At 68.0% G+C, this 113,572-nt stretch carries 93 protein-coding genes, 1 pseudogene and 1 riboswitch (1 of these 95 cut by a window edge); of the genes and pseudogenes, 42 read left to right on the top strand and 52 right to left on the bottom strand.

Annotated features, from left to right (window positions below; genetic code table 11):
* Positions 1 to 1,353, top strand: the end of a protein-coding gene (locus tag ACRAQ3_RS17905) for an Ig domain-containing protein (RefSeq protein WP_432256648.1). It extends 1,497 nt beyond the left edge of the window; the window shows 1,353 of its 2,850 coding nt (coding positions 1,498–2,850); the start codon falls outside the window, past its left edge; its stop codon occupies positions 1,351 to 1,353.
* Positions 1,354 to 1,355: 2 nt separating this feature from the next.
* On the opposite strand, the gene ACRAQ3_RS17900 is transcribed toward ACRAQ3_RS17905, so the two are convergent.
* Positions 1,356 to 2,450: a glycosyltransferase family 4 protein gene (locus tag ACRAQ3_RS17900; protein WP_432256647.1), complete on the bottom strand. Its 1,095-nt coding sequence runs from the start codon at positions 2,448 to 2,450 to the stop codon at positions 1,356 to 1,358.
* A gap of 450 nt (positions 2,451 to 2,900) precedes the next feature.
* On the opposite strand from ACRAQ3_RS17900, the gene ACRAQ3_RS17895 reads away from it, so the two are divergent.
* The 3 genes from ACRAQ3_RS17895 (at position 2,901) to ACRAQ3_RS17885 (ending at position 8,058) form a co-directional block, all read left to right on the top strand.
* Entirely contained in the window at positions 2,901 to 4,898 is a 1,998-nt protein-coding gene (locus ACRAQ3_RS17895; RefSeq protein WP_432256646.1) for an acyltransferase family protein, read from the top strand.
* 936 nt (positions 4,899 to 5,834) lie between these two features.
* A complete protein-coding gene (locus ACRAQ3_RS17890; RefSeq protein WP_432256645.1) occupies positions 5,835 to 7,994 on the top strand; it encodes a hypothetical protein in 2,160 nt (719 codons plus the stop codon).
* Entirely contained in the window at positions 7,936 to 8,058 is a 123-nt protein-coding gene (locus tag ACRAQ3_RS17885) for a hypothetical protein (RefSeq protein WP_432256644.1), read from the top strand. Before ACRAQ3_RS17890 ends, ACRAQ3_RS17885 begins: the two co-directional genes overlap by 59 nt.
* A gap of 215 nt (positions 8,059 to 8,273) precedes the next feature.
* Here ACRAQ3_RS17885 and ACRAQ3_RS17880 read toward each other — a convergent pair.
* From ACRAQ3_RS17880 to ACRAQ3_RS17860, 5 genes and pseudogenes are all read right to left on the bottom strand, one after another.
* Positions 8,274 to 8,459: pseudogene (locus ACRAQ3_RS17880) on the bottom strand (UDP binding domain-containing protein); the annotation flags it as partial.
* Positions 8,460 to 8,463: 4 nt separating this feature from the next.
* Positions 8,464 to 9,693 carry a pectate lyase family protein gene (locus ACRAQ3_RS17875; protein ID WP_432256643.1) on the bottom strand — a complete coding sequence of 410 codons (1,230 nt, stop codon included), beginning with the start codon at positions 9,691 to 9,693 and terminating at the stop codon, positions 8,464 to 8,466.
* 27 nt (positions 9,694 to 9,720) lie between these two features.
* A complete protein-coding gene (locus ACRAQ3_RS17870; RefSeq protein ID WP_269396891.1) occupies positions 9,721 to 10,701 on the bottom strand; it encodes a UDP-glucuronic acid decarboxylase family protein in 981 nt (326 codons plus the stop codon).
* Between the two features lie 48 nt (positions 10,702 to 10,749).
* A complete protein-coding gene (locus tag ACRAQ3_RS17865) occupies positions 10,750 to 11,733 on the bottom strand; it encodes a sulfotransferase family protein (RefSeq protein ID WP_432256642.1) in 984 nt (327 codons plus the stop codon).
* Positions 11,734 to 11,865: 132 nt separating this feature from the next.
* Positions 11,866 to 12,057 (bottom strand): hypothetical protein, encoded by a 192-nt coding sequence (locus ACRAQ3_RS17860; protein WP_269396893.1) that lies wholly within the window; start codon positions 12,055 to 12,057, stop codon positions 11,866 to 11,868.
* Between the two features lie 999 nt (positions 12,058 to 13,056).
* On the opposite strand from ACRAQ3_RS17860, the gene ACRAQ3_RS17855 reads away from it, so the two are divergent.
* The 4 genes from ACRAQ3_RS17855 to ACRAQ3_RS17840 all read left to right on the top strand — a co-directional run bounded on the left by ACRAQ3_RS17855 (position 13,057) and on the right by ACRAQ3_RS17840 (position 17,967).
* A complete protein-coding gene (locus tag ACRAQ3_RS17855) occupies positions 13,057 to 14,247 on the top strand; it encodes a sugar transferase (RefSeq protein ID WP_432256641.1) in 1,191 nt (396 codons plus the stop codon).
* 207 nt (positions 14,248 to 14,454) lie between these two features.
* Positions 14,455 to 15,621 carry a glycosyltransferase family 4 protein gene (locus ACRAQ3_RS17850; protein ID WP_432256640.1) on the top strand — a complete coding sequence of 389 codons (1,167 nt, stop codon included), beginning with the start codon at positions 14,455 to 14,457 and terminating at the stop codon, positions 15,619 to 15,621.
* Positions 15,618 to 16,757: a glycosyltransferase gene (locus ACRAQ3_RS17845; RefSeq protein WP_432256639.1), complete on the top strand. Its 1,140-nt coding sequence runs from the start codon at positions 15,618 to 15,620 to the stop codon at positions 16,755 to 16,757. The genes ACRAQ3_RS17850 and ACRAQ3_RS17845 overlap by 4 nt, the downstream gene beginning before the upstream one ends.
* Positions 16,758 to 16,773: 16 nt before the next feature.
* The gene (locus ACRAQ3_RS17840) at positions 16,774 to 17,967 is read left to right on the top strand and encodes a polysaccharide biosynthesis/export family protein (RefSeq protein WP_432256638.1); all 1,194 of its coding nucleotides are present in this window, start codon (positions 16,774 to 16,776) and stop codon (positions 17,965 to 17,967) included.
* An 808-nt stretch (positions 17,968 to 18,775) separates the two neighbouring features.
* Here the strand turns inward: ACRAQ3_RS17840 and ACRAQ3_RS17835 are convergent.
* Both ACRAQ3_RS17835 and ACRAQ3_RS17830 read right to left on the bottom strand, forming a co-directional pair.
* Complete coding sequence (locus ACRAQ3_RS17835) at positions 18,776 to 19,966, bottom strand: glycosyltransferase (protein ID WP_432256637.1); 1,191 nt, start codon at positions 19,964 to 19,966, stop codon at positions 18,776 to 18,778.
* A 5-nt stretch (positions 19,967 to 19,971) separates the two neighbouring features.
* A complete protein-coding gene (locus tag ACRAQ3_RS17830) occupies positions 19,972 to 21,066 on the bottom strand; it encodes a hypothetical protein (protein WP_269396899.1) in 1,095 nt (364 codons plus the stop codon).
* 415 nt (positions 21,067 to 21,481) lie between these two features.
* Between ACRAQ3_RS17830 and ACRAQ3_RS17825 the strand changes: the two genes are divergently transcribed.
* Genes ACRAQ3_RS17825 through ACRAQ3_RS17810 form a run of 4 tightly spaced genes read left to right on the top strand, consistent with a single transcriptional unit; the run spans position 21,482 to position 26,326 of the window.
* Positions 21,482 to 22,927, top strand: a complete 1,446-nt coding sequence (locus ACRAQ3_RS17825; protein ID WP_269396900.1) for a lipopolysaccharide biosynthesis protein — start codon at positions 21,482 to 21,484, stop codon at positions 22,925 to 22,927.
* Positions 22,924 to 23,826 (top strand): sulfotransferase family protein, encoded by a 903-nt coding sequence (locus ACRAQ3_RS17820; RefSeq protein WP_432256636.1) that lies wholly within the window; start codon positions 22,924 to 22,926, stop codon positions 23,824 to 23,826. Before ACRAQ3_RS17825 ends, ACRAQ3_RS17820 begins: the two co-directional genes overlap by 4 nt.
* A gap of 35 nt (positions 23,827 to 23,861) precedes the next feature.
* Positions 23,862 to 24,857 (top strand): sulfotransferase family protein, encoded by a 996-nt coding sequence (locus ACRAQ3_RS17815; RefSeq protein ID WP_269396902.1) that lies wholly within the window; start codon positions 23,862 to 23,864, stop codon positions 24,855 to 24,857.
* A complete protein-coding gene (locus ACRAQ3_RS17810) occupies positions 24,854 to 26,326 on the top strand; it encodes an O-antigen ligase family protein (protein ID WP_432256635.1) in 1,473 nt (490 codons plus the stop codon). The genes ACRAQ3_RS17815 and ACRAQ3_RS17810 overlap by 4 nt, the downstream gene beginning before the upstream one ends.
* On the opposite strand, the gene ACRAQ3_RS17805 is transcribed toward ACRAQ3_RS17810, so the two are convergent.
* Genes ACRAQ3_RS17805 through ACRAQ3_RS17795 form a run of 3 tightly spaced genes read right to left on the bottom strand, consistent with a single transcriptional unit; the run spans position 26,283 to position 29,616 of the window.
* Positions 26,283 to 27,185: a sulfotransferase family protein gene (locus ACRAQ3_RS17805; protein WP_269396904.1), complete on the bottom strand. Its 903-nt coding sequence runs from the start codon at positions 27,183 to 27,185 to the stop codon at positions 26,283 to 26,285. The two genes, ACRAQ3_RS17810 and ACRAQ3_RS17805, sit on opposite strands and share 44 nt — an antisense overlap.
* Positions 27,178 to 28,413, bottom strand: coding sequence for a glycosyltransferase family 4 protein (locus ACRAQ3_RS17800; protein WP_432256634.1), 1,236 nt, complete (start codon positions 28,411 to 28,413; stop codon positions 27,178 to 27,180). Before ACRAQ3_RS17800 ends, ACRAQ3_RS17805 begins: the two co-directional genes overlap by 8 nt.
* Positions 28,414 to 29,616: a glycosyltransferase gene (locus tag ACRAQ3_RS17795; protein WP_432256633.1), complete on the bottom strand. Its 1,203-nt coding sequence runs from the start codon at positions 29,614 to 29,616 to the stop codon at positions 28,414 to 28,416.
* A 631-nt stretch (positions 29,617 to 30,247) separates the two neighbouring features.
* Between ACRAQ3_RS17795 and ACRAQ3_RS17790 the strand changes: the two genes are divergently transcribed.
* Complete coding sequence (locus ACRAQ3_RS17790) at positions 30,248 to 32,470, top strand: hypothetical protein (protein ID WP_432256632.1); 2,223 nt, start codon at positions 30,248 to 30,250, stop codon at positions 32,468 to 32,470.
* Positions 32,471 to 32,685: 215 nt separating this feature from the next.
* On the opposite strand, the gene ACRAQ3_RS17785 is transcribed toward ACRAQ3_RS17790, so the two are convergent.
* From ACRAQ3_RS17785 to ACRAQ3_RS17775, 3 genes are all read right to left on the bottom strand, one after another.
* Positions 32,686 to 33,996, bottom strand: coding sequence for a UDP-glucose dehydrogenase family protein (locus ACRAQ3_RS17785; RefSeq protein WP_432256631.1), 1,311 nt, complete (start codon positions 33,994 to 33,996; stop codon positions 32,686 to 32,688).
* Positions 33,997 to 34,277: 281 nt separating this feature from the next.
* A complete protein-coding gene (locus tag ACRAQ3_RS17780) occupies positions 34,278 to 46,757 on the bottom strand; it encodes a malectin domain-containing carbohydrate-binding protein (protein WP_432256722.1) in 12,480 nt (4,159 codons plus the stop codon).
* Between the two features lie 153 nt (positions 46,758 to 46,910).
* Complete coding sequence (locus ACRAQ3_RS17775) at positions 46,911 to 47,246, bottom strand: hypothetical protein (RefSeq protein ID WP_432256721.1); 336 nt, start codon at positions 47,244 to 47,246, stop codon at positions 46,911 to 46,913.
* A gap of 731 nt (positions 47,247 to 47,977) precedes the next feature.
* On the opposite strand from ACRAQ3_RS17775, the gene ACRAQ3_RS17770 reads away from it, so the two are divergent.
* The 3 genes from ACRAQ3_RS17770 to ACRAQ3_RS17760 all read left to right on the top strand — a co-directional run bounded on the left by ACRAQ3_RS17770 (position 47,978) and on the right by ACRAQ3_RS17760 (position 51,018).
* Positions 47,978 to 49,003 carry an SDR family NAD(P)-dependent oxidoreductase gene (locus ACRAQ3_RS17770; protein WP_432256720.1) on the top strand — a complete coding sequence of 342 codons (1,026 nt, stop codon included), beginning with the start codon at positions 47,978 to 47,980 and terminating at the stop codon, positions 49,001 to 49,003.
* Positions 49,004 to 49,095: 92 nt separating this feature from the next.
* Positions 49,096 to 49,536: a GNAT family N-acetyltransferase gene (locus ACRAQ3_RS17765; RefSeq protein WP_432256719.1), complete on the top strand. Its 441-nt coding sequence runs from the start codon at positions 49,096 to 49,098 to the stop codon at positions 49,534 to 49,536.
* A gap of 78 nt (positions 49,537 to 49,614) precedes the next feature.
* Positions 49,615 to 51,018, top strand: coding sequence for a DUF2252 domain-containing protein (locus ACRAQ3_RS17760; protein WP_432256718.1), 1,404 nt, complete (start codon positions 49,615 to 49,617; stop codon positions 51,016 to 51,018).
* A 4-nt stretch (positions 51,019 to 51,022) separates the two neighbouring features.
* On the opposite strand, the gene urtE is transcribed toward ACRAQ3_RS17760, so the two are convergent.
* The 5 genes from urtE to urtA are packed head-to-tail and all read right to left on the bottom strand — an operon-like array spanning position 51,023 to position 57,008.
* The gene (gene urtE / locus ACRAQ3_RS17755; RefSeq protein ID WP_432256717.1) at positions 51,023 to 51,718 is read right to left on the bottom strand and encodes an urea ABC transporter ATP-binding subunit UrtE; all 696 of its coding nucleotides are present in this window, start codon (positions 51,716 to 51,718) and stop codon (positions 51,023 to 51,025) included.
* Between the two features lie 2 nt (positions 51,719 to 51,720).
* Positions 51,721 to 52,461, bottom strand: a complete 741-nt coding sequence (gene urtD / locus ACRAQ3_RS17750; RefSeq protein WP_432256716.1) for an urea ABC transporter ATP-binding protein UrtD — start codon at positions 52,459 to 52,461, stop codon at positions 51,721 to 51,723.
* The gene (locus ACRAQ3_RS17745) at positions 52,458 to 53,681 is read right to left on the bottom strand and encodes an ABC transporter permease subunit (RefSeq protein WP_269396797.1); all 1,224 of its coding nucleotides are present in this window, start codon (positions 53,679 to 53,681) and stop codon (positions 52,458 to 52,460) included. Before ACRAQ3_RS17745 ends, urtD begins: the two co-directional genes overlap by 4 nt.
* A 37-nt stretch (positions 53,682 to 53,718) precedes the next feature.
* The gene (gene urtB / locus ACRAQ3_RS17740; RefSeq protein WP_432256715.1) at positions 53,719 to 55,671 is read right to left on the bottom strand and encodes an urea ABC transporter permease subunit UrtB; all 1,953 of its coding nucleotides are present in this window, start codon (positions 55,669 to 55,671) and stop codon (positions 53,719 to 53,721) included.
* 50 nt (positions 55,672 to 55,721) lie between these two features.
* Positions 55,722 to 57,008 (bottom strand): urea ABC transporter substrate-binding protein, encoded by a 1,287-nt coding sequence (gene urtA, locus ACRAQ3_RS17735; RefSeq protein ID WP_432256714.1) that lies wholly within the window; start codon positions 57,006 to 57,008, stop codon positions 55,722 to 55,724.
* 529 nt (positions 57,009 to 57,537) lie between these two features.
* Between urtA and ACRAQ3_RS17730 the strand changes: the two genes are divergently transcribed.
* The 9 genes from ACRAQ3_RS17730 (at position 57,538) to ureG (ending at position 62,906) form a co-directional block, all read left to right on the top strand.
* A complete protein-coding gene (locus tag ACRAQ3_RS17730; protein WP_432256713.1) occupies positions 57,538 to 58,200 on the top strand; it encodes an urease accessory protein UreD in 663 nt (220 codons plus the stop codon).
* Between the two features lies 1 nt (position 58,201).
* A complete protein-coding gene (locus tag ACRAQ3_RS17725; RefSeq protein WP_269396801.1) occupies positions 58,202 to 58,504 on the top strand; it encodes an urease subunit gamma in 303 nt (100 codons plus the stop codon).
* A gap of 25 nt (positions 58,505 to 58,529) precedes the next feature.
* Positions 58,530 to 58,679, top strand: coding sequence for a hypothetical protein (locus tag ACRAQ3_RS17720; protein ID WP_269396802.1), 150 nt, complete (start codon positions 58,530 to 58,532; stop codon positions 58,677 to 58,679).
* Positions 58,676 to 58,981 (top strand): urease subunit beta, encoded by a 306-nt coding sequence (locus ACRAQ3_RS17715; RefSeq protein WP_269396803.1) that lies wholly within the window; start codon positions 58,676 to 58,678, stop codon positions 58,979 to 58,981. The genes ACRAQ3_RS17720 and ACRAQ3_RS17715 overlap by 4 nt, the downstream gene beginning before the upstream one ends.
* Positions 58,982 to 59,047: 66 nt before the next feature.
* Positions 59,048 to 59,404, top strand: a complete 357-nt coding sequence (locus ACRAQ3_RS17710) for a lysozyme inhibitor LprI family protein (protein WP_432256712.1) — start codon at positions 59,048 to 59,050, stop codon at positions 59,402 to 59,404.
* A 46-nt stretch (positions 59,405 to 59,450) separates the two neighbouring features.
* Entirely contained in the window at positions 59,451 to 61,160 is a 1,710-nt protein-coding gene (ureC, locus tag ACRAQ3_RS17705) for an urease subunit alpha (protein ID WP_432256711.1), read from the top strand.
* A 9-nt stretch (positions 61,161 to 61,169) separates the two neighbouring features.
* Positions 61,170 to 61,640 (top strand): urease accessory protein UreE, encoded by a 471-nt coding sequence (locus ACRAQ3_RS17700; protein ID WP_269396806.1) that lies wholly within the window; start codon positions 61,170 to 61,172, stop codon positions 61,638 to 61,640.
* Positions 61,615 to 62,274, top strand: coding sequence for an urease accessory protein UreF (locus tag ACRAQ3_RS17695; RefSeq protein WP_432256710.1), 660 nt, complete (start codon positions 61,615 to 61,617; stop codon positions 62,272 to 62,274). Before ACRAQ3_RS17700 ends, ACRAQ3_RS17695 begins: the two co-directional genes overlap by 26 nt.
* Positions 62,271 to 62,906 carry an urease accessory protein UreG gene (gene ureG, locus ACRAQ3_RS17690; RefSeq protein ID WP_432256709.1) on the top strand — a complete coding sequence of 212 codons (636 nt, stop codon included), beginning with the start codon at positions 62,271 to 62,273 and terminating at the stop codon, positions 62,904 to 62,906. Before ACRAQ3_RS17695 ends, ureG begins: the two co-directional genes overlap by 4 nt.
* A 19-nt stretch (positions 62,907 to 62,925) precedes the next feature.
* Here ureG and ACRAQ3_RS17685 read toward each other — a convergent pair whose 3' ends face one another.
* The 4 genes from ACRAQ3_RS17685 to ACRAQ3_RS17670 all read right to left on the bottom strand — a co-directional run bounded on the left by ACRAQ3_RS17685 (position 62,926) and on the right by ACRAQ3_RS17670 (position 68,511).
* Positions 62,926 to 63,126 (bottom strand): DUF1127 domain-containing protein, encoded by a 201-nt coding sequence (locus ACRAQ3_RS17685; RefSeq protein WP_085897590.1) that lies wholly within the window; start codon positions 63,124 to 63,126, stop codon positions 62,926 to 62,928.
* 332 nt (positions 63,127 to 63,458) lie between these two features.
* Positions 63,459 to 64,382: a transposase gene (locus ACRAQ3_RS17680; RefSeq protein ID WP_162620613.1), complete on the bottom strand. Its 924-nt coding sequence runs from the start codon at positions 64,380 to 64,382 to the stop codon at positions 63,459 to 63,461.
* A 279-nt stretch (positions 64,383 to 64,661) separates the two neighbouring features.
* Positions 64,662 to 66,986: a mechanosensitive ion channel domain-containing protein gene (locus ACRAQ3_RS17675; protein WP_432256708.1), complete on the bottom strand. Its 2,325-nt coding sequence runs from the start codon at positions 66,984 to 66,986 to the stop codon at positions 64,662 to 64,664.
* Between the two features lie 367 nt (positions 66,987 to 67,353).
* Positions 67,354 to 68,511 carry an MFS transporter gene (locus ACRAQ3_RS17670; RefSeq protein WP_432256707.1) on the bottom strand — a complete coding sequence of 386 codons (1,158 nt, stop codon included), beginning with the start codon at positions 68,509 to 68,511 and terminating at the stop codon, positions 67,354 to 67,356.
* Positions 68,512 to 68,691: 180 nt separating this feature from the next.
* Between ACRAQ3_RS17670 and ACRAQ3_RS17665 the strand changes: the two genes are divergently transcribed.
* Positions 68,692 to 69,174, top strand: coding sequence for a GNAT family N-acetyltransferase (locus ACRAQ3_RS17665; protein ID WP_432256706.1), 483 nt, complete (start codon positions 68,692 to 68,694; stop codon positions 69,172 to 69,174).
* Between the two features lie 124 nt (positions 69,175 to 69,298).
* Here ACRAQ3_RS17665 and ACRAQ3_RS17660 read toward each other — a convergent pair whose 3' ends face one another.
* From ACRAQ3_RS17660 to araD1, 4 genes are read right to left on the bottom strand one after another with little or no spacing between them, the layout of a single operon-like run.
* Positions 69,299 to 70,795, bottom strand: coding sequence for an aldehyde dehydrogenase (NADP(+)) (locus ACRAQ3_RS17660; protein ID WP_432256705.1), 1,497 nt, complete (start codon positions 70,793 to 70,795; stop codon positions 69,299 to 69,301).
* Complete coding sequence (locus ACRAQ3_RS17655; RefSeq protein ID WP_432256704.1) at positions 70,792 to 71,736, bottom strand: Gfo/Idh/MocA family protein; 945 nt, start codon at positions 71,734 to 71,736, stop codon at positions 70,792 to 70,794. Before ACRAQ3_RS17655 ends, ACRAQ3_RS17660 begins: the two co-directional genes overlap by 4 nt.
* Positions 71,736 to 73,478: an L-arabinonate dehydratase gene (araD, locus tag ACRAQ3_RS17650; RefSeq protein ID WP_432256703.1), complete on the bottom strand. Its 1,743-nt coding sequence runs from the start codon at positions 73,476 to 73,478 to the stop codon at positions 71,736 to 71,738. Before araD ends, ACRAQ3_RS17655 begins: the two co-directional genes overlap by 1 nt.
* A gap of 10 nt (positions 73,479 to 73,488) precedes the next feature.
* Positions 73,489 to 74,472 (bottom strand): AraD1 family protein, encoded by a 984-nt coding sequence (gene araD1 / locus ACRAQ3_RS17645; protein ID WP_432256702.1) that lies wholly within the window; start codon positions 74,470 to 74,472, stop codon positions 73,489 to 73,491.
* Between the two features lie 67 nt (positions 74,473 to 74,539).
* Here araD1 and ACRAQ3_RS17640 point away from each other — a divergent pair, with 67 nt between their 5' ends.
* The 6 genes from ACRAQ3_RS17640 (at position 74,540) to ACRAQ3_RS17615 (ending at position 81,258) form a co-directional block, all read left to right on the top strand.
* The gene (locus tag ACRAQ3_RS17640; RefSeq protein WP_432256701.1) at positions 74,540 to 75,502 is read left to right on the top strand and encodes a LysR substrate-binding domain-containing protein; all 963 of its coding nucleotides are present in this window, start codon (positions 74,540 to 74,542) and stop codon (positions 75,500 to 75,502) included.
* A gap of 246 nt (positions 75,503 to 75,748) precedes the next feature.
* Entirely contained in the window at positions 75,749 to 76,837 is a 1,089-nt protein-coding gene (locus ACRAQ3_RS17635) for a HAMP domain-containing protein (protein ID WP_432256700.1), read from the top strand.
* Positions 76,838 to 76,999: 162 nt separating this feature from the next.
* Entirely contained in the window at positions 77,000 to 78,226 is a 1,227-nt protein-coding gene (locus ACRAQ3_RS17630; RefSeq protein ID WP_432256699.1) for an HlyD family efflux transporter periplasmic adaptor subunit, read from the top strand.
* Positions 78,226 to 80,205 (top strand): glycosyltransferase family 2 protein, encoded by a 1,980-nt coding sequence (locus ACRAQ3_RS17625; protein ID WP_432256698.1) that lies wholly within the window; start codon positions 78,226 to 78,228, stop codon positions 80,203 to 80,205. Before ACRAQ3_RS17630 ends, ACRAQ3_RS17625 begins: the two co-directional genes overlap by 1 nt.
* Positions 80,206 to 80,248: 43 nt before the next feature.
* Positions 80,249 to 80,827 (top strand): hypothetical protein, encoded by a 579-nt coding sequence (locus ACRAQ3_RS17620; RefSeq protein WP_432256697.1) that lies wholly within the window; start codon positions 80,249 to 80,251, stop codon positions 80,825 to 80,827.
* A gap of 41 nt (positions 80,828 to 80,868) precedes the next feature.
* The gene (locus tag ACRAQ3_RS17615) at positions 80,869 to 81,258 is read left to right on the top strand and encodes a DUF1127 domain-containing protein (RefSeq protein WP_432256696.1); all 390 of its coding nucleotides are present in this window, start codon (positions 80,869 to 80,871) and stop codon (positions 81,256 to 81,258) included.
* Positions 81,259 to 81,336: 78 nt separating this feature from the next.
* Here the strand turns inward: ACRAQ3_RS17615 and ACRAQ3_RS17610 are convergent, their stop codons facing one another.
* Complete coding sequence (locus ACRAQ3_RS17610) at positions 81,337 to 81,948, bottom strand: autoinducer binding domain-containing protein (RefSeq protein WP_269396822.1); 612 nt, start codon at positions 81,946 to 81,948, stop codon at positions 81,337 to 81,339.
* Between the two features lie 374 nt (positions 81,949 to 82,322).
* On the opposite strand from ACRAQ3_RS17610, the gene ACRAQ3_RS17605 reads away from it, so the two are divergent.
* Positions 82,323 to 82,691, top strand: a complete 369-nt coding sequence (locus tag ACRAQ3_RS17605) for a hypothetical protein (protein WP_269396823.1) — start codon at positions 82,323 to 82,325, stop codon at positions 82,689 to 82,691.
* A gap of 234 nt (positions 82,692 to 82,925) precedes the next feature.
* Entirely contained in the window at positions 82,926 to 83,600 is a 675-nt protein-coding gene (locus tag ACRAQ3_RS17600) for an SDR family oxidoreductase (RefSeq protein ID WP_432256695.1), read from the top strand.
* Between the two features lie 19 nt (positions 83,601 to 83,619).
* On the opposite strand, the gene ACRAQ3_RS17595 is transcribed toward ACRAQ3_RS17600, so the two are convergent.
* The 12 genes from ACRAQ3_RS17595 to ACRAQ3_RS17540 form a co-directional block, all read right to left on the bottom strand.
* The gene (locus ACRAQ3_RS17595; RefSeq protein WP_269396825.1) at positions 83,620 to 83,931 is read right to left on the bottom strand and encodes a hypothetical protein; all 312 of its coding nucleotides are present in this window, start codon (positions 83,929 to 83,931) and stop codon (positions 83,620 to 83,622) included.
* A gap of 139 nt (positions 83,932 to 84,070) precedes the next feature.
* Complete coding sequence (locus ACRAQ3_RS17590) at positions 84,071 to 84,544, bottom strand: hypothetical protein (RefSeq protein ID WP_269396826.1); 474 nt, start codon at positions 84,542 to 84,544, stop codon at positions 84,071 to 84,073.
* Between the two features lie 161 nt (positions 84,545 to 84,705).
* Positions 84,706 to 84,924 carry a DUF1127 domain-containing protein gene (locus ACRAQ3_RS17585; RefSeq protein ID WP_269396827.1) on the bottom strand — a complete coding sequence of 73 codons (219 nt, stop codon included), beginning with the start codon at positions 84,922 to 84,924 and terminating at the stop codon, positions 84,706 to 84,708.
* Positions 84,925 to 85,081: 157 nt separating this feature from the next.
* Positions 85,082 to 86,134 carry an L-threonine 3-dehydrogenase gene (gene tdh, locus ACRAQ3_RS17580; protein WP_432256694.1) on the bottom strand — a complete coding sequence of 351 codons (1,053 nt, stop codon included), beginning with the start codon at positions 86,132 to 86,134 and terminating at the stop codon, positions 85,082 to 85,084.
* The gene (locus tag ACRAQ3_RS17575; protein ID WP_432256693.1) at positions 86,131 to 87,315 is read right to left on the bottom strand and encodes a glycine C-acetyltransferase; all 1,185 of its coding nucleotides are present in this window, start codon (positions 87,313 to 87,315) and stop codon (positions 86,131 to 86,133) included. The genes tdh and ACRAQ3_RS17575 overlap by 4 nt, the downstream gene beginning before the upstream one ends.
* A gap of 82 nt (positions 87,316 to 87,397) precedes the next feature.
* On the bottom strand, positions 87,398 to 88,360 hold the full coding sequence (locus ACRAQ3_RS17570) for a HesA/MoeB/ThiF family protein (protein ID WP_432256692.1): 963 nt from the start codon (positions 88,358 to 88,360) through the stop codon (positions 87,398 to 87,400).
* The gene (locus ACRAQ3_RS17565; RefSeq protein ID WP_432256691.1) at positions 88,357 to 88,953 is read right to left on the bottom strand and encodes a thiamine phosphate synthase; all 597 of its coding nucleotides are present in this window, start codon (positions 88,951 to 88,953) and stop codon (positions 88,357 to 88,359) included. The genes ACRAQ3_RS17570 and ACRAQ3_RS17565 overlap by 4 nt, the downstream gene beginning before the upstream one ends.
* Positions 88,950 to 89,720 (bottom strand): thiazole synthase, encoded by a 771-nt coding sequence (locus ACRAQ3_RS17560; RefSeq protein ID WP_432256690.1) that lies wholly within the window; start codon positions 89,718 to 89,720, stop codon positions 88,950 to 88,952. Before ACRAQ3_RS17560 ends, ACRAQ3_RS17565 begins: the two co-directional genes overlap by 4 nt.
* Before the next feature lies 1 nt (position 89,721).
* On the bottom strand, positions 89,722 to 89,919 hold the full coding sequence (gene thiS / locus ACRAQ3_RS17555; RefSeq protein WP_432256689.1) for a sulfur carrier protein ThiS: 198 nt from the start codon (positions 89,917 to 89,919) through the stop codon (positions 89,722 to 89,724).
* A complete protein-coding gene (locus ACRAQ3_RS17550) occupies positions 89,903 to 90,877 on the bottom strand; it encodes an FAD-dependent oxidoreductase (protein WP_432256688.1) in 975 nt (324 codons plus the stop codon). Before ACRAQ3_RS17550 ends, thiS begins: the two co-directional genes overlap by 17 nt.
* Complete coding sequence (gene thiD, locus ACRAQ3_RS17545; protein ID WP_432256687.1) at positions 90,874 to 91,674, bottom strand: bifunctional hydroxymethylpyrimidine kinase/phosphomethylpyrimidine kinase; 801 nt, start codon at positions 91,672 to 91,674, stop codon at positions 90,874 to 90,876. Before thiD ends, ACRAQ3_RS17550 begins: the two co-directional genes overlap by 4 nt.
* 56 nt (positions 91,675 to 91,730) lie before the next feature.
* Positions 91,731 to 91,831, bottom strand: a riboswitch (TPP riboswitch).
* 96 nt (positions 91,832 to 91,927) lie between these two features.
* Positions 91,928 to 93,364: a helix-turn-helix domain-containing protein gene (locus ACRAQ3_RS17540; protein ID WP_432256686.1), complete on the bottom strand. Its 1,437-nt coding sequence runs from the start codon at positions 93,362 to 93,364 to the stop codon at positions 91,928 to 91,930.
* Positions 93,365 to 93,522: 158 nt separating this feature from the next.
* On the opposite strand from ACRAQ3_RS17540, the gene ACRAQ3_RS17535 reads away from it, so the two are divergent.
* Both ACRAQ3_RS17535 and ACRAQ3_RS17530 read left to right on the top strand, forming a co-directional pair.
* Complete coding sequence (locus tag ACRAQ3_RS17535; protein ID WP_432256685.1) at positions 93,523 to 95,046, top strand: malate synthase A; 1,524 nt, start codon at positions 93,523 to 93,525, stop codon at positions 95,044 to 95,046.
* 78 nt (positions 95,047 to 95,124) lie between these two features.
* On the top strand, positions 95,125 to 96,744 hold the full coding sequence (locus ACRAQ3_RS17530; RefSeq protein ID WP_432256726.1) for an isocitrate lyase: 1,620 nt from the start codon (positions 95,125 to 95,127) through the stop codon (positions 96,742 to 96,744).
* Between the two features lie 76 nt (positions 96,745 to 96,820).
* Here the strand turns inward: ACRAQ3_RS17530 and ACRAQ3_RS17525 are convergent, their stop codons facing one another.
* Positions 96,821 to 97,516 carry a hypothetical protein gene (locus tag ACRAQ3_RS17525; RefSeq protein WP_432256684.1) on the bottom strand — a complete coding sequence of 232 codons (696 nt, stop codon included), beginning with the start codon at positions 97,514 to 97,516 and terminating at the stop codon, positions 96,821 to 96,823.
* Between the two features lie 230 nt (positions 97,517 to 97,746).
* Complete coding sequence (locus ACRAQ3_RS17520) at positions 97,747 to 98,358, bottom strand: hypothetical protein (protein ID WP_432256725.1); 612 nt, start codon at positions 98,356 to 98,358, stop codon at positions 97,747 to 97,749.
* A 366-nt stretch (positions 98,359 to 98,724) separates the two neighbouring features.
* On the opposite strand from ACRAQ3_RS17520, the gene ACRAQ3_RS17515 reads away from it, so the two are divergent.
* The gene (locus ACRAQ3_RS17515; protein WP_432256683.1) at positions 98,725 to 99,168 is read left to right on the top strand and encodes a hypothetical protein; all 444 of its coding nucleotides are present in this window, start codon (positions 98,725 to 98,727) and stop codon (positions 99,166 to 99,168) included.
* A gap of 48 nt (positions 99,169 to 99,216) precedes the next feature.
* On the opposite strand, the gene ACRAQ3_RS17510 is transcribed toward ACRAQ3_RS17515, so the two are convergent.
* On the bottom strand, positions 99,217 to 100,386 hold the full coding sequence (locus ACRAQ3_RS17510; RefSeq protein ID WP_432256682.1) for an acetyl-CoA acetyltransferase: 1,170 nt from the start codon (positions 100,384 to 100,386) through the stop codon (positions 99,217 to 99,219).
* 133 nt (positions 100,387 to 100,519) lie between these two features.
* The gene (locus tag ACRAQ3_RS17505; protein WP_432256681.1) at positions 100,520 to 100,951 is read right to left on the bottom strand and encodes an Lrp/AsnC family transcriptional regulator; all 432 of its coding nucleotides are present in this window, start codon (positions 100,949 to 100,951) and stop codon (positions 100,520 to 100,522) included.
* A gap of 123 nt (positions 100,952 to 101,074) precedes the next feature.
* Here ACRAQ3_RS17505 and ACRAQ3_RS17500 point away from each other — a divergent pair, with 123 nt between their 5' ends.
* On the top strand, positions 101,075 to 102,130 hold the full coding sequence (locus ACRAQ3_RS17500) for an ornithine cyclodeaminase (protein WP_085897557.1): 1,056 nt from the start codon (positions 101,075 to 101,077) through the stop codon (positions 102,128 to 102,130).
* A gap of 4 nt (positions 102,131 to 102,134) precedes the next feature.
* Here ACRAQ3_RS17500 and ACRAQ3_RS17495 read toward each other — a convergent pair whose 3' ends face one another.
* From ACRAQ3_RS17495 to ACRAQ3_RS17485, 3 genes are read right to left on the bottom strand one after another with little or no spacing between them, the layout of a single operon-like run.
* On the bottom strand, positions 102,135 to 102,536 hold the full coding sequence (locus tag ACRAQ3_RS17495) for a type II toxin-antitoxin system VapC family toxin (protein WP_432256724.1): 402 nt from the start codon (positions 102,534 to 102,536) through the stop codon (positions 102,135 to 102,137).
* Positions 102,536 to 102,784 (bottom strand): type II toxin-antitoxin system Phd/YefM family antitoxin, encoded by a 249-nt coding sequence (locus tag ACRAQ3_RS17490; protein ID WP_269396846.1) that lies wholly within the window; start codon positions 102,782 to 102,784, stop codon positions 102,536 to 102,538. Before ACRAQ3_RS17490 ends, ACRAQ3_RS17495 begins: the two co-directional genes overlap by 1 nt.
* 53 nt (positions 102,785 to 102,837) lie before the next feature.
* On the bottom strand, positions 102,838 to 104,070 hold the full coding sequence (locus tag ACRAQ3_RS17485; protein WP_432256680.1) for a urate hydroxylase PuuD: 1,233 nt from the start codon (positions 104,068 to 104,070) through the stop codon (positions 102,838 to 102,840).
* Positions 104,071 to 104,309: 239 nt separating this feature from the next.
* Between ACRAQ3_RS17485 and ACRAQ3_RS17480 the strand changes: the two genes are divergently transcribed.
* Positions 104,310 to 105,656 (top strand): DUF2793 domain-containing protein, encoded by a 1,347-nt coding sequence (locus ACRAQ3_RS17480; protein WP_432256679.1) that lies wholly within the window; start codon positions 104,310 to 104,312, stop codon positions 105,654 to 105,656.
* Here the strand turns inward: ACRAQ3_RS17480 and ACRAQ3_RS17475 are convergent.
* From ACRAQ3_RS17475 to ACRAQ3_RS17465, 3 genes are all read right to left on the bottom strand, one after another.
* Entirely contained in the window at positions 105,653 to 106,774 is a 1,122-nt protein-coding gene (locus ACRAQ3_RS17475) for a polysaccharide biosynthesis/export family protein (protein WP_432256678.1), read from the bottom strand. The genes ACRAQ3_RS17480 and ACRAQ3_RS17475 overlap by 4 nt on opposite strands.
* A 77-nt stretch (positions 106,775 to 106,851) precedes the next feature.
* On the bottom strand, positions 106,852 to 107,343 hold the full coding sequence (locus tag ACRAQ3_RS17470; protein ID WP_432256677.1) for a metal-dependent hydrolase: 492 nt from the start codon (positions 107,341 to 107,343) through the stop codon (positions 106,852 to 106,854).
* An 80-nt stretch (positions 107,344 to 107,423) separates the two neighbouring features.
* Positions 107,424 to 108,146 (bottom strand): hypothetical protein, encoded by a 723-nt coding sequence (locus ACRAQ3_RS17465; protein ID WP_432256676.1) that lies wholly within the window; start codon positions 108,144 to 108,146, stop codon positions 107,424 to 107,426.
* Positions 108,147 to 108,295: 149 nt separating this feature from the next.
* On the opposite strand from ACRAQ3_RS17465, the gene ACRAQ3_RS17460 reads away from it, so the two are divergent.
* The 3 genes from ACRAQ3_RS17460 (at position 108,296) to ACRAQ3_RS17450 (ending at position 110,862) form a co-directional block, all read left to right on the top strand.
* Entirely contained in the window at positions 108,296 to 109,702 is a 1,407-nt protein-coding gene (locus ACRAQ3_RS17460) for a phosphomannomutase (RefSeq protein WP_432256723.1), read from the top strand.
* Between the two features lie 100 nt (positions 109,703 to 109,802).
* A complete protein-coding gene (gene queF, locus ACRAQ3_RS17455; protein WP_085897549.1) occupies positions 109,803 to 110,270 on the top strand; it encodes a preQ(1) synthase in 468 nt (155 codons plus the stop codon).
* A gap of 235 nt (positions 110,271 to 110,505) precedes the next feature.
* Entirely contained in the window at positions 110,506 to 110,862 is a 357-nt protein-coding gene (locus ACRAQ3_RS17450) for a DUF2934 domain-containing protein (RefSeq protein WP_269396853.1), read from the top strand.
* 63 nt (positions 110,863 to 110,925) lie between these two features.
* Here the strand turns inward: ACRAQ3_RS17450 and ACRAQ3_RS17445 are convergent, their stop codons facing one another.
* Both ACRAQ3_RS17445 and ACRAQ3_RS17440 read right to left on the bottom strand, forming a co-directional pair.
* Positions 110,926 to 112,020 (bottom strand): ParB/RepB/Spo0J family partition protein, encoded by a 1,095-nt coding sequence (locus ACRAQ3_RS17445; RefSeq protein WP_432256675.1) that lies wholly within the window; start codon positions 112,018 to 112,020, stop codon positions 110,926 to 110,928.
* Position 112,021: 1 nt separating this feature from the next.
* Entirely contained in the window at positions 112,022 to 113,317 is a 1,296-nt protein-coding gene (locus ACRAQ3_RS17440) for an AAA family ATPase (RefSeq protein WP_269396855.1), read from the bottom strand.
* Positions 113,318 to 113,572: the final 255 nt, after the last annotated feature.

Here is a 113,572-nt window from a genome sequence, read left to right as displayed (position 1 = left end):
GGGCTGATGTCGGGCGTGGCCGGATCGACCCTGCTCGGCATGAACGCGATCACGCCGTTCCTGACGGTGCCGCCCTGGCCGCTCTTTGCCCGGTCGCGCGGTTACGCGCAGGAGGGCGCGCATGGCGTCAGGCAGGTCTCGCTCGGCCTGTCCTGCGTCGCGGGGGGCAGTGTGACCTATACCCTGAAGCGGGCGGCGATGCTGCTCGTGCGCAACGCCGCCAACGCCCTCGAGATCGCGGGCGATCCAATGAGGGCGGTCGAGGTCGGGCAGCCCTATGGCTTCGCGCCGGTGGTGTCGGGGGGCAGCGCGCCCTACGGCTTCGATCTCGCTTCGGGGAGCCTGCCGTCGGGGCTGTCGCTCGATCCCGGCACCGGGGCGATCACCGGCAGCGCCGATGCCACCGGCCGCCATGGCGGCATCGCGATCCGGGTGACCGATGCTCTGGGCGCGACCGCGACGCTCGCGCCTTTCGCGATCGAGGTGACGGCGGCGGGCGTTCCGGCGAACACCACGCCCCCGACGCTGAGCAATACCAGCCCGGCCGAGGGCGAGACGATCGGCGTCGATGTGGGGGCCTGGAGCAACGCGCCCGACAGCTTCCGCTACCAGTGGCGGCATTCCGGCAACGTCCAGGCGGGCGAGACCGGGCCAAGCCATACCATCGCCGTCGGGGTGGCCCCGCAGGTGATCACCTGCCAGGTCTGGGCCGCCAATGCGGCGGGCGAAAGCGCCGTGGCCGAGACCGTCCCGAGCGATCCGGTGGTGGCGGGCGGGGCCGCCAGCGTCACGGGCTGGAACGACAGCGACCCGGATTGGACGCATTTCGGCGGTATCGAGCAATTGCTCTATGCCGATCAGGGGCGCGGCGTCGCGGCGGTGCCGGGGATGGACGGGATGCGCAACGCGGTCGGGGCCGACGCGCTTTCGGGCCAAGTGTATTTCGAGGTCGAGCTGGTTTCGGGCGTCAATCTCGTCGGCATCGCCGATGCGCAGACCACCATCGCGACCGGCAGCCTGACCGCGGATCGCCACGGCAAGGCCGGGGGGCTGGTGTTCCACAGCGACGGCAATACCGCCATCGGCAACGCGCTGGCCGATGGCCAGCGGGCCTGCCTTGCCGTCGATACCGGGGCCGGACTGTTCTGGGTCCGGCAGGAGGCCGGGGCGTGGAACGAGGATGCGGCGGCGGACCCGGCGGCGGGGACGGGCGGCTTCAGCCTCGCGGCGCTCACCCCGCCGATCCGCGCCCATGTCCAGCTCAAGAGACAGAGCGGCGCCGAGGCCCGGCTGCATGGCAGCCGCGACCGCTGGCGCCATGCGGCGCCGGCGGGGTTCGGGCCGATCGCCTGAGATCAGCCCGTGGGCAGATCCTCGAGGTGACCGGCCAGCGTCGCGGCCGCCGCCTTCCAGGTGAACCGCTGCACCCGGGCCCGGCCCGCCTGCGCGAGGCGGGACCGCAACTCCGGCGTGGCGCAGACGCGCTCCATCGCCGCGCGCCAGCCATCGGCATCGCCCGGGTCGAGCGAGAGCGCCGCGTCGCCGCAGACCTCGGGCACCGCGCCGCCGGTCGAGGCGATCACCGGGCAGCCGCAGAACATCGCCTCGGCCGGGGGCAGGCCGAAGCCCTCGGTGATCGAGGGAAAGGCCAGCGCCGTGGCGTTGTCGTAAAGCGCGCGCAGCTCGGCATCGCTGACCCGGCCCAGCATCCGCACATCCTCGGAAGGGGTGATGCCGCCATCGGCGAAGACCCCCGCATCGCCGCCGCCCGCGATCACCAGCGGAATCGAGCGGTCGCGGCGGGCCCGCGCCGCGCGGACCAGCATTGCGAGGTTCTTGTGCGGCGCGAGGCTGCCCAATGCCAGCAGGAAGCGCCCCGGCTCCAGCCCGTGCCGCTTCAGCGTCTCGGGGTCCGGGGCGAGGCGCAGCACGTGATCGGCGCCGTTCGGAACCACCCGCGCCTTGCCCTTCGGCGCCACGCCGAAGCGTTCGAGATCGGCGCGCGCATGCTCGGAGACGGTGAGCACCATCGCCGCACGCCGCCCCAGCATCGGCTGCATCGTGCCGTACCAGCGTACGAAGGCCCGGGAGTAGGATTCGGGCTGCCGGAACGCCTGCGCGTCGTGCATCATCACCACCTGCCGCGACCGCAGCACCGGGCCAGTGTTGCACAGGCTCAGGAGCCAGTCCCGGGGCCGCGCGCGGGCGAGGGCGAGTTGCTCCCAACCATGCCCGCCGAGCTTCGAGGCGCTGGTCGTCGCCGCGTCGAGGATCGCCTTCGGCCGTTCCTCGGGCCGGACCGTGTCGCCGCGCGGCCGGATCGCGGAAAACCCGCCAAAGCGCGAGGGCAGCCCGTGTTCGAGCAGCGCCGCCACCAACTCGCTCGCAACGCGATCGACACCCGTGGGCGGCCGCATCAGAAAGCGGCCGTTCAGAACCAGATCAACCATTCAAAATCACCTTGTCGCAGGACGCGCCACGCATCCTGCCTGCGTCCCGTGCTTATGTCTTTTGGCACCGATGTCACAAGACCGACCCGCTGTCCGGTGCCTGCTCGGGTGTCGGAAATGTCCAGATGCTGCGCGAAAAGCCCAAGATCTTCGCCGGTTACGGGCGGTCAGTGGTCGCAACGGACCAATCCCCTCGGGCCAAGCCAAATCGCGGTGGCGGGTTCGGTCATTCCCATCGACGACCCGTCTCCCGGCGGGTCGAGGCTACGGTGGCATGGTTTCCGCAAGAAACTGGCCGTGCTACTCAAGGTTGAAGAGCTATATTGTCAATTTCCTTTTCGTAGTGAATATCCTGACCATTCCACAGCGAGATGCGCCGGCGATTCCCGCGAGGTCGCATAGGTGTGGGGTCGGGATAGGGGACACCGCCGCGTCCTCGGAGCCATCATCTTGACCAGTCAGGTATCGTATCGTCCCGAGATCGACGGTATGCGCGCCATCGCGGTTTCGGCCGTTCTCGTCTATCACCTCGGTATCGCCCACGGCGACGGCATCGTCTTTCCCGGCGGGTTTCTCGGGGTCGACCTGTTCTTCGTCCTGTCGGGGTTCCTGATCACCGGCATCCTTTTGCAGGAGCTTGCGGAGGGGGGGCGGATCCGGCTCGTCCGGTTCTATGCGCGCCGGGCGCGGCGGATTCTGCCGCCGATGCTGCTGGTCATGCTGGCGAGCCTGCCCGCGGCCTGGGCGATCCTGCTGCCGAGCGAGATGCAGCGCTTCGCGTGGTCCCTGCTGGCGACGCTCGGATTCGTCAGCAACTTCTTCTGGTTCGAGACGCTGGGCGCCTATGGCGCCGCCGCCGCCGATCAGCAGCCCTTCCTGCATGGCTGGAGCCTCGCCATCGAGGAGCAGTTCTACCTGCTGTTCCCTCTGGTGCTGATGCTGCTGGTCCGGCTGGGCGGAGGCCGGGCGGTGGGGGCCGGCATCGCGGTGCTGCTCGTCTCGGGTCTCGCGGTGGCGCAGTTCTCGACATGGGCGATGCCGTCCTTTTCGTTCTTTTCCCCCGCGAGCCGTGCCTGGGAGCTTCTGGCGGGATCCGGTCTCGCCTGGCTGTCGCGGCACCGTGCCGGCGTGTTGCGACGCGGCCCGCTGGCCCGGCTGGCGCCTTTGGCCGCGCTTCTGGTGCTGCTGACCTGCTTCGCGGGGTTCGAGCTCGAAGGTTCGGGCCATCCCGGCCTGCCGACCCTGCCGGTGATCCTCGCCTCCTGCGCGCTGATCTGGTTCGCGCAACCCGGCGAGCCGGTGACGGCGCTGCTCTCGACGCCGCCTCTGGTCTATCTCGGCAAGCTCTCCTACGCGATCTACCTGTGGCATTTCCCGATCTTCGCCTTTGGACGGCTCGCGAATATCGACGGGATCACCGCGGTCGACATGACCGCATGGCTGGGGTTGACGCTGGCGCTGTCGGTGCTGAGCCATCACCTCGTCGAGCGGCCCTTTCGCTTCGCTCTCCCGACCCGGGCTTTCGCGGCCGCGATCGCCGGTGCGACGGTGATGGTGCTGCTGTTCGGTGCCCTGTCGCTCGGCTCGGATGGCGGTTTCGGCCGACAGAGCGCGCGGCTCGCGCCGCTTTATGGCGACGCCTCCTTCGACAACGAGGTGCTGCAGGCGCAAAGCTGGTCGATCCTCGACGCGCTCGACCCCGATGAGAAGATCGATCGCTGGAACGCCGCCACGCCGTCGCGCCACGAGCGCGAGGCGCTGTGGTTCCGCCGGCCCGAGAGCCGCAAGGTGCTGATCATCGGCAATTCGCACAGCAAGGACATGTTCAACGCGCTGTGGCTCAACGCGGAGCGGTTCGACGGGATCGAGTTCGCGCGCTTTGCGATCGGCGCCAAGGTGCCGGAGGCGCATATCGAGATGCTGCTGCGCGCGCCGAATTTCGCGGCGGCACATGTGATCGCCCTCGCGCCGCGCTACACGCCCGAGTTCCGCGCGGCGCTGCCGCGACTGGCCGCGCTGTTCCAGCGTCACGGCAAGGAGGTCGTGGTCATCGGCGACACCGCCGAGTTCGATTCGCCCAGCGTGCTGCCGCTGTTCGACTGGCATCTCAGGAGCGCGGGCACGCGGGCGCAGCTCGCCGGGCTGAACGACCTCGCCCATGACCGCGAATCCGCCGAAGGGCGTGCGGCCGAGCGGGCGCTCGACCGAATGGCCGAGGAGCATGGCCTGGGCTTCCTGTCGCGCCGGCAACTGATCTGCGACGACGCGGCCGAAAGCTGTGCGCTGGTTTCGCCCGAGGGTCGCAAGACGATGTATGACCGCGATCACTGGACCCTCGAGGGCGCCGCGCTCTTCGGACGCCGCGCGGCCGAGGCGGGCTGGTTTCAGGAGGTCCCGACGGATCACGGCCGATCTCAGGACAGGTTTTCGAGCCTTCCAAGTAGATGAAGCGGGCCAGTCGGTCTCCTATGATGGCCTATGCCTCGGCCGGTAAGTCGTTGGGCGGATGAAGCGCGGCGGTTCTGACCAGCGGAAACCTCGATTGCGCCAGGCGCCCCTGAAACTCTCACATATTACATAAGACATATTGTGCGCATATTTTTCTTGCCCGGTCGCACTATTTTTGTCCCCGGCCATTGCCTGAAAACAGCGCCTACCGACCCTGCATTTCCGAAACGGGTGTTTCAGGCGCAACCAGGCTCGCGAAAATGCTGCGAACTGGAGATAAGTGCCAAGTCCGAAACGAGGGCGATACGGCGCATTCGATCTCCGTCCGAATTAGCCCCGCGAATCCCGATTCGGATTGAAAGGTCTTCTAAAAGCGCGGCGGTTCTCGTGATGGCTGGGGTTAGCCCGGAAGCCAAAGGCATTCGCCGGCCACTTGAGCATGCCGCAGGTGTTGCGGTGATGACAGGAAAAACGTGATTGCGGCGCGGATTGGGGGGCGGGCGGCGGGACCGGCGTGAAATTGCCGGGTTTTCGCCGGGGAATCGGTCGGTCCTTGCGCTGTGATCGGCCCCGAAGGAGCCGGTTCGGCTGGGAAACGAAGGTTTCGCGGGCTGCGGGGCGGGAACGGGTCGGGTGCGACGATTTGTCGTGTGGCGGCCCGCAGCCCGTTAACGGGTCGGGAAAGTTTCGCGGTCTAGCCTGCCCCTCGTTCCCGCCTTTCGCGGCGGATTTCGCGAGTTTCGGTAAGGCTCCGCCGATCAATGGCGGATTTCCACTTAGCGACGTGGCGTCACGACCTGAGGGACTGCACAGGCAGATCGGGCTGGATATGCATCACGTCGGAATGGGGCCGGGGATCGGTCCGCAAATGCCAAATCGGATCCGGCGATCGGGGAATGGTCGGGCGATCCAGGGAATAGGGAAGAACGTAGCAACATGTTGGCTTTCGAAGGAGCTCAGGGCTTTGGAGCCCAGGCAAAGGGCGGCCGTGGCGGCGAAGTGGTGAAGGTGACCAATCTCGACGATTCCGGCGTCGGGTCGCTCCGCTGGGCGCTCGAGGATCTCGACCAGAAGCGGATCGTCGTGTTCGAGGTCGGCGGCCAGATCGACCTGAAGGACCAGATCCAGATCAACGGCGACGTCACCGTGGCCGGCCAGACCGCGCCGGGTGGCATCACCGTGACCGGCGGCCGGCTGCGCGTCGTCGAGAGCGAGGTGATCATCCGGGGCCTGAACGTGCGGCCGGGCGATGCCGCCGACGGCAGCAAGCCCGACGACCGCGACGGCATCGCGGTGGGCAAGCGCGGCGCGACCGTCGAGAACGTGATGATCGACAGCAACTCGATCTCCTGGTCGGTCGACGAGCTGGCCTCGACCTGGGGCGCGCCGAAGAACGTGACCTTCTCCAACAACATCATGGCCGAGGCGCTGCAGAGCTCGATCCACCCCAAGGGCGATCACAGCATGGGGCTGCTGATCGGCGACGGCAGCTCGAATGTCAGCGTCGTCGGCAACCTGCTGGCCAGCAACGAGCACCGCAACGCGACGATCAAGGACGACGCCAAGCAGATCGAGTTCGTCAACAACGTCGTGCACAATTACGGGCCGAACGGGCTGCGGCTGAACGAGGGCTCGACCGCCAACGTGGTCTCGAACATCTACCAGGCCGGCCCCGACAGCGCCGGCCGCGAGGCGATCCGCCTGGAATCGCCGCAGGCCTCCACCGCCTACTACCTGTCGGGCAACGAGGCCGAGATCGCCGGCTCGGCGACCTCGAAGGTCAAGAACGACTACGTGTTCACGCCGCGCACCACCGAGGTGATGGGCACCGACGAGCTGCTCGAGCACGTGCTCTCGACCGCCGGCGCGCGGGCCCAGGGGCTGAACGCGATCGACGCGCGGATCATCGACTACGTCCGCAACGGCAAGGGCAAGATCATCGACAGCCCCGACGAGGTCGGCGGCTATCTCGACGGCGGCCTGCGCCGCGGCCCGCGCGACAGCGACGATGACGGCATCCCCGACGACTATGAGAGCCTGATCGGCTCGGACCCGAACCGCGCCGACGCGCAGGCCGACGCCGACAAGGACGGCTACGCCAACATCGAGGACTACATCAACGGCCTGATCGACGGCTTCGACACGAAGCCGGGCACAGGCGGTGACAAGGCCGGCGACACGGCCGGCGCCCCGGCGGCGCGGGCCCCGGCCCAGAGCGCGCCGGCCGCCGAGGCGGCGCCGGCGACGGGCTCGGCCGCCAAGGTGGCGCCGGGCCGCGTGGTCGAGGCCGAGACGCTGCAGCTCAGCGGCGGTCTCAGCGTCGACACGCTGAACGCGGCCTCCGGCAACGGCGTGGTCCGGGCCCGCTCGGACGCGATGCAGCGCGCCGAGATGGACTTCGACGGCGCCAGCGGCCGCTACGACCTGACCGTCAACTATTTCGACGAGAATGACGGCGTCAGCCGGCTGGCGGTGCAGGTCAACGGCCGCACCGTCGCCGAATGGGACTGGGACCAGGATCTCGGCTCGTTCAAGGCCAACAACGACACCCGGACCTCCAAGGTAATCGAGGGGCTCGAGCTCGCCAAGGGCGACACGGTGACGCTGCTGGGCACCCGCGACGGCAAGGAGCCGCTGCGCATCGACACGCTCGAATTCGCGCAGAGCACCGGCGGCGGCGACGTCGCCAAGGCGCCCAAGGCCCCCGCCGCGCCCGAGGAGGCCGCGAAGGCCGCGCCCGCCGCGACGGCGCTGCATCTCGAGGCCGAGGATTTCGACCTCTCGGGCTTCGTCGCCGAGAGCCTGAAGAACGCCTCCGGCGGCACCGCGATCCGCCGCGACGGCCGGGGCGAGCACTCCGCCGAGACCGACTTCGAGGGCGAGGCCGGGCTCTACGACATCGTCGTGAACTATTTCGACGAGAATGACGGCGCGAGCCGGCTGGCGGTGGAACTCAACGGCGAGGCGCTCGACGCCTGGATCTGGGACGCCGATCTGGGCGACCGGCTGGCCAACAACAACACCGCTGACCCGGCACGTGATCGAGGATGTCCGGCTGCAGAAGGGCGACCGGCTCAGCCTGTCGGGCGAGGATGATGGCGGCGAGCCGCTGCGCGTCGACTCCTTCGACTTCCTGCCCAACGACCTGCTGGCCGCCTGACCGGCCGGGCCCGCGACGCCGGGCCCCGGCCCGCGCGACCCCCGCGATCCCCCCAGGCGGCCCGGCCGCCCGGGGGCCATCCCCGCCGCGCCGGCCGTCCCCCGGCGCGCGCAACCCCGGCCGCCCCCGCGGCCGGGGTCTTGTCGTATCCGCGCCCAAAGCCACTCCGGAGCCACCCCTGAGCCGCACAAGCGCCCGGGACCGGGGCCGCGGTCTCAGCCGCGGCGGCCCACCCCCTCATAGGCCACGAAGCCTGCCGCGCGGACGTCGCCCGGGCTGTAGACGTTGCGCAGATCCGCCATCCGCGGACAGGCCATCCGCCCCGCCAGCTCCCGCAGGTCCAACGCCCGGAACTCGTTCCACTCCGTCAACACCACAACCAGATCAGCCCCGTCAGCGGCGATGTCAGAACCGCGTGGCTGTCTCGGCGGATCGGGGGGCCTTACCAGCTTTGTTTGCGGTCCCGGTCGGGGTGCCGTCCTTCGGCTCCTGTGACGCTGTGCCTTCCCGCAGCAAGTTGAAGCCGCCTACTTCGCCCTGCGAATCGATGATCCGCCCCGTTCTTGTGGCGACACTCTCGACGATGCGCTGGTCTATGGCGTCGAGCGCCGGGTGGCGGGCGCCCGCATGCGCGAGAACGTGGCTTTCGACCTCCGTCGCAGGGGCGATCTCGATCCCGCTGCCTCGAAAGACGGGTGTCCCTTCGAGCAGGCTCTGCGGCGTCGCCTCCCCCAGATTCTTCGCCACGTAATACGCGCCTTCGGGGCTCTTCGAGTTGCCCAGCCGGATCGGCGCGCGCGGCACCGTGTCGGGTCCCGCGATATAGGCATTGCCGACGACATGCAGCGAGCCGCCATCGACCTGCAGGCCGTTCTCGCCCCAGTTGTATACCAGATTGTTCACGAATTCGATCTGTTCGCTTTGGTTCTTGATCGTCGGGTTCCGGTTGCGGTTATGCGCCAACAGGTTTCCCGCGATGGTCACGCGCGACACCTCACCGCCACCGATCAACAGGCCCATGCTGTGCCCACCCTTTTCGTGGCCAGCCTCGTCCAGGGCCTCGGCGATGATGTTGTTCGAGATCGTCACATCCTCCACGTCCCCCCAGATCGAGAGGGTCTCGTCGATCGCCCAGGTCAGCGAATTGCCGTCGATCACGACGCCGCTGACTTTTCGCTTCGGCGTGCCGATCGAGATCGCGTCACGCGATTGCGCCGGCATGCCGGGCCCGTCGCCGGGGCGTATTCTCAGGCCGCGCAGGATGACGTTGTCGCCGACCACGCGCAGCCGCGCGCCCGTGATCGTGATGCCGCCCGGCGCGCTCTGGCCTTCGACCGTGACGTCGCCGTTGATCTCGATCTGATCGTTCAGTGCGATGATGCCGCCGATGTCGAAGGCCACGACGCGCGGCCCCTCCATGTCCTCCAGAGCCCATCGCAACGACCCGCTGCCGGTATCGGCCAACGTAGTGACCCGCAGCAACGGCCCGCCCTGCCCCCCCGTGGTTTCGGAACCGAACCCCGCATAATCGGCAGGTTTGGGCGCCATCCCCTGGGAACGGACCATGGGGGGCATCAGCAGGAGCACCGCCATCAGCATGGTGGCAAGAGCGTGTCGTCTTTGGATCAGCCGCATGGTGCAGACTTCGCCCTGTGCAAGCGCCTAGCTCACCTCGTGGGGGGCCGCGCTACCGATGAGATCCCGGAAATACTCGATCGTCCGCATGACGCCGTCCGACAATTCGACCTTCGGCGTCCAATTCAGGTGCTCCTTGGCGAGCTTGATGTCGGGGCAGCGCTGGACCGGATCGTCGCTGGGCAATTCGCGCCGGACCAGTTTAGAGCGCGAGCCGGTCAGCCGCACGATCAGTTCCGCCAGTTCCAGTACCGTCGACTCATGCGGATTGCCGAGATTGATCGGACCGATGATTTCGGGGTCGGAATTCATCATCCGGATCAGCCCCTCGACCAATTCGTCGACATAGCAGAAGGACCGGGTCTGGCTGCCATCGCCGAAGATCGTGATGTCCTCGTTGAGGAGCGCCTGCCGGATGAAGTTCGAGACCACGCGGCCATCCTGTGGGTGCATGCGTGGCCCGTAGGTGTTGAAGATCCGGACCACCTTGATCGGCAGGGCATGCTGCCGGTGATAATCGAAGAACAGGGTCTCGGCGCAGCGCTTGCCCTCGTCATAGCAGGAGCGGATTCCGATCGGGTTGACGTTGCCCCAGTACCCCTCGCTCTGGGGTGAGGTCAGCGCATCTCCATAGACCTCGCTGGTCGAGGCCTGGAGGATCGGACATTTCAGCCGCGTGGCAAGCCCGAGCATGTTGATCGCGCCATGGACGGATGTCTTGGTCGTCTGGACCGGGTCGTGCTGGTAGTGGATCGGCGAGGCGGGACAGGCGAGATTGTAGATCTCGTCGACCTCGACATAGAGCGGGATCGTCACGTCGTGGCGCATGAACTCGAAACGGGGATGCGTCAGGAGGTGCTCGATGTTCCGCTTGGTGCCGGTGAACAGGTTGTCGACGCAGAGCACTTCGGCACCGCTCTCCAGCAAGCGGTCGCAGAGATGCGAGCCAAGAAAGCCGGCGCCTCCGGTGACGAGAATGCGCTTCCTGCTATTGTAGACCCTTTTCATACCAAACCCTCTAAAACTCGTAAAAAAGTCCTGAAATTTACTCGACCATCATATGGCCCGCTCCGCCCCGATCGGCGGCGCGGGATCGTCGGCATAGCGAATATCGGTTCGCAACAACTCCCTCATCTTGCGGTTATCCTCCGCGTAATGCTCGGTGATGGTCCGGGCCAGATCGGGTGAGATCTCGATGAAACCGAGCTTCGCCGTGTTCCATGCATCCACCTTTTTCATGACACCGAGGGAATTGCGTCCCAGCATGCGTTTGACCGGGCGGGAAAAGGCCTCGCGGAGCGGTCGGCCTCGGGCGATCAGGTAGTGCAGCGACCGCGATCGCGATCTGCGGGCCTCGTTGATGCGCGGGAACTCCGAGCGGCCATCATCCTCAAGGCCTAGAAAATCCAGAGCCCTTCGATAGGTCTTTGCCGTGTCCGCCTGCATCTCCTCCTGGAACAGGACGAGGCAACGATCCCGGGGCACCAGCGAAAAGAGCCGCTCGAGCTGTTCGCCGAAGGCCGCCGTCCTCGTATAGACGAGGGTCGACGGGGCCCGGCAACCGGGCGGGACCCGCTCTCCCCGAGCTCGTTCGGACGAGAGGTGCCACGCCCGTTCGAAATCCGGCTCGTCCTCGTCCAGTGCCCGGAGGAGCTGTCGGTGCAGCGAGGCCAGCATCCGGACCGGATCGCGGAGCATGACGATGAAACGGGCGTCGGGACGAGCCTCGAGGATGGAGGCGATGGCGGTCTGCGAATAGAGGTACCAGACCGATGCCTCCATGAGCATGCGGGTCCGCGGAGTGGGGGTGAAGCAGGCCCGGTATTCCTCATCGTCGGAACACCGCCTGAGACCGCCCAGATCCTTGGAGTAGTAGTGGGGCTCTTTCGGTCGACTGATCGAGATGGCCGGATGTTCGGACAGGTATTGCGCCAATGCGGTGGTGCCGCATTTCGGTGCGCCAATGATATAGGCGGCAGGTGGAAACAGGGACCGGTCGGTGACGAGCGCATCACCGCGGCCGAACTCGGCAATCGACACAGCGGTTTCTCCTCACGGGAAACTATACACGCAACCGGCAAAACCTTCCGGTCGCGTCAATGGTCTATTGCTGATCAGCTAAGCGCAAATGGTGCCGTTCACGCAAGCCCCAACTTCCTGCCGGAGATGGAGCTACACGGTTACGGAAATCACCACGCCGCCAAACGCGCCCACGAGGGCAGCAAGCAGGTATCCGGTCGCTTCCATGTCGAAGCCGAAGGCGAACGATCCCAGCGCGACATAAAAAAGGGCCGTCAGGGCGCAGGAGACCGTCAGGATGGCCAGGCGGGCGAGAGGGCGGTCGGATTTCGGCGGCTTGCTCATGATCGAGTAGGAACGAAATCTACTGCCAGGCATGATATGGTGTTTTATGGCTAGTCTCCTTCGGCATGGCCAAATGACCTGAATGGCAAGGTGTTTGCCAAAAATCCCTTAACATGCACATAACGGACTCCCTCGTTGTCGAAATCATGCCCAAACTGTGGCCAAGATGTTCACAGCCCTTCAAATTGCCAGCTTGGTCGCTCGCCCCTTTTGCGCAAAACGGCGAAATATTCAGTATAATAAACGCCGTAGCCAAGGCGGAGGTCCGGAACGACGGGGCATCGTCCAGCAGACGCAATTCACCGGATATCGGCATCGGATCATGATCTGCTTCCTGCGCCCCTGCATAAGTCTTGCGTAATCTTGTCAAGGGACGGAACTCATTCATATAGATCAGAGGTTTAGGGTCAGGACGGTCGAGATGGGGTCATGTCTGGTGTGCCCTGCCCCGCCCGATCCCCAAAAGCGCGATGGTCCTTGACTTCCTACTCACATCTTCTTGATGGCGCAAACACAGGATGCAGCCTTGTTTCGAATACAACCTGAGATTTATTCTCTCTGTCCTTCGATCGGAAACACAGTCTTTCCATGATTGGGCCACCTCAAGTGGAATGAGAATGCACCGATGGCATGATTCCTCGTTTTGGCAATCCGATCCGCAAGGTGGAGCGGCGCAACACCAAGGATAGTCGTCGGCCCGGATGTACACCGAAGAGAGCTAAAAATCGTTGCTCCGGTGTGCCGATTGTAGCAAGGTGAGGTCATGAGCTGTCTTTCTTCAAGAAAATCAGGCGGCTCATGCGGTAAGTAAGACTTCGGGCCCCGTGGCGGGACGTTGTTCTCGCCATGAACGCAAGGCGTATCTTGCGGTTCTCTTGGGCTAGTATGGTTCGGTTGTAGATCCGGCGCGGCGTTTCCAGACGTCCGGATCGCAGTTTAAAAGTAGTCGCGGCCAATCTCCCTCGCTTTTGGGTTGGTCGGTTTTTTCGAGGGTTTTCAATGTTTAATTTCGAAGCGAGTCGCGTTCTCAAGTCACCTCTTGCTCGTGGGGACATCATCGCCCCGGAGCCGCAGGCGACCGGAGATTTCACGCGCGGCCGTGACAATACGGAGCCGGAACAGGCGGCACCATTCGGGCCGGCCCTGCGTCGCTGGAAGCGACGCCTTTTCCGGGTGACGATCGGTTTCCAGCCGCGTTCGAGAGCGATCTACAGGGTCTATAATTCGGCGATCGCCCTGGCGCTGATCCTGCTCGTATTGCCGTTGTGCCTCATGATCATAGGCCTTCTCTATGCCACGCAGGGCCGACCGATCTTCTATCGGGGACCGCGTATCGGCGAGGACGGACATACCTTCAACATCATCAAGTTCCGGACGCTCGACGGTGCCAAGGCGGCGGCCTTGACCGCCAATCGCGTCCTGCCCTCCGGATCGGGGATCGAGACGCCGCTGGGCCTGTTCCTGCGCGAGACGCGGCTCGACGAGTTGCCTCAGCTTTTCAATGTGCTGCGCGGCGACATGAACATGTGCGGCCCGCGCCCGGTGCGGCCGGAGATCGCCACGCTGAACATCGCGGAAATCCCCGGCTACGAGACCCGCTTCTGCGTGAAGCCGGGCATGATCGGACCGGCGCAGGCCTATATGAGCCACGGTACCTCGAAGGCCATCCGGTCCAGGCTCAACAACAAGATGTGCCGGGCTCCCGTCTCCTATCGGGGCGAGGCGTATCTCATCTGCATCGTCGCCGCCTGTGTCCTGATGCGCACCGTTTCTCGGATGCTCAAACAGATCGGATCGATTTTGCGGCCGGCGAGCTCAGCCCGTGAGGCGAAGGCCGATCGCGGGCTGCGGTTCATCGCGGATGATGGCACCGAAAGCCGTGTCGCATGGATCGACGAAACCGCCTTGGCCCTCGAAGGCGGCAAGGCCCTTCCATCCCCGGCCACCGGGCGGCTGTTTCTGTCGCTGCCGAACGGCCAGTCCCGCTGCGTCTGCATAGATCTCGATCAAGGTCTCGACGGGACGGCGGTGAGCGATTGCGGCTTTTTCCGCTACCGGCCACGCAGCGAGTTCGGTGAGCATATTCTCAGCCGGTACTTCTTTCAGAAGGTCGTCGTTCCCCACCGTTCCGAGTTTCTCGCAGCCCGGATCGGGCGCGCCATGTCGCGGCGCGCACCGGTCTCGCCATAGTCGGGATCGCCGACAGAGCATCATGCCCAGTCCCGTGCCATTCCCCTCAGCCACCGCCGCAGCTGCAACTCTGGCCGGGCTTGCTGATACGGCGGTGGGGCACGGCGCCGCGCTATCGACGAATGGCAGTCCGTAGCGTGCGAGCGATCGGGGGTGGCGGTCCCGCGCGATACGCCACCCATCCCCCACCCTGTCGGGAGTAGAGAATTGAACAAGATCGTCCCGCCACCGGTCCCGCCGCGCGCCCTGTTCGTCACGCGCGGGAGCTTCTCTCATATCAACGCCCAGCTCGACGTGGCGCTGCGCAGGGTGCGCCCGGATCTGGTGATCCAACGCTTCGATGTGACGGAGGCCCTGAAGACCGACAGAATGGCGCAGCTACGCTGCCTACTCGGTGTGCAGCGGGAATACGGGCTGTCCAGCTGGAGGTCGCGCGACACCGCCCGTTACCGGGTGATGCGGTCGCAATCCTACTACCGCGAGGCTCGGGCGCTGCTCCGCCGCCGCTTCGCCGGCGAAAATTTCGCCTTCACGCTGCAGACCCAGTCGTTGATCAACGCCGCGCTGCCGGGCACGCCGAATTTCGTCTACACGGATCATGTGGCGCGAGCCTCCTGTGGCGAGATGCAGACCGCTTCGAGCGAGCCGAGCGCGGGCTGGTGGGCGCGCGAGCGCGAGATCTACGACGAGGCCGCGCATGTCTTCACCTTCGGGCCCAAGATCCGGAACATGTTGACGACCGGCTACGGCATACCGGCCTCGAAGACCTCGGCGATCGGCGCCGGGGCCTCCGTGGTTCCGAAGCGGCCGGTGGATGAAACGCTCACGCGATACGCGGCCCGGAATATCGTCTTCGTCGGCATCGATTGGGAGCGCAAGGGCGGGCCCGAACTCGTCGCCGCGTTCCGGGCGCTGCGCCGCCGCCTGCCGGATGCGACGCTCACCATCATCGGCTGCCGGCCCGAGGTGACGGAGCCCGGGGTGACGGTGCTCGGGCGGCTGCCGCTCGCCGAGGTGGAGGAGCACTACCACGCCGCCTCCTGTTTCTGCATGCCGTCACGGTTGGAGCCCTTTGGCATCGTATTCATCGAGGCGATGCAGTTCGGCCTGCCGGTCGTCGCTACGGATGTCAGCGACATTGGCGCCATCGTCGCGGCGGGCGAAACCGGACGCCTCGCCGCGCCGGGAGATACCGCGGCCCTGGCGCAGGCCCTTTACGACACGCTTCGCGATCCGACGCAGTGCCAGGCCATGGGGCGGGCTTCCCGGCGGCGCGCCACCCAGTTCACCTGGGATGCCGTCGCGCGGCGCATCCTCGCCCGCGCCATGGAGGAAACCGGGGCCCGCGCATTCGATCTGGAGCCGAGCTGGTGACCCGCATCCTCTATATCATCGACAGCCTGAAGATCGGCGGTGCGGAAATGCTTCTTCTCGGCCTGCTGGATGCGGTCAAGAAACGCGGCGACATCGCGCATGTCGCCTATTTCTCGCCCGGTCCGCTGGAAAGCGCCGTCGCGGCGCGGGGGATCGAGGCAACCCGGCTGAGCGAGAAAGGTCTTCGCGATCCCCTCGCGATGATCCGGGCCCTGCAGCTGATCCGCCGCTGGCGTCCGGATATCGTGCATACCCATCTGATAAAGAGCGATCTGGTCGGCCAGCTGGCGGCGCGGCTCGCGCGGCGCCGTCGCATCATCACGCTGCACAACACCGACCCTTGGCGCCGGAACCGCAAGATGAGCTTTGCATATCGTGCGGCAACGTCCGGCGCGGATGCCTGCATCGCCGTCTCTGACCGGGTGGCCGAGCATGTCGCGCAGTATGGCGGCTATCGCCGTGACCGGATCGATACCATCGTCAACGGCATCGATCTCGGCCGGTTCGATCCCGAGGCGGTCGATCCGCTGGACCTGTCCCCTTATGGCGTCGAGCCCGGCGTTCCGGTGATCGCCGTGATCGGCAGCCTGACGGAGCAGAAGGATCACGAGAATTTCCTACGCGCCGCCGCCTTGCTGGCCCCGCATCGGTCGCGGCCCCATTTCCTCGTCGTGGGTGAGGGCCCGCTTCGGGACCGGATCCAGAGAGGCATAGGCGAGATGGGCCTTCCGCCCGAGCGCGTGACGCTGACCGGCGCGATCCTCGACATGCCCGAGCTGCTCGCCGCGATCGACATGCTGGTGATCTCCTCGGGCTGGGAAGGGTTGCCCATGACGCTGCTCGAAGGCATGGCGATGCGGCGCCCGGTGGTCTCGACAGCGGTGGGGGGCATCCCCGATGTCGTGGTCGACGGGGTGAATGGCAGCCTCGTGCCGCCATCGGATCCGCAGGCGCTCGCCACGGCGATGGAGCGCATGCTGGCCGATCCGATCCGGGCCGAGGAGATCGGGATCGCGGCCCGTCGCACCGTCTCGACGCGCTTCAGCGCCGAGGTGATGCGCCAGCGCCTGTGCGACCTCTACGACGCGACCTTGGCCGATGCCCCACCGCCGGACATGCCGGAAACCTTGGCCTGAACGAAGGACGATGCAGATGATTTCGAAGACCTTGCAAGTTCTCTTCCTTTCGCTCCTCGCGATCTGTTCCGCCGTCGCGGTCCACGCCCAGACGGATGCCGATTACACCGTGGGGGTGGGCGACCGGCTGGCCGTCTCGATCTATGGCAAACCCGAATTGTCCGGCACCTTCGAGGTTCGGGCCGACGGGCAGGTGGTCCTGCATCTCCTGGGGGGCATCCCGGTGGCCGGCGCGACGGTCCGCGAGATCGAGCAACGCATCGAGGCGGAGGCGCAGGAGCGGTTCTCCAGCCGCGAATCCGTCTTGGTCGACATGGCCGAGTACCGCAGCGTGTATGTCGCGGGCGTCGTCGACATTCCCGGCGCCTATGAATACCGCCCCGGCCTGACCGTGATGAAAGCGGTGGCGCTTGCCGGCGGCCTGCAGAAGGCGCCCGCGGAAACCAATCTCGACCGCGAGGTCGAGGCGACCCGCCGCCGCGCCGTGGAGGCGCGCGAAAAGCTGACCTTCGCCGAGGCGGAACAGGCGGCGCTGGCGAAGGAATTGGCGCGGATCGAGGGAGGCGGCGTCGCCGAAGCGCAGGAGACGCTTCCCGAAGGCCCCCTTGGCGACCAGCACCAACTCGTCGATCTGCGACGCTCCCTGACGGAGGGGCTGACCGCGGGTTCGGAGCGCAAGATGATCCTTGCGGATGAAGAGGCGATGCTCTTCTCGCAGCGCCGCGAATTGATCAACAGCCAGCTCGCCGCGACGCAAGAGCAGTTGAGCGGCATGGAAGATCTTGCCGCGAGGGGGCTGGCGCGGCGCGAACAGACGCTTCAGCTCGAGATCAACGCCGACGAGTTCCGCTCCGACGCTCTCGAGGCTGCGGCGTTCGAGGCGCGCGCCCGCCAGACGATCGCGAATGCCGAGAGCGACATCCGCATCGCGGAGATGGAGTACAACCACAAGCTTTTGGCCGACAAGATCGCGGCCGACCAGCGCGTCGCCTTGGCGCGCGCGGAACTGCAGCTGGCCTTGGACTATCTTCGCGAAACCGATCCTTCGGCGATGCAGGGCATGGGCGACATGGGCGCGATGATGCAGACCGTGTACGAGATTCACCGTTCGGGCGAGGACGGTCCGATCAGGGCCGAACCCAACACGCCCCTCGCTCCCGACGATCTCCTGATGGTCGAGATGGTCGGTCTGCAGGCGGTGGGGCAATAGGGTTCGGGAGACATGAACTGGATCGAGCTCCGAAGCGTGGCACGCGAAGGGGGCGGGCAGCGCTTCGGGGCGTTCGTCCCGGATAGCCGTACTTCTTTTCGAGGCATCCCGTAATGCGGCGCCGGGGGGGAGTTCGTACATCGTACTTCGGGGTATTCATTTGATTCCGCGTCGGAGCATATCCTGTTTTCCTGAAGGAAATTTTCTCCATATTATTGGTAATGGTTTTCGAGTTTGAGTTTTTGCTATGGGGCCTGTTGCCGGGGCTTCATCTTCGAAAAAGGGATCCTATTGTCAATTCACCGTTGTCCGCCTAGGGAACTTTCCTCGTTCTGAGGTGCAATCTGTAGATCAAGTCACAGCCTCAACGGATGAGTAAAGCGTCCGATAATCGGCGATCATTTGCATTCTCGATAAATTTTCAGCCGGACAACTCGGAAGATTGAATCAGTGGTTCTGTGGGCACCCTCGCACATTGAAAAGACGCGGCGTTTCTGGAGACAGTTTCGGTTCTCGCCGGCTCGGAAGGCGACGGGAGATGACGGTGCAGGGTTGGGCGATGGGGCGTGGTTACATGGCGGGTTGGTGAGCCTCTCTCCCTTCACAAGAATCAACCAAAGGCTGAGTTGGCCCTCAGCTTGGCATCGCGTCTCACCTCGCATGGTACTCTGACGACGCAACAAGGCGGGGTGGGATTCAGGCGCCTGAAGCCGGCGCTGAGGCGGATGGGACCATTCTTCGCCCCGTCGGGCGAGACCAAGTGCCTCCCCGAAACCATCAAGGAAAATGTTCCCCTATGGGTGTTCCCTTATGGGTAGGTGCGACGCCAATCGCGTTGGGGGCCGGTTTCGGCGTAGACGTCGAGCAGCCGCTCCATCCACGACTTGACCCCGTAGTTGCCCAGAGCACGACGTCGCACGGCCTCGGCCGTCTGCAGGCGCAGCGCCGGGTCGCCGATCATGTCGAGGAGCCCGCGCGACAACGCCTCGGGGGCCTGCGGGGGAACGAGGATCGCGCCCGTGTCGCGCAGAACGAGGCGATTTTCGCCGACATCCGTCACGACCGGGGGGACACCGTTGGCCATGGCCTCGAGTAGCGAAACCGGCGCCCCCTCCCAATGCGACGAACTGACGAAGATGTCGCTCGCGGCGAGGAGATCCGGAATATCGCCTCGCTGCCCGAGGAAGCGGATCTGTTCGGTGATCCCGAGCCTTTCGGCCAGTCGTTCAAGGTTTTGCTGGCGATCGGGCTCCCGGGCGTCCCCGATCAGCAAGAGTACGGTGTCGGGCACCTCGGCGGCGACGCGAGCGAAAGCCTCGAGCAGGACGTCATGGGCTTTTTGCCCGATGATCGCCCCCACGCAGGCCAAGGCCAATGTATCGTCCGAAAGCCCGAGTTCCGACCTGATCCGGGAGCGCGCAGCTGCATCGGCGACAACGCTTTCGGGCACCGCATTCGGAACCACGCGCACGCTTGCTCGGCCGATCTCGGCACGGGAGGCCTCCGCAACCGCCTGGCCTACGGCGATCCTCTGAACGCCGGGAAGGCGCATGGCGGCGCGGTGGAGCAGCTTGCGGCTCAGCCGCACCCGCTTCACGCTGGGGCGCACGTTGTGGATGGTGGTGGCGAAAGGGATGCCGAGCAGACGGCAGGCAAAGGCGCCGAGGGTGGTCGAGGACGCCAGATGCGCGTGCAGATACTCGATCCGGTGTCGCCGAAGCTCGTGGAGCAGGTTCCTGAACCGTCTGTAATCGATCAGGTTCTTTCCGGGCAGGGCCACGACCCTGGTTCCCATGGCCTCCAGCTCGCGGCGGAACGGCGTGTCGGCGTCGCTCAGCACGAAGACGGTCAGGGACACGTCCACGCGGTCCCGCACCGCCTCGGCGAAGGTCACCACCAAGCGCTCGGCGCCGCCGGTGACCAGCGTGTCGACCAGGTAGCCGAGCCGAAGCGGCTCGGCCAAGTGAATATGCGCATCGATGCCGGTGGCGATGTTCATCGCGCTCAGGTCCCGGAACGGTTGGTCGCGCGGCGCGCATTGCGGATCACCATGACGCCCGGATCGTTCGGGACCCGCTGTGGCCGCGGCTCGACCTTCTTGGGTGCGAGCAGCATGGAGATCACGACCGCGGCGAAGGCGGCAAGCGCGGCCACCACGACCGCGACGGCGAGCTTGGTATTGCGCGGCATGCTGGCCGGGCGCAGCGGCGGGACGCCGGTTTCGATGACCCGTACGTTGTCGAAATTCGACACGGCCTTGCTGTCGCGCAGCCGCAGTTCGAGCTCGGCCAGACGTTCGGCCTGTGCTTCCTGGCGGACCCGCAGGATCCGCACCCGCGGCATGATCTCGGAGATGTCCTCGATCTCGGTTTCCAGTGACGCCTTTTCCTGGCTTAGGAAGTCGACCCGGGCCTGCGCGTCATTGACGGCGAGTTCGGCCTGCCGCCGCTCGGTCTCGGACACCAGCCGGTCCTGAAGCGCGGCATGTTGCTGCTGGAACGAGATCAGCGCCAGCTGGGCATCGCGCAGATCGGCGGTCAGCTTTGCATGATCATTGGTGGCGTTCTTCAGCTGCTCCTCGACCACGCTCGGGTCCGGCCCGCCGAGAAGCTGCGTCAGCCGCGCGTCGATCTGGTCCGCTTCGCGTCGGGCGTTCTCCAGACGCTCGGTCACGGTCGCGAGCTCTCGTCCGAGATACATGCTTCGCCGCTGTTCGAGGAAGCCGTCGGTAAGCGCGTTGGCCAGTTCGGCGGCAATCGTGGGATCGGTATGCCGCACCGCGATCTTGACCACGTAGGAGCCGGTGATGAGCTCCACCTTGGTGGCCGCGTCGAGCGCGAGTACCGCCGCCCGCCGCCCGGCCTCGGTGAAGGGCAGGTCCGGATAGGTACGGGTGAAGCCCACCTTCTCGATCGCCGCCTCTATCAACCCTGGGTTGTCTAGGAGGAGCATCTCCGCGTTGACGAAGCCCTGGAAGTCGCCGGCGTTCGGCGCCTTGATGTCGCTCAGGCTGGGCTCCGGGACATAGACATATTCCCGCCCCAGCGCGAAGGAAATGAGCGATCGCGCCTCGTAGATGGGCACCTGCTGCCTGATCACGAAGACCAGGGGCGCGAGAACTGCGAAAAAAACGATTACTGCCAGAATGCTACGCTTCACGATCGTTACCAATCCCACACCGGGCGTCACAAGCTGCTAACTGCAACGACTTATTAAAAAAGCGAAAATGGTTCTTGCCTTCGGAGACTAGCACCGCCCTCGTCATTCGGCAACATTCCGTTTTTGGGTCGGGCCGGCGCGGCGGGAAACAATGAATTGCGAGGCGGGGATTGTTCCCTATCCATCCCTATGCCGCGCGATGCGCGGGCTCTCTTTATGCGATCCGCGCATTTTCTTACTTTGCGGATCGGGAACGCCGTCTTAGGCTGTTCTCGAATCTTTGCGTAGGCAGCGGTCGGCTGAATTCACGCGCCACCAATTCCTCGCCCCCGAAATTCTTCGAGGCACGGGACGCATGACATTCTCACCGGGCAAGGCGACGACACGAAACGTGTTCTGGGCCTATCTGTCCTTCGCGAGCACCAAGGCCCTGAACCTCGTGGCGATCATCCTGGTCGCGCGCTATGTCGATCCCGCCGAGTTCGGGCTCATGGCGATCTGCCTCGCGATCATGGGCTATTTCGAGATCATCTCGCAGTTCGGTCTCGGCGCGGCCCTGATCTCCACCCCCGACCGGGAAGAAGAGACCGCGAATGCGGTCTTCATCTGCGCCATGGTGATGTCCTCCACGATGGCGATCCTGCTCTGGGCCATCGCCGGTCCGATCGCCGAGCTCTACGGGGCCCCTGCCCTGCAGGACCTGCTGACGGCGATCGCCGCCGCCCTGGTGATCCGGGCGCTGACCACCGTGCAGTCGAGCCTGCTGTTCCGCGAATTGCGGCTGCGCGACAAGATCGTGCCGGACGTGGTCCGCGGCCTGACCAAGGGCCTGGTCTCCATCGCCCTGGCGATCATGGGTTACGGCGTCTGGGCCCTGGCACTGGGCTATCTGGCCAGCGCCGTCGCGGGATCGATCGCCCTCGCGATCGTCCGGCCGTGGCGGCCGACCGGTCTTCCCAGCCTCGCGATGATCCGTCACGTGATGCGGTTCGGGGCCCATCTGATCGGCGCCGAAACCATCAACTCGACGCCTCGGCTGCTCGACAATTTGCTCGTCGGCAAGTTTCTCGGCCCCGCCGCGCTCGGCATCTACGCGCTCGCCTTCCGGATCCCCGAGCTCGGAATCAAGAGCTTCACGACCGTAGCAGGCTCGGTGCTGCACCCGGTGATGTCCAAGATTCAGGCCGATCCGGCTGGACTGCGGATCTACTTCTATCAGTCGCTTCGCTACTGCGCCCTGATCATGTTCGGCATCGGCGCCGCGATCGCCGTGCTTTCGGGTCCGCTCGTGCATGTCCTCTACTCGCCCAAATGGTACGACATGGTCGTCCCGATGCAGATCATCGCCGTAGCCTTCGCGATCAGCACGCTGAACATGGTCCCGGGCAAGCTGCTCAAGGCGGTCAGCCGAACCGATCTGCTGTTCCGGGTTTCGCTGTTCAACCTGCCGCTCTTCGTCGGCGTGATCGCGCTGGCCGTGCCGCATGGCATCGCGGCCGTCGCGGCGGCCCAGCTGGTGCTGGCCTTCGTGCGGTTCGTCCCGACCTTTTATGCGCTGAAGCGCGTCATGGACATCAACGTGATGGACACGCTGCAGGCCCTGGGCCCGGCGCTGCTCTGTACCGGCACCGCGACCGTCGCGGCGCTGGTGTCGCTGCAACTGGTCGAGGGCGCCGAGCTGACGCGGTTGCTGGCCGGCGCCGCGACATTCTCATTCTTCTACCTGACGATGCTGCGATTCACGGTTCCCGAGGTCTTCGAGGCCGGGTCACGCGTCGTCCTCCGCAGGAGGCGCACATGACGATCCAACAGGTGGCCCGGCCGGGCATTGCCAAGACCCTGCCCGATTTTCTGGTGATCGGCGCCGCGAAGGCCGGCACCAGCGCTCTATATCAGTACATGCGCGAGCATCCCCAGATCTTCATGCCGGCGAAGGAGATCCGTTACTTCGCCTATGATGGCGGCGAGGAGGCGCGCGACCGCGAAGTACGCTTCGGCAAGCACCATTTCGAGGTCAAGAGCCTCGAAGCCTATCAGGCGCTCTTCGCGCCCGCCGATCCGAGCCTGTCCTGGGGCGAGATCGCCCCGATCTATCTGGAGAGCCCAAGCGCGCCACGCCGGATCCGGGAGCTGATCCCCGACGTGCGCCTGATCGCGAGCCTGCGCAATCCGGTGCATCGTGCCTTCTCGGGGTATGTCATGCAGGTGCGCTCGGGCCGCGAGCATCGACCGGTGCACGAGGCCTTCGATCCCGCCGCGCACCATGTCCAGGCGGGGTTCTACCATGCCCAGATCAAGCGATATCTCGACCTGTTCCCCCGCGAGCAGCTGATGCTGATCCTCTACGAGGAGTTCGCCCGCGACAACAAGCGGACGCTTCGCGATACGTTCGAGTTCCTGGGCGTGGATCCGGACTTCGAGCCGCCGCTGCACCAGAAGCACAATGTGAGCACCTATCCGAAGTCGCGTCTGTTCAATTCGCTGATCGAGAACCGGCTGACCCGGGACATGCTGCGGCCCGCCATGCCCGGATGGCTCCGCCACCTCGCGCGGCGCGCCAAGAAGAGCAATCTTGGAAAACCGCCGCGGATTCCGCCGGTGGTCCATGCCCATCTGCTCGACATCTACCGCGAGGACATCCTGCGGCTGCAGGATCTGACGCGTCTCGACCTCTCCTCCTGGCTCAAGCCGCCTGCCTGATCCCCAAGGGGTCGTAATTCTTCGAAAGGGTTCGCATGTTCACGACCGATGCCTTTACCGGACCGCTCTTCATCGTCGGCAGCCCGCGCAGCGGCACCAAGCTCTTGCGGGAATTGCTGAACCGGAATCCGGGCATCAACCTGTGCAACCCCGAAAGCCATTTCATCCCCTATCTCTACCGGAGCTTCGGCACCGATCCGGCCTTCTTCTCCGTCGATCTCGATCGCTTCTTCGCAGCCTTCGACCGCATGCCTTTTCAGACCTTCAGCCGGCGCATGGGCAAACGCGTCATGCGGCGTGCGGATTTCGAGCAGTTGCGCGATGCCCTGACCTGGGCCGAGGCCTTCGAGCCGATCCTGCGGTTCTACGGCGACCCCGATGCCCCGCAGACGGCGATCTGGGGTGACAAGACCCCCTCCTACGTGCTCGACCTGCCGCTGCTGTCGGAGATCTTCCCGACCGCCCGCTTCATCCACATCATCCGCGATCCGCGCGACGTCGCCGTTTCGGCGCAGAACGCATGGCGCCACAACCTGCTGCGCAGCGCCACGAAATGGGCCCGCAACGTGTCGGTCGGTCGCCGCGACGCCGCCGCGCTCGAGGGGCGCTACATGGAGATCTTCTACGAGGATCTGTTGCGCGCGCCCGAGGCCGAGCTGCGGCGGGCCTGCGATTTTCTCGACGTCGGCTATGCGCCCGAGATGACATCCCTGATCCGGCCCTCCGAGAACATCGGCAAGGCCGCCGGAAAACGCTTCATCGACGCCGCCAATCTGGGACGCTATCGCGAGCGGCTCAGCCCGCGCGCGCAGCGGCGGATCGAGGAGATCGTGTTCGATGCCGCGCGCGACACGCCCTACGAGCTCGAATACGCGACCCGGCACGTGCCGCTCTCGCCCTTGCGGCTCGGCGTCGTCGCGGCGATGGATGGCAGCAGATCGGCCGTGCGATACATCCGCAAGAAGGGGCTGCTCGACGGGATCAGCATCAATCTCGGCAACCGCCTGCAAAAACGGCGCAAGCTGCCATGAGCCACGACACCGTCCATCCGGCGGCGCCGTTCAGGCCCCGCCTGAACCTCGTCTGGATGCTGGCGGCGGGCCTGTTCGCGGGTTTCGTCGCGCTCACGATCGGCGATAAATCCGCCAAGATCCTGATCGTCGCGCCGCTGGCGTTCCTCGGCCTCGCGGCGGCGATACGGTTTCCGCTCATCGCGCTGGCCGGGCTCACGGTGATGATCGTGACGAACATGTCGCAGAACCTCATCGTGGCCTTCGACCTGCCATCGACGGCCAAGCTCGTCGCGCCCGGCCTCTTCGCGCTGCTGGCGGCCCGTTTCCTCCTGTACCAGGAACGGCCCTATATCGCCTGGGTGGCGATCCTGAGCCTGACGGTGTTCTTCGCGCTGAAACTGTTCAGCGCGACCTATGCGGCGCGCTGGGAGCTGAGCCTGAACCTTTCCATCGATTTCGCCAAGGACGCGCTCGTGGCGTTGCTGGCGCTGGCCTTCATGTCGCAGCGCCGGGGCATCGAGACCATCACCACCTCGGCGGTGCTGGCGGTCGCCGCGATCTGCGCCCTGGGCATCTACCAGATCGTCTTTGGCAACATGATGGCCGGTTTCCACGGCTTTGCCGTCGTCATCGCCAATAGCGGGCGTTTCTCTGGGCCGCTCGGCGACGCGAATTTCTTTGCCTGCATCATCGTCTTCACGATCCCGCTGGCCCTGTTCCAGCTTCTCAACGCGCGCAACGCCCTGTCCGGTCTGGGCTGGGCCGTCGTGTCCGGCCTGCTGATCGCGGGGCTGCTCGCGACGCAGTCGCGCGGCGGGTTGATCGGCCTCGCGGTGGCCCTGCTGGTTCTGGGCACCGGCCTGACCCTGCGCCAGGTCCTGAGCTTCGTGGTGATCGGCGTCGTGACGGTATTTCTGGTGGCCGCCGTCGCCAGCGACGAGCTGATCCAGCGTTTCGCGACGATCCTCGGCACCGTTTCCGAAGGCGAGCTGGATACCAGCACGGAAGGCCGGCTGGCCAGCTGGCAGGTGGCGCTGGAGCTGTTCAAGGAGCATCCCGTGCTCGGGGTCGGCATCGGCAATTTCAACTCCTACTATCAGAACATGGCGCTCGAACTCGGCCTGATCTTTCGGGGCGAAGGCCGCTCGACCCACAGCCTGTATCTCGAGATCCTGACCGAACAGGGCCTCGTCGGCCTGCTCCTGATGGGCGCGATCCTGTTCGTCGCGGCCCGCAGCATCATCGGCGCGGTGCGCTTCGCCAATGGAATCGGCGAGGTCCGTCTTGCCCGACATGTCACGGCATTCGGGGCCGGGCTCGCGGGTTACCTCGCCGCGATGACCTTCCTGCAGGATTCCTTTCCGCGCTTTCTGTGGCTGGTCATCGCGGTAGCGCTCGAGGCCGAGTGGATCCTGCGCTACCACTATGCCGGGTCGCCCTTCCTCAGCGGGCGTCCCCGGGTGTTGCGTAGCCGAAACGTTCCATGAGCGCGCTGCAGCTGTGCAGTACCCCGTTGACGGCCTGCGGCGGCAGCCCGGCCCGGGCGGCGCGGTTCACGTCCTTGCGCATATGCGCATTGACGCTGTCGAAGGCGTGGAAGGTGTCGATCTTGTTCATGCCCACGAGGCGACCGTCCGGCGCAAGGACGCGTTCCTTGCGCTGCAGGCACAGCCCCGATGTCGCGCTCGCGTCGAGGCCGCAGGCGGCGTAGACGGTCTCCACCACCTGCCGGAAATCGGCGACCATGTCCTCGAGCCGGATGATCGTGACCGGTAGGCCCTGCGCTTCGAGGTCGAGCAGCCTTTCACCGACATAGCGGTAGAGCGGCAGGATGGTTTCGGGCCGGGCGCCGCGCGCCATCATGCTTTCGCAGATGCCGAAGGGATCGCGCATCAGCCCGATGAACGTCGCATCCGGGTAGATCCGCGCGAGATCCGGCGCCAGTCCGACATTGTAGTTCACCAGCTTGACCACGAGCCTCGATCCGAAGGGCCCGGCCTCGGGGCCGAAGCCCTGCTCGGCGAGGGCACGCCGGTAGCGCCGTACCTCGCCCGTATTGTCGGCGCAGGCCCGCATCAGCGCCGCGTGCAGCCATTTCAGGTCGCGCGCGCCGAGCGGCCCCGGCGGGCGGCGGGGATTGAGGACGTCGCCACGGCGCATCAGCGTCGGCAGGTAGCCGGCCCAGCAGCGCAGCGCCGCGAGGCTGGCCGGGCGTCGCGGCCGCAGCACCTCGTGCAGCTCGCCATTCGGCCAGTAGGTATCGGGATGCGAACGCAGCGCGTTGAGGATCTGGTTCGTGCCCCCCCGCTGCAGGCCAAGCAGGAAAATCGGTCCGGTCTCAGGCATGGCTTCCTCCTGCCGTGGCTTGCGTCACGAGTTCCGCGTATTCGGCGAGCAGGCCCGAAGCCGTCCGCCTTATGTCGTAGTCTTCGGCCACCGTGCGCTGCGCGGCGGCGCCGAGCCGGTTGCGCAGATCCTCGTCGGCGGCAAGCGCGCCGAGCGCCGCGACCAGCTCGTCCCGGTCATCCACCGAGAACAGCAGGCCGTTCTGCCCATCCACGACGAAATCCATCGCACCGCCGGTGCGCGCGGTGACCGTCGCCAACCCGGTGGCGCAGGCTTCGAGCAGCGCGTTCGACAGCCCTTCGCGCGCCGAAGGGAGCACGAAGACGTCGCAGGCGCGCAGCAGGTCTGGCATGTCCTCGACATGGCCCAGCATGCGGATGCCGGGCTGTTCGAGCAGCGCGGCCGGGATCGCTTCGCCTTCGCCGAAGGTGGCCTCGTAACCCTCGCCCGACGCGCGGTTCGCCCCCGCGATGAGCAGCGTCGCCTGCGGGTGATCGGCGCGAACCGATTTCCAGGCCTCCAGCAGCAGCGGCAGGCGCTTCTGCGCCGCCATGCGACCGGCAAAGAGGAACAGCACCCCGCTCGGAAGCCCGAGCCGCAACCGCAATTCCTCTCGCTTGACCGGATGCTCGAGCGGGTAGAACCGGCGACCATCCACGCCGTTGGGGATGAAGCGGAACTTCTCCCCGGGCAGCCCGAGATCGAGAAGCTCCTGTTCGATCTCGCGGCTGATCACCACGAAGCGATCGACGGCCCGCCCGAGATAGGACAGCCGGCGTCGACCGAGCGGCTTGCGCATGATCGCGCTGGCCTCGCCGCCGCACATGGGCTTTGCCAGAAGCGGGCGGCGCGTCAGCCCGCGGCCCAACGCGCCTGCAAGGGCGGGCGAGAAGAGCGAATGGCAGTGGATCACGTCCGGCTGCAGCCGCCTGATCTCGCGGGCCGCGCCCAGAATGAAGCCAAGACTGCCCAGCGGGCCGGAATTGGGAATCCGCGACACCTGCACCCCGTCGATCTCCTCGCGCGCAGCGAGGCCGGGATAGCGGCGGGTGACGATCTGCACGCGGTGGCCGTCATCGATCATGAGACGCGCGAGCTGCGCGACCTGCTTCTCCGCCCCGCCGACGATGGGGTGGTAGGAGGAGATGACCATGCAGATGTTCAAGGGTCGCGCCGGTGCCACCGCGTTCGACACGGCGCCGGCCTCGGAAAGGTCCCGCGGCGACATTCAGCGGCCCTCCGAGGGGGATCGCGCGGGGATGATCGGCCGCGGCGTTCCCCGCGCGCGGGATTTCCCGGCGGTCACGTTGGAGAGAAGCTCGATCCATTTGGCGACCATTTCGGTCTTGTCGAACAGGGCGACGGTGCGTTGGCGCGCCGCCCCGGCATAGCGGCGCCGCAGGCCGGGATCGCGCAGCACGTCATCGAGCGCCGACGCCAGATCCTCGGTCGCCCCCGCCGCGACCAGCCGTCCGCTGACCCCGTCCTCGATCGCCTCGGCGCAGCCATCGACATCCGTGGACAGGCAGCAGCAACCGCATGCCATGGCCTCGAGCAAGGTCAGGGGCAGCCCCTCCCAATGCGAGGTCAGCACGTAGACGTCGAGGGCCTGAAGTACCTGTTCCGGCGCGCTTTGCCAGCCCAGCATGGCGACCCGGTCCGACAGGCCGGCCGCCGCGAGCGCGGCCTCGACCTCGCCACGCAGCCGGCCTTCGCCGGCAAGGACGAACTGCGCCTCCGGATGGCGCCCGGCGACCCGCCGCAACGTGTCGACATAGTCGAGCGGCGCCTTTTGCGGTTCGATCCGCCCGATCCAGCCGACCACCGGGCGGTCGGGGTCGAGACCCAATGCGCGAATCCGCGCGGCGCGATCCTCGGCGGGCCGGAAGCGATCGATATCGACCCCGGTGCGGATCACGCTGATCCGGTCGGGACGGACGAGCTTGTGGGCCAGGGTCTGGCGCCGGGCATAGTCGGTCAGGGTCACGACATGGCCACCGAACCATTTTGCCGCGAAGTCGAGCGCCCAGTAGAGCGACGCCTTGCGGCCCTGCACCCGTTTCAGGAAGGGCAGCGACGCCTGCCGATAGATGATCGGCCGACCGGTGATGAGCCCGACCGCGCGCCCGATGAAGCCGGCCTTGCTGCCGTGGCAGATCACCACGTCGACGTCGAGATCGCGCACGAGGCGGAGCGTTCGCATCAGGACCCTCGCATCTCCCAACGGGTCGATGCTGTAGCGCGCCATGGGCATCGCCTCCGCACCGAGACCGAGCCCGGTGAGGTTCTGCGCATAGGATTCCGCTTCCTCCGACAAACACAACGTGTGCGAAACCACGCCCATCTTGTCGAGCTCGGACAAAAGGAGCCGATTGTAGAGGGCAATACCTCCCGTTGCCTTGGTCAAAGCGAGTATTTTGAAATCGTGCATTGGGATACCGCTCCCTGGAACCTGATACCGATGCCGTTCATGTGCACTTGAACGGCGCACCTGCCGGTTCGGTGGAGCGATGTCGGTAAAATGCGACCGAAAATGACATCGGCTCCAGCGCCGGCCATTTGAGCATGCCGCAGGTGTTGCGTTGATGACAGGAAAAACGTGATTGCGGCGCGGATTGGGGGGTGGGCGGCGGGACCGGCGTGAAATTGCCGGGTTTTCGCCGGGGAATCGGTCGGTCCTTGCGCTGTGATCGACCCCGAAGGAGCCGGTTCGGCTGGGAAACGAAGGTTTCGCGGGCTGCGGGGCGGGAACGGGTCGGGTGCGACGATTTGTCGTGTGGCGGCCCGCAGCCCGTTAACGGGTCGGGAAAGTTTCGCGGTCTAGCCTGCCCCTCGTTCCCGCCTTTCGCGGCGGATTTCGCGAGTTTCGGTAAGGCTCCGCCGATCAATGGCGGATTTCCACTTAGCGACGTGGCGTCACGACCTGAGGGACTGCACAGGCAGATCGGGCTGGATATGCATCACGTCGGAATGGGGCCGGGGATCGGTCCGCAAATGCCAAATCGGATCCGGCGATCGGGGAATGGTCGGGCGATCCAGGGAATAGGGAAGAACGTAGCAACATGTTGGCTTTCGAAGGAGCTCAGGGCTTTGGAGCCCAGGCAAAGGGCGGCCGTGGCGGCGAAGTGGTGAAGGTGACCAATCTCGACGATTCCGGCGTCGGGTCGCTCCGCTGGGCGCTCGAGGATCTCGACCAGAAGCGGATCGTCGTGTTCGAGGTCGGCGGCCAGATCGACCTGAAGGACCAGATCCAGATCAACGGCGACGTCACCGTGGCCGGCCAGACCGCGCCGGGTGGCATCACCGTGACCGGCGGCCGGCTGCGCGTCGTCGAGAGCGAGGTGATCATCCGGGGCCTGAACGTGCGGCCGGGCGATGCCGCCGACGGCAGCAAGCCCGACGACCGCGACGGCATCGCGGTGGGCAAGCGCGGCGCGACCGTCGAGAACGTGATGATCGACAGCAACTCGATCTCCTGGTCGGTCGACGAGCTGGCCTCGACCTGGGGCGCGCCGAAGAACGTGACCTTCTCCAACAACATCATGGCCGAGGCGCTGCAGAGCTCGATCCACCCCAAGGGCGATCACAGCATGGGGCTGCTGATCGGCGACGGCAGCTCGAATGTCAGCGTCGTCGGCAACCTGCTGGCCAGCAACGAGCACCGCAACGCGACGATCAAGGACGACGCCAAGCAGATCGAGTTCGTCAACAACGTCGTGCACAATTACGGGCCGAACGGGCTGCGGCTGAACGAGGGCTCGACCGCCAACGTGGTCTCGAACATCTACCAGGCCGGCCCCGACAGCGCCGGCCGCGAGGCGATCCGCCTGGAATCGCCGCAGGCCTCCACCGCCTACTACCTGTCGGGCAACGAGGCCGAGATCGCCGGCTCGGCGACCTCGAAGGTCAAGAACGACTACGTGTTCACGCCGCGCACCACCGAGGTGATGGGCACCGACGAGCTGCTCGAGCACGTGCTCTCGACCGCCGGCGCGCGGGCCCAGGGGCTGAACGCGATCGACGCGCGGATCATCGACTACGTCCGCAACGGCAAGGGCAAGATCATCGACAGCCCCGACGAGGTCGGCGGCTATCTCGACGGCGGCCTGCGCCGCGGCCCGCGCGACAGCGACGATGACGGCATCCCCGACGACTATGAGAGCCTGATCGGCTCGGACCCGAACCGCGCCGACGCGCAGGCCGACGCCGACAAGGACGGCTACGCCAACATCGAGGACTACATCAACGGCCTGATCGACGGCTTCGACACGAAGCCGGGCACAGGCGGTGACAAGGCCGGCGACACGGCCGGCGCCCCGGCGGCGCGGGCCCCGGCCCAGAGCGCGCCGGCCGCCGAGGCGGCGCCGGCGACGGGCTCGGCCGCCAAGGTGGCGCCGGGCCGCGTGGTCGAGGCCGAGACGCTGCAGCTCAGCGGCGGTCTCAGCGTCGACACGCTGAACGCGGCCTCCGGCAACGGCGTGGTCCGGGCCCGCTCGGACGCGATGCAGCGCGCCGAGATGGACTTCGACGGCGCCAGCGGCCGCTACGACCTGACCGTCAACTATTTCGACGAGAATGACGGCGTCAGCCGGCTGGCGGTGCAGGTCAACGGCCGCACCGTCGCCGAATGGGACTGGGACCAGGATCTCGGCTCGTTCAAGGCCAACAACGACACCCGGACCTCCAAGGTAATCGAGGGGCTCGAGCTCGCCAAGGGCGACACGGTGACGCTGCTGGGCACCCGCGACGGCAAGGAGCCGCTGCGCATCGACACGCTCGAATTCGCGCAGAGCACCGGCGGCGGCGACGTCGCCAAGGCGCCCAAGGCCCCCGCCGCGCCCGAGGAGGCCGCGAAGGCCGCGCCCGCCGCGACGGCGCTGCATCTCGAGGCCGAGGATTTCGACCTCTCGGGCTTCGTCGCCGAGAGCCTGAAGAACGCCTCCGGCGGCACCGCGATCCGCCGCGACGGCCGGGGCGAGCACTCCGCCGAGACCGACTTCGAGGGCGAGGCCGGGCTCTACGACATCGTCGTGAACTATTTCGACGAGAATGACGGCGCGAGCCGGCTGGCGGTGGAACTCAACGGCGAGGCGCTCGACGCCTGGATCTGGGACGCCGATCTGGGCGACCGGCTGGCCAACAACAACACGCTGACCCGGCACGTGATCGAGGATGTCCGGCTGCAGAAGGGCGACCGGCTCAGCCTGTCGGGCGAGGATGATGGCGGCGAGCCGCTGCGCGTCGACTCCTTCGACTTCCTGCCCAACGACCTGCTGGCCGCCTGACCGGCCGGGCCCGCGACGCCGGGCCCCGGCCCGCGCGACCCCCGCGATCCCCCCAGGCGGCCCGGCCGCCCGGGGGCCATCCCCGCCGCGCCGGCCGTCCCCCGGCGCGCGCAACCCCGGCCGCCCCCGCGGCCGGGGTCTTGTCGTATCCGCGCCCAAAGCCACTCCGGAGCCACCCCTGAGCCGCACAAGCGCCCGGGACCGGGGCCGCGGTCTCAGCCGCGGCGGCCCACCCCCTCATAGGCCACGAAGCCTGCCGCGCGGACGTCGCCCGGGCTGTAGACGTTGCGCAGATCCGCCATCCGCGGACAGGCCATCCGCCCCGCCAGCTCCCGCAGGTCCAACGCCCGGAACTCGTTCCACTCCGTCAACACCACAACCAGATCAGCCCCGTCAGCGGCGGCGTAGGGATCGGTCATCCACTCCACGCCGGGCAGCATGCTTTCCCCTTCCCGGCGCCCCTGCGGATCGACGATCCGCACCATCGCGCCACCGCCGATCATCGCCGGCACGATGGTGAGCGAGGGCGCGTCGCGCATGTCGTCGGTGTTGGGCTTGAAGGTGACGCCGAGCACCGCGACGGTCTTGCGATTGAACGAGCCGTCGCAAAGGTCGAGCAGCTTGTCGACCATGCGCCGCTTGACCTCCTCGTTGACCTTGATGACCGTTTCCACCAGCTGGATCGGGCTCGCATGGTCCTGTCCGATCCTGGCGAGGGCCTGCGTATCCTTGGGAAAACAGGAGCCGCCATATCCGGGCCCGGCATGCAGGAAGGTCTTGCCGATTCGGCCATCGAGACCCATGCCCTTGGAAACCTGCTTCACATCCGCCCCGACCTTTTCACACAGGGCGGCGATTTCGTTGATGAAGGTGATTTTCGCCGCGAGAAACGCGTTCGCCGCGTATTTGATCATCTCCGCGGATTCCAGATCCGTCATCACGATCGGAAAATCCCGCAGGTAGAGAGGTCGATAGATTTCCTGCATCACCCGTGCGGCGCGTTCGGTTTCGACACCGACGACGACGCGATCGGGCTTCATGAAATCGTCGATCGCGGCCCCTTCGCGCAGGAATTCCGGATTCGACGCCACGTCGAAATCGAGATCGGGATTGGCCGCGGCGACGACCTCCCGCACCCGCCGGTTGGTCCCCACCGGGACGGTGGATTTTGTCACGATGACGATCGGGCCCCTGGCCGCGCGGGCGATTTCCTCCGCCGCTGCCATGACGAAGCTGAGATCGGCATGACCGTCGCCGCGCCGCGTCGGTGTCCCGACCGCGATGAAGACGGCGTCCGCCCCCTCGAGGGCTTGGGCGAGATCTTCGGTGAAACTCAACCGCCCGGCTCGGACGTTGCGCTCCAGCAGCCGGTCGAGCCCGGGCTCGAAGATCGGCACCTCGCCGCGCCTGAGCATCTCGATCTTCGAAGGGATCTTGTCGACGCAAACCATCTCGTGGCCGAAATCGGAGAAACAGACACCGGTGACGAGGCCGACGTAACCGGTACCAATAATCGCAATCTTCATGCTCAGTGCCCTTTTTCAAGCTCCGCTCTGTCATTAGAGGCCGGGGAAATCAGCATATCAAGCGCCATGAAGGCTCGGGCAGCCTGTCTTTTGCCGGAAATCAGGACTCTGGCATTGGAAACATATTCTTCGGTCCAAACGAGCGGAAAACAGGACGGCGGCCACCAATTCGGCGACGGCAATTCCGTCTCAATTCCATGGACAGTCGCTGATCTGCGGCCAAGGCGTTTCCGGGGGCTTCGCCCCCGGCCGATTTTCCGGCCGGGGATGCATGCATGGGCTCACATCGTGAGCGTGCTTCCGTCGTCGAGCACGAGGACCAGCTCGGGCGCGTCGCCGTTGTTGAAGCTGCTCGCCACCCGGCTGCCGCTGCCCGCGACGATGAAGGCCAGGGCCGCGTTCGAGGCCCCGTCGGCGCCGATCACCGTTTCGATCAGTTCGCTGATGTCGGGCGTCCGGTATGTCCCCCCGGCGGTCCACTGCTCGACATTCGACCAGGCGAACTCGTCGACGATGACGCGCGATTGCGGTGGGGCGCTGGAGGAGAATGTGGCGGCGCTTTCGCTGCCCTGGATGCCGATGGTGAGGTTCGCGGCGCCCGAGGACGTCTCGAATGCGGTGAATTGCAGGTAGGCATCGGTGATGATCGCCGTCTGCGGGATGTCGATCCCGTCGAAGCGCATCCCCACGGCCTGCGGCTGGCTGCCGTTCAGGCCGAATTCGAGATCCTTGCTGCCGCCGCCGCCGAACTGCTCCCAATCGTCGGAGGAGGCGCCGATCGGCGTGACGATCGTCCCGAAGATGTCCCCGCCCGTGTTGCCGCCGCCGTCGCCACCACCGTCACCCCCGCCATTGCCGGGGATCCCTGCGACGAAGGCCGAGTTCGCGGCACTGCTCGCGGGATCGCTGCCCTTGTAGAGCTCGAAGTAGTCGACGTGGTAGCCTTGGCTGCGCCCCTCGACCTGCACCGTGTAGAGCCCGGCCTCGGTGATCGTCACCGAGGCGTTGTAGTTCGGCTGGCCGTCGACCCTGAAGGATTGGGACCAGTTGCCGTTGTTGGAGCCGCCATAGACCTTGACGAAACCGTCCAGATGCGGCTCCGGGCGGGCGTTCGCGGGCATGTAGGAGAGAATGTCGCCATTCCCCGCCTGACCGGCCGGCTTGAAGTTGAGCCACAGATCGTTCTGCTGGTCCCCCGCCGCGAGGCCGTCGCGCGATACGGCGAAATTGATCTTGTAGGTGCCGAGGTCGGTTTCGGGCACGTAGATCGTGTATTCGAGACGGTCGGTGCCATCGACTTTGTTGTCGATCGCGGTCGAGGTGTTCGAGCCGAACAGATAGTAGCCGCTGCCCTGGAAATTGGCCTGCCGCCCGGCCGCGTCCGGCGCGGTGTGGTATGTCCATTTCCCACCCGGGGAGATGCCGCCGGTGCCGTTCTCGTCCTCGATCTGGATCTTGAAGTATCCGTCTGCTCCGGAGTTCACGATCTGGAAGTAGCCTTCCGGTCCGGCGCTGGGATCACCGCTCACCGGCCCGCCCTGGTTGGTGAGGTAGATCGGCCTGGTGACCGGGCTGATCGGCGCGTTGCCGTTGGCCGGATCGACCACCGCTGCGACGAAGCCGATCGGGGAGACGTCGTCGCCCGGGAAGGTGCCGTCGGCCTTGTTGTTGGCCGGGCTGTCGTCGTAGTCGAAGCGGTGCGACAGGTCCGCGATGCCGCTGCTGTTCAGCTTCACCACGACGTGCTGGTTGTCGAAGGTGTTGTTGGCCTTGAATGCGTAGGCGTCGAGCCGGTTTTCGACCAGCGCCGGGATGTCGCCCGCGCCCTGCACCGGGTTGAAGCCCTTGGTCAGAGTCACCATCACCGTGTCGCCCGGGGTGCCGGACACGATCACCGAGGGCTGGCTGCCGCCATAGGTGCCGGTGCCGCCCGCGCCGACGCCGTTGACGCTCAGCGTCGGCGCCGCCGCGCCGGCGCCGCTCTGGGTGGCGATGGCGTGGCTGCCCGAGGCGCTGCCGTCGGAGCCCAGCTGGCCCGAGGCGGTGCTGCCGTCGTCGAACAGCACCGTGAAGGTCGAGCCGATCAGCTCGTGGCCCGAGATGCCGCCGACGTCCCAGCCGTCGACGGCCAGGGCGTCCAGCGAGTTCTTGGTCAGCCCGGCGATCGAGTTCGGGTCCATGTCGCCCGAGAAGCCGACGGTCTCGTTCTTGCCGAAGCCACCGCTGACACTCGGGTCGAACTTCACCATCGCGCCCTTGTAGCCGCCATTGGAGGGCTTGCCGGTGCCGGTGGTGTTGGGCAGCGGGTCGGGCCCGGGCAGGAAGTAGCCGCCGATGCCGCCGCCGATATAGGCGCCGGTGTTGCCCGCCGCGTTGACCGCCCAGGGCTTGGTGGCGCTGTCGCCGCCGGCGCCGTCGGGGTCGAAGACGCTGTCGGGGTAGAGCGCGCCCGAGACGTCGATGAAGATCGCCGAGATCTTCTTGTCGCCGGTGTTGGTCACCTTGAAGCTGTTCAGGCCGAAATTCGACGCCTCGATGTTGGTATTGCCGAGCATGATGCCGAGCTTGGCCGCACCGACGGTCCCGGCCGCGTAGCTCTGCGAGGTGTCGAGATCACCCTGCGCCGCGAAGGCCTCGAGCGCGTTGGTCGGCGCGACCGGAATCGGGGGGTTCTCCACCTCCTCCGACAGCGCGACGATCTCGATACCGTTGATGATCGGGTTCTGCTTGAGATCCTTCACCAGGCCGATGTTCAGCACGCCGTCATCGACGTTGACCCGCGCGGTCAGGACACCGCCGCCCGCGCCGTAGAGCGCGCCCGGATCGAGATTGTCGAACGCGGTCGGGACGAAGCCCTCCAGAGAGGCGTCGAAGTTGCGGAAGTTCCCGGCTTGGCCCGTGGGGGAGATTTCGGCGAGATAGAGGCGCACCTCGTAATTCTGGCCACCGCCGAGCGCCGAGACCGGGATGTCGTAGAAGAACGACCCGTCGCTCGAGCGTGCCGTCGAGAAGATCGCGTTTGGCACCCCGTCGATACCCGGCGCCGCCTTGCCGCCGGTGTCGGCGTCGTCGCGCAGGGTGGTCAGGCGCAGATACGGGCTGCCATTGCCCGGCTGGTCGCCGGTCCAGACCGGCCCGCCATCCGTCGCCGCAACCTGCGCGCCGCCGGTGTTGATCCGGTAGACGACCGTGCCGCCGCCGCCGATTTCAAGGTCGAGCGCCGCGCTGGTCGCCTCGTTGACATTGGGCGTGTGCGCGCGATCGGACACCGCGCCCGCCACGAGCGCCACGCCGATCTGCGTGCCGTTGGTCCAGCCGCCTTGCGGCGCGGCAATCTCGTAGCGCGCCACGCCACCAGCAAAGCCGATGAATGTGATCGCGGGATTGCCCGCCTCGACCCCGTCGACCGAGAGCGTCAGATCGTCGTCGCCAAGGGTGGTCGCATCGATGCCGCTGGCATCGCTCAGCGCCACCTCCACGAGGATCGGATCGGTCGCGGTCGACGGATTGTTGAGCGTCAGCGCCGCCACGGGCGCTTCCGTATCGAAGGCCGGCACCGGGTTCGAGAGGATCTCGATGGCATTGATGATCGGGTTGTTCCTGCCATCGACCAGATCATGGAGGAAGCCGATGTTCAGCTCGCCATCCGTCACCCTGACCTCGTAGCTCAGGATCCGCAGATCGCCGCCACCGCTGGGAAGCGAGGGGTCGAAGTTGTCCAGCATGCCTTCGGTCTGGCCCTCGACGCTGATGTCGAAGATCCGTCTGCCAGGAAGCTGGTTCGCGGCGGACAACTCGGCCAGATAAAGGTTCACGATGTAGTCGCCATTGCCGATCAGATCCGTCACCGGGATGGCATAGGAGAACGGGCTGTTGGCGGAGCGGGCGGTACCGAGAACCGCCTGAGGAACATGTGACGGCAGGTTCGTCGTGTCGCCCCCGAAGCCCTGTGTGTCGCCGCGGTTGTTGCCGGTCCCGGTGGCCGTGATCACGTAGGGGCTGTTGGGGTTGGTGTTGCCGTCGGCCAGCCAGTTCGGCCCGCCATCGGTGGCTGCGACCTCGCCGCCCCAGGCGTTGATCCGCAGGAGCGCCTCCGGCGTGCCGCCATTCTCGTCGACATCCGTCACGATGACCGACATGAGTTGGGCCACCTCGTCGCTGCCGTTCGAGGCGATCACCTCGACATCGTAGACGTTGTCTGCGCCCGCATCGCCCGGAGCTTCGAAGTCGGGCGCCGCGATGAAGCTGAGCGAACCGGTGTCCGGATCGATGGTGAAGAGGCTGCCATCGGCGCCGGCGGTGCCGATCGCGTAGGTGATCGGCGCGGTGCCGCCGTCCTCGGTGGCGACCACCGTCGTCACCACGGTCTGGTTCTCGGCCACCGTCGCGCTGGCCGGGCTGTTGATGGCCAGCCCCTCCGCCGCATCGAGCACGGTGATGGTGACGTTCTGCAGCGCCTTGGAGACACCGTCGCTGGCTTCGACCGTGACCTCGTAGACATTGTCGAGATCGGCGTCGCCCGGCGCCTCGAAATCGGCCGCGTTCACGAAGGAGAGCACGCCGGTATCGGGATCGATCGTCAGCTTGTCCATGTCGGCGCCGCCGACGATGGCGTAGCTCACCACCGCGCCTTCGGGATCGACGGCGTCGACATCGCCCGCGATCACCGTGTTTTCGAGCACCTCCTGGGCGGCGGCGCTTTCGAATTGCGGCTGCGCGTCGGAGACGGGGCTGAAGACCACCTTGTCGAAGCGCAGATGCTCCCTCGCGTCGCTGGTGCCGCTGAGCACCAGCCGGGCCCCGTCGGGAACCTGGACACCGCTCAGCGTGACCGAGGTCAGGTTGGCCGCCTGCAACGCATTGCCCTGACCGGCAAGCACCTGGTTCATGGTGAAGCTGCCGATCAGCGTCTGGGTGCCATCCGCGAGTTGCAGCAGCACGTCGACCTGAGAGTTGCCGTCATTCTCGTCGAAGTAGCCGATCTCCAGATCATAGGTCCCGGCCACGACCCCGAAACCCGCGAGGCTGGTCGAGATCACGCCCTGCTGCCCCGCGCCGACCTTGACCACCGTGCTCCCGGAGGCCGGGGCGGCGAATTCGGTCCTGAAATTGACGAGGTCGGAATTGGCCTCGGTCAGCCCGGTGAAATTCTCGACCTCGATCAGGATCGGCTCGGGCAAGGTGAATTCATTGACCTGCAGCACGAAGCTGGCGGAGGTGTCGGCCTGCGCCGTGTCGGTGGCAAAGACCGTGACCGTGTGGTTGCTGTTCTGCTGCGGGGTGCCGCTGATCGTTCCGGTGACCGGATCGATGGAAAGACCGACGGGCAGCCCCTCAGCGCGATAGGTGAGCGTGTCGTTCGGGTCGATATCGGTGAACAGCCCTGCCGGCAGGGCCATGTCGAACGCCTGGTTCAGCTGGGCCGTGGCGTCGGGGATGCTGCCGGTGACGATCGGCGCGTCGTTGACGTTCTCGACCGTCAGATCGAACTGGCCGATCACGGCGTTGCCCTCGGGATCGGTCGCGGTGACCTCGATCGTGTGGACGCCCACATGCTCGTTCCCGGGCGTGCCGACCAGCAGCCCGCCCGACAGGCTGAGGAAGTCTGGCAGCCCCTGGAAGGAGAAGGACAGCTGGTCAAAGGCCGTGTCCGGATCCTCGAAGGGCAGGCTGACCTCGAGCGGCACGTCCTCCGTGGCGGTGACGTCGGGCAGCGCGTCGCCGACGATATGGGGCGGCTGGGTGTTGCCGCTCGCCCCGCTGCCCTGCACCAGCTCGACGTTCGAGAAGCGCACGATCGAGCTTTGCGCGGCGTCGTCGTCGTTGATCAGCGCCAGGTAGTCGAAGCTCCGTCCGGCATGCGCCGCCAGCGGGATCTCGTAGCTCACGGTCTGGCCCACGGTGGTGTAGTCGTTGCGCACCGACTGGTCGAACCTCGCGATGTTGATCGAGCCGAACACCTGGAACAGCAGGTCGTCGGTGGTCTTGTAGTTGTCGTCGTTCTCGAGGCCGATGCTGACGAATTCGGCGGTGCCGTTCTCCATCGTCACGTCGAAGCGCAGTACCGTGTCGGCGCCGACGGTGAAGGTGCCGCCGGGCAGCAGGGTCTTCTTCCAGGTGTTGCCGCTCAGCGTGATGCCGGCGCCATCCTGGTCGATCTGGAAGCCCTGCGGCGTCTGGTCCTGGTTGCTGTAGCTCAGGAGCGGGTTGGCGTTGAAGTCGATCGGCAGCACGCTGCCACCCGGCGGTGGCGCCGCGACGTCGTCCTCGGTGACCGTGCCGCTGGCGCTCGCGGTGCCGAGCGTCACCGGCGTGGCGGCGCCGCTGGCGCCGGTCAGGGTGACCGCCACCATTTCGTCGCCGTCGTCGACGTCGTCATTGGCGACCGACATGGTCAGCGTGCCGACCCCGTTGACGAAGCTGACATCCTGGCTCTGGTTCGTCGCCGTGCCGGTGTCGTAGGTCACCGTCAGGGTGCCGGTGAAGCTTGTGTCGCTCAGGCTCAGCCCGAAGGCGAGATCGGTGGTCCCGGTGTCGCCGGTCTCGACCTGCATCGGCGCGTCGGTGATCGAGAGCACCGGCCCGGTCGGCGCCCCGGCACGGGTGATCCGCAGCCCGTCGGCGGTGTTCTCGAAATCGAATGTGGCGGGACCGTCGCCCGGCACGAAATTCTCGAAATCCGGCCCCGAGAAGGTGACCTTCTGACCGTTGATGTCGATCACGGCCGAGCCGGCCTCGTAGCTGATCGGCGTATCGGTATCGGCGCCCGAGATCACCAGCGCATCCTCGTCCGAGAAATCCGTGATCTCGCTGCCGCCAACCGCCTCGAGCGTGCCGCGCACCACGTCGGCGCCGCCGCCGGTGGTGATCTTGTTGATGCCGGTGCCCAGCGTGATGATGTTGGCGCCGGCATTGCCGCTCAGCGTGACATCGGCGCTCGACCCCGATCCATCGAAATTCTCGACGTCATCGGCAAGCGTCGCCTCGACCGGGGCGGTGCCGGTATAGACGACGGTGTCGGTGCCGGGGGTGCCCGGCCCGCCCACCGCGGCCGGATCGTTTGTGACGATCTCGTTGCCGCCCGCGACCGCGATTTGCGGCGATGTGACGTTGAGATAATCCCAGCTCGCCTCGAAGCTCTCGAGGGTCTTGAAGTCGTTCGACGTCACGCCGATATGCGTGGCGCCGCTGGCGAGGTTGGCGACCACCGCTGCCGGAGCCTGCGTCGGCGCCATGGTCATGAAGCCCGGGGTGTCGATCGGGCGCACGCCGCCCAGCACGTTCCCCGAGGCATCGAACAGCGTCACATAGGTCGAGACCATCCCCGTGGCGAGATCGACGCCCATGCCGAGTTCCACCTCGGCCACGTCGAAGAGCGAGGCGCCCGGGGCCATGGTCGAGAGCTTGACCTGCGCATCGATGCCGACGCCGTCGGCCGGATTGCTCCATAACTGGATGCCGTTGCCTTTGGCGACGCCGCCCCAGACCAGCTTCATGAGTTCGTTCTCGGCCTGATTGCCGGTGCCGAAGACGATGCCCTGCTGGGCAAAGTTCGGGACCACCCCGGTGGTGATGGGGACCGTCTGGCTTGCGAGCAACACTTCGGTGAAGGGGTTCGCGAAGCGCGTCGCGATGTGCACGGTTTCGAGCGCCGGATCGGTCAGGTCGACGATCTTGGTGAAGTCGTTCTTGCTCGCCGTGCCACTGCTGTTGCTGATGTCGCCATCGGCGGTCTGCACCACCAGCTTGCCCCCAGCCATCGTGGCGTCTCCCGCGACGATGGCGCCCGCGCCGCCCAGGGCGCTGTCGAAGCCGCCATCGGCCAGAGGATCGGTGCCCGTCTCGAAATCGAGCGCGAACAGCGTCCCACCCGCGGGGATGTCGCCGGTGACGTCGCTGGCCGCGATATCCACGCTGGCGCTGCCGCCGCCCGAGGCGACGACCGCGTCACCGCTGGCGTTCGAGACGCCGGTGATCGAGACGATGAAGCTCTCCGCCGGCTCCTCCAGATCGTCATCGATGATCGGCACGGTCGTGCTGGCGGAGGTCTGGCCTGCCGGGATGACCAACGTGGTGCTGCCGAGCGGTCCGTGATCGGCCGCCTTGGCGCTGCCGTCGGTGAGCGACAGCGTGACGGTGACCGCCTCGGTGACATCCCCCATCCGGGTCACGGTGATCACGGCGTCCTCGCCCTCGACGGCACTGCCGGCCGAGACCGAGATGGTCGGCGGCAGGTCCGAGGGCACGGCGTTATAGACCACGATCGCCGAATAGCCCGCCTGTCCGCTCGAGCTGTCGACCTGCACGGTGATGGTGCCGTCGGTGACCAGAACGTTGTGGCGGATGAAGGAAGGCCTGTCGGCCCCCCCGCCTGCGACGAAGGCGTCGTAATCATCGCCGACAAGCGTGCCGTTGATCGTGAAGTCGCCGACCCGTCCGCCCGCCGCAGAATGGAACAGCTCGGCGAAATGCAGCTCGACCACGTAAGAGCCATTGGCGAAGCCGCCATAGGTGGCGGTCCAGATATCGGCCTGCGAGTCGCGATAGGTATGCAGCGCCGAACCGTCGAGATCGATACCGCCGGAGTTCGAACCGGTGGTCCCGGACTGGCCGTCGACATTCGCGTTCAACGGGCCCTGACCCTTGGGACTGGTATAATAGGCGTTGTCGTCCGCCTCGAAGGCGATCGGCTGACCGGTCGCGTCGAGGAGCAGACTGTCCGCTGCGATCGCGCCGCCATAGCGGTTGTTGTCGACCGCGCCGCCATCGAGCGGATCCGGCCCGAGATTGGTGGCGGGCGCGGTGTCGGTGGTGCCGACATTGATCGCACGCACCACCGCGCCGCGCACCAGATTGTCGAGGTTCGGCTCGAGGATGAAGCTCGAGGTCGCGCCCGCCGCGCCGTTGCCGGCCGCATCGGCGAACACGCCGGCGGCGATGGAGATCTGGCCCTCGCCGCTCGGCCATGAACCGCTGGCGGGCGGCTGCGCGACATAGGTCAGCGTCGCGGTCATGCCGCCATTGGTCAGCACCACGCTCGGCGCCGAGACCGCCGTGGGCACGATGCCGCTGAAGACCAGCTCGGAGCCGTCCGTGGCCAGGCTCGCGGCGTCGAAGCCGGTATTGTCGCTCAGCACGACGGTGATCTCGCGCGGGCTGTCTGTATCGCCCTGCAGATTCTCGATCGACACGCTTTCGATCACCGGCGCCGTGCCATCAGCGAGCTGCGGCCCGCCCAGCTGGGAAATCTGGATCGCGTTGATCTTGGGGTTCTGGTTGTTGTGGATGAAGGCGAGGTTCAGCTGGTCGTCGACGGCGGTGTAGATCAGCTCGCGCGTCAGCACCGTGCCGAGGAAGGGCTGTTTCTGCGCGTTCGTGGCCGTGCTCGGCGGCAGGGCCTGCCCCATCGCCGCCGCGGCCTCGACCAGCGGGTTGAGATCGGCGAACTCGGCGAAGGCCGTGCCATCCACCGTCACGTCGAAGATCCGGTCGCTGCTCGGGAGATTGAACGCGCCGGGCCAGTTCTCGGTGTAGAGCAGCGTGATCTTGTAGGTCGCGCCCACGGCCACGTCGAAATTGTAGGTCAGCGGGATGTTGTTGTTGCTGTTGTCGCTGCGCTCGTGGACGAAGAGCTGCCAGGGCGCATAGCCTTGCACGCCCGGATCGATGTAGTCGATCTCGCCCTCGGAATCCGTCAGCGCGTTCGAATACTCGTTGTCGATCTCGCCGGTGACCGAGATCGAGCCGTTGCCGTTCTCGAGCGCCAGATCGCCGATCCAGTCCGGGCCGCCATCGATCGCGGCGACGTCGGTGCTGCCCGCGTTGACCCGGTAGAGGATGGTTTCGCCGGAGGCACGGGTGATCCGCAGCCCGTCGGCGGTGTTCTCGAAATCGAAGGTGGCGGGACCGTCGCCCGGCACGAAGTTCTCGAAATCCGGCCCCGAGAAGGTGATCTTCTGACCGTTGATGTCGATCACGGCCGAGCCGGCCTCGTAGCTGATCGGCGTATCGGTATCGACGCCCGAGATCACCAGAGCATCCTCGTTCGAGAAATCCGTGATCTCGCTGCCGCCCACCGCTTCGAGCGTGCCGCGCACCACGTCGGCGCCGCCGCCGGTGGTGATCTTGTTGATGCCGGTGCCGAGCGTGATGATGTTGGCGCCGGCATTGCCGGTCAGCGTGACATCGGCGCTCGACCCCGATCCATCGAAATTCTCGACGTCATCGGCGAGCGTCGCCTCGACCGGGGCGGTGCCGGTATAGACGACGGTGTCGATGCCGGGGGTGCCCGGCCCGCCGACCGCCGCCGGATCGTTTGTGACGATCTCGTTGCCGAAGGCCTCGATTTTCAGTTCGTTGAAATCGACGGTTGTGAGTGTGTCCGCGGCGACGTCCTCGGCGATGAGGCCGATGGCGGCGCCGGAGGTCTGGCCGGCGATCTGGTGGGCGCCGGTGAGCACGTCGCGCAGCACGCCTTGCGGCAGGACGAAGCCGTTCAGCGGCAGGGCGACGAAATCGGCGGCGCCGTCGAGCCGGTAGGCGGCGCCCACGGCGAAGCCGGCATCGATGGCGATCTCGAGCCGCAGCTCGACCCCGGTGACGGCCGGGTCGGCGAGGCCGGGCACGTCGACGCGGGTGATCCGCTGGTAGACGTCGCCGGTCTCGACCCCGACCTCGAGATAGGGCGTGCCGCCCACCGCCCCCATGACGATCCGCAGGAAGTTGGACTGGGTGCCGTCGCCGAACATCAGCCCCGAGACCTGGCCCTCGACGATGCCGCCCTGCTGGCTGGGGATCCAGTTGGCCATGTCGAGCGTGGCGAGGATGCGCCCGACATCGGGGTCGGGGCGGATCCCGGTATGCACCGCGTCGCGGGCGCTGTTGGCGCTGCCCACCGCCGTGCCGGGCTGCGCGTTCTTGATCTGGAAGGTCGGGGCGTTGCCGCCCGGGATGATGTTGCCGCCATTGTCGTACAGCCCGTCCTGCTGCTGGTCGGCGGGGAAGTTCTCGGCCGCGGTGCGCGCGTCCTGGTTCGGCGTCACCCCGTCGAGCGCCGCGCCGAGAAAGCCGGTATCGGACAGGGTGCCGGGGAAGTTCGTGTTCTGCTGGGTGAAGTCGAGCACGATCTTCTGGCCCACCTCGAGCGCGTAGCCGTTCTCGGCCGAGAACTCGAACGGGTCGATCAGCTCGTTCAGCCCGTCGAGATCGGCATCGGTGTCGTCGGTGACGTCCTGGCCGGCGAGCGGCACGGCGCCGTTGGCGGGCTGGAAGATCTCGATGAACGGGCCGTTCTGCTTGTAGGTGGCGACCCAGATCGAGCCGCGGAAGGCGTTGCCGAGCCCCATCGCGCCGAACTCGTCGCCGATCGAGGCCAGCCCCAGCGGCCCGCCGCCGGCCTGCAGCACGGTGCGGTCGGCCGCCAGCGTCTCGCCCGAACCGCCGGTGGTGGTCTGCACCACCCCGTTCGCGTCGCGCCCGATGACGATCAGCGAGCCCTGGTTCAGCGAGGCCGCGATCAGCGCCCCGGACATGTCGACGCCGCCGCCATCGAGCACGGTCGAGGTGTATTCGGTCAGCCCGTTGATCGAGCCCTTGCCGGAATCGAGGGCGCCGTCGGTGAAGCCGCCCTCGAGATAGTTGCCCTCGGCCGGGTTGGCGGCGGCGATGACCTCGCCGATATCGGCGGGCAGGCCGGCCTGGCCCAGCAGCGTGCCGCCCTGCGGCGCCGCGCCGCCGGCCACCACGACCTGGCCCGAGCCGTCGGCGAAGCCGTAGATGTCGTAGAGCACGCCCGGGGTGACGGCGAGCACCTTCCGGGTCAGCTCCTGGTTGTCGGCCCCGTAGACGCCCGTGGTCGGGTAGGCCGCGTTGTCGGCCTCGACCGCCTGCAGCCAGGCGATGACCTCGTCGTAGTCGCTGCCGCCGCCATTGCCGGCGCTGTCGACGTTCGACACCAGCAGGAAGGCGTTGCCGACCCCGGCCTCGGGGGTGAACAGCAGCCCCGCGCGCGAGCCCTCGGCCCGGGTCGGGTTGGGGTGACCGCCATAGACATAGGTCAGCCCGTCGAGCGTGTAGGTCTGCGCCCCGCCCTGCCCCGCCGCCAGCACCCGCCCGGCCAGGTCGTCGGAGCGGGTCACCTCGTGCATCTGGTCGTAGTTCTTCGGGTCCCAGGCGACGAGGCTCATCGGGTCCTTGGTGCTGCCGTCGCCATTGTTGAGGTTGAGCGCGATGTAGCCCAGGGCCTGCGCGAAATCGCTGCTGGCGCCGTTGTCGCCGGCCTCGCCGATCGGCCGGCCGCCCCACAGGTTGTTGGCGCCGTTGTCGTAGGTGTAGACGCGCCCGTCCTCGGTGACCTCGACGTCATAGGCGTTGCGGTAGCCCGGCGAGTAGATGCCGATCGGCCCGGCGGGGTCGATCTTGCCGCCGTTGAAGCCGTCATTGCCGCCGAAGGGGTCGTTGCCGTCATCGGCGCCCAGCAGCGCCGGGTCGTCGAGCGTCGGCACGTCGTAGACGTATTTGCGGCCGCCATCGGTGAGCACCGGCATCGAGGCCAGCATCGTCAGGTCGACCTCGAGGATCGCCGCCGAATAGGCGGTCTCCTGCTGGCCCGCGAAGTGGTTCGAGGGCGCGCCGTTGTTGGCGTTGCCGCCATTGGCGACGATCAGCCGCTCGGAGACCAGCTTGCCGTCGGCGTCGAGCACCTGGATCACCTCGAGCCCGTTGAGCGCGTGGTTCTCCTCCGAGCGCGCCAGGCCGCGCACGAGGTCGACCGCGTCCCAGCTGTTCGGCCCGGTCTGGGTCAGCTTGGTGATGACGCCGGAATTGGTGTCGAGATTGGCGTCGGCGCCACCGCCGCCGGCGCCGATCCGGCTGTCGGAGGAGGTGACGTAGACGGTGACCGCGGGCTTGCCGGATCACACCGGATCGCCGTTCGCGTCGAATTGCGGCGTCACGTCGATCCCCGTCACCTGCCGCTTCGTCGCCGCGTTCGCGCTGCCGTCGTCGTTGTGGTTGGGGATCGACTTGACGTGGTTCAGCGTCACCTGATCGGTCACGTGGAACCGCGCGGTGGTGTCGCCGTCGGTCGGATCGGGGTCCCCGAAGGCGATCGTCAGGACGTGCACATCCCCGTCCACCTCGGTGACGTAAAGCCGCCCATCCGCCCCCCACACCAGCGCGGTGGGCTGGGAAAGACCCCCGAAACCATTGAAATCAAGCGAGCTGGCAGAAAAATTGTTGGAAACAGCCACGACCATTACCCTTCGAAACACTCGTTAAAAAATGTGGCGAAACGCAAGAACACGCGCCCCGGCAATCAATCTCGTCCTGAGGAGCGGTCTGGGGCATAAGACGGGCGTCGCTGAAAACGGGCGGTGCCCCGGTCCTTCCCCCCGATCCCCCCCGGCAAACGCGCCCGGAGATCGGCTGCTCCTCATACCTCTGTCCCAACGTTAACAATCCGCGGCCACGGCACAAACATATTTTCGCCACAGAACCGCACTCGGCCCGAAACTTAAGGTTTATTACAAAAGTACTACCAGCATGGTAACTTTATAACTAACCCTTGAGGGGCGGTGGGTCTTCGAAAATTATGCCTCAGGTTGTCGTCGCACGCTCTTCCTGTGGTGAAAAATGCTGATTGGCGAACCACCTGAATGGATGGCCCCGATACATCTCGAACCTCCAATCTTCGGCTCGTGTCGCTTCAGGAGATTTAAATGATCGGGGAGACGAAATGTGATTTGCACGGTGAGATTGTTCCCGGATCGCCCGAATCCGGTCCGCGAACTCTCTCGCGTCTGCGCGTTAACCGACGGATGAACGAATCATCCGACACCTATCCGACTGCCCCCGGGCCGGTCACCGAACCCTACCGGAACCCGGGAACCCGCTCTCCGGCAACCTGCGGCTTGCCAATCGGGGCGCTCGGGTCCACTTTGCCTCGGCTTCTGCACCTTTACGCAACAGATCCGGGCCTGACATGACCGAGACCGAGCTTCCCGTCGCACTCGTCACCGGCTCGGCCGGGTTCATCGGCATGCATATCTGCGAGCGGCTGATCGCGGATGGGTACAGGGTGGTCGGGCTCGACTCCCTGAACGACTATTACAGCGTCGCGCTCAAGCAGGCGCGCCACGACCGGCTGGCGCGGCACAACGCGTTCAGCGCCGAGATCGGCAAGATCGAGGATCCCGGCCGGCTGATGCGGCTGTTCGAGGAAAACCGCCCCAGCCTCGTGGTCCATCTCGCGGCGCAGGCGGGGGTGCGCTACTCGATCGAGCAGCCGCGCGCCTATCTGGAGGCGAACCTGCAGGGCAGCTTCGAGCTTCTGGAGGCGGCGCGGGCGCATCCGCCCGCGCATATGCTGTTCGCCTCGACCAGCTCGGTCTACGGGGCCAATACCGAGATGCCCTATCGCGAGACGGCCAAGGCCGACACGCAGATGTCCTTCTACGCCGCCACCAAGAAGGCGGGCGAGGCGATGGCGCATTCCTACGCGCATCTCTACGACCTGCCGATCACCATGTTCCGCTTTTTCACCGTCTACGGGCCATGGGGCCGGCCGGACATGGCGCTGTTCAAGTTCACCCGGGCGATCCTCGAGGACACGCCCATCGACATCTACAACCACGGCGACATGAAGCGCGACTTCACCTATATCGACGATCTGGTCGAAGGGATCCGCCGTCTCGCCGATGCGATCCCGGCCCGGCCCGGACCCGAGGGCCCGCGCGAGGGCGACAGCCTCTCCGCGGTCGCCCCCTTCAGGGTGGTGAATATCGGCAATGGCGCGCCGGTGCCGCTGATGGAGTTCGTCGAGGCGATCGAGGCGGCGCTGGGGCGGACGGCGATCAAGCGCTTTCTCGACATGCAGCCGGGGGACGTGCCCGCCACATGGGCCGATACGCGGCTTATCGGCGAGCTGACCGGCTATGCCCCCTCGACCCCCGTCGCGCTCGGCGTGGCGCGCTTCGTGGAGTGGTACCGCGACTATCACGGTGTCTGAATCGTGGGCATGGCGACCGGCGCGGCCGTCTTGCACGCAGGACGGTGCCCAGGGGGCTTGCCTCTCGGCGCGGTGCCTGCGAGCCTCACCACATGGATGATTGGACCATACGCCGGGCCGTGCCCGAGGACGCGGCCGCGCTGACCGCCTGCTTCGCGCGGGCCTATGCGCCGCATGCGCATCTGCCCGACCTGCCGCCGGTCACGCGCGGCATCGGCGACGACATCGCCAACCACTATGTCTGGCTGGCCGAGCGCGGTGACGATGTGTTCGGCGGCGCGGTGCTGGTCATCGGCCCGGGCAGCGCCAAGCTGTCGAATATCTGCGTCGATCCGGGTGCCGCCCGCAACGGCATCGGACGGGCGCTCCTGCGGCTCATCGAGGCCGAGGCCCGCGCCTGGGGGGCGCAGGCGGTGACGCTGACCACCCATGCGGCGATGGCGGAGACGCGGCGCTTCTACGATCACCTCGGGTGGCGCGAGACCGGGCGCTCCGGCAACCGGGTCTACATGGAAAAGCCCCTGTCCGGCTGAGGCCGCGCCGCAACCAAGTCCCCGATGCCGCGTTGTCGAGAGGCATCCCGGGCGGATGCGCCGGGCACGAGGAGCGTCATGGCCAAGGGCAGGACATCGAACAAGAAGGCCACGCCGGTCGAGGCGCCGCTGGAGCCGCGCGTCGAGGCGTTCCGGGCCTTGGCGCAACGCTATGCCGCCGATGGCTGCGCGATGCGGCCCGGCCAGCTCACTGGCCATGACCGGCGCATGCATGTGCGCGACACGATCATCGAGGACCACGCGACGCGGATCGACCAGAAGGCGGTCGGCGCGCAGCGCAAGTTCGACAAGCTCTCAAGCTCGCTCTTCGCCTTCTTCCGGGGTACCTCGCTGCTGTTTCACCGCGACATGGCGGGCGAGGATTCGCGGATGCCGACGGTGCTGCTGCTGGGGGACGTGCATCCGGGCAATTTCGGGGTGATGCCCAATGCCGACAACGTGCCGATCTTCGGCGTCAACGATTTCGACGATGTCTGCTACGGTCCCTTCACCTGGGACCTGAAGCGCGGCGCGACGGGCTTCATGCTCGGCGCCGGGGAAAAGTGCGGCTACGGCGCCAAGGCGCAGCGCAAGATCGCCCGGGCCTTCATCGACGGCTATCTCGACGGCATGGAGTTCTATGCCAGGAGCGGCACCGAGTCCGGCGAGGAACTGCGCCCCGACAACAGCCCCAAGGTGATCCGGCGGCTGTTCGAGGAGGCGCGGACCTCGCGGACCGACTGGCTGCGCGACCGCTATCTCGACGAGACCGGACGCGGCTTTCGCGCCAATGAGGAGTTCACCCCGGTATCGCGCAGGGTCGAGGAGTTCCAGAAGCAGATCGACAGGCTCGCCGCGGGCGACAAGGTCGGGTGTTCGCGCCGGATCGAGGGTCTGAAGGTCAAGGACGTGGCGATCCGACATGGGCAGGGTACCGCCTCGCTCGGCCTGCCGCGCTACTACGTGCTGCTCGAAGGCCCGTCGGGCGACGCCACCGACGACCTGATCATCGAGTTCAAGCGCGCCCGCCGCTCGGCGCTGAGCGGGCTTGTGCCCGAGACCGGCTTCGACTCGGGCGAGCTGGGGGCCCGGATCGCGCATGGGCAGTCGGTGCATCTCGCCCATGGCGACGTGTTCTACGGTGAGGTCGAGATCGAGGGCGAGAGCTTCATGTCGCGCGAACGCGCGCCGTTCCGAGAGGACATCGATCTCGACGAGCTGTCGAAGAAGACCTGGAAGGCCTATGCGCGGGTCTGCGGTCGGGCGCTGGCGCAGGCGCATGCCCGCTCCGACGAGGTCGGGCAGATCGATTACGACGTGGAGCCGCGCATCCTCGAGGCGATCGGGCCGCGCAAGCTCTTCGTGGCCGACATCCTCGACTTCGCCGAGGAGGCGCTGGCCCGGCTGCGCCGCGACCACGAGAGCTTTCGCCGCGACCACGCGCATGGCGCCTTCGAGGATCTGCGGCGCAGCTACCGCTGAGCGGTCAGACCGAGACCTCCGAGAGCAGCCGCTCGCGCGGCACGTCGTCGCGCGCGCCCGAAAGCGTCACCGCGCCGCGCCGCATCACCACGAAGCGATCAGCGAGATCATAGGCAAAGTCGAAATACTGCTCGACCAGCACGATCGCCATGTCGCCCCGGTCGCGCAGCTTGGCGATCACTCGGCCGATCTGGGCGATGATGTTAGGCTGAATCCCTTCCGTCGGCTCGTCGAGCAGCAGCACGCGCGGCCTGAGCACCAGCGCGCGGGCGATGGAGAGCTGCTGCTGCTGGCCGCCCGAGAGGTCGCCGCCGCGCCGTTGCCGCATCTCGTGCAGCACCGGGAACAGCTCGTAGATCTCGTCCGGCACCTTGCGCTCGGCGCGCGGCAGCCCGGCAAAGGCGGTCTCGAGGTTCTCGCGCACGGTCAGGAGCGGGAACACCTCGCGCCCCTGCGGCACGTAGCCGATGCCGCGCCGCGCCTTGGCATGGGCCGAGAGCCCGGTGACCGCGTCGCCATCCAGCCGGATCTCGCCCCGGCTGGTCGGGTGCCGCCCGGCCAGCGCCTTGAGCAGGCTGGTCTTGCCGACGCCGTTGGTGCCCATCACGCAGGTCACCTCGCCGGGGCAGGCCTCGAGCGAGACGCCGTCGAGGATCTGGCTGTGGCCGTAATGCAGGTCGAGCCTGTCCACTTGGAGCATGGTTATCGTCCCAGATAGACGTCGATGACGTCGGGGTTGGAGGTCACGTGGTCGAGGCTGCCTTCGGCCAGCACCGATCCCTCGTGCAGCACCGTCACCCGGCAGTTCAGCCGCCGCACGAACTCCATGTCGTGCTCGACCACCACCACGGCGCGGGTCTTCGCCGCCTCGACGAGGATCTCGGTGGTCTTCTCGCGCTCGGCCACGGTCATCCCGGCGGCGGGTTCGTCCACGAGCAGCAGCCGCGGCTCCTGCGCCAGCAGCATGCCGATCTCCAGCCACTGCTTCTGGCCGTGGCTGAGTTCGCCCGACTTGCGGTCGAGATGCGCGGCAAGGCCGATGGTTTCGGACAGCGCGTCGACCCGCTCCAGTTCGGCGGGGCCGGGCCGCCAGAACAGCGCCGCGAAGGGGCCGCGCTTGTTTTTCAGCGCCACCAGCAGGTTGGCGCGCACGGTCTGGTCTTCGAACACGGTTGGCTTCTGGAACTTGCGCCCCACCCCTTCGCGGGCGATCCGCGCCTCGGACAGGCCCAGCAGCGAGATCCCCTTTTCGCCCCAGCGGATCGTGCCCTTGTCGGGCCGGGTCTTGCCGGTGACGATGTCCATGAAGGTGGTCTTGCCCGCGCCGTTGGGTCCGATCACCGCGCGCAGTTCGGACGCGCCCATGTGGAAGGACAGGTTGTTGATGGCGCGGAAGCCGTCGAAGCTGACCGAGACGCCCGAGACTTCGAGAAGCGTGCTCATGCCTTGGCCTCCTCTTCGCGGAAGCTGCCCTGATCGGGGCCGAGATCGGCGCCATGCCGCGCCGGGCGGCGGCGCTGGGTCCACAGATCCACCAGCCCGCCCAGCCCCTTGGGAGCCAGCAGCGTGACCAGCACGAAGCTGAAGCCCAGCATCACCAGCCACCAGTCGACCCAGACGAGCCGCAGCGGCCCGAGATCGAGATCGGGCAGCTTGCCCGAGGTGAAGAAGGAGGAGATCAGGCTGACCGCAATGGCGCCGATCACCGCGCCATAGAGCCGTCCGCGCCCGCCGATCGCCACCCAGACCGCGAGGTAGATCGAGGCGATCGGCATCATCTCGGCCGGGTTCACGATCCCCGCCTGCGGGTAGTAGAGCGCACCCGCGATGCCGGTGATCGCCGCCGACAGGGTGAAGACGGCGAGCTTGTAGCCCTCGACCGGGTAGCCGAGAAACCGCACCCGCGCCTCGTTGTCGCGGATGCCGCGCAGGATCGCCCCGAACTTGCCCGACACCACGAAGGCGCAGAGCAGGTAGCCCAGTCCCAGCGCCAGCGCCGATCCCCACAGGAACCACAGCGAGACGGTGGATTGCGGCACGCCCGAGAGCCCCGGCAGGTTCTGCAGCCCCGACAGCCCGTTATTGCCGCGCAGGCCCGCATCGTTCTGGAACAGGTAGAGCGCCAGCGCCAGCGTCATCGCCTGGGTCAGGATCGACAGGTAGACGCCGGTGACGCGGCTGCGAAAGGCGAGCCAGCCGAAGACCAGCGCCAGCGCCGAGGGCACGAGCACGACGAGCGCGAGCTGCGCCGGCAGCGAGCCCGAGAAGGCCCAGATCGCCGGGAAGTCCGAGGATCCGACCACGCCGAAGATCTGCCCGCCCACCGCGTCGCGGATCTCCTGCGGCGTCGGCGGGATCGCCTGACCGGCGAGGCTTTCGGCGACGATCCCTTCGGTCCGCGCGGTCATCAGCCACATGCCGATCATGTAGCCGCCGAGCGCGAAGAAGGCGATGTTGCCCAGAGACAGGATGCCGGCATAGCCCCAGACCAGGTCCATGGCGAGCGCGGCCAGCGCGAGGCAGAGCGTCATCCCCAGCGTCTTGACGAAGCTGGTCGAGAGCCCGCCCGAGGCCGCCATCGCGGTGATGGCGAGCGTGCCGATCAGCAGCAGTCCCAGCACCACCGGCACCGACGGGTTGCGCTTGAGAAACGAGCCGGTCATGCGGCCTCCGATCTTTGAATGGCGATGCGGATCACGGTCAGTCCCCCGCGGCGCGGCCCCGGAGCGCGATGATGCCGCGCGGCCGGAACTGGATGAAGATGATGACGGCGACGATCATCCATGTCTGCGCCGCCAGCGTGTTCGAGGGGTTCAGAACCTCGATGCCCTTCTGCAGACCGCCGATCATCGCGGCGCCCGCCAGCGTGCCCCAGATGTTGCCGACGCCGCCGACCACGACGGTCATGAAGCTCTGCACGATGTAGTCGGCACCCATCTCGGAGGTGACCTTGGCGTAGAGCCCGATGGCGACACCGGCGATGCCCGCGATGCCCGAGCCAAGCCCGAAGGTCAGCATGTTGACCCGGCCTGGATCGATACCGACCGAGGCCGCCATGCCGGGGTTCTGGGTCACCGAGCGGGTCTCGAGCCCGAGCCGGGTGCGCTTCATCAGGAACAGGAAGAAGCCGAGGAACATCAGCGCCAGCACGAAGATCGCGATGCGGATATGGCTGATGCCGACCACGTCGTTGACGATCCAGGCGCCGCCGAGCCAGCCCGGCGCGGTGAGCGGCCGGGCCTGCGTGCCGAAGATGATCTTGGCGAGCTGCTGCAGCGCGATCGAGATGCCGAAGGTGGCGAGCAGCGTCTCCAGCGGGCGCTTGTAGAGATGCCGGATCACCAGCCGCTCCATCGCGACGCCGGCGGCGAAGGTGACCACGAAGGCCGCCGGCAGCGCCGCGATCAGCGACAGCGTCCGGTCGGGCACGATCTGCTGCACCAGATAGGCGGTATAGGCGCCCATCATGATGAATTCGCCATGCGCCATGTTGATCACCCCCATCACCCCGAAGGTGACGGCGAGGCCGATCGCGGCGAGGAAGTAGATCGAGGCGAGCGAGAGCGCGTCGAGGCCGATATCGACCCCCTTCATCGCGCCGACCCTGATGCCGATCGAGGTGAGCGCCGCGCGGGCGGCATCGGTCACGGCCTCCGAGGGTTCGGTATAGATGTCGAAGAAGGCGTGGGCGGCCAGCGCCGCGTCGACATCGGCCTCATCGACGCGGGGGGCCACGAGGCCATCGGCGGCGAGCGCGTCATAGGCGCGGGCGCGGGCCTCCGGATCGCCCAGCGTCTCGACCGGCACGCCGCCGACCATGCCGTCGGCGCGGTTGGCCTCGAGCGCGGCGCGGATCTCGTCGGCGCTGGGACGCGGCGGCGCCAGCCCGGCATCGACCAGCGCGCCATAGGCGGCGGCGCGCGACAGGCTTTCGCCGCCGGGCGACAGCTCTCGCGCGACGTTGCCCTGGGGCGTCTCGCCCTCGGGCAGCGCCACCATGCGGCTGGCCAGCAGCGGGTTGATGGCGGCGCGGGTCTCGACGGCGGTGTCGGTGGACAGCGCCTCGATGGCGGCGACGCGCTCGGCCTCGTCGGTGCCGAAGCGCGCGGTCAGCAGCCGCTCCAGCCGGATCTTGCGGGCCAGGAGATCCGCGTCCTCCTCGGTCTCGATCGAGGCGCGCAGCGGCGCCAGCAATTCGGGCTCGGGGTCGCGGGTGATGGATTCCAGCGCGGCCCGCCTGCGGCGCGGCTCGGGATCGGTGAGCTGGAACTGCACCAGCGCGGTGCCGATCAGCGCGCGGATGCCGCTGTTGGGCTTGATCTGCTCCATCGCATCCGTCTCGGCCGGACCCGCCTCGTCGCCGGTATCGACATCGACGAGGATCTCTTCCCCGTCCTTTTCGATGACCCGCCAGAAACGGCCCTCCGCGTCGATCCAGAGCGCCTTGTCCTGCCAGGCCTGCAGCACCGGCTGCACCCGTGGCAGGCCGCTTGCGACGATCGCCTCGATCGCCGGGCCGATGGTGCGCCGCGAGCTTTCCTCGATCAGCGCGCCCTGCGCCTGCAGCAGGTCCTGCACCGGCCCGGCCTGCGCCATGCCCGCGCCGAGGCCCAGCCAGAGCGCCGCCAGCGCCGTCTTGATTGTCCGTCTCATCATCCCGCCCCCGAGGGGGACCGGGGGCCCGGCCCCCGGTCCGACCATGCTCAGTAGTTCGATTTGGTCTGCACGCAGGTCTCGGTCTGCGTGTTGTACATGCCGCAATCGAGTTCCTGCCAATCCGAGGTCAGCACCGCGCTCTCGGGCAGGTAGTCGGTCCAGGCGTCGCCCGGCACGGGATCGGTCTCGCTCAGGATGTCGAACTGCCCGTCCTCGGTGATCTCGCCGATCAGCACCGGCTTGGTCAGGTGATGGTTGGGCAGCATCTCGGCGGTGGAGCCGGTCAGGTTGTCGAAGGTCTGACCATACATCGCCGCGCGCACCGCATCGACATCGGCGGTGCCGGCATCCTCGACCGCCTGCGCCCACATGTTGAAGCCGATGTAATGCGCCTCCATCGGGTCGTTGGTGACCCGCTCCTCGCCCATCTTCTCCTTCCACTTGGCGACGAAGGCCTCGTTGGCCTCGCCCTCGGCCGACTGGAAGTAGTTCCACGCCGCGAGGTGGCCGACGAGGTTCGAGGTGTCGAGACCCGACAGCTCCTCCTCGCCCACCGAGAAGGCGATGACGGGGATGTCCTCGGCCGAGACGCCCTGCGCGGCGAGCTCCTTGTAGAAGCCGATATTGGCGTCGCCGTTGATGGTCGAGATCACGCCGACCTTCTTGCCGTCGGCGCCGAGCGCCACGACGTCCGAGACGATCTTGGACCAGTCGGAATGGCCGAAGGGGGTGTAGTTGACGAAGATGTCGGCGTCGGCCACGCCCTGATCCTTGAGATAGGCCTCGAGGATGTTGTTGGTGGTGCGCGGATAGACGTAGTCGGTGCCCAGCAGCGCGAATTTCTCGACGCCCATCTCCTCGATCATGTAGTCGGTGGCGGGGATCGCCTGCTGGTTCGGCGCGGCGCCGGTGTAGAACACGTTTTTCGAGGATTCCTCTCCCTCGTACTGCACCGGATAGAACAGCAGCCCGTTCAGCTCCTCGATCACCGGCAGCACCGACTTGCGCGACACGCTGGTCCAGTTACCGAAGATCACGTCGACCTCGTGCACGGTCAGCAGTTCGCGCGCCTTCTCGGCGAAGAGCGGCCAGTCGGAGGCCGGGTCGACCACCACCGCCTCGAGATCGCAGCCCAGGAGGCCGCCCTTCTCGTTCTGGTCCTCGACCAGCATCAGCACCGTGTCCTTCAGCGTCGTCTCGGAGATCGCCATGGTGCCCGAGAGCGAATGGAGCACGCCGACCTTGATCGGGCAGGCGGCGTCCTGTGCCATGGCGGGGGCGGCCGAGAGGCCGAGCGCCGCGGTCAGGGCGAGGGTGGAAATACGCGTTTTCATGTCACTGTCTCCCGCGGGACGCGGCGTCGACGTTGCCCGCTGGGCCCGCCGGTTCTAGATCTCGTCCCGCAACATCGTTGCACCCGGGGGCGGCCGTCGAGAGCTGCAATTCCTGCGGCCGTCCCCATCTCCCGCCCATGCCCGGTGCCGATCGACCCGGTGGCGGATGCGCTCATCGTTTGAGCAGCGCGGCCGAAGTGGCAAACTTCCGGGCGCCGCGGCGCAGCGGGATTGCGGCCATTGCCGACATTTTGTGCAAATGCCCGGGACCATGCCGCAATCCTGATCGCTATGGCGCGGCGGGCCCGGCGATCCCGGCGCCCGGTCTGGCATCTTCGTATCCGGACGGCGCAGGAAAGCGGCAGGAGATGCCTCGGGGAGAACCGCCATCCTGCACCAGCTGCCATATGCCGCCCCGCCCCGCGCGAAGGGCGCCCTGCGGATCGAGGCCGGGGCGGGCGGACTGTCGCTGCTGCGCCAGGAGGGGGCGCTGCGGGCGCTGTTCCCGAGCAAGCCCCATGTCGAGGCGGTGATCCTCAACACCTCCGGCGGCGCCACCGGGGGCGACCGGCTCGAGATCGAGGCGCGGGCGACTCCGGGCGGGCATCTGCGGCTCACCACGCAGGCCGCCGAGCGGGCCTATCGCAGTTCCGGCGGCCCGGCGGCGCGCATCCGCAACCGGCTCGCGGCCGAGACCGGCGCGCGGCTCGACTGGCTGCCGCAGGAGACGATCCTCTATCGCGGCTGCGATCTCGACCGGACGCTCACGCTCGATCTCGCTCCCGGCGCCCGGGCGCTCTTGGTCGAACCGGTGATCTTCGGCCGGGCGCTGATGGGCGAGGTGCTGGACGAGGCGCGGTTCCGCGACCGCGTCGAGATCCGCCGCGACGGCGCGCCGCTCTATCTCGACGCGATGCGGCTCGAAGGAGACGTCGCCGCGCATCTCGCGCGCCCCGCCGTGGCGAACGGCGCCGGCGCGATGGCCAGCGTGATCCTCGCCGCCGCCGAGGCCGAGGCGCATCTCGCGCCGATCCGCGCGCTGCTGCCCGCCACGGGGGGCGCGACGCTCGTCGCCCCCGACCTTCTGGTGCTGCGGCTTCTGGCCGAGGACGGCTTCGCGCTGCGCCAGACGCTTCTGCCGATGCTCGACCTGCTGACCGGCGGCACCCTGCCCGCCTCATGGAGACTATAGGATGAACCTCACCCCCCGCGAAAAGGACAAGCTCTTGGTCGCCATGGCCGCCGAGGTGGCGCGCCGCCGCCTCGCCCGGGGCGTCAAGCTCAACCACCCCGAGGCGATCGCGCTGATCACCGACGCGGTGGTCGAGGGCGCGCGCGACGGCCGCAGCGTGGCCGAGATGATGCAGAGGGGCGCCGAGGTGATCACCCGAGCGCAATGCATGGCGGGCGTACCCGAGATGATCCCCGAGGTGCAGGTCGAGGCGACATTCCCCGACGGCACCAAGCTCGTCACCGTGCACGACCCGATCCGTTGAGCCCCAGTCGTCGAAAGGACCGATGATGACCCGCATCCTGCTTGCCACCCCGCTCGTCCTTCCCGCCCCGGCGCTCGCCCATGCGGGCGCGGCGCATCTCCATGCCGGTTGGGCCGGGCCCCTCCTCGGCCTCGCGCTCGTTGCCGTGGCGCTGATCCGGGGGCTGCGCGCATGATCCCCGGCGAGGTGATGCCAAAGAGCGGCGAGATCGAACTGAACGCGGGGTCGGAGGCGATCACGCTGATGGTCGCCAATACCGGCGACCGTCCGGTGCAGGTCGGCAGCCATTTCCACTTTGCCGAGGCCAATCCCGGCCTCGACTTCGACCGTTCGGCGGCGCGCGGACGGCGGCTCGACATCGCCTCGGGCACGGCGGTGCGCTTCGAGCCGGGCCAGCGCCGCGAGGTGCGGCTGATCGAGATCGGCGGCGACCGGCGCGTCTTCGGCTTCCAGGGCGACGTGATGGGAGAGCTGTGATGGTCGCGCATGGGGGGAATCGGCTTCGTATGCTAGGCTGGCGGCGGACCGGACCGGAGGTTTGCCATGCGCTTCGTTTTCCTGTTCCCGCTCCTTCTCCTGCATTCCCTGCCCGCCTTGGCGCGGAACGACTATCACCGCTGCGACCCGTCCACGCAGATGGGCCTCAACTTCTGCGCCCACGAGGAGTGGATGGCCGCCGATGCCGAGCTGAATCGCCTGTGGGGCGTGGTGAAACCGCGCGCCGATGCCCGGGGGACCGGTCAGGCGCTTCTGAACGAGCAGCGCGCCTGGCTTGCGCGGCGCGACGCGACCTGCGAGCCGGAGCAGCAGGGCGGCGGCAGCGCCGCGCCGATGTTCTACTGGAGATGCATGGAGGGGCTGACGCTGCGCCGCAACGCGGAGCTGCGCGCGATGCGCTGAGCCGCGCCTCCATGAGCCCTGCGACCCAACTCATGGAGGCCATCCGATGCCCGTGACCATTCCGCGCGGCGACTACGCCGCCATGTACGGCCCCACCACCGGCGACCGGGTCCGGCTTGCCGATACCGACCTCGTGATCGAGGTCGAGCGCGATCTCACCACCTATGGCGAGGAGGTGAAGTTCGGCGGCGGCAAGACGATCCGCGACGGCATGGGCCAGAGCCAGCGCTCGCGCGCCGAGGGCGCGGTCGACACGGCTGTAACCAACGCGCTGATCCTCGACCATACCGGCATCTACAAGGCGGATGTCGGGCTGCGCGACGGGCGCATCGCCGCCATCGGCAAGGCGGGCAACCCCGATACCCAGCCGAATGTCGACATCGTCGTGGGCCCCGGAACCGAGGTGATCGCCGGCGAGGGGCGCATCCTCACCGCCGGCGGCATGGACAGCCACATTCACTACATCTGTCCGCAGCAGATCGAGGAGGCGCTGGCTTCCGGCGTCACCACCATGCTCGGCGGTGGCACCGGTCCGGCGCATGGCACGCTCGCCACCACCTGCACGCCGGGGCCGTGGCATCTCGCCCGGATGCTGCAATCGGCCGATGCCTTCCCGATGAACCTCGCCTTCGCGGGCAAGGGCAATGCGAGCTTACCGGGCGCGCTGCACGAGCAGGTGCTCGCCGGCGCCTGCGCGCTAAAGCTGCACGAGGATTGGGGCACGACGCCTGCCGCCATCGACTGCTGCCTGCGGGTCGCCGACGAGACCGGCGTGCAGGTGATGATCCACACCGACACTCTCAACGAGGCGGGCTTCGTCGAGAACACCGTCAAGGCCATCGCGGGCCGCACCATCCATGCCTTCCATACCGAGGGCGCGGGCGGCGGCCATGCTCCCGACATCATCAAGATCTGCGGCGAGATGTCGGTGCTGCCCGCCTCGACCAACCCGACGCGGCCCTTCACCGTCAACACGGTCGAGGAGCATCTCGACATGCTGATGGTCTGCCACCACCTCGACAAGCGGGTGCCAGAGGACATCGCCTTCGCCGAGAGCCGGATCCGGCGCGAGACCATCGCCGCCGAGGACATCCTGCACGACATGGGCGCCTTCTCGATCATCGCCTCGGACAGCCAGGCGATGGGCCGCGTCGGCGAGGTGCTGATCCGCACCTGGCAGACCGCCGACAAGATGAAGCGCCAGCGCGGGCGTCTGGCCGAGGAAGCGGGAGAGAACGACAACTTCCGTGCCCGCCGCTATGTCGCGAAATACACGATCAATCCGGCGCTGGCGCATGGCCTCGCGCACGAGATCGGCTCGATCGAGCCGGGCAAGCGCGCCGATCTGGTGCTCTGGCACCCGGCCTTCTTCGGGGTGAAGCCCGAGATGGTGCTCTTGGGCGGGCAGATCGTGATGGCGCAGATGGGCGATCCCAACGCCTCGATCCCCACCCCGCAGCCGGTGCATCTGCGGCCGATGTTCGGCGCCTATGGCCGTGCGGTCGAACATGCGGGCGTGACCTTCGTGTCCGAGGTCGCGCAAGCCGACGGTATCCGCGAGAGGCTCGGCCTCGCCAAGCAGACGGTGGCCATCGGCGACACGCGGCACGTCACCAAGCGCGACCTGAAGCTCAACGACGCCCTCCCGCATGTCGAGGTCGACCCCGAGACCTACGAGGTGCGTGCCGACGGGGTGCTGCTCACCTGCGAGCCCGCCGAGGTGCTGCCGATGGCGCAGCGCTATTTCCTGTTCTGAGGTAATGCGATGAGTGATCTTCCCACCGCCCGGCAACTGCACCGCAAGGGCCACTGGTCCGGCCCGCACGAGGCTTGCGCGCTCGACTACGAGGGCCGCTTCCTGCGCCGCAAGCGGCTCGTGACCGCCTCGGGTCGCCCGTTCCTCGTCGATCTGCCGCAGACGACTTCGCTGGAAGCGGGCGACGCGCTGGAGCTGTCGGATGGTTCTCTCGTGGCAATCGAGGCCGCACCCGAGCCGTTGACCGAGGCACGCGGCGATCTCGTCCGTCTCGCCTGGCATGTCGGCAACCGCCACACGCCCTGCGAAATCAGACCCGACCGGCTGGTGATCCGCCGCGACCACGTGATCGCGCATATGCTGGCGCATCTGGGCGCCGAGCTGCGCGACGTGACCGGGCCATTCACCCCGGAAGGCGGCGCCTATGGCCATGGTCGCACCCATGCGCATGAGCATGTCGCGACGGCCCATGCTCACTGAGTTGCAGGCCCTGACGCTGGCGCGATGGCTCTCGCCCGGCTACCCGGTCGGGGCCTTCGCCTATTCGCACGGGCTGGAGCGGGCGATCGCGGATGGCCGGGTTTTCGACCGCGCGACGCTCGAGGACTGGCTGCGCGATACGCTGGAGTTCGGCGCAGGTCGCAACGACGCGCTGCTGCTCGTCGCCGCATGGCACGCGGATGGGGACGACCTGGCCGGCATCGACGCCACCGCCCGTGCCCTGGCCGCCAGCCGCGAGCGGCTGATCGAGACGGAGCGGCAGGGCACGGCCTTCGCGCGGACCGAGGCCCGGGTCTCGGGCGTCACGGCGGCCCCCCTCGCCTATCCCGTCGCCATCGGCGCGGCGGCGGCGCGGCACGGTCTGCCGCCCCGATCCACTTGCGCGCTCTACCTGCAGGCCTTCGCGGCCAATCTCGTTTCGGCGGCGCAGCGGCTGATGCCGCTGGGCCAGACCGAGGGGCAGCGGCTGCAATCCGCGCTCGCGCCGCTTTGCGCGCGCATCGCCGAGGAGGTCGAGCACGGCACGCTCGACGATCTCTCCTCCACCACCTTCATGGGCGACATCGCGTCGATGCGCCACGAAACCCAGCAACCGAGGATCTTCGCCACATGAGCATCAGAACGATGAACGGGCCCCTCCGCATCGGCATCGGCGGCCCCGTCGGCGCCGGCAAGACGACGCTCACCGCCGCTCTGGCGCGCGCGCTTGCGCCCTATCATTCGATCGGAGTCATCACCAACGACATCTACACGCAGGAGGATGCCGAGGCGCTGATGCGGATGCAGATCCTGCCCGGCGACCGGGTGATCGGCGTGGAAACCGGGGGCTGCCCGCATACCGCGATCCGCGAGGATGCGAGCCTCAACCTCGCCGCCGTGGCGGAACTGGAGCGGCGGCATCCCGGCATCGAGGTGGTGCTGATCGAGAGCGGCGGCGACAATCTCTCCGCCACCTTCTCGCCCGAGCTCGCCGATCTGACCGTCTATGTCATCGACGTGGCGGCGGGCGAGGAAATCCCTCGCAAGGGCGGCCCGGCGATCACCCGCTCGGACCTTCTGGTGATCAACAAGACCGATCTGGCGCCGCATGTCGGCGCCTCGCTCGAGGTGATGCAGCGCGACGCGGCGCGGATGCGGGGATCGCGGCCCTTCGTGTTCTGCGCACTGCGCCACGGGCGCGGTGTCGACGAGGTGCTGGCGCATCTACGCGAGATGGGCGGCCTCGTGCCGCAGGGCGTCGCCTGACGCCCCGCGGCCCGGTGGATCAGCGCGCGACCGCGCGCGTGGCGGCGTCGCGGGCGATCTCGCGGATCTGCGAGCGCGCGAAGCCGAGATCGGCAAGATCGCGGTCGCTCAGCCGCGAGAGCTCGGACACGGTGCGGCGATAGACGCGCCACCGCGTCGTGGCCGAGGCAAGGTATCCCGCGACATCGGTACGGGCCTGGGACGGTACTGCGAGTCTCATGACGGTATCTCCTGACATGATCTGAACGGGCGCTCCCGCGCCGCTTGATCGAAGACTGGCGTCTCGACGAAGCATGCACCAGTGCCGTCGGGCTGTACCCTGCCATGCAATTGCTGCAATGCAGCATCATTGGTTTGACCGGGCTGCGTTTTCCTCCTGCCGGCCGATCGGGCAGGCAGCGTCAGATCTGTCTGCGGGGCGATCATTCGCCGCGCGAAGTCCCCGGCAGGCGGCGATTTCGACGGAACCGCCCGTTTCGCACGGGCCGCCAGCCCCGACCGCGCAAGGGCGAATCATTCCCGGCCAACACTCGGGGGCAACTGTGTCGTTTCTTAGAGGCGAATGGGCTGTTTGTTTCGGATCATGGCGTTGAGGATGACGAGGAGCTGACGGGCAACGGCAATGAGAACTGTTTTGGGGGCTTTGCCGGCAGCCTTCATTCGATCTCGCATGGCAATCAAGAGCGGCACGCGGCGGGACGCGCTCAAGGCCGCGATGTAGAGAGCCTCGCGGACTTTGCGTCGTCCTCCCCATATACGTCGTGTGCCGCGCCATGTGCCGCTCTCGCGGGCATGTGGAGCGAGCCCGGCGAGAGAGGCGATCCGACGCCGACAGAGCGTGCCGAGTTCGGGCAGTTCGCCGAGAAGCGTTGCCAGCACCGTCGGTCCAATCCCAGGCACGGCGCGAAGCAACTCCGCATGCTCGGTAAGTTCGGGGCTGTCTCCGATCAGAGCCGCAATCTTGCGATCCATGATGACAATGCGGCGGTCGAGCAGCGCGATCATCGTCTCGATCTCGCGCAGGATTGCTGGCTGGCCGGCGCTGTGGCGACGCACCTTTTCGGCTTTCCGCATTTCGACCAACTGCCTGCGGCGACGAAGGAAATCAGAAAGTCGGGCCCGATCCGGATGAGGCGGCGCGGTAACCTCGAGAGGCAAGAGGCGCCCCATATCAGCCAGTATGCGCGCATCGACCCGATCCGTTTTGGCCAACACGCCCGTCGCGCGGGCGAACTCTCGGGCTTGGCGCGGATTGACCCGTGCGAAGCGAAGGCCCCGGTCGCAGAGTGCCTTGATCAAAAGAGTGTCGCAGCCGCTGGTGGCCTCGAAGACGACTAGAGAGTTTGCAGGCAAGGACGCGGTCCAGCGGGTAATGCTGTTCGGATTGTTATCGATCCTCACCACCACCTTGGTCGGCAGGGCGTGCGTATCGATCCAGCCGCGGGCAAGGTCGCAGCCGATGACGGTCTGTGGCATGGTAAAAGCTCCTGTCCATGTCATGCGGGATCGGAGTCAGCCGTCCCAAGCAACTGTTCAGGTTGATCGCGACGCGGAAGGGACCCTTGCTCCCACACGGGCTCTCGACCCTGGGGGGGGACGGGCTCCCTTCCGCACCGCCATTCTACTCCATTCGCAACAGACAGGGGGGGCTTTCGACGCATTGCAGTCGCTGGCCGAGATCGAACTTGGATCGACCCGCGCCGCTGTCCCATCGGGGATAGGCGGCGCCTATCCCCGACCCCCGCGAAGGCCGTCTCAGCCTTCGGCCGGCGCGTCGCCGACCTGCTTGAGCCGCAGCGCCTGGGTCCGGCCATCCTTGGCCTCGCCGAAGAAGATCGTCTGGTGCGGGAAGGGAATCTCGATCCCGCGCGCGTCGAAGATCCGCTTGAGGATGCCGTTATAGGCCCGGCCCAGCCCCCATTGCGTGCCCGGCACGGTCTTGATCCGCGCCCGCACCACCACGGCGCTGTCGGCGAAGCTGTTGACGCCGAACCACTCCATGTCGCCGATGATGTTGACGCGCTGATCGGGGTCCTGCTTGAGCTCTTCGAAGGCGTCGAACATCGCCTGCTTCGCCTCGTCGACATCCTCGCGATAGGCGATCCCCATGTCGCAGACGAAATACGAGAAATCGCGCATGAAGTTCGACACCATGTCGACGCTGGAGAACGGAATGATGTGGAAGGTCCCCTGCACGTCGCGCAGCGACACCGAGCGCACGGTCAGCTTCTCGACCACGCCGGTGGTGCCGCCGACGGTGACGACGTCGCCCACATTCATCGCGTTCTCAAACTGGATGAAGACGCCGGTGATGATGTCCTGCACCAGCTTCTGCGCACCGAAGCCGATGGCGAGGCCCAGCACACCGGCCGAGGCCAGCAGCGGCCCGATGTCGAGGCCGATCTCGGCCAGGGCGAACATCAGCGTGAAGATCAGCAGCGCGATCGCGAAGGCGTTGCGCAGCAGCGTCAGCAGCGTGGTCTCGCGCGAGGTCGGGATCTTGCCGACCTCGGGGTTGAGCCGGTAGTCGATCCAGCTGTTCACCGCGAGCCAGATCATCGCCGCCACCAGCAGGATCAGCGCCAGCGAGACGATGCGGCCCGTGGCCTCGAGACCGACCGGCGAGGCGAACCAGCCGCCGAGATCGTAAAGCCCGATCACGTCGAGCGTGTAGATCACCACCGCCAGCGTGACGACGAGGCGCAGCGCGATCAGCACCTTGGGCACGATCGCGTTGAGGCGCGGCTCGAGCAGCGGCAGCTTGGTCCGCATCTCGGCGGGCAGCACCACGCCATGGCGCAGCGCGCGGCCGATCGCGCCGATGATCAACGAACCGATCAGCGCCGCGGCCAGCACCTTGCCCGAGGCGAGAAGATAGCCCGCCACCACATCGGCCGAGCGCGAGATCACCACCACGAACATGAAGCCCAGATAGGCCAGCGCGAACCAGTGCCAGGTCCGGGTCAGCGTGCCCAGCGTGCCGCCGAGCTGCTTGCGCGCCGGTGGCGTGGCCGCCGGACCCGCGCCGACCGGCGCCCCGGGGGTGGTTTCGGAAACGACCACGTCCGCATGGTCTTCGGGGAGGTCCTGCTCGTCCTCGACCTTCTCGGCCATCAGGCGGCGGGCGATCCAGTTCGCGACGTCGTCGCGATGCCGGATCACCAGCACCACCAGATAGACAAGAACGAAGACCGACAGCAGCGCCGAGACGCCGAGACCGGCGGCGAAGGAGACGTTGCGGTTGACCAGCGGCAGCACCAGAAGCTGGCCGTAGCCCAGCACGCTCACCACCACGTTCACGTGACGGTTCAGTCGCAGCGCGGCGCTGTTCGACAGGTTGACCAGCCGCAGCCCGCCGGTGGTGGGCGAAACGATGGCGCGAATGGCCACCTTGACCAGCTCGACCAGCAGGAAGGCGTTGAGATAAAGCGCCTGCCGGAACCCGACCTCGGCATATTCCCCCAGCGCCATCAGCGAAATCGCGTAACCCAGCGCCCAGGCCGCGACCACCACCGCGGCGTCGAGCAGGGTCGAGCCGATGAAGATGAAGATCGTGCGCAGGAAATTCGCATGCAGCGCGCGTTCGCCCATGCGGCGATAGACCGGTTTCGTCAGCGCGCGCAGGCCCATCCAGACCGCCACGGTGATGACGATGACGAGGATCAGGCTCTGGAAGGTCTCCCACAGCACCGGCAGGTCGAGGCTTGAAAGACCGCCCAGAAGATTGCCGTTGCCCGAGAAGCTGCGGACGATCTGGTCCGCCTGCACGGCCAGCCCCTCGGCGATGTCCTGCGTGACCTGGGCGATGCGCGAGCCGATCGAGACGCGCGGCTCGATCTCCTGCACCTCTTCGGCGGTCGCGGCCAGCGCCTCGATCGGCTCGGCCTCGGTGGTCACGCGCTCCAGCTCGGCGATCAGCGCCTCGCGCGCGGTCTCGTCCCGCAGCACCTCGAGAAGACCGGTGAGCGGGCCCGCTTCGGCCTCGGCTTCTTCGGTAGCCGCGGCTTCGGCGGGCAGGATCTGGGCGAGGGCCTGATGCGGCAGGGCGAGGCCGAGGATCAGGCCCAGCATCAGGGTCATCGCGTGTATCAGTTGGGCAAAGGGTCGCGGCATCGGCGGCCTTCCTCCTGGTCGTTCGGACGGGCCCAAGCACCGTCTGGCGGCCGGGCGGCTGGCATTGCGGTCGAGACGCCCGACGGGGGCGCCCGGGATCATGTCTCGGCGCGCACCCGTGGCACGGCGCCGTTTCGGAGGCAGTGCCTATCGCGGCACCGCGGATGAAGAAAGGGGGATACAGCCGTGAAACCGCTGCCATTCCCCGCCACAGGGCGGTCCGGCGCGACAGCGGCGGGCGGGGCCCGGGCGGGAATAGACGAGCGTAGCATGGGCCTTGGACAGGCGCGCGGGCCCGCAACGGCGCGGCGACGGCATCGGCTTCACGACCGCGTCAGGCCGTCTGCGGCGCCGGGCGCACGCGCCCCAGCACCGGCGACAGCGCCGCGATCAGGAGCGCGAAGAGACCGACCAGGGCGAACGAGACCCGAAGCGAGCTGATATCGGCGACGAAGCCGATCGCCGGCGGACCCAGCAGCATCGCGCCATAGCCCAGCGTCGCCACCGAGGCGATCGCCTGTCCGGCCGGGATCTCGGGATCGGCGGCGGCGCGGCTGAAGGCCAGCGGGATCACCGCCGCGTAGCCCAGCCCCATCAGCACGAAGCCCGCGAGCGCCACCGCGAGACTGCCCGCGAGGGCGCAGGTCAGGTAGCCCGAGGCCGCCAACAGCCCGCTTGCCAATGCCACGCGGCGCGGCCCGTGGCGGGTGATCAGCCGATCGACGCAAAGCCGCATCGCCACCATGGTGACCGAGAACACCGCGTAGCCCAGCGTCGCATGCGACTCGGCCGTGCCCAGCACATCGGCGAGAAACACCGCGCTCCAATCCACCGCCGCCCCCTCGCCCAGACCCGCGCCAAGCGCGATGAGGCCCACGAAGACCAGCGCGCCGCGCGGAAAGGCGAAGACCGGGTCGCCCGCGCCACCGCTGGCGACGCGCGAGGTCCAGTCGATCCGCAGGAATGGGCCGAACAGCAGTGCCGTAAGGAGTGCCGCCAGCACGAAATGCAGCGAGACCGGAGCGGCGAGGCTCGCGGCCGCGAAACCGCCGGCGGCGCCCAGCCCGGCGCCGAGGCTCCACATCGCATGAAAGGACGACATCACCGAGCGCCCCATGTGCCGCTCGACCTCGGCGGCCCAGGAGTTCATCGCCACGTCCATCGCGCCGTGGCACATGCCGAAGAGGAACAGCGCCAGCCCGAGCGCCGGTACCACCGGGGCGAGCCCGACCAGAGCGATCGAGACGAGATAGACCGCCGCGATCCAGCGTGTCACCCGCACCGCGCCGAAGCGATCGGCCAGCTTGCCCGCGATCGGAAAGGAGACCAGCGCCCCCACCCCCATCACCAGCAGAAGCAGCCCGAGCGCGCTCTCGCCCAGGCCGAAGCCCGAGGCGACCGCCGGAACCCGCGAGGCCCAGCAGCCCAGAAGCACGCCGTTCAGGGCGAATGCCGCGGCGACGCTGCGCCACGGCGTGATGATCTCGGCCATTCGGTCTCTCCCGGCCCGCTCGGGCGTCGTTCAAATCGATTTCTGCAAGGATAGGCCCCGCAAGCGGAAGTACCATAGGCGGGACGATAACCGGGCGGCGAGCTGCCGCGGGACCCGGAGCGGATCGGCCTCATCCGCAAATCGATGGCCGCCCCCATCCGTTTGGGTTAGGCCGATGCCATGATGGATGCTCCGAATCTGCATATCCGTGCCGCCGAACCGGGTGACGCCAAAGCCCTCACGGCCATGGCGAACCTGCCCGGCGTGAGGCATGGCACCCTGCGCCTGCCCTTCGATCCGCAAAGCAGGATCGAGCGTCGCCTTGCCGCCGACTCCGGCAATCATTTCCTCGTCGGGGTCATCGAAGCCGGGAGCGTCCGAGAGATCGTCGCCCATGCGGGGCTCATGCCGTGCAAGAGACGCCGGGCCCATGTCGGCGAGGTGCTTCTGATCGTGCATGACGACCATGTCGGCAAGGGCTACGGCACGGCCATGTTCCGGGCGCTGCTCGATCTCGCGGACAATTGGCTGGGGCTGCGCCGACTGGAGCTCGACGTGAACGTCGGCAACCACGCCGCGATCCGGCTCTACGAGCGGCATGGTTTCGAGGTCGAGGGGACGAAAAGGCAGGACGGCATTGGCCCTGCAAGGCATCCGGAATGAAAGCTGTCCGGCTGAAACCTCGTCCCGCGCCGATCGCATGAACTCCCGGACGAAACGGCCGGGGCCCGCCAAGATCGTGGCATTCGGCAAGGGCATCGCCGCCTCGCGGCGATGCCCTGCGCGCTTATTTCAGGTCGCTCGGCAGCAGGGCCTCGGGCATGTTCTGGTAGCTCACCGGGCGCAGCCAGCGACGGATCGCCAGCGTGCCGACCGAGGTGGCGCCAAAATTGGTCGAGGCCGGGTAAGGCCCGCCATGCACCATCGCATCGGCCACCTCGACCCCGGTGGGATAGCCATTGACGAGAATCCGGCCCGCCTTGCGCTCCAGCACCGGCATCAGCGCCCGGGCCAGATCGGTGTCGGCCTCTTCCATCTGAAGCGTCGCGGTGAGCTGGCCGTGCAGACCGGTGGCGGCACGGGTCATGTCGGCGGCGTCCGGCACCCGCACCACGATGCCCAGTGGCCCGAACACCTCGTCGGCGAGATCCTCGTTCGCCTCCCAGGCGGCGAGGTCGGTCTCGATCAGCCACGGCGTGGCGTTGCGGCCCTCGCAGGCCTGACCGAAGCTCTTCTTCGCCAGCCGGGCCATGCGCTCGGCCCCCTCGCGGAAGGCGTGGGCGATGCCGTCGGTCAGCATCACCTGCGGCGCACCCGCGCCCATCGCCTCGGTGGCCGCCGCGACCATCGCCTCGGCCGCATCGCCCTCGGTCACGAAGACGACGCCGGGATTGGTGCAGAACTGCCCGGCGCCCATCGTCAGAGAGGCGGCCCAGTCGCGGCCGATCTGCTCGGCGCGGGTCTCCATCGCGGCGGGCAGGCAGAAGACCGGGTTGATCGAGCCCAGCTCGCCGAAGAAGGGGATCGGCTCGGGCCGCGCGGCGCACAGATCGAAAAGCGCGCGCCCGCCCTTGAGCGAGCCGGTGAAGCCCACCGCCTTGATCAGCGGGTGCTCGACCAGCGCCCGCCCGACCTCGAGCCCGCCATCATGCACCATCGAGAAGACGCCGCCCGGTAGGCCGGAGGCCGCGACGGCCGCGGCGATGGCCTCGGCCACGATCTGCGAGGTGCCGGGATGGCCGGGATGGCCCTTCACCACGACCGGGCAGCCGGCGGCCAGCGCCGAGGCGGTGTCGCCCCCCGCTACCGAAAAGGCGAGCGGGAAGTTCGAGGCGCCGAACACGGCCACCGGGCCCACGGGGCGCTGGATCATCCGCAGGTCGGGACGCGGCAGCGGCGCCCGGTCGGGCAGCGCGGTGTCATGCCGGCGGTCGAGGTAATCGCCCTTGCGGATATGCTCCGCGAACAGCCGCAGCTGGCCGCAGGTGCGGCCGCGCTCGCCGGTCAGCCGGGCCTCGGGCAGGCCGGTCTCGGCGGTGCCGATGGCGGTGATCTCCGCCCCGCGCGCCTCGATCTCCTCGGCGATCTTCTCCAGAAGCGCGGCACGCTCCTCGCGCGTGGTGGCGGCGAAGGCGGCAAAGGCGTCCTCGGCCGCGCGTACCGCGCGGTCGATCAGCTCGGGCGTCCCCTTGGGGTAATCGCGCGACGCGCCCTCGGCCGGGGCGGAGGCGAAGCTGTCGCCGCCCGTGACGGTGTCACCCGCGATGAGATGGGCTCCGGTCATGTCTTCTCCTTGTCGAATTCGAACGGGGCGGTGGTTACCCGCCGCCCGAGCGTCATGGCATCGGCCACGTGGATCATCGGCGCGAGGTCGACATCGCTTTGGCCGCGCGCGACCAGATCCGCCATGCGAGCGTAAAGCGAGGGGTATTCGCCGGGATGGTCAACCAGGTTTTCCGCCACGCCATCGACCTCGAGCCGGGCGCCGCCGTCGCGGAGCGCCAGCGATCCCTTGCTGGTCTCGATCTCGATGTCCCATGTCTGCGGGCCTTCCTGCCGCCAATCGAAGACGGCGCTGACATCCCCGGTGAAGTCGAGCCGGGCCGCGATCGGCGTGTGGCGGTTCTCGGGAAACTCCAGCTCGGCGGCGACGAGATGCACCGGTTCGGGCAGGATCTCGGTCAGGATCGACAGCGCGTTGATGCCCGGATCCATCACCCCCATGCCGCCGGGCTCGAACACCCAGTCCTGACCCGGATGCCATTTGCGGACATCCTCCTTCCAAGTGATGCGCACGCCCCGCACCACCCGCTCGACCAGCCGCGATTTCGCCGCTGCGACGCCCGCCGCCATGCGGCTGTGCCAGCTGGCAAAGAGCGTGACGCCCTGCTTCTCGGCGAGCCGCTGCAGCGCCTGCACCTCGGCCAGCGTCTGACCGGGCGGCTTTTCCAGCATCACGTGCCGCCGCGCCATCAGCGCCTTGCAGGCATAGTCGAAGCGCGGCTGCGGCGGCAGGCAGAGCGAGACCACCTCGATATCGGGGCGGGCCGCGAGAAAGCCGTCGAAATCATCATGCGCCTCGACCCCCTCGACCGAGCCCGACCGGCTCACCGTCGCGGCGAGGTCCCAGTCGGGACTGGCCTTCAGGGCCGGCACGTGCTGGTCGCGGGCGATCTTGCCGATGCCGACGAGGGCGATCTTGCGGGGCGGGTTCGCGTAGCTCATCAATGGCTCTCCCTGCCGACGGCGTTGCCGCGGCATCCGACGAGGAAATCGAAATCCGCCCCGGTCTCGGGCCCCATCACCCGCTCGTGGTAGAGGCTGGCATAGCCCGAGGCCGGGGCTTTCGTGTGCGGTGTCCAATCCGCGAGCCGCGCCGCCAGTTCCTCGTCGGAGATGTCGAGATGCAGCCGCCGCGCCGCCACGTCGAGTTCGATCATGTCGCCCGAGCGCACCACCGCCAGCGGTCCGCCCCGCGCCGCCTCGGGCGAGGTGTGCAGCACCACCGTGCCATAGGCCGTGCCCGACATGCGCGCGTCGGAAATCCGCACCATGTCGGTGATCCCCTTGCGCAGGATCTTCGGCGGCAGGCCCATGTTGCCAACCTCGGCCATGCCCGGATAGCCGCGCGGGCCGCAATTCTTGAGAACCATCACGCAGCTCTCGTCGATGTCGAGATCCTCGTCGTTTATCCGCGCCTTGTAGTCGTCGATATCCTCGAACACGACCGCCCTGCCCCGGTGCCGCATCAGCGACGGCGTGGCGGCCGAGGGCTTCAGCACCGCGCCCAACGGCGCGAGGTTGCCCTTCAGCACCGCGATGCCCCCGGATTTCGCGAGCGCCTTCTCCACCGGCAGGATCACGTCCTCGTTCCAGTTGCGCACCTCGCGCACCTCGTCCCAGATCGTGCCGCCCGACACGGTCAGCGCCTCGCGGTGCAAGAGCCCGGCCTCGCCGAGCCGCTTGATGACGACCGGCAGACCGCCGGCGTAGAAGAACTCCTCCATCAGGTGCTTGCCCGAGGGCATCAGGTTCACCACCGTCGGCACGTCGCGGCCGCAGCGGTCCCAATCGTCGAGGGTCAGGTCGATGCCGACGCGCCCGGCCACCGCGAGCAGGTGGATCACGGCGTTGGTCGAGCCGCCGATCGCGGCGTTGGTGCGGATCGCGTTCTCGAAAGCATCCTTGGTCATGATGTCCGAGGGCTTCAGGTCATCCTTGACCATGTCGACGATCCGCCGTCCCGTCAGATGCGCCATGACGCGGCGGCGCGCATCCACCGCCGGGATCGCGGCGTTGCCCGACAGCGCCATGCCGAGCGCCTCGGCTATGCTCGCCATGGTCGAGGCCGTGCCCATTGTGTTGCACGAACCGGGCGAACGCGACATCGAGGCCTCGGCCTCGACGAATTCCTCTGCCGTCATCTCGCCCGCGCGCACCGCCTCGGAGAACCGCCACAGATGCGTGCCGGAGCCGACCTTCTCGCCCCGGAAATGGCCGTTGAGCATCGGCCCGCCCGAGACGAGGATCGCCGGAAGATCGACCGAGGCCGCGCCCATCAGCAGTGCAGGCGTGGTCTTGTCGCAGCCGGCGAGCAACACCACGCCGTCCATGCACTTGCCGCGGATCGCCTCCTCGACATCCATGGCGCACAGGTTGCGATACATCATCGCCGTCGGACGCAGAGTGGACTCGGAGGGCGAGAACACCGGGAACTCGACCGGCAGTCCCCCCGCTTCGTAGACGCCGAACTTCACCCGCTCCGCGAGATCGCGCAGATGCGCGTTGCAGGGTGTCAGCTCCGACCAGGTGTTGCAGATGCCGATCACCGGGCGGCCGTCGAACAGGTCGGCGGGCAGGCCCTGGTTCTTCATCCAGCTGCGGTGATAGATCGCGTCCTTGGACGAGCCACCGAACCATTCCTGCGAACGCAGTTTCCGGGGCCAGGGGGCGGGGGTGAAGCTCATGGGGGGCCTTTCAGAGCGGGGTGACGCGCGCCATGCCCGCATCGGGGGCCTGCGCGAGCGGGTTGATGAGCGGCAGGCCGAAGGGCGCGGCCTCGATCTCGAACACGTCGCCAACCTGAGTGCGGATGCCGTCGCCGAAACTCAGCGTCGCGGTGCCGAACATGTGGACGTGCAGATCGCCGGGCTGGCGGAAGATGCCGTATTTGAAGTGGTGGTGTTCGAGGTTGGCGAAGCTGTGCGACATGTTCGCCTCGCCCGAGACGAAGGGCTTTTCCCAGATCACCGTGCCGTCGCGGCGGATACGGCTGCTGCCGGCGATGTCGCGCGGCAGTTCGCCGACGAGGATCTCGGGGCCGAAGCTCGCCGGGCGCAGCTTCGAATGCGCCAGCCACAGGTAATTGACGCGCTCGGTCACGTGGTCCGAGAACTCGTTGGCCAGCGCCCAGCCGAGCCGCGCCGGCTGGCCGTCCGGGCCGATCAGGTAGATGCCGGCGATCTCGGGCTCCTCGCCGCCATCCTCGGCGAAGCCGGGCGAGACCAGCGGCGCGCCCGGTGCCACGGCGGAATGGCCGGTGCCCTTGTAGAACCATTCCGGCTGCGCGCCGATGCCGCCGCCCGCGGGCTTGCCGCCCTCGAGCCCCATGCGGAACATCTTCATGCTGTCGGTCATGGTCTCGGGGTCGGTCTCGGCATGCATGGCGTCGCGCGTCGCCGCCGAGCCCAGATGCGTGAGCCCGGTGCCGGTGAGATGCATGTGGCCCGGATCGGGGTGCTGGATCGGCAGCATGAGCCGGCCCTCGGCGGCGAGCCCGGCGAGATCGACCGCCGGACCCAGCCCCCGCGCGGCGATTACCTCGGCGATGCCGCGCCCGGTCTCGATCGCCTCCCAAGCCAGCGCGTAGGTCGAGGCCGCGCCTTGCACGATCGCCGCCTCGCTGCCCTCGCGGGCCACCACCGCGACTCCCTCATCCGTCCTTACCTGCGACAGCAGCATGCCAACCCCCTCCCGGTTCGGGGCCAACTTGCCAATGAGAGTGATATCGAACAAATAATGCTTCCTGATGGCAACATACCAAAACCGTGATGAATCGGCGGACCGGCTGCTGCGGCGCGGGCTGAAGCTCGGGCATCTGCAGCTTCTGGCGCTGCTGGAGCGGGGCTGTCAGCTCGGCACGGCCGCGGAGACGCTCGGCATCGCCCAGCCCGCCGCGTCGCGGCTGCTGTCGGAGGCCGAGCGCATCGCCGGATGCCCGTTGCGGCGGCGCGACGGGCGCGGGATCCGGCTGACGGCCGAGGGCGTCGCGCTGGCCCGGCGCGCGGGGCGGGTGATCGGCGAGCTCAACGACGCCGAGCGCGAGCTGTCGGAGATCGCCGCCGGTCTCTCGGGCGAGGTGCGCATCGGCGCCGTCACCGGCCCTGCGATGGACCGGGTGCTGCCGGCGCTGCGCAACGCACGGCTGTCGATGCCGAAGCTGCGGATCCAGGTCGAGGTGGGCAATTCCGGCGAACTGGCCGAGGCGCTGCTCGATAACAGGCTCGACCTCGCCCTCGCCCGGCTGCCCGACGACCGCTCGGCCGCGCTGTTCGACGTCACGCCGCTGAGCGACGAGCCGGTCGCGCTGGTGGTACGGCCCGGCCACCGGCTGCTGTCGATGCCGGAGCTCGCACCCGCCGACCTGCTCGACTATGACTGGATCCTGCCGGCGCGCGGCACGATCCTGCACGACACGGTACAGGACCGGCTGGAGCGGCTTGGTCTGCCCGCGCCGCAGGTCGGCGTCACCACCTCCTCGTTTCTGCTGACGCTGGCGCTGGTGCAGCGCAGCAACGCCGTGGCGCCACTGGCGCGGGCGGTGGCGTCGCGTTTCGCGGGCGGGCCCTGCGCGATCCTGCCGATCGATCTCGGCATCTCGGTGCTGCCCTACGGGCTGATGACCCGGGCCGGCGCGGCGCTGCCCCGCGCGGCGCAACGCATGGCCGAGCTGCTGGTGCAGGCGGTACCGGACACGCCCGGCATCGACTAGCGCCACATCCTGAGGCGGCCTTCCCCGACCATTATGGCAGCCCGGCGGCAACGGCCGGATTTCGGCCATCCCTGAGGGTTCGGTTTCGCGCACAATCCCGACCTCCGCACAGGAACCGGATCGCGAGCCGCCTCGGAATGCGGCCCTCTTGCGGCCCGGCCACGGCATCGCCATGCCGTTGTCCGCAACCCGCCACACTGCGTCTCTAGATCCAGGGTGAAACCAACTACACAAGGTCTTTGCAGAATGCATCGAAACCCCGGCTTCCGACTGCCCAGCCTGTCCACCGCCCTCTTCGCCTTCGTCACCTTCTTTGCCCTCGTCGGATTCGCGGCCATGGCGCTGCTCGCGGAGCGCCGCCTCGAATCCGTGGAAAGCGGGGTGCAGTCCGAATCCGTCTATCTGCGGGGCGAGGCGCTGCGGATGAACTTCGCCAAGGCGCTCGGCCGGGAATGGAACTCGGTCAAGGCCGTGGCGGGAACGCTGCGGATGCATTCGATCGACGCGGCGCGGCCGCGACTGACCGCGATCTCGCGCATCTCCGACTCGATCGCCTGGGCCGGTATCGCGGATGCGAGCGGAAAGTTCGTCGCCTCGTCGCGGCCGCTTCTCGAGGGGCAGGACGTGTCCGGATCGCTGTGGTTCCGGCGCGGTCTCGGCGGCAACTTCATCGGCGCGGCGGAAGCCGACGACCGGCTGGCGCGGCTGGTCCCGGCCGAGACGGATGGGCCGGTGCAGTATCTCGACCTCTCCGTCGCCATCCACGACGACGAGGGGCGCGCCGAGGGCGTTCTGATCTACCGGCTCAACGTGGCCTGGATCCAGAACTACCTCGTCGAGAGCGCCGAGGTCCTCGATCTCGACCTGTTCATGGTCGACGGGCGTGGGCGGGTGCTGTTCGAACATACCGAGGAATTCGACCAGCCGCTGTCGCCGCGGGCGCGGCAGGTCGTGGCCTCGGGTCAGCAGGGCACCTTCCGGGTCGCGCAGGATGCGGATCACGACGCCTTCCTCGCGCTGCTGCCCAAGGTGGTGACCGGCGAGATGGCCTCGCTCGACTGGCGGCTGGTGGCGCGGGTGCCGACCCGGATCGCGGGTTTCGGCCTCGGCAGCTTCGTGCTCTCGGCCGATATCCTGTGGCTGCTTCTGGGCTTCGGCACGGCGCTGCTCTTGGGCACGGCGCTGTTCAGCCGCTATTTCCTGCGGCCGCTGCGGGTGCTCTCGCGCGAGGCGCAGGCCATCGCCGAGGGCCGCGACACCTATCCGGCCGAGCAGCACAGCAGCCGCGAGGCCGAAACGCTCGCCAGCGCCATCGTCCGGATTCAGAGGGCCTGATCGTCGCCGATGGGTGACGCCGCGCCGTGGATCGGCGCGGCGACGCACCGTCGCGATTGTCCTCTGCCTCCGGCTTCGAAAGACCCCTCCGAAATATCGGCAACACGACTGGCCCGGATCACCGCCGATCCGGCCGGACCGCCATCGACAAGGATGCCTCCCATGCGCCTCACCCGCCTCGTTCTGGGCCTGATCCTGATCCTCGTCTCGATCTGGGTGATCCTCGGGGAACAGCTCGGCGGCACCAGCGCCAACGCCATGGTCAACGCCCGGCTGGCGACGCTGCGCAGCCCGATCGCCGGCACCGTCGCGATGCCCGATCTCGCGCTTGGCGCGACGATCCGGCCCGGCGAGGAACTGGCCTCGGTGAACGACCCGCATGTCGACCGGATCCGGCTCAACGATCTGGTGCTGGAATGGCAATACGCGCAGGCCGAGCGCGACCGGCTGCGCGAGGTGATCGACGAGACGGCGCGGGCGATCGAGACGCTCTCGGTGCGCGCCGCCCGCTTCGGCCGCGGCAAGACCCGCGAGGTCGAGATCCGCCTCGCCCATGCGCGCGCCCGCCTCGCCCTGCTCGAACGCCAAGCGAATGACGGGGCGGCGCGCGTCGCCGCGCTGGAGCCCGAACTGCCGAAGGAGCCGCAGGCCACAGGCACGGTTACAGGTTCGCAGGCCGCCACCGACGCCGCACCCGAGATCCTCCTGCCCGATCTGCCCACCGATCTCGCCATCGCGCTCGAACATGCGCGCGAGGAGGTGGGCGTGCTGCAATCGGCGCTTTCGGCGGCGCGCGACGGCGTGTTCCTCGTCGACGGGGTCAATGACAGCCCCTTCGCGAGCCAGCGGCTGGCCGAGCTTCGGGCCCGGAACGACGGCTTCGAGGCGGCCTATCGCGCACAGCTCCGGCAGGTGCGCGCGCTCGCCTCGCGCATCACCGAGGAGCGGGTCAGCGTCAACCGGCTCGGCGAGGCCCCCCTCGCCGCGGATTTCGAGGGCCGCCTGTGGGAGGTTCTGGCGCATGACGGCGAGAACCTGCAACGGGGCGAGCCGGTGCTGCGGCTGCTGGACTGCGAAAGCCTGATCGTCACCGGCTCGGTCAGCGAGAGCGTGTTCAACGCGCTGCGGCCCGGCGATGGCGCGAAGTTCCGGCTCTCGGGCTCGGGCGAGGTGTTCGAGGGCACGGTCGAACGGCTCGCGGGGGCCGGCGCGGCCTCGCTCTACGACACGCTCGCGGTGGCGGCGGGGCGCGAGCATCTGGAGCGCTACGACGTGGCCGTCAGCGTGCCGGGGCTGCGCGATCTCGACGGCGGCGCCTGCCCGGTCGGCCGCACCGGCCGGCTGTTCTTCGAAAGCCGGCCGCTCGACTGGCTGCGCGGCCTGCTGTGATGGCGCCGCATGCCTGGCTGAGCGAGGCGCAGTCGAGCCTGGCGCTGATGCTGCTGAGCTACGGCATGGTGCTGCTGCTGCCCTTCTGGGTCGATCCGAAGCGCACATGGCATCGGTCGCTGATGCTCGGGGCCATGATCGCGCTGGCGCTGCGCTATATCTGGTGGCGCGGCGCGGCGACGCTGGCCCCGGTCGGCCTCGACCTCGATTTCGCGGCCAGCCTGACGCTCTACCTGCTCGAGGTCATCGCCATGCTCGGCTCGGTCAACGCCGCCGTGATGCTGTCGCGGCGCCTCGACCGGCACCGCGAGGCCACCGCCAACGCCACGTGGTGGGGCCGCCGCGCGCCCAAGGTGGCGCTGATGATCGCCACCTACAACGAGGATCGCGAGATCCTCGAACGCTCGATCGTCGGCGCGCTCTCGGTCGACTGGCCCGATGTCGAGGTCCTAGTGCTCGACGATGGAAAGCGCGACTGGCTCCGGGCGTTCTGCGCCATGCATGGGGTGCGGCACGTCACCCGCCCCGACAATGCCCACGCCAAGGCCGGCAACATCAACCACGCGCTCGAGCTGCTCGCCCAGGAAGACCGGCCGCCGGGTTTCGTGGCGATCCTCGACGCCGATTTCGTGCCGCATCGCGACTTCCTGCGCCGCGCCGTGGCGCTGTTCCACGACCCCACGGTGGGGCTGGTGCAGACGCCGCAGCACTTCTTCAACGCCGACCCGATCCAGCACAATCTCGGCCTCGCGCGCTCCTATCCCGACGAGCAGCGCTTCTTCTTCGATCACGTGCAATCCTCGCGCGACGCCTGGGGCATCGCGATCTGCTGCGGCACCTCCTCGGTGATGCGCTGGAGCGCGCTGCGCGAGATCGGCGGCTTTCCGACCGACAGCGTCACCGAGGACTACCTGCTCAGCCTGACTCTGCAGGAGCGCGGCATCCGCACCGTCTATCTGAACGAGCCGCTGACCGAGGGGCTCGCGCCGGAGGGGGTGGGCGAATACATCACCCAGCGCGCCCGCTGGTGCCTCGGGCTGATGCAGATCGCGCGCGGCCGGCTCGGGCCCTTTTCGCGCAACGGGCTGCGGCTGCGCGACCGCTGGAGCGTGATCGACACCATGCTCTACTGGATCGGCAGCTTTCCGTTCCGCCTCGCCGGGCTCAGCTTTCCGCTGCTCTACTGGTATTTCGGCGTCATCGTCGTCGACGCGGAGGTGGCCGAGGTCCTGTCCTATTTCGGCGTCTACTACGTCTGGTCGCTCGGGGTGCTGAACATCCTGTCGCGCGGGACGGTGGTGCCGGTGCTGCACGACGTGAGCCAGATCGTCGGCGCGATCCCGATCACCCGCGCCGCGCTGCACGGGCTGCTGCGCCCCAAGGGGCACAAGTTCAAGGTCACCGCCAAGGGCGGCGACCGCAGCCGCATCGTGGTGCAATGGCGGCTGATGATGCCGTTCCTCGTGCTGCTGGTGCTGACGCTGGTCGGGCTGATGCTCGGCAGCGCCTTCGACGGGATGCACCGCGCCGAGGCCGGCGACGGCATGCGGGTGGTGCTGTTCTGGACCATCTACAACATCTTCGTGCTGGCGCTGACGGTGATCGCCTGCATCGAGCTGCCGCGCCACGAGCGCCATGTCGCGGACCGGCCCGAGCGGGTGATCTTCGCGGCGGGCGAGCGCCCGCAGCGGCTCTGGCTCGCCTCGCTCACTCGCGACACGGCGCGGATCCGCGGGGTCGTCTACACGCCCGGCACCCGCGGCGTGCTGCGCATCCCCGGGGTCGGCGACATGCGCGCCACGGTGATCGCCGCCACGCCCGACGGCGCGAGGCTGCATCTGTGGCCCGAGGACGAGGTGCACGCCGCGCTGCTGCGCCGGTTCTACACCGAGGGCGCCGCGCCGGGCGTGGTCGATGTCAGGCTCGGCCAGCTCCTCGGCGACATCGCGCGGCGGCTGAGCTTCAGCAGCCGGGACTAGACCCTTTTGCAGACCGCCATTCCCCCAGACCCAAGGACACCCCATGCATCGCACCCTCCGCCGTACCGCCCTCGCCCTGCTGCTCGGCTGCGGCCTCGCCCCCATCGCGGCCCATGCCGACGGCGAATACCTGCAACTCGATCTCGGTCCCGAGGACCGCACAGCGGTGGTGAGCTTCGAGCGGAGCGGCGTCTCCGCCGGAGCGCTCTGGTCGCGCTATACAGATGGGGGCGCGGTGGCCTTCTCGCTCACCGGATCGCGGCAGGTGGCGCCTTGGGGCCGCCCGGTGACGCTGCGCCTCGGTCCGACGCTGCGCTTCGACGACGGTGCCTCGATCGGCGCCAAGCTGGTGGCCGAAAGCTACACCTCCACCGGCTGGGGCGGCGTCTTCGCGATCGGCGAGATCAACAGCATCGACTGGTCCTATTTCTCGATGCTCGAAGCCACCCACCAGACCAGCGGCCTCGGCCTGGCGCTGGTGCTGACCGGCGACGACACCGGCTATGCCGAACAGAGCCTGGTGGCGAGCAAGCGGCTCGGTCGGTCGGACTGGCGGCTGCGGATGGGCTATGGTTTCGACGCGCGCGAGATCTTCGTGGGCGTGGCGCTGAACACGTTCTGAGGGGCGTCCGCACCGGGGCCGAGCGGGCATGAGCATGCTGCATGACAGCCCTGTTCAATCGGCAGGGCGAATCCCGTGACAGGGCGATCGCGCGGGACTATGTGCCCGGCTCCAGCCACCTGATTTCGCAAAGGATCACGCCCGTGTCCGCCACCGTCACCGCCACCCCCGTTCTCACTGCCGCGCCCGCCGGTTTCGTCGCGCGCCTGCGCACCGCGCTGCGCGGCTGGTTCGCCCGGAGGCAGACGGTCTGCGACCTTGCGCTGCTCTCGGACGAGGATCTCGCGCATCTCGGGATTTCGAGCCGGGAGATCCACGACATCCGCCGCATCGCCCGTTTCGAGGCGCCCTTCACGCCGCGCCCGGCCGAACCGATCATGCCCCGGACCTCGCCGCTGGGCCTCCTGACCTCGGCCGCGCTGCGCCGCTGACATCCCGGCCCGACCCGATACCGGCGCTCGCGATCCGTTCGCGGGCGCCGCTTGATTCCCGGGCGACATCCGGCCCGTTCAGATAAGCCCGCGCATCTGCGCCGCATGCACCGCCTCGGCGGTGGTGCGCGCGCCCAGCGACAGCCGGGCCGATTTCAGCCGCGCTTTCAAGGCGCTCTCGCTGATCCCGATGATCGCCGCCGCCCGCGTGTGACGCTCGCCCTCGGCCATGAGCCGCAACGCCTCGCGCTGCGCGTCGGTGAGGCTGACTGTACCCGGGGGGCCGGCATGCAGCCGCATGATCACCTCGAGCGCGCGCTGTCCTTCATCCTCCGTAAAGGGGCGGTCGTGCCGGGCCAGCCCGCAGAACGAGCGCGTCTCGGCGTTTCCGGTCGCCACGGTCATGCCATGCACGAGGCCATGCGCCCGGGCATCCGCGATGACGCCGCTGTGGTCGCGGCTCACCAGATCGGCCCAGTGCACCACCCCGTCGTGACCGAGGGCCCAGCCGATCGCCGGATCGCGCAGGAAATAGGATTTACGCTCGTAGGTATCGCGCCATTCCGGCCGCAGGCAGTTCTCGACATGGGTGGCCCGGCCGCGGCTGACCCGGAGCACCGCCGAGAACCCCGCCGGGGCCAGCTGGGCAAGTTCGAAGAAGTCGTGCGGGGCATAACTGTGCAACAGCATCGTCATTGGCAAAAAAGCCCTCCGAAGGGGAAAAATCGGTACGCTACCGGACATACACTCTCCGGTTGAGTTCTAGCAAAGGCTAGGCCGAACGAAGTAGCAAGTTACGATCCTAACACAACCAAATACACGTTTTACGTGTGTTCCCAAATTGCAATCACTCATAGGGAGAACAAAGAAGGCTCAGAAGGGGCGGTCAGCTCTACCGAATGGAGCAACACCTATCACACCGGTTAGGTTTCGCCCGTAGCAGGAACAGCTAAATATGGCAGGTATTATAAGGCGATCCGTCGGGCGACGCCGCAAGCCGAGGACATTGGTCCCGGGGCAGGTGCCTCCCCTTCCGGCGGATCCAAAGAGGACACGAGCAGACCATGATCCAGCCGCAAACATCGCTCGTCTATTTTCGCCACCGCGATCTCGCCGAATGGTATGAAATTGTGCAGATGCAGACCGTGGGCGAAGCCGGGATCGCGCGCCGCCGGGCCCTGATCGGCGCGCTGAGTGATTCGGACATCTCCGAATGCCGCGATGCCGACCTGCTCCGCGCCGTCGCCGATCTGCTGAGCCATGCCCATCAGCGCGGCGATGCGGTTTCGGCCGATCTGATCCGCTGCCTGCCGCAGCCGCGCCGCGCACGCTTCGCTGCCGCCGCCGAGGCGCAGGTGGCGCAGCTCTATCTGAGCGCTCCCGATCTCGACGACGATCTCGCGATGCTGCTGGACTGGGCCCAGGCGAGCTGATCGAGACACGTCGCAGCACTCGCGCAAATTGAGGCCCTAAAGCCCTGAGGGCGCGGATGGACAATGCGGGGCGCTGGTCCCGGTCCGCTCGAAGCCGAGAAGCACCGCATGGCGGCTGCTACGACCCGAGCCGCCGTGCGGCCTCCGGCAAAGCGCTCACCCCGCGCAGAAAGGCGCTTGCCTCGCGCCGCTCCGGCCACACCCTTTGCTGCCTACGCAACAGGGGAGAACCACATGGCCGATCGCATCCTATTCATCACCGGTGCGTCCTCCGGCATCGGGGCTGCCACCGCCCGCGCCGCCGTGGCGGCAGGCTGGCATGTCGGGCTGATGGCGCGCAGCGAGGACAAGCTCGCGGCCCTCGCCGAGGAGCTGGGCGACCACGCGCTCGCGCTTCCGGGCGACGCCACCGATCTGGGCGCGCAGGAGGCGGCGGTGGCCAAGCTGGTCGCCGCGAAGGGCGGGCTCGACGCCGCCTTCGCCAATGCCGGAACCGGCCTCGACACGCCCGGCACCGAGGCGGGCGATCCCGAGGAATGGCGCCGGATGATCGATCTCAACATCATGGCGCTACTCTATACCGCGCGGGTGGCGCTGCCCGAGCTGAAGCGGCGCAAGGGACATCTGGTGCTGACCGGCTCGGCGGCGGGCAAACGTCATATCGCGGGCTCGATCTACGGCGCGACAAAGTGGTTCGTGCATGGATATGCGGGCAACATGAGCGAGGAGATGCGCGAATGGGGCGGCCGTTGCACGGTGATCGCGCCCGGCATGGTCGACACGCCGTTCTTCTCCGAGCCCAAGCCCGGCAAGATCCGCCCCGAGGACATCGCCCGGGCGGTGGTCTTCGCGCTCGAGCAGTCCGAGACCGCCGATCTGCGCGAGATGTTCATCATGCCGACCGGCTGATCCCGCGAGGGACCGGCGCTCAGCCCAGCTCGCCCTTGGGCGGCGCCGCGATGGTGTGGAACTCGGAGCCGTAGCCGACGATGCAGCTGACCCCGGTAGGGTCGGTCAGAAGCACAGTGTAGCTGCCGTTTTCGGGGTTCGACCAGATCTCGAGCATCCGCTGCCGCGTCTCGCTCGTGGTTTCGAGACCGGCGGCGGTGAGCGTCTCGGAATAGCGATCCTTGAGCCGTTCCACGATGTGATCGCGCGGGGCACAGCCCATCGCCGCCGCGGGCGGCGCGGTGGCTGCCATGCCGAACAGGAGCGCGGTGGTCACGAGCCGTTTGAACATCCAGACCTCCAATTCCGCAGTGCGGAGGAAGAGGGGGAGATGCTGCGGAGACCACCGCCCCCTCATACCAGATATGGGGCGTCCCGCCGCGATGTCCAAAACACGTGACATCAACTGATGCGGAACGCCCCGCGCCGGGTCAGGGCATTTCGACTTCGCCCGTGACCATGTTGGTGTAGTCCGCGCCTTCGCCGCCGGCGTCGAAGGTGCCGCCGCCGCTGGCCTCGGCCCATTTGCCGGTGCCGCCCACGACGCTCCAGTCGCCCGAGACGCGCCCCTCCTCGCTCATCCCCGTGGCGGTCCACGCCATGACGGCGTGATCACCATCCGCATCGGTGTAGTGGCAATTGCCGCTGCCGCTCACCGCGCCGGCTTCGACCAGCGTGGCACCGAAACAGGAGCCGGACAGGCTGGCGAAGGGGCTCTCGGGATCCTCCGTCTCGAAGCCGTCATAGCTGGTCCGGTTGTGCACCACCACGAGGCCGTCGCTGACCGGCATCTGCATGGTGTCCGAACTGCCCATGCCGGTGCCCTTGACCATCACCGTCTCGGCCATCGCGCCGGATGCGGTGACGAGGGCCGCGAGACCCATGATCGATAAAAGCCGTTTCATCGTGAATCCTCCCACAAGGCGGTCCCGCGGCGGGCGCGGAACATGGCCCAGCCTATCACGAACAGGACCCATCGGGGGCGTTAACGCGAAACGGCGGCCCCCGCGTGGGGACCGCCGTTTCGATCTGCCCGCTGTCAGGGGGGCGGATGTATGGGTCGCGATCAGGCGGCGCGGGCGGCGTCGCGGGCGATCTGGTTGATCATGCCGCGGGCGATGCCGAGATCGGCGAGGTCGCGGTCGGTCAGCAGGCTCAGCTCGCGCTGGGTCTGGCGGTAGACGCGGTTGCGCTCGATGGCGGCCTTGACGCGGGCGGTGATCGCGGTGAGGCCGTTGGTCTCGGTGTTGAAGGTGGTGCGCTGGTCGACGGTAGCGTAGCTCATCTCAGTATCCTTGATCTTCGGGTCCGTGTGGCCCTTGTCTCGGGCCTGATCGATGCGGCGCCCATCGCCGCCTCGTTGACCCCTAATTGGTAGCGTTAACGGCCGAGCACCACCCCGCTTCGCCGTAACCCCGCCATGCAGCCACTGCATGCGCCGATCAGCGCCCGCCGGTCCAGTCCAGCACCACCTTGCCCGAGGAACCCGAGCGCATCGCGTCGAAGCCCGCGACGTAGTCATCGATCCCTATCCGGTGGGTGATGACGCCGCGCACGTCGAGCCCGTTCTCCAGCATCGCGATCATCTTGTACCAGGTCTCGAAGATCTCGCGGCCATAGACGCCCTTGATGGTGATCGCCTTGAACACGATGCGCGACCAGTCGACCGGGCTCTTGCCCGGCGGGATGCCGAGCATGGCGATGCGCCCGCCCATTACCAGCCGCTCGACCATCTGGTCGAGCGCGCGTTGGTTGCCTGACATCTCGAGCCCGATGTCGAAGCCCTGCTTCATTCCGAGGCGCGGGACGATTTCGGCCAGATCCTCCTCGGCCACGTTGACCGGCACCACATCGGCCACCTGTGCGGCCAGCGCGAGGCGCTCGGGGTTGATGTCAGTGATCACCACGTGGCGCGCGCCGACATGGCGCGCCACCGCCGCCGCCATGATGCCGATCGGCCCGGCGCCGGTGATCAGCACGTCCTCGCCCACGAGGTCGAAGGAGAGCGCGGTGTGCACGGCGTTGCCCAAGGGATCGAGGATCGCGCCGATCTCGTCGTCGATGGCATCGGGCAGCGGCACAACGTTGAAGGCCGGCAGCCGCAGGTATTCGGCGAAGGCGCCCTGTTCGTTGACGCCGATGCCGCGGGTTTCGGGGTCGAGGTGGAACTTGCCGGACCGGCTCTGGCGCGAATGCTTGCCGATCAGGTGCCCCTCGCCCGAGCAGCGCTGGCCGATCTCCAGATCGGTCACGTTGCGGCCCAGCTCGACGATCTCGCCCGCGAATTCGTGCCCGGTCACCAGCGGCACCAGCACGGTGTGCTGCGCCCACTCGTCCCAGTTCCAGATATGCACGTCGGTGCCGCAAATGCCGGTCTTGTTGACCCGGATCAGCACGTCGTCGGGACCGATCTCGGGCACCGGCACGGTCTGGCGCCACAGCCCCGGCTCGGCCTTCGCCTTGACCAGCGCGGTCATGCCGTTGGGGCGGCTCATCCGATCACGCCCAGATCGCGGCCCGCCTGCGCGAAGGCCGCGAGCGCCGCGTCGAGATCCTCGCGGGTGAGCGCGGCGTTCATCTGGGTGCGGATCCGGGCCTTGCCCTTGGGCACGACCGGGAAGAAGAAGGCCGAGACATAGACGCCCAACTCGTCGAGGCGCGCGGCCATCGTCTGCGCCAGCTTGGCGTCGTGCAGCATCACCGGGATGATCGGGTGCTCGCCGGGCAGGATCTCGAAGCCGAGATCGGTCAGCCCCCTGCGCCAGTATTCCGCGTTCTCGAACAGCTTGGCGCGCAGGTCGTCGCTCTGCTCGATCAGGTGCAGCGCCTCCAGCCCCGCCGCGCAGACCATCGGCGGCAGCGCGTTCGAGAAGAGGTAGGGCCGCGCCCGCTGGCGCAGCAGGTCGATCACCGGCTGCGGCCCGGCGATATAGCCGCCGATCGCGCCACCAAGCGCCTTGCCCAGCGTCCCGGTCAGCAGGTCGGCCTTGACCCCGAAATGCGCAGGCGTTCCGGCCCCCTTCGGCCCCATGAAGCCGGTGGCGTGGCAGTCATCGACCATCAGCAGCGCGTCGTAGCGGTCCGCCAGCGCCCGGATCTCGGCGAGCCGCGCGAGGTAGCCATCCATCGAGAACACGCCGTCGGTGGCGATCATCACGTGGCGCGCCCCGGCTTCGCGGGCCTCCCGGAGCTTGGCCTCGAGGTCCTCCATGTCGGAATTGGCGAAGCGGTAGCGCTTGGCCTTGCACAGCCGGATGCCGTCGATGATCGAGGCGTGGTTCAGCGCGTCCGAGATCACCGCGTCCTCGGGGCCCAGGAGCGGCTCGAACAGCGCGCCATTGGCGTCGAAGCAGGCGGCGAAGAGGATCGTGTCGTCATGGCCGAGATAGGAGGCCAGCCGCTTCTCCAGCTTGCGGTGCAGATCCTGCGTGCCGCAGATGAAGCGCACCGAGGCCATGCCATAGCCGTGCCGGTCGAGCGACGCCTTGGCGGCGTGGATCAGGTCGGGGTGATCGGCGAGGCCGAGATAGTTGTTGGCGCACAGGTTGATGACCTCGCGGCCGTTCAGGTCCACGCGCCCGCCCTGCGGCGAGGTGATCTCGCGCTCGGTCTTCCACAGCCCCTCTTCGCGGATCTCCGAAAGGCGGGTCTCGATGTCTTGCAGAAAGCGGCTCATGGAGGCTCCTTTCAAGGGCACGGGCAGGCCACGAGTCTATGCCCGCCCGCGCGGCTTGCAAGCTCTGCCGCCACGGCAGCGCTCAGCCGAGCGCCACCAGCCGGATCTCGCCATCCCATGCCGCGCCGAGCCGCTCGGCCGCCTGCCACGCCCGAAGCCCGGTCCGGCAGCACAGCACGGCGCGCGCGCCGACGGGCGGGCGCGGGCCATCGGGACCGAACGCGGCCACCGCGTGGCGTAGGGCGTGGCGGCAGGGCGGCGGGCCCTCCTCGGGGGCGCGCAGATCCACGACGAAATCATCGGCGGCGATGTCCCCCGGCGCGATGAAGCGCGGCGCCCGCGCGGGCTCGGCAGCGGCCGAAAAGCCGAAGCCGCCGAAGCGCCATGTCGCGGCGTCGAAGCTCGCGAGTCGTCCCAGCGGCGACGGCGCCATGCTCGAGAGCTGCGCCAGAGCCATCTGCGCCTGCAGCGCGCCGACGACCCCCACCACCGGCCCGAGAACCCCCTCCTCGGCACAGGAGCCCATCCGCGCCGGCAGGTCGGGGAATACCGCCCGCAGGCTCGGCGCGCCGTCGCAGAACCCGCCCGCATAGCCCGACAGGCCGGTGACCGAGGCGCTGATCAGCGGCAGCCCCGCCGCGAGGCAGTGATCCGAAGCGACGTAGCTCGCGGCAAAGCTGTCGGCGCAGTCGATCACCAGATCGACGCCCTCGCACAGCGCCGCGACATTGCCAGGGTCGAAGCGCTCGACCAGCGGCTCCACCACCGTCTCGGGGTTGAGCGCGGCCATGCGCCGGGCCGCGACCACCACCTTGGGCCGGTCGATATCGACCATGCGAAACAGGGTCTGCCGGTGCAGGTTGCTCGCCTCGACCCGGTCCGGATCGACCAGCCGGACATGGCCGAGACCCGCCCCGACCAGATATTGCAGCACCGGCGCCGCCAGCCCGCCCGCGCCGATCACCAGCGCATGCGCCTCGCGCAGCCGGGCCTGCGCCGCTCCGCCGAAGCCGGGCACCGCGACCTGTCGCGCGTAGCGGTTCATCGCACGGCTCCGATCCAGTCGCGCACCCGGCCCTCCGGGTCGGCGTTCAGCGTGATGTCGGTCACCGCCGAGACGATGTCGGCCCCGGCGGCGAAGGCCTCGGGTGCCCGCGCGACCGAGAGCCCGCCGATCGCAACGAGGGGAATGTCGCCCACGAGCCGCTTCCACTCGGTGAGCCGCTCCACCCCCTGCCGCTCCCATTTCATCTTCTTGAGGATCGTCGGCCAGACCGGCCCCAAAGCCACGTAGTCGGGGTCGAGCGACAGCGCCCGCTCCAGCTCGGCCCGGTCGTGGGTGCTGATCCCCAGCCGCAGCCCGGCGCGGCGGATCGCGGGCAGATCGGCGCTGTCGAGATCCTCCTGCCCGAGATGCAGCCAGTCGCAGCGCAGATCGATCGCCGCGCGCCAGTGATCATTGACCACCAGCGTCGCGCCATGCGCCGCGCAGAGCTCGCGACCGCGCGCAAGCTGCGCGCGGATCTCGGTGTCGGCGCGATCCTTCAGCCGCAGCTGCACCAGCTTCACGCCCAAGGGCAGCATCCGCTCCAGCCACGAGACGTCGTCGAAGATCGGGTAGAACCGGTCGAGGCTCATGCGAGGAATGCCTTGCCGATCAGCGGCGTCGAGGGCGCGGCCATGTCGCGCGGCTCCATCGCGCCCGCCTCGAATCCCAGCCGCCCGGCCTCGACCGCGCGCGCGAAGCCCTCGGCCATCGCGGCCGGGTCGTCGGCCTTGGCGACGGCGGTGTTCAGAAGCACCGCGTCATAGCCCATCTCCATCGCCTCGGCGGCCTGGCTCGGACGACCGAGGCCCGCATCGACCACCAGCGGCACGTCGGGGAACTGCGCCCGCAGGGCGCGCAGCCCGTAGCGGTTCGCGAGCCCCAGCCCGGTGCCAATCGGCGCGCCCCAGGGCATCAGCACCTCGCAGCCCGCGTCGAGCAGCTTCTCCGCCAGCACCAGGTCCTCGGTGGTGTAGGGGAACACCTTGAATCCCTCGGCGCTCAGGATCGCCGCCGCCTCGACGAGGCCCCATGGATCGGGCTGCAGCGTGTCGGCATGGCCGATCACCTCCAGCTTGATCCAGTCGGTGCCGAACAGCTCGCGCGCCATGCGCGCGGTGGTCACCGCCTCGCGCGCCGAATGGCAACCGGCGGTGTTGGGCAGGAGCCGCACCCCCAACTCGCGCACCAGCGCCCAGAAATCCGCGCCCTCGCCCGCCGCCGCCTCGCGCCGCACCGACACGGTGGCGATTCCCGCGCCGGAGCGGCGGAACGCCTCCGACAGCACCTTCGGGGAAGGGTATTGCGCCGTGCCGAGCATCAGCCGCGAGGCGACCGGCGTGCCGTAGAAGCCGAGCATCTCAGCCTCCCTGCCGCGGCGCGACGATCTCGATCCGGTCGCCGGGCGCGATCGGCGTGGCGGCACGGGCACCGGCCGGGACGAACTCCTCGTTCAGCGCCGTCGCCACCGTTTCGCCGTCGCGCCCGAGCGCGACCAGCGCCTCGGCCAGGGTCGTGGCCGTCACCTCCTGCGGCGTGCCGTTAACCATGATCTTCATCGCAAACCTCCGGTTTGATGCCGTCGCAGATCCAGTCCGCCGCCATCCGCGCCATGCTGGGCGCGAGTAGAAAGCCGTGGCGGAACAGACCGTTGACATGGATAATCCCGCCGCGTCGCCGGATGCGCGGCAGGTTGTCGGGAAAGGCGGGACGCGCATCGGCGCCGATCTCGAGTATCTCGGCCTCCGCGAAGGCGGGGTGCAGCGCGTAGGCGGCGCTGAGCAGTTCCAGCGCGGCGCGCACCGTGGCGGGGCCGCGCCCCGCGCTCTCGATCTGCGTAGCGCCGAGCATGTAGATGCCGCCGCCGCGCGGCACCACGTAAAGCGGGTAGCGCGGATGCAGCAGCCGGACGGGCCGCGTCAGCGCCAGTTCCGGCGCGCGCAGGACCAGCATCTCGCCGCGCACGCCGCGCAGATCCGCCAGCACGTCGCGCGCGGCCAACCCGCGACAATCGATCGCCGGCCCCGTCGCACGGACCTCCCCGGTTTCGAAGGCGACGCCACGCTCGGCCAGCCTCTGCCGCAGCCCGGACAGGGTCGCGCGCGGGTCGAGATGCGCCTCCGTTTCGACATGCAGGCCGCGCCCGAAACGCCCGGCGAGATCCGGCTCCAGCGCCGCGACCGCCTCGGCATCGAGCAACCGGCCCGGCACCCGGCGCGCGAAACGATCCAGCTCGGCCCGGTCGCGCCCCAGCGCCACCACCAGCGTGCCGCGCCGGGTCACCTGCGCGCCCTGCGCCTGCCACCAGTCGGCGGCCTCGCGGCCGAGCCGCACCACCGGTTCCTCCGCCGTCTCGCCCTCGCAATCGGGCGCGAGCATGCCGCCCGCCCACCAAGAGCAATGATGCGGTCCGGCCCCCTCCTGCCGGTCGATGACCCTGACCTTCCGGCCGCGTGCCGTGAGTTCGGCCGCCACGGCAAGGCCCATCACCCCGCCGCCGATGATCTCGTGGGTCATCGCCGGCCCTCGTGGAAATGATCCACCGGGCCGTGGCCCGACCCGACGCCGAGCCGGTCGGCGGCGCGGATCGCGCCCGAGAGCCAGCCCTGCGCTCGTTCCAGCGCCGCCTCGGGCGCGCGGCCGAGCGCCAGCAGCGCCGCCAGCGCGGCGGAGAGCGAGCATCCGGTGCCATGGGTGTTGCGGGTGTCGATGCGCGGGCCCGAGACCTCGTGCAGACCGGTCCGGGTCACCAGCCGGTCGGTGCAGCAGGGGCCCGTGGCATGGCCACCTTTCATCAGCACCGCCTCGGGTCCGAGATCGAGCAGCGCGCGCCCCTGCGCCACGACCTCCTCCGGCCGGGCCGCCACGGGGGCGCCGAGCAGCCGGGCCGCCTCGGGAAGGTTCGGCGTCAGGATCGTGGCGCGGGGCAGCAGTCGCGCGATCAGCGCCGCGACCGCCGCGTCGTCGAGCAGCGCATCGCCCGATTTCGCGATCATCACCGGGTCGAGCACCACCGGACCGGCATATCCCTCGAGCGCCTCGGCCACCGCCGCGATGATCCCGGCATGGCCAAGCATGCCGATCTTGATCGCGTCGGGCGGGATGTCGTCGCGTACGGCGGCGATCTGCGCCGCGACCATCTCGGGCCGGACCGGCATCACCCCGGACACGCCGCGGGTGTTCTGCGCGGTGATCGCGGTGATCGCCGACGCGCCATAGACGCCGAAGGCGGCAAAGCTCTTGAGATCGGCCTGGATGCCCGCGCCGCCACCGCTATCCGAGCCCGCGATGGTCAGGGCCGTCTTGATGCGCATCGTCTCGCTCCCCCCCCGGACGGGGGACGCGGGACGGACCACGGGCGTGACAAGCCTCGGGTCGCGTCTCCGTTCCCTCCGCCGGTGCTAACCGGATCAGGTTCGATGGGTCGGCTCGCGCCTCTCAGCCCCCAGCGGGGCACCCCAACGGATTCGAGCGGACGTTAGCGGCGCGGTCAGGTTGACGCAAGGGAGGGAGCTCCGCCCCCGGCCCGCGCGGGCCTCCGGCGCATTTGGAGAGAGGTGAAGGGGATCAGCGCTCGCCCTCGAAACGGTAGATCGCGAGGCCGCGCTCGCTCTCGTCGATCTCGAGGCGGCGATTGACCGGCGCATGGGCCCGGCTGGCGCAGTTCGGCCGCTCGCAGAGATAGCAGTTGATGCCGATGCCGGTGGGCGTGATCCGGTCGAGATCGAGCCCCTGCGCATGGGCGAGGCGCGGCGCATAGGCGACGTCGCAGCCCAGACCGATGGCCAGCCGGGTCGCGGGCTGGCCCAGCGTGCCGCCATGCCGGGTGATGCTGCGCGCGATCGAGAAGTAGCGCGCGCCGTCGGGCATCGAGATGACCTGCGTCTGCACCCGGTCGGGCGCCTCGAAGGCGGCGTGGATGTTCCACAAGGGGCAGGTGCCGCCGAAGGAGGAGAAGGGAAAGCGCCCGGCGCTGAAGCGCTTGGAGATGTTGCCCGCCTGATCGACCCGCACGAAGAAGAACGGGATGCCGCGGGCGCCCTCGCGCTGCAGCGTCGTCAGCCGATGCGCCACCTGTTCGTAGCTGGTGCCGAAGCGGTGCGACAGCAGTTCCACGTCGTAGCCCGCGCTCTCGCAGGCCGAGAGAAAGCGGCCATAGGGCATCAGGAGCGCGGCGGCGAAGTAGTTGGCGAGGCTGACCCGCGCCAGCGCCAGCGCCGAGGGGTCGGTCAGCCCCGAATCCGCGATCTCGTCGGCGATCTCCTGGCCGCGCTCCAGCCGCGCCAGCAGCACCGCCATCTGGAACCGTCGGCTCGGCTGGCCCAGAAGCTCCGACAGGCGCAGCTCGCCGCGATGCGCCACGTGCTGGCGCAGCCGTCCCGCCATGACGTCCGATGGCAGGATGCGGACCCGCACGCCATGCGCGCGCAGCCGCTCGGTCAGGGCGGTATGCGGCTCGCTGCGGTGCAGCTTCATCTCCTCGGCCATGGCCTCGGCGGCGCGGTCGAGGCTGTCGACATGGTTGCGCCGCTCGAACAGCCAGGCCCGCACCGCCTGCACCGCGCGGCTGCCCTCCTCCAGCACCTCGACCTTGTCGCGATCCGCCAGCGGGTTGGTGTCGGTCTGGCGCGACAGCACCAGCTGCCGGTAGCGATCATGCAGCCGCACCAGCGCCGCGGCGACGTTCGGCGCGGCCGAGAGCGCCTGCTCGATCTCGACCCGGCCCACCTCGGCTTCGAGCACCGGGTCCTTCAGCGCCGCGCCGAGATCGGCGGCGAGCTGCGCGTCAGTCTCGGGCGCCAGTTCGCTCACATTGATGTCGAAGGCCTCGGCCAGCCGCATCAAGAGCTTGGCCGAGGCGGGGCGCTGGTTGCCCTCCATCAGGGTGACGTAGCTCGACGACACGCCGAGCCGCCCCGCCATCTGCGACTGCGTCAGTCCCAAGGAGACGCGCAGCGCCTTGAGGCGGGGGCCGATCAGGAGTTTCTGGCTGCGGTCGCTCATTTCATGACTAACAATGTTTCAATCATATGGCTTACATAAATTACATCATTACCCGTTAGCAACAAAATTATGCTGCACCTGCGCGATGACCACACTAACCTTACAGACAGAGAGGCGTCGATCCTCCCTTCGGCGCCGGCAACAGGAAGGTCATGCAGATGCCACTCGATCTCGTCCCCGCCCCCGCAGCGCCCAAGCCGGTCCTGCTGCGCGACGTGCCGGGTGCCGGCCGCGTCCTGACCGATGACGCGCTGGCGCTTGCCGCCGAATTGCAGACCCGTTTCAATCCCAAGATGCAGGCGCTCTCGGTCGCCCGCGACCGTCGGCAGGAGCGCGCCGATGAAGGCCGCCTGCCCGATTACCTCGAGGAGACCACCGGCATCCGCAAGGGTGTCTGGGCCTGCGACCCGGCCCCCGAGGCGCTGCGGGACCGCAGGCTCTGCCTCGCCACCGCCGCCGAGGCGGGCGGGCTCGCCACCGCCCGCGCCGCCGGGGCCTCGACGCTGCTCGTCGATCTCGACGAGGCCACCGCGCCCGGCTTCGCCAACCTGATCGCGGGCTTCGCGGCGCTGGCCGAGACCCCGGACGACCCCACGCCGATGCTGTTCCGCCCGCGGCCGCTCGATCGCGACGAGGCGGCGCTGCTGATCGGCGGGCATCCGGTCTCGGCCGGTCTGTTCGATCTGGCGCTGATCCTCACCCATTTCGGGGCCAGCCTCTCGGCCCGCGAGATGGGGCCCTATCTGCAGATCGGCGCGATCGACAGCCACCGCGAGGCGCGACTCTGGTCCGAGATCATCGCCATCGCCGAGGAGCGCACCGGGCTGGCGCCGGGCACGATCCGCGTCGAGGTGTCGCTCGAGACCGTCAATGCCGGTTTCGAGATGGACGAGATCCTGTGGGAGCTGAAGAGCCGCGCGCTCGGCCTGACGATGCGCCGCGCGCCGCTCACCGCCTCCTATCTGCGGCTGATGCGCGCCCATGGCGACGCGCTGCTGCCGGTCAAGCTCGATCCCGAAGCCGCTTTCCTTGGCACCTGCGCCGCGCGCATGGTCAAGGTCGCGCATCGCCGCGGCACCCATGCCATCGCAGAGGCGCCGGAGGGGAGCGATCCGGCACAGCTGCGTCGTCCGCTCGACGAGGGCTGCGACGGGCTCAGGCTCGACGCGCCGGACCGGATCGACGCGGCGCGCGAGGCGATCGCCCGGGCGCTGCCGGGGCCGCACCAGATCGGCCGCCCGCGCCAGTATTTCCGGATCAGCCCCGAGATGCTGCTGAAGCCCCATGCCGGTCACGTCACCGAGGCCGGGCTGCGCGGCACGATCCATGTCGCCATCGCGGCGCTCGCCGCCTGGATCGCCGGGCGCGGCCCGGTGAGGATCGAGGAAAGCCTGCATGGCCTCGCCTCGGCCGATCTTGCCCGGGCTAGGCTGGGCCAGTGGCTGGCCCATGGCGCCAGCGTCGAGATGGAGGCGGGCGAGACGCGCCGCATGACCGCCGACTGGCTGGCCGAGCTGATCCACGAGGAGATCGTGGCGCTGGTTGAGTGGCTCGGACCGCACAGCTTCCATCGCGGCCGCTACGCCTCGGCCGCAAGGATCGTGCAGGAGGCCGCCTGCGCCAGCCCGCAACCCGACCACGTCGCCCGCCTCGCGGCGCCGCTGCTCGACACGCTCGACTGAGATCACGCGGGGGCCTCGCACTGGCTTCGGGCCCCCGCCCCCCCCATCGACACCCAAGGACCCACCCATATGACCGATATGACCCCCCCGAGCCGAAAGACCTATGCCGAGCGCCGCGCCGCGCTGCAGGCGCGCTTTCCCGAAGGCGCCGCCCCCGGCGGCATCGGCATCGACGACATCCTGCAGCTGCAGATGCAGAACACCTACAACACCCATCTCGACATCGCCCGCGACATGGCGAAGGTGATGCGCGCCGACATGGCCGCCTATGATGCCGACCCCGAGCATTTCACGCAAAGCCTCGGCTGCTGGTCCGGTTTCCACGCGCAGCAGATGATCCGTTCGGTCAAGCGGCTGCGCGGCACCACCAAGGGTGCCTATGTCTATCTCTCGGGCTGGATGGTCGCGGGGCTGCGCAACCGCTGGGGTCATCTGCCCGACCAGTCGATGCACGAGAAGACCGCCGTGGCCGACCTGATCGAGGAGATCTACGTCTCGCTCAGGCAGGCCGACGAGGTCGAGCTCAACGACCTGTTCCGTGCGCTCGACAAGGCGCGCGAGAGCGGCGATGCCCAGGCCGAGCGCGACGCCGTCACCGCGATCGACGGCTTCGAGAGCCATGTCGTGCCGATCGTCGCCGATATCGATGCGGGCTTCGGCAACGAGCACGCGACCTACCTGCTCGCCAAGGAGCTGATCAAGGCCGGCGCCTGCTGCCTGCAGATCGAGAACCAGGTCTCCGACGCCAAGCAATGCGGCCACCAGGACGGCAAGGTCACGGTCCCGCGCGAGGATTTCATCGAGAAGCTGCGCGCCTGCCGCATGGCCTTCGAGGAGCTGGGCGTCACCGAGGGCGTGATCGTCGCGCGTACCGACAGCCTCGGCGCGGGGCTGACCCAGAAGCTCCCCGTGAGCCAGGCCCCCGGCGATCACGCGGCCGAATACCTCAAATGGGTCGAGACCGAGAGCATCGACGGCGAGCCGACCGAAGGCGAGATCGCGATGTGGCGCGACGGCGGCTGGGCCAAGCCTGCGCGGCTGCCCAACGGCCTTGTGCGCTTCAAGGAGGGCACCGGGCGCGCGCGGGTCATCGAGGATTGCGTGGCCTCGCTCAACGACGGCGGCGCCGACCTGATCTGGATCGAGACCGACACGCCCAACGTGGCCGAGATCGCCTCGATGGTCGCCGAAATCCGCGAGAAGGCGCCGAAGGCCAAGCTGGTCTACAACAACTCGCCCTCCTTCAACTGGACCCTGAACCTGCGCAAGCAGGTCCGCGCCGACTGGATCGCCGAGGGCAAGATCGCCGAGGCCGATTACCCCGACGGCACCGCGCTGATGAAGGCCGAGTTCGACGACACCGACCTGGGACGCGAGGCCGATGCACGGCTCAAGCGGTTCCAGTACGACATCTCGACCAAGGCGGGCGTGTTCCACAACCTGATCACCCTGCCCACCTTCCACCTGACAGCGAAATCGGTGGACGAGCTGTCGCGCGGCTATTTCGGCGAGGACCGGATGCTGGCCTATGTCGCCACCGTGCAGCGCGAGGAGATCCGGCGCGGCATCTCGGCGGTCAAGCACCAGCACGAGGTCGGGTCGGATCTGGGCGACAGCTTCAAGGTCATGGTCGGCGGCGACCGGGCGCTCAAGGCCGGGGGCCATGCGAACACGATGAACCAGTTCGCGGCCGAATGAGAAAACCCGCCGGTCGGGCCTGACCGGCGGGCCATCGGGAACCGGGTCGGGGCGGCACGCCCCGGCCCGGTTTTCGTCACGCTGCGATGTCGGTGCGCTCGCCGGCCGAAGCCGCCGATGCGGCGCTGGCGCCATAGGCCGCGCCGGCGCGCGCGGCACTCTGCGGGTTGATCGGCGTGATGACCGCGTCGCTCTCGGGCGCCGCGCCGATCGAGGAGACGAGGTTTTGCATGCGGTCCAGCTCCTGCAGCCGGATCGCCGCCGCGCGGGCGGCCGCGATGTCCGAAACCTCGGGTTCCGCGGGCTTGGTCGCGGCGGCGAGACCGATATTCTCGGCGGCCGTCGCACCGTTAAGGCCCGCGAGGCTTGCGACCTTGGACACGACCTGCTCGGTCACGGCAACGGCTTCGCTTGCGGTCTCTTCCGCGGCATCCGCGACAGGCGCGACTACCTGAGTTGTAGCCTCGGCGGCCTTCTCGACGACCGGCGACGCGGCGGCGGGGGCTGTCGGTGCGGCGGGTTCTGCGACGGCTGCAACGGCTGCGACAGCCGTCTCAGTGGCAGTGGGTGCGCTGGCCGTTTTCGCCGCTTCGGAAATGTCGATGCGGATGGCCGGCTCGGTGGTGGTGGTTTGAAGCTTGGGCTCTTCGGCGGGGACGGGAGCTTTCTGCTCAACCGTGGTCTCGGACTTGGCGGCGCGCGCTTCCAGCAGGGCGGCAAGGGCGGCTTTCCAGTCGAAGCCGGTGGAACCGGCATTGAATGTGAGTGGCATGTCGAACCTCTTAAGGGTGCGTATGACCTGACTTGAGGCGTCGATTGCGGCAAGAATGGCGCGGGATTTGGCCAATACAAAAGCACATGTCCCATGACCTAAGGGTGCGCTACCTTCGCCTTTAGGATAGCACTACCCCCTACTTCCGAAAACACTCATAGGTTACGAGGGCTTGGGTGCCGCGCGCGCTGTCGGCGAGGCGCGCGCGACCAGATCGCGTACGGAATCGATCAATTGGCGGCGAAGCAGTAGAACAGCCCGTCACCGCCGGTACCCTGCAGCGCTTCGAGGCTGCAGCCCCGCGATGGGTGGGACGAATTCCACGATTTCGCGGCATCCGAATCATCGAGTCCCATCCGGTCGTGATGCCCGACCATGGCCGAGCCCTCGCCGCTGCTGGTCCAGTTCTCGCAGGTCTCGGCCGCCGCCGTCCCATCCGGCATCGTGCCGGTGAGGATGTCGTGGCGGTTCGGGTCGTCGCCGCGCCCGTTCACGACATTGCCCATCTCGTCGAGCGCGGTCTCCTTCGAGATCGCGTTGCCATCGCCGTGCAGCGCCTCGAGATCGGCGGCGATCTCGACGCCGTCGGCATTGTACCAGGGGCCCGAGCCGATCCGGTCGCGCGCATTCTCCTGATCTGTCGAGAGATAGGCCTTCCAGTCACCCTCGGCCCCGGCCGCGGCGGCAAGCTCGGCGCAATGCGCATCGGCGCCCTCGAGGCCGCCCAGCCCGGCCCCCTGCCCCGGATTGGCACTGGTCACGAAGAAGCTCATCGCCTGATCCTGCGCCATGGCCGCCGTTCCCATGCAGGCAAGGGCCGCGACCGTGAAGAGTCGTTTCATAACCATTTCGCACCTCCTGGAGAAACATCTGCAAATCCTAACACGGTTGGGCCGATACCGGGCGAGGTTTCGCCCAAGTCCTGCAACCGCCGAGTTTTTCCGACGCGCGATCAAGGGCCTTGGGTTTGGCGCCCCAAGTCGCCGCCATCCGGCCCCGGTCCCGGCGATTCGAGACGACGGCGCCAAGGCTCGTAGCGGCGCATCTGTTCCTCGGCCGGAATGCCGCGAAATCGGGCAATCGCCCTGATGCGGGCGGATCGCATCGGCCATTCCCCGCCATGTGGGCGCCCCGCCACCAATGCTGTGGATAAACTTCGAGCGCCCTGCCAAAGTCGGCACGTGTCAATCTCGCACGGGAGGCTGGAGATGACCCGAACACCCCACCTGAAAACGGCGACCGCGGAGGCGCGCGGCACAAACCCATCGACGACGCGAAAGGCGCTCGAACCCTACGCGACACCGCAGATGCAGCATGTCCGCATGGCGCAGACGCGCATGCTTGAGGAAACCCGGACCTTCTTCGACGCATGGTTCGACCGGCGCCACAAGATGACCCAGGCCATGGGCGAGTTGGCCACCGAGATCATGGATGCCGGCGCCGACGGTGCACGGATCTCGGACGCGATGTCGCGCTGGCATGAAGGCGCCGGCGAAAGGCTGCGCGCCGATGTGCAGGACTGGATGACGCTCTGCACCAACTGCGCCAGCCATCTGGCGCGGGAAGCGACCGAGGCCGAAACCGAGATGATCGACAACACGGTCGAAATGGCGCGCCGGGCCGGAACCGTCCGTCACGCCACGCCCGTCTGAGACCGGGCATCGGATAAGGGCGCGGCCCGGGGGCCCGGGCCGTGCCGCTCAACCGACCCGTTCGAGCAGCGAGACGTAGCTGGTCACCGCCGCGCCGCCCATGTTGAACACCCCCGCGAGTTCGGCGTCGGGCACCTGCATGCCGCCCGCCTCGCCCATCAGCTGCATCGCGGCCATCACATGCATCGACACGCCGGTCGCGCCGATAGGATGGCCCTTGGATTTGAGCCCGCCCGAGGGGTTCACCGGCAACCGGCCGTCCTTCAAGGTCACGCCTTCCTCGATCACCCGGTGCCCCTGCCCGGGTGCTGCGAGACCCATCGCCTCGTATTCCAGAAGCTCGGCGATGGTGAAGCAGTCATGCGTCTCGACGAGCGACAGGTCGTCCAGCGTCACGCCGCCCTGCTCCAGCGCGCGGGCCCAGGCCCGCTTTGGCCCTTCGAAGGCCAGCACGTCGCGGCGGCTCATCGCGAGGATGTCGTTCACATGGGCCCGCGCCCGCACCGCGATGGCGCGGCGCATCGTCTTCGCGGTCTCGGCATCCGCCAGCACCAGCGCCGCCGCGCCGTCGGAGACCAGCGAGCAGTCGGTGCGCCGCAGCGGCGCCGCGACATAGGGGTTGCGGTCGGTGACGGCGTTGCAGGCCTCGAAACCCAGATCCTTGCGCAGATGCGCATAGGGATTCTCGACGCCGTTGGCGTGGTTCTTGGCGGCGATCCGGGCCAGCGCCTCGGAGCGGTCGCCATATGTCTGGAAATAGCTCTGGGCGATGCGCCCGAAGATCCCCGCGAAGCCGCCCGGCGTGTCGCCCTCCTCCGCGCGGTAGGAGCAGCCGAGCAGGATGTTGCCCACCTGCGCCCCCGGCGTCGCGGTCATCTTCTCGGCCCCGACGACGAGGGCGACCCGGCCCCGGCCCGAGGCGATAAAATCCATCGCGCCGTTGATCGCCGCCGATCCGGTGGCGCAGGCGTTCTCGTAGCGCGTCGCCGGCGTGTATCGCAGCCCGTCATGACCCATCGCCACCAGCGAGGCCTGGAAATCCTGGTCCGAGAAGCCGTTGTTGAAGACGCCGACGAAGACGCCGTCGACATCCTCGGCGCCGATCCCGGCATGCTCCAGCGCCGGTGCCGTCACCTCGGCCATCAGCGCCGCGGTGTCCGGCGCCTCGCTCTTTCCGAACACGCTATGCGCCCAGCCCACGATCTGCGCCTCGGCCATCACGCCTCCTCCCTTGAATTTGCGCCGCCCTCCCGCGGCAGCCGCCATGCTCGGACAGGGCGGCGGCATTGGCAAGGGGCGCGACACGATCGCGAGAGCGGCGCCGGCGGGGAGGCTCGAGGCGCCCTCCGGTTCAGCCGCCGGCCCGGCTCAGCAGCAGGCAGGTTTCGGAATTGAGCACGCCGGGGATCTCGCGGATGTCGCCGAGAACCCGGTCGAACTCGGCCAGAGAGGCGGCCTCGATCCGCGCGACGAGATCCCATGCGCCGTTGGTCGAATGCAGCTCGGCCACCTGCCGCATCCGCCGCAGCCGCGCCGCGACGCCACGCGCCTGCGGGCCCTGAAGCTCGATCAGCATCACCGCGCGCACGAGGTCGTCGGCATCGGGCGCGCCCAACTCGACCGTGAAGCGGCGGATCGCGCCGTCGCGGCACAGGCGTTCGATCCGCGCGCTCACCGTGGCGCGCGACAGGCCCAGTTCGTTGGCCATCGCCACCACGGGCATGCGGGCGTCCTGTTGCAGCAGCGCCAGCAGGCGGCGATCGGTCTGGTCGAGTTGGGGCATGCGCATTTCGTCGGTTGATTTGACAGATTGTAGGAAGAACCGCGCGTCATGCGCAATCCGCCCCCTCCTCAGCGCCCGAGGAATGTTACAGGATCGGGCATAACCGCTGCATTGGAGTGACAGATGACCGACGCCCCCGCCCCGTCCAAGCTCGCCATGGTGCCCTTCGTCTCGGTGGCCCAAATGATGGAGATGGTGAACAGCATCGGGCCGCGCCGGATGATGGCCGAGCTGGCCGATTACATCGAAGAGGATTTCCGCCGCTGGGAGCTGTTCGACAAGACGCCGCGCGTGGCCAGCCATTCGCCCGAAGGGGTGATCGAGCTGATGCCGACCTCGGATGGCGAGACCTACGGCTTCAAATACGTCAACGGCCACCCTTCGAACCTCAAGCGCGGGTTCCAGACCGTCACCGCCTTCGGCGTGCTGGCGCGGGTGGACAATGGCTACCCGATCCTTTTGTCCGAGATGACGGTGCTGACCGCGCTCAGGACCGCCGCCACCTCGGCCGTGGCCGCGCGGCACCTCGCGCCCAAGGGGGCGAAGACCCTCGCCATGATCGGCGCCGGCGCGCAATGCGAGTTCCAAGCGCTGGCGTTCCAGGAGATGCTCGGCATCGAGAAGGTCCGGATCTACGACATCGACCCGGCGGCGACGAAGAAGGCGGTGGCCAACCTTGCCGATAGCGGGCTCGACATCACCGCCTGCGACAGCGGCGAAGAAGCGGTAGCGGGTGCCGAGATCATCACCACCTGCACCGCCGACAAGCAGTATGCGACGATCCTGACCGACAACATGGTCGGGCGCGGCGTGCACATCAACGCCATCGGCGGCGACTGCCCCGGCAAGACCGAGCTGCATCGCGACATCCTGCTGCGCTCGGACATCTTCGTGGAGTATCCCGAGCAGACGAGGATCGAGGGCGAGATCCAGCAGCTCGACCCCGACCACCCGGTGACCGAGCTGTGGCAGGTCATCACCGGCAAGGCCGAGGGCCGGCGCGCGCCCGACCAGATCACGCTGTTCGACAGCGTCGGCTTCGCCACCGAGGATTTCTCGGCGCTGCGCTACGTGCGCGATCAGCTCGACCGGACCGGGCATTACACGATGCTCGACCTGCTCGCCGATCCCGACGACACGCGCGACCTCTACGGCATGGTGCGCCGCGCCAAGGGCTGAGGCGTCAGAACGGGTCGAGGATCGCCACACCGGTCGGCTCGAAATCCGAGACGTTGCCGGTGACCACCGTCGCCCCGTGCGCCAGCGCGGTGGCGGCGATCATCAGGTCGGCGCCGCCATGGCCGATCCCTGCCGAGAGCCGACCCCAGATCCGCGCCTCCTCGGGCCCGAAGGGCAGGATGCGATCGGAGAACAGCCGCGCCGTGCGGTCGAGCCAGCCGCGCAGATCGGCGGCGAAGCCCGGGTCGCGGCCCTCCTGCCGGGCGATGCCGCGCTCGATCTCGCCCAAGGTCACGGCGCTGAGGAACAGCGCTTCTTCCGGCTGCGCCCGAAGCCACGCCGCGACGGCGGGGGCGCGGCCCGAGCGCCGCACCGCCGAGATCACGTTGGTGTCGAGAAGATAGATCAAAACGCCACGTCGCGTGGCCGCGCCTGCGGCCGCTCCGTACCGTTCTCCATGCCGGGGAAATCGAGAAGGTGCTCGGCGAAGCTGCCACGCTCGGCGCCCGCCGCCGCGACGAGACGCGCATATTCGGCGGCCGACAGCACCACCACGGCGGGCTTGCCACGCCGCGTCACCTCCTGCGGGGCGCCGGCGAGGGCCGCATCCACCACCGCGCTGAACCGGTTCTTCGCGTCCTGGAGGCTCCACATGGCCGCCACTCCTGTCTAGATACCTGTCTAGATAGGAGCATATGCGGCGTGGTTCAAGCCCCCTGCCCCGCCTTGAACCAGCGTATCAGCGTGCGGCGATCCTTCTCGGAGATGTCGGTGACGTTGGCGGGCGGCATCGCGTGGCTGACCCCGGCCTGCAGGTAGATGGCGCGGGCGTTCTGGGCGATGTCCTGCGGGGTCTCCAGAACCACCCCCTTGGGGGCCCAGCGGATACCGTCCCAGACCGGCTCGCGCGCGTGGCACATCGAGCAGCGCCCGACCACGATCTGCTCCGCCTCGTGGAAGCCCTCTGCCTCCGCGAAGCGCTGCTCATAGGCGGTCATGGGCCGGGCCTCGGCTTCCTCGTAGCTGCCCCACATCGGCGCGGTCGAGAGCCAGGCGAGGATCAGGAACAGGATGACGGTGACGCCCCATGTCCAATGCGGCCCCTTTCCGGTGGCGTGCATGGTGTTGAAGTAGTGCCGGATCGTGACGCCCATCAGGAAGACCAGCGACGCGATGATCCAAGAATACTCGGTGGCGAAGGCCAGCGGGTAGTGGTTCGACAGCATCAGGAACACGACCGGCAGGGTCAGGTAGTTGTTGTGCGTGCTGCGCAGCTTGGCGATCTTGCCGTATTTCGGATCCGGCTTGCGCCCCGCCTTCAGGTCGGCCACCACGACGCGCTGGTTCGGCATGATGATCAGGAACACGTTCGCGGTCATGATCGTCGCGGTGAAGGCGCCGAGATGCAAAAGCGCCGCGCGGCCGGTGAAGACCTGGTTGTAGCCCCAGCTCATCGCGACGAGCAGCGCGAACAGCAGCACCATCAGCAGCGTCGGCCGGTCGCCCAGCCCCGACTTGCACAGCCGGTCATAGACCAGCCAGCCGATCGTCAGCGAGCCCGCCGAGAGCGCGATCGCCTGCCACACCGCGAGATCGGCGCGGGACGGGTCGATCAGGTACAGCTCCGCACCGACCCAGTAGACGATCATCAACAGCGCCGCGCCCGAGAGCCAGGTCGCGTAGCTCTCCCATTTGAACCATGTCAGATGCTCGGGCATCGCGTCGGGCGCCACGAGATATTTGCGGATGTGGTAGAAACCGCCGCCATGCACCTGCCATTCCTCGCCATGCGCGCCGGGCGGCAGGTCGGGGGCCTTTCTCAGGCCGAGATCGAGCGCCACGAAATAGAAGGACGAGCCGATCCAGGCGATGGCGGTGATGACGTGGAGCCAGCGCACGGCGAAGCCGGCCCAGTCCCACAGGATTGCGAAATCGTGCATCTCGTCCTCTCGTTATGGCGAGGGTCACTCTAGCGAGAGGCGCCGCGCGACGCCAAGCCATGGCGCGGCAGAGCAGTTTCAAACGAAACCGGACAATCCCGCGCCGCCCGGCCCGTTCCCGCTAATCGGGCGTTCCGCCTTGGCGGCGCGCGACCGCGCAACGCACGCTCCGGTCACGGGGCGTTGCGACCCCGCCCCTATGCTCGCACCGATGCCACGCCCCGCGCAAAGAGGACACCATGCCCCAGATCTCGGCCATATTGTCGCTGCCCTACATCCAGCCCGGGCAGGCGCAGAAGCACGTCACCCATAACGAGGCGATCCAGCGCCTCGACGCGCTGGTGCAGTCGGTCGTGGCGGATCGCGACCGCGGCGTGCCGCCATCCGCCCCCGAGTCGGGCGCGCGCCACGTCGTGGCCGGTGGCGCCACCGGCGACTGGGCCGGGCAATCGGGCCGCATCGCGATCTGGGATGGCGGCGCCTGGCTGTTCGAGACCCCCCTGCCCGGCTGGCGCGTCCATTGCCTCGCCGAGGCGACCGAGTTGATCTTCGGCGCGGATGGCTGGGAGAGCCAGGCCGAGCGACCGTTCGAAGCGGCCTGCCTCGGACTCAACGCCGGGGCGGATGCGAATGATCGGCTCAGCGTCTCGGCGCCCTCGACGCTTCTCAACCACGATGGCGCGGGGCACCGGCTGAAGCTCAATCGCGCCGGCACGTCGGACACCGCGTCGCTGCTGTTCCAGACCGGTTTTGCGGGCGGGGCCGAGATGGGGCTCGCCGGCGAGGCGGATTTCTCGATCAAGACAAGCGCCGACGGGTCGGACTGGACCACCGCGCTGCGGCTCTCCTCGGCCGACGGGCGCGCCTCCGGCGCGGCGGTGCAGTCTGACCCGCTCGACGCGGCGCCGGGGCGGCTCGTGGCGGTGGGCGGTTTCGGCCTCGGCGCGACGGCGGCACCACGCGTGGGCGACGCCGATGCCGCCCTCGCCTCGGGGCTCTATGCGATGGACCTGCCGGCGCCCGCCGCACCGGCGGGCAGCAGCGGCCCGGCCATCCTCGCGGTCTCGGCGCATGGGCCGCAGGAGCTGGCGCAGCGCCTGTGCGAAACCGCCACCGGGCGGGCCTGGCGCCGTGCCCGGGCGGGCGGGGTCTGGCAGGGCTGGCGCCGGGAGATCGGTCAGGCCGACCTGCTGGGCCCGGTGGGCCTGAGCGACGGGTTGCCGAGCGGCGCGGTGTTCGAAACCGGGACCACGCCGGGCGGCAGCTATCTGCGGTTCGCCGACGGGACCCAGATCGCCTGGTGCGACGAGGCGCTCTTCGCCCGGGTTTCGACCGAGCGGCTGGAGCATGTCTGGAGCTTTCCCGCCCCGTTCGCCGCGACGCCGCAGGTCAGCGCGACGCTGCCCGGGGTCGAGTCGGCCTATGCCGGGCTCGCCCCCGGCGATATCGGCGGGCTGATGCAGGAGACCGGCAGCGCCTCGGCGGCGCTGCGACTGCCCCGCGTCGCGGGCGCCTCCGGCTTCGCGGCCGGGGCGCAGGTGGCGGGGCTGCGGCTTCTGGCAATCGGTCGCTGGACCGGCGGTTAGAAGCTGACGCCGACCCGGCTCGCCAGCCCGAGGCTGCTGCCGAGCAGGCCGAAGATCGTCGTCGCCGAGGTCACCGGGCTCTCGGTCGCATAGACGAGGTCGCCGGGCAGAATCTCGAATTCGCCCGCGCTGAACAGCCCGTCGGCAGAGGTCAGATCGATGGTGAAGACGACCCGGCTCTGATCCGGTCCCCCGGCGCCGGGCGTCACCGCCTGCGCCGGGTAGCGGCGCAGCACCAAGATGCCGCCCGGATCGGCGCGGCTGTCGGAGACGCCGCCGATGATCGCCATCGCCTCGAGCGCGTCGAGCCGGTCCTCGGTGAAGTAATGCACGGACTCGGTGCCCGCCGCGCCGAGCGACAGGAACTTGCGGTCGTCCGCCTCGACATGGATCTTGTCGCCGCCCTTGAGCGTGGTGTCGAGGCGCGGGTTGTCGAGTAGCCGCTCGACCGAGGTGCCGTAGATGCGGCCGTCGCGGGTCAGCCGGATCTGCGGGTTGCGCAGGCTCTTGTCGACGCCGCCGCCCTCGGCGATCAGCCCCATCACCGTGAAGTCGTTGTCGGGCAACGGGTAGCTGCCGGGCTGCGCCACGCCGGCGACGAGGCTGACCGTGTTCTGTCGGCCTTCTGCGAAGCCGAGCTGCACCTGCGCCGATGGCGTGACATCGGCATATTCCGCCTCGACCCGGTCGCGCGCGGTCTCGGGGCTCATGCCGGACACCTTGATCGTGCCGACATAGGGCAGGAACACCGTGCCGTTGGCGCCGACGCGTTGCTCGGGCAGGGACACGAAGCGCTGTCCCGGGGCGGTCAGCAGGCCGTTCTCCTCGGTGCTCCAGATGGTGATGCTGAGGCTGTCGCCGGGCGCGATGATCCGGGTCTGCGGCTGGTCGACCCGCTCGATCCAAGAATGCCCGGTGCCGCCATTGCCGGGCCAGGCCGCGTAGACCGGCAGCAAGGCCCGGGTCACCGGCGCGACCTCGAAGTCCCGCACCTGTTCCGCGCCGAGGGTCTGGGTCTGCAGGATCTCGCTGCGCAGCGCCGCGCCGCGCGGCAGGGAGCCGCAGGCCGCCAATAGAAGGACGAGCCCGAACAGGACGGGGAGACGCGCTGATGCCATGCCGATGATCCGTTGCCTGCCTTGTTTTGCGCCAACCTACCGCAGCAGGGTGCCCAAGGAAACACCGCACGCGCGCATCAGACGAGACCCCAGCCCAGTTGCACGGCATAGAGGGTTACCCAGGGCAGGATCACGAGGTTCTCCAAGGGTCCGTTGACCTTGATCAATCGCAGACCGGCCTTGCGCTCGCTGAGCGGCCAGAGAAGCGGCACGCCGGCGCCGCGCGCGGTGAAGCGGGTGCCATGTCCGAAGCTGACCGCATCGGCCGCGAGATGGGTCGCGATTCCCGCGCCGAATGCCAGCCCCACCGGCGGCGAGACGATCCACATCGCGGCCGTCGCGAGGATCAGGAACACCGCCGAATGGGTGCCGCCGCGATGCCCGAAGGTCATCAGGATGATCCGCGACAGCGGCCAGAGCCTGCGACCGAGCTTACTGTAGGGCGTATCGACATCCGGCAGGATCGCACCGATCAGCGCCGCCGCCATGATCGGCAGGCCGAGGCGCGGCGTCGCGGCGGCCAGATGCACCCCCGCGACCGCGCCGAGCGCCAGATGCGTGCGTCCCATCATCGCCGCCGATTCCCTTTTCGTTCCGCCGGATGGCCCCATGTAGCGGCTGCGGCGAAGAAGGCCAGCGGACCGCCGCGTCAGCGCGCGTCGGCGGGAATGTACTCGTAATAGAACGGGTCGCTGTCGATGAAGCGGTAGAGCGCGTCGGCGCCCTCCGGTCGCTGGACCGGGAAATTGCGCCCGCTCTCGCGCGCCGTCGAAAGCAGCGCCTCGACGGCGGCCGCGCTGCCGGGTCCCCAGACCCCGTCGACGGGGCCCGAGAGCAGCCCCGCGTCGCGCAGCCGGCCCTGCACGTTGCGGCGGCGGTATTCGGGCAGCCGGGCGAAACCCTCGGCGATGCCGCGCGCCCGCTCCTCGGCGCGGCTGGTCTCTTCCTCGTCCTGCCCGTTCTCCGGCGGCGCCGCGGCTGGCGCGGCGTCCTCTCGACCCAGCGCGGCGCGCAAATCGTTCAGCACTTCGTCGTTTCCGCCTTCGGCGGCGATGGCGGCCTGGCCCTCGGCCCTGAAGATGCCGATCGAGGTCAGGAGCTGGCGTTCGATGCAGGCGGCGTCGCCCTCGCAGGCCTGCCGCCGTTCGAGCTGGATGTCGGCGATGCGCCGTGCCTCGGTCTCGCCGATCCGGTCGACGAGCTGGCCATAGACGCCGACCATGCGCTGTTCGAGCTCGGCCAGCCCGGGTGAGGCGCAGATGGTCCGCTCGGTGGCGGTGCGCGCGTCGTCGCAGTCGAAGGATGGCTGGGCGGCCAGGACGGTCGGCATCGCCGTCATGAGACCGAGGGCGAGGAAGGTCGCTTTGTGCATCGTCATGCTCCTTCGAAAGGCTCTTCGCGGACCAATCGCGAGACCCGGCCTCTCGTTCCCCGGCGACTAGCGCGCACAGCCAGAGGTTGTCCGCCCCCCGCCCTGCTGACATAGTCGCCGCGATTTCTCGCAGCATGAGCAGGATGGACATGCCTCCCAAATTCGGAACCAGCGGCCTGCGTGGCCTCGTCACCGATCTCACCGATGACCTCGTCCATGCGCATGTCCGGGCCTTCCTCGCGGCCTGCCCGCATGGCGGCGCGGTGCATGTCGGCCGCGACCTGCGCGACAGCTCGCCGCGCATCGCCGCCACGGTGATCGCGGCGATCCGCGGCGCGGGGCTTTTGGCGGTCGATTGCGGTGCGTTGCCGACCCCGGCGCTGGCGATGTCGGCGATGGCGCGCGGCCATGCGGCGGTGATGGTCACCGGGAGCCACATTCCGGCCGACCGCAACGGGTTGAAGTTCTACCTCCCCTCCGGCGAGATCGCCAAGACCGACGAGGCCGCGATCCTCGCCGCGCTGGACGAGGGCGGCGCGCCCGACGCCGCCACCGAGGGCGCGCTCGAGCGGGACGCCGATTGCGCCGCGCGCTACGTCGCGCGCTACCGCGAGGGTTTCGGCGCGCAGGCGCTGTCCGGGCTGTGGATCGGCGTCTACGAGCACAGCAGCGTCGCGCGGGATACCCTGGCCGAGATCGTCGCCGCGCTCGGCGGCGAGGTGGTGCGGATCGCCCGATCCGACAGCTTCATCCCCGTCGATACCGAGGCCGTTGACCCCGAGACCCGCCAGAGGCTCGCGGGTTGGACCGCCGAGCACCGGCTCGACGCGATCGTCTCGACCGATGGCGATGCCGACCGGCCGATGGTCACCGATGCGCGCGGTGCGCTGGTGCCCGGTGACGTGCTGGGGCCGCTCACCGCGCAGCTTCTGGGCGCGCGGATCGTCGTGACGCCGGTTTCGTCGAACACGCTGGTCGAGGCGATGGAGGGCTTCGAGGTGCGACGCAGCCGGATCGGCTCGCCCTTCGTGATCGCCGGGATGGAGAAGGCCCTTGCGGAGGATTCCGCCGCGCAGGTGGTGGGCTACGAAGCCAATGGCGGGTTCCTGCTTGGCTTCGAGGCGCGGGGCCCCGAGGGCGCGATCGCGCCGCTGATGACCCGCGACGCGGTTCTGCCGATCGTGGCCCCTCTGGCCGCGACGCGGGCCAAGCGGTGCGGCCTCGAGGAGCTGGCGGCGCAGCTGCCGCCGCGCTTTACCGCCGCCGACCGGGTGCAGGAGATCCCGTCGGATCGCTCCATGGCGCTGATCGAGGCACTTCGGGCCAGCGCCGATGAGCGGGCCGCGTTCTTCGATACCGGCAGCGACGAGGCCGGGATCGACGAGACCGACGGGCTGCGGGTCGGTTTCGCCAATGGCGAGGTGGTGCATCTGCGCCCCTCGGGCAACGCGCCCGAATGCCGGCTCTATACCGAGGCCGACAGCGCCGAGCGGGCGCGGGCGCTTCTTGAGGCCCACATGAACCGCCTCGCCGAGAGGCTCGGCGCGCGCGCCTGAGTTCGGCTCCGGGGGACTTGCCGGGCCGCGCATGGCCCGGCATTAGGCGGAGCGCCCCCCTGCCCCCATATCGTGCGGGCAAGACAGCAGGAGTTCCCCCATGTCCGACAAGTCCATCTATGACGGCCTGACCATGCTCGGCGGCCAGACCGTGCAGCCGCAATCCCCCGAGGAGGCGGTGCTCGAACGCGTGCCGAACCCACAATCCGACGTCGATTACGCGGTGCGCTTCACCGCGCCCGAGTTCACCTCGCTCTGCCCGCTGACCGGCCAGCCTGATTTCGCGCATCTGGTGATCGACTACGTGCCCGGCGACTGGCTCGTGGAGAGCAAGTCGCTGAAGCTGTTCCTCACCAGCTTCCGCAACCACGGCGCCTTTCACGAGGACTGCACCGTCTCGATCGGCCGGCGGCTGGTCGACACGCTTTCGCCGAAATGGCTGCGTCTGGGCGGCTACTGGTACCCGCGCGGCGGCATTCCGATCGACGTCTTCTACCAGACCGGGGAGCCGCCGAAGGGCGTCTGGATCCCCGATGCGGGCGTACCGGGCTATCGCGGTCGCGGCTGATCACCTTCGTACGCTAGCGCACATTACTGACCTAACGTAAGGCGCCTCTGGCATTCTTCGGAACATCGCGCGACGGTTATTCTGCGACTGCGGCATGACATGGGCGTCATGGTACCGAAGCGCGCCGGGGCGGCCCATGCCCCCCGCGAGAGAGATAAGGCCCGAACATATGGCCCCCCGTGGCGGGTCGCATGGCCGGGTGGGAACAGGCGGCTCTGTGAAAGGGAGTAACGACATGGCTGACGATCGCGAAGAGCGGATCCGCAAGCGCGCCTACGAGATGTGGGAGCGCGACGGCTTTCCCGAGGGACAGCACGACGCGCATTGGCAAGAGGCCGAGGCCGAGATCGACGCGGAGATGCGCAGCGAAGGGTCGGCGAGCGGCGCGACCGGCGGCACCGGCCCATCCGACGCGACGGGCGGGGACGACGCGGCGCCCGCCAAACCGAAGAAGACCCGGGCCCCGCGCAAACCGGCGACGAGCAAGGCGGCCGATGCCAGCCCGTCTAAGGCGACCAAGACCGCGCCCAAGGCGACAACCCCGCGAAAGCCACGGGCCCGGAAGAGCGCGAAACCGGAGGGCGAGGGTTAAGCTCCTATATCCCAAGGGATATTCGCGATTACAGGCCGGTTCCCCGCGGGGAACCGGCCTTTTTCATTTGGCGTCCAGCGCGTCGAAGAAGGCCTCGAAGGCGCGTTGCAGCCGCGCCCGGTCGAGCGCCGAGAAATCGCGCGCCAGTCGCAGCTCGACCCGTCCGTCGGAGGCCGCGATCTTCGCCTCGCCCTCGGGGCGCGGCAGCCGTAGCATAGTCTTCGACACCGATTTCGGGCGCGGCTTCACGATCTTCGGGGCGCGGTGCACGAAGTCCTTGAGCACCGCGATCTCGGCCTCGGCGTCGCGTTCCGGCGCGCGCGCCAGCATCTCGATCATCTCGTCACCGAGCATCGGGTCGGCATCGACGATCTTGAACAGCTCCAGACCGAGCGCACGCGGGATCGCCTCGGGATGGCGGATGTTGCCCTTGGCACCTTCGAGCACCCGGGTGAAGCTGCGGATATAGCTGCGCTTCTGCTTCAGGGCCGAGGCATAGAGTTCCGACACCGCATCATGCGGCGTGATCCCGGTCTGCTCGGCATAGCTCAGCGCCAGCTGTGCCATCTCGCCGAAGGAGATGTCCTTCCGCACCAGGTTCTCATCGACCATCTTGCGGTAGAGATCGCGCACCGGTTCCCCGCGGGGAACCATCGCGGCCGGGATTTTCGCATAACGCCGGTCGCCGGTCTGCTCCAGCAATTCCCGAAACGCCGAGAGCCGGCGATAGCCCTGGATCAGCTCGTAGCCGCCCTGCCCGTCCTGTTCGACCCGGATCGGGTTCGACAGCCCGATATCCTGGATCGAGAGCTTCAGCTCCTCGATCTCGGGATCCTTGGTCTTCGCGCGGTCGCGCACCAGTTTCGAGGTCCTGACCGCGTCGATCGCGACCAGGTCGGTGATCAAGCCGAGCTTCTTGAGCCGCACATGCTCATGCGCCAGCTGGTCGTTCTCGGCCCGAATCGCGGCCTCGGCTTCGGCACGGCCGCGCGCCGCTTCGGCAGTCTCGGTGATCGCCGAGGCCATCGGCCCGCGCCGCGGTGCCACCTGTTGCGGCTCGGGTTCCGGCTGCGGCGTGGGGTTCCCCGCGGGGAACCGGTCCGGCTCCGGCGCGTCGGGCGTGAAGTCGATGTCGAAGACGCTGCGTTTCTTGCCCATCTCAATCCTCCAGCTTGTCCCATGCCGCCACCAGCGTGGCGCGGAACTCGTCATAGGCGCGGTCAAAGGAAGCGCGGGCACGCCGCCATGTCTCGCGGGTCATGTTGCGATAGTCGATCTCGTAGACCGAGCTCAGGAACCGGCCCGACTGTTCGACCGCGCGGGTCATCTCGATCGGATGCTCGGCGACATGCGGGCCGAACACTTTGTGAAAGGCCTGCTGCATCGCGCGGTGCAGGTCATTGTTGGGTTCGAACCGGGTCAGCAGGAACCGGATGTCGGAGAAGTGTTTCTCGGGCTCGGTGCCCGGCGGCACGGCACCGCGGAAGCGGCCCAGATCCTCCAGCGCCTCGGCGAGCTGGCCGATGAAGGAGGTGGTGGAGTCGTACTCCCAGTAGCCGGGCCCCGAGGGGATATAGAGCACGTCCGCGGCGAAGACCGCGTTCATCGACTGGTAGCCGATCGCCGGCGGGCAATCGAACAGGATGATGTCATAGGCGTCGTCGGGCAGGTGATCGAGGTAACGGTCAACGGCGGCGAAGAACGACCATTCCGGGTTCAGATGCCGGTACTGCGCCGAGGCGAACTCGACGAAGGCGGCGTTGGCACAGGAGGGCACGAGGTCGATAGTCGGCCATGAGGTCGGCTTGATGAAGTCGGTGACCCGCAGATCGTTGAGCCCCATGCCGGTGACCGAGGCGGGCAGCTTGCGCTCGGGCAGGGCGGTGCCGGTCTCGGCACCGCGCCCGGCGGCGTTCATCCGCTCGGTCTCGCGGATCAGGTCGCGCGCCATGATGCCCCAGACCGTGTATTCCTCGGCCACGTCCGACAGCCCCATCGAATGCGACAGCGTCGCCTGCGGATCGAAGTCGACGCAGAGCACCCGGTAGCCGTCGAGCGCCGCCGCATGCGCGAAGTGCAGCGCCACGGTCGACTTGCCGGCACCGCCCTTGAAGTTGGCGACGGCGGCGCGGATCGCGCGCTTGCCGGCAGGACGGGGCGGCAGCATCGGCTTGTTCTTGTGGCGCAGCCGCCGGCGCAGCTCGCCGATCTCTTCGAGCGAGTACCAGCGCTGGCGGCCATCCTCCTCGACCAGCCCCTGCGGCAGCGACGGGTCGGCGGCGAGCCGGCCCCGGAATGTCGAGGGGTTCAGCCCGAGGATCAGCTCCGCCACCTCCCAGCTCGAGAAGCGGCGCAGGCTCTTCTCGTTCTCCGGCGAGAAGGTCTGCTGCCGGATGAAGCCCTGCATCTTGAGCGACTGCGACTGCAGCCGGGCCAGGTCGGTGTGTGTGAACATGCGGTCTCTGCCCTCCGGTTCCCCGCGGGGAACCGAAACAGGATCCCTTGGGAACGCTAATTCTTGCGATGTGACGATCTACGCTGGATTTGCGGCGCATGAAAAGCCATTTATGATCGAAACCGGAAATACGCCGGAATTCCGAAACGCCTGTGCCACAAGGCGCTTTCGATTCGCCGCCGGGCACGGGCGATCGGGAAGACGCGGCCGGGGAAGGGGGGACAGCCCACACCTTGCAGTGGGCCGATTAGGGGA

Source organism: Limimaricola sp. AA108-03, assembly GCF_050847355.1.
Lineage (GTDB): Bacteria > Pseudomonadota > Alphaproteobacteria > Rhodobacterales > Rhodobacteraceae > Limimaricola.
Note: the sequence above shows the minus strand (reverse complement) of the source record. Positions and strands in the feature narration are given on the sequence as shown.

Excerpts from the sequence above, each read along its gene's own strand:
- ACRAQ3_RS17900 (WP_432256647.1), bottom strand. The coding sequence starts at position 2,450 with ATGGTTGATCTGGTTCTGAACGGCCGCTTTCTGATGCGGCCGCCCACG.
- ACRAQ3_RS17890 (WP_432256645.1), top strand. The coding sequence starts at position 5,835 with ATGTTGGCTTTCGAAGGAGCTCAGGGCTTTGGAGCCCAGGCAAAGGGC.
- ACRAQ3_RS17875 (WP_432256643.1), bottom strand. The coding sequence starts at position 9,693 with ATGCGGCTGATCCAAAGACGACACGCTCTTGCCACCATGCTGATGGCG.
- ACRAQ3_RS17870 (WP_269396891.1), bottom strand. The coding sequence starts at position 10,701 with ATGAAAAGGGTCTACAATAGCAGGAAGCGCATTCTCGTCACCGGAGGC.
- ACRAQ3_RS17860 (WP_269396893.1), bottom strand. The coding sequence starts at position 12,057 with ATGAGCAAGCCGCCGAAATCCGACCGCCCTCTCGCCCGCCTGGCCATC.
- ACRAQ3_RS17855 (WP_432256641.1), top strand. The coding sequence starts at position 13,057 with ATGTTTAATTTCGAAGCGAGTCGCGTTCTCAAGTCACCTCTTGCTCGT.
- ACRAQ3_RS17840 (WP_432256638.1), top strand. The coding sequence starts at position 16,774 with ATGATTTCGAAGACCTTGCAAGTTCTCTTCCTTTCGCTCCTCGCGATC.
- ACRAQ3_RS17835 (WP_432256637.1), bottom strand. The coding sequence starts at position 19,966 with ATGAACATCGCCACCGGCATCGATGCGCATATTCACTTGGCCGAGCCG.
- ACRAQ3_RS17825 (WP_269396900.1), top strand. The coding sequence starts at position 21,482 with ATGACATTCTCACCGGGCAAGGCGACGACACGAAACGTGTTCTGGGCC.
- ACRAQ3_RS17820 (WP_432256636.1), top strand. The coding sequence starts at position 22,924 with ATGACGATCCAACAGGTGGCCCGGCCGGGCATTGCCAAGACCCTGCCC.
- ACRAQ3_RS17815 (WP_269396902.1), top strand. The coding sequence starts at position 23,862 with ATGTTCACGACCGATGCCTTTACCGGACCGCTCTTCATCGTCGGCAGC.
- ACRAQ3_RS17810 (WP_432256635.1), top strand. The coding sequence starts at position 24,854 with ATGAGCCACGACACCGTCCATCCGGCGGCGCCGTTCAGGCCCCGCCTG.
- ACRAQ3_RS17805 (WP_269396904.1), bottom strand. The coding sequence starts at position 27,185 with ATGCCTGAGACCGGACCGATTTTCCTGCTTGGCCTGCAGCGGGGGGGC.
- ACRAQ3_RS17800 (WP_432256634.1), bottom strand. The coding sequence starts at position 28,413 with ATGTCGCCGCGGGACCTTTCCGAGGCCGGCGCCGTGTCGAACGCGGTG.
- ACRAQ3_RS17795 (WP_432256633.1), bottom strand. The coding sequence starts at position 29,616 with ATGCACGATTTCAAAATACTCGCTTTGACCAAGGCAACGGGAGGTATT.
- ACRAQ3_RS17790 (WP_432256632.1), top strand. The coding sequence starts at position 30,248 with ATGTTGGCTTTCGAAGGAGCTCAGGGCTTTGGAGCCCAGGCAAAGGGC.
- ACRAQ3_RS17785 (WP_432256631.1), bottom strand. The coding sequence starts at position 33,996 with ATGAAGATTGCGATTATTGGTACCGGTTACGTCGGCCTCGTCACCGGT.
- ACRAQ3_RS17770 (WP_432256720.1), top strand. The coding sequence starts at position 47,978 with ATGACCGAGACCGAGCTTCCCGTCGCACTCGTCACCGGCTCGGCCGGG.
- ACRAQ3_RS17765 (WP_432256719.1), top strand. The coding sequence starts at position 49,096 with ATGGATGATTGGACCATACGCCGGGCCGTGCCCGAGGACGCGGCCGCG.
- ACRAQ3_RS17760 (WP_432256718.1), top strand. The coding sequence starts at position 49,615 with ATGGCCAAGGGCAGGACATCGAACAAGAAGGCCACGCCGGTCGAGGCG.
- urtE (WP_432256717.1), bottom strand. The coding sequence starts at position 51,718 with ATGCTCCAAGTGGACAGGCTCGACCTGCATTACGGCCACAGCCAGATC.
- urtD (WP_432256716.1), bottom strand. The coding sequence starts at position 52,461 with ATGAGCACGCTTCTCGAAGTCTCGGGCGTCTCGGTCAGCTTCGACGGC.
- ACRAQ3_RS17745 (WP_269396797.1), bottom strand. The coding sequence starts at position 53,681 with ATGACCGGCTCGTTTCTCAAGCGCAACCCGTCGGTGCCGGTGGTGCTG.
- urtB (WP_432256715.1), bottom strand. The coding sequence starts at position 55,671 with ATGAGACGGACAATCAAGACGGCGCTGGCGGCGCTCTGGCTGGGCCTC.
- urtA (WP_432256714.1), bottom strand. The coding sequence starts at position 57,008 with ATGAAAACGCGTATTTCCACCCTCGCCCTGACCGCGGCGCTCGGCCTC.
- ACRAQ3_RS17725 (WP_269396801.1), top strand. The coding sequence starts at position 58,202 with ATGAACCTCACCCCCCGCGAAAAGGACAAGCTCTTGGTCGCCATGGCC.
- ACRAQ3_RS17720 (WP_269396802.1), top strand. The coding sequence starts at position 58,530 with ATGACCCGCATCCTGCTTGCCACCCCGCTCGTCCTTCCCGCCCCGGCG.
- ACRAQ3_RS17715 (WP_269396803.1), top strand. The coding sequence starts at position 58,676 with ATGATCCCCGGCGAGGTGATGCCAAAGAGCGGCGAGATCGAACTGAAC.
- ACRAQ3_RS17710 (WP_432256712.1), top strand. The coding sequence starts at position 59,048 with ATGCGCTTCGTTTTCCTGTTCCCGCTCCTTCTCCTGCATTCCCTGCCC.
- ureC (WP_432256711.1), top strand. The coding sequence starts at position 59,451 with ATGCCCGTGACCATTCCGCGCGGCGACTACGCCGCCATGTACGGCCCC.
- ACRAQ3_RS17700 (WP_269396806.1), top strand. The coding sequence starts at position 61,170 with ATGAGTGATCTTCCCACCGCCCGGCAACTGCACCGCAAGGGCCACTGG.
- ACRAQ3_RS17695 (WP_432256710.1), top strand. The coding sequence starts at position 61,615 with ATGTCGCGACGGCCCATGCTCACTGAGTTGCAGGCCCTGACGCTGGCG.
- ureG (WP_432256709.1), top strand. The coding sequence starts at position 62,271 with ATGAGCATCAGAACGATGAACGGGCCCCTCCGCATCGGCATCGGCGGC.
- ACRAQ3_RS17685 (WP_085897590.1), bottom strand. The coding sequence starts at position 63,126 with ATGAGACTCGCAGTACCGTCCCAGGCCCGTACCGATGTCGCGGGATAC.
- ACRAQ3_RS17680 (WP_162620613.1), bottom strand. The coding sequence starts at position 64,382 with ATGCCACAGACCGTCATCGGCTGCGACCTTGCCCGCGGCTGGATCGAT.
- ACRAQ3_RS17675 (WP_432256708.1), bottom strand. The coding sequence starts at position 66,986 with ATGACCCTGATGCTGGGCCTGATCCTCGGCCTCGCCCTGCCGCATCAG.
- ACRAQ3_RS17670 (WP_432256707.1), bottom strand. The coding sequence starts at position 68,511 with ATGGCCGAGATCATCACGCCGTGGCGCAGCGTCGCCGCGGCATTCGCC.
- ACRAQ3_RS17665 (WP_432256706.1), top strand. The coding sequence starts at position 68,692 with ATGATGGATGCTCCGAATCTGCATATCCGTGCCGCCGAACCGGGTGAC.
- ACRAQ3_RS17660 (WP_432256705.1), bottom strand. The coding sequence starts at position 70,795 with ATGACCGGAGCCCATCTCATCGCGGGTGACACCGTCACGGGCGGCGAC.
- ACRAQ3_RS17655 (WP_432256704.1), bottom strand. The coding sequence starts at position 71,736 with ATGAGCTACGCGAACCCGCCCCGCAAGATCGCCCTCGTCGGCATCGGC.
- araD (WP_432256703.1), bottom strand. The coding sequence starts at position 73,478 with ATGAGCTTCACCCCCGCCCCCTGGCCCCGGAAACTGCGTTCGCAGGAA.
- araD1 (WP_432256702.1), bottom strand. The coding sequence starts at position 74,472 with ATGCTGCTGTCGCAGGTAAGGACGGATGAGGGAGTCGCGGTGGTGGCC.
- ACRAQ3_RS17640 (WP_432256701.1), top strand. The coding sequence starts at position 74,540 with ATGGCAACATACCAAAACCGTGATGAATCGGCGGACCGGCTGCTGCGG.
- ACRAQ3_RS17635 (WP_432256700.1), top strand. The coding sequence starts at position 75,749 with ATGCATCGAAACCCCGGCTTCCGACTGCCCAGCCTGTCCACCGCCCTC.
- ACRAQ3_RS17630 (WP_432256699.1), top strand. The coding sequence starts at position 77,000 with ATGCGCCTCACCCGCCTCGTTCTGGGCCTGATCCTGATCCTCGTCTCG.
- ACRAQ3_RS17625 (WP_432256698.1), top strand. The coding sequence starts at position 78,226 with ATGGCGCCGCATGCCTGGCTGAGCGAGGCGCAGTCGAGCCTGGCGCTG.
- ACRAQ3_RS17620 (WP_432256697.1), top strand. The coding sequence starts at position 80,249 with ATGCATCGCACCCTCCGCCGTACCGCCCTCGCCCTGCTGCTCGGCTGC.
- ACRAQ3_RS17615 (WP_432256696.1), top strand. The coding sequence starts at position 80,869 with ATGACAGCCCTGTTCAATCGGCAGGGCGAATCCCGTGACAGGGCGATC.
- ACRAQ3_RS17610 (WP_269396822.1), bottom strand. The coding sequence starts at position 81,948 with ATGCTGTTGCACAGTTATGCCCCGCACGACTTCTTCGAACTTGCCCAG.
- ACRAQ3_RS17605 (WP_269396823.1), top strand. The coding sequence starts at position 82,323 with ATGATCCAGCCGCAAACATCGCTCGTCTATTTTCGCCACCGCGATCTC.
- ACRAQ3_RS17600 (WP_432256695.1), top strand. The coding sequence starts at position 82,926 with ATGGCCGATCGCATCCTATTCATCACCGGTGCGTCCTCCGGCATCGGG.
- ACRAQ3_RS17595 (WP_269396825.1), bottom strand. The coding sequence starts at position 83,931 with ATGTTCAAACGGCTCGTGACCACCGCGCTCCTGTTCGGCATGGCAGCC.
- ACRAQ3_RS17590 (WP_269396826.1), bottom strand. The coding sequence starts at position 84,544 with ATGAAACGGCTTTTATCGATCATGGGTCTCGCGGCCCTCGTCACCGCA.
- ACRAQ3_RS17585 (WP_269396827.1), bottom strand. The coding sequence starts at position 84,924 with ATGAGCTACGCTACCGTCGACCAGCGCACCACCTTCAACACCGAGACC.
- tdh (WP_432256694.1), bottom strand. The coding sequence starts at position 86,134 with ATGAGCCGCCCCAACGGCATGACCGCGCTGGTCAAGGCGAAGGCCGAG.
- ACRAQ3_RS17575 (WP_432256693.1), bottom strand. The coding sequence starts at position 87,315 with ATGAGCCGCTTTCTGCAAGACATCGAGACCCGCCTTTCGGAGATCCGC.
- ACRAQ3_RS17570 (WP_432256692.1), bottom strand. The coding sequence starts at position 88,360 with ATGAACCGCTACGCGCGACAGGTCGCGGTGCCCGGCTTCGGCGGAGCG.
- ACRAQ3_RS17565 (WP_432256691.1), bottom strand. The coding sequence starts at position 88,953 with ATGAGCCTCGACCGGTTCTACCCGATCTTCGACGACGTCTCGTGGCTG.
- ACRAQ3_RS17560 (WP_432256690.1), bottom strand. The coding sequence starts at position 89,720 with ATGCTCGGCTTCTACGGCACGCCGGTCGCCTCGCGGCTGATGCTCGGC.
- thiS (WP_432256689.1), bottom strand. The coding sequence starts at position 89,919 with ATGAAGATCATGGTTAACGGCACGCCGCAGGAGGTGACGGCCACGACC.
- ACRAQ3_RS17550 (WP_432256688.1), bottom strand. The coding sequence starts at position 90,877 with ATGACCCACGAGATCATCGGCGGCGGGGTGATGGGCCTTGCCGTGGCG.
- thiD (WP_432256687.1), bottom strand. The coding sequence starts at position 91,674 with ATGCGCATCAAGACGGCCCTGACCATCGCGGGCTCGGATAGCGGTGGC.
- ACRAQ3_RS17540 (WP_432256686.1), bottom strand. The coding sequence starts at position 93,364 with ATGAGCGACCGCAGCCAGAAACTCCTGATCGGCCCCCGCCTCAAGGCG.
- ACRAQ3_RS17535 (WP_432256685.1), top strand. The coding sequence starts at position 93,523 with ATGCCACTCGATCTCGTCCCCGCCCCCGCAGCGCCCAAGCCGGTCCTG.
- ACRAQ3_RS17530 (WP_432256726.1), top strand. The coding sequence starts at position 95,125 with ATGACCCCCCCGAGCCGAAAGACCTATGCCGAGCGCCGCGCCGCGCTG.
- ACRAQ3_RS17525 (WP_432256684.1), bottom strand. The coding sequence starts at position 97,516 with ATGCCACTCACATTCAATGCCGGTTCCACCGGCTTCGACTGGAAAGCC.
- ACRAQ3_RS17520 (WP_432256725.1), bottom strand. The coding sequence starts at position 98,358 with ATGAAACGACTCTTCACGGTCGCGGCCCTTGCCTGCATGGGAACGGCG.
- ACRAQ3_RS17515 (WP_432256683.1), top strand. The coding sequence starts at position 98,725 with ATGACCCGAACACCCCACCTGAAAACGGCGACCGCGGAGGCGCGCGGC.
- ACRAQ3_RS17510 (WP_432256682.1), bottom strand. The coding sequence starts at position 100,386 with ATGGCCGAGGCGCAGATCGTGGGCTGGGCGCATAGCGTGTTCGGAAAG.
- ACRAQ3_RS17505 (WP_432256681.1), bottom strand. The coding sequence starts at position 100,951 with ATGCCCCAACTCGACCAGACCGATCGCCGCCTGCTGGCGCTGCTGCAA.
- ACRAQ3_RS17500 (WP_085897557.1), top strand. The coding sequence starts at position 101,075 with ATGACCGACGCCCCCGCCCCGTCCAAGCTCGCCATGGTGCCCTTCGTC.
- ACRAQ3_RS17490 (WP_269396846.1), bottom strand. The coding sequence starts at position 102,784 with ATGTGGAGCCTCCAGGACGCGAAGAACCGGTTCAGCGCGGTGGTGGAT.
- ACRAQ3_RS17485 (WP_432256680.1), bottom strand. The coding sequence starts at position 104,070 with ATGCACGATTTCGCAATCCTGTGGGACTGGGCCGGCTTCGCCGTGCGC.
- ACRAQ3_RS17480 (WP_432256679.1), top strand. The coding sequence starts at position 104,310 with ATGCCCCAGATCTCGGCCATATTGTCGCTGCCCTACATCCAGCCCGGG.
- ACRAQ3_RS17475 (WP_432256678.1), bottom strand. The coding sequence starts at position 106,774 with ATGGCATCAGCGCGTCTCCCCGTCCTGTTCGGGCTCGTCCTTCTATTG.
- ACRAQ3_RS17470 (WP_432256677.1), bottom strand. The coding sequence starts at position 107,343 with ATGGGACGCACGCATCTGGCGCTCGGCGCGGTCGCGGGGGTGCATCTG.
- ACRAQ3_RS17465 (WP_432256676.1), bottom strand. The coding sequence starts at position 108,146 with ATGCACAAAGCGACCTTCCTCGCCCTCGGTCTCATGACGGCGATGCCG.
- ACRAQ3_RS17460 (WP_432256723.1), top strand. The coding sequence starts at position 108,296 with ATGCCTCCCAAATTCGGAACCAGCGGCCTGCGTGGCCTCGTCACCGAT.
- queF (WP_085897549.1), top strand. The coding sequence starts at position 109,803 with ATGTCCGACAAGTCCATCTATGACGGCCTGACCATGCTCGGCGGCCAG.
- ACRAQ3_RS17450 (WP_269396853.1), top strand. The coding sequence starts at position 110,506 with ATGGCTGACGATCGCGAAGAGCGGATCCGCAAGCGCGCCTACGAGATG.
- ACRAQ3_RS17445 (WP_432256675.1), bottom strand. The coding sequence starts at position 112,020 with ATGGGCAAGAAACGCAGCGTCTTCGACATCGACTTCACGCCCGACGCG.
- ACRAQ3_RS17440 (WP_269396855.1), bottom strand. The coding sequence starts at position 113,317 with ATGTTCACACACACCGACCTGGCCCGGCTGCAGTCGCAGTCGCTCAAG.